Genomic DNA, 109,836 nt, shown 5'->3' with positions numbered 1-109,836 from the left:
GGCGGCCTGGCGCGCGAGCGAGATCGCGGCCTGCGGCGCCAGCGTCAGCAGCGCGCGGGCATGGCCCATCTCCAGCGCGCGGGTCTCGACCAGGGTGCGGATCTCGGGCGGCAGCTCGAGCAGGCGCAGCAGGTTGGACACCGCGGCGCGCGAACGGCCGACCGCGGCCGCCGCCTGCGCGTGGGTCAGGTCGAACTCGTCGATCAGGCGCTGCAGCGCCTGCGCTTCCTCCAGCGGGTTGAGGTCCTCGCGCTGGATGTTCTCGATCAGCGCCATCGCGACCACGGTGCGGTCGTCGACCTCGCGCACCACTACCGGGATCTCGCTCAGCCCGGCCAGGCGCGAGGCGCGCCAGCGGCGCTCGCCAGCGATGATCTCGTAGTTGCGGCCGCCCAGGTCGCGGACCACGATCGGCTGGATCACGCCCTGCGCGCGGATCGACTCGGCCAGCTCGGCGAGCTTGGCGTCGTCCATGGTCTTGCGCGGCTGGTAGCGGCCCGGCGCCAGCGCGTCGATCGGCAGCGAGCGCAGCACGTCGCCCGGGGTCGCCTCCAGCACCGGCGCCTCGGCCTTGGGCCCGAGCAGGGCCTCCAGGCCGCGGCCCAGCCCGCGCTTCTTGGCTGCACTCTTGCCGGCCGCGCTCATGCCGCGGTACCTGCCGCTTCGCTCATCTTGTCACTGTCCTGATTGGGGTTGCGCGCGGCCTGCTCGCGCTCGCGCTGGCGCCGCAGCACCTCGCCGGCGAGGCCGAGGTAGGCGACCGCGCCGCGGCTGCCGCGGTCGTAGCCGACGATGCTCTGGCCGTGGCTCGGGGCCTCCGCCAGGCGCACGTTGCGCGGCACGATGGTGCGGAACACCTTGTCGCCGAAATGGTTGACCAGCTCCGCCGACACCGCGTTGGTGAGGTTGTTGCGCACGTCGAACATGGTACGCAGCACCCCTTCGATCTCCAGCCCCGGGTTCAGCCGCCCCTTCAGCGCGTCGATGGTGCGCACCAGCGCGCTCAGGCCCTCCAGCGCGTAGTACTCGCACTGCATCGGCACCAGCACGCTGTCGGCGGCGGTGAGCGCGTTGAGGGTCAGCAGCGACAGCGCCGGCGGGCAGTCGATGACGATGAAGTCGTAGCGGTCGCGCAGCGGGTCGAGCGCGCGCTTGAGGCGCTGCTCGCGGCCGTCCTCGTCCATCAGCTCGAGCTCGGCCGCGGTCAGGTCGGTGTTGGCGGGCAGCAGGTCGAAGCCTTCCGGCGCCTTGACGATGACGTCGGCGGCGTGCGCCTCCTCCAGCAGCACGTCGCAGGTGGAGGCCGCGAGCTCGTGCTTGTCCACGCCCGAGCCCATGGTGGCGTTGCCCTGCGCGTCCAGGTCCACGAGCAGCACGCGCTTCGGGGTCGCCGCCAACGCCGCGGCCAGGTTGACCGCGGTGGTGGTCTTGCCGACCCCGCCCTTCTGGTTGGCGACAGCGATGATGCGGGCCATGTCCGGGCGCGTGCCTCGATGCGATGGGTGGTCCGGCGCGCGACGCGGGCCGGACCGGGGATTATGCACTGCCCCGGCCGGCGCGTCCGACCACCACCAGGTGGCGCTCGGCGCCGAGGCCGGGGACCGCGAGCGGGCGCACCTCGCGCAGCGCCCAGCCCGCGGGCAGTGCGGCGATCTCGTCCCCGGGCAGCGCGCCCTTCATCGCCAGCAGCACGCCGTCGGGCTTCAGCAGGTGCCCGCCCAGCTCGAGGATCAGCGGCAGCGTGGCCAGCGCGCGCGCGGTGATCGCGTCGAAGGCGCCGGGCGCGTCGAAGGCCTCGATCCGCGATTCCACCACGCGCGCGTTGCCGAGCCCGAGCGTGCGCAGCGCCTCGCGCATGAAGCGCGCCTTCTTGCCGTTGGACTCCACCAGCGCCACTTGCAGGCGCGGGTAGGCGATCGCCAGCGGGATGCCGGGCAGGCCGGGGCCGGTGCCGAGGTCGGCGAGGCTGCCGCCGCGTGCGGCGATGTCCGCGACGCTGCCGTGCATCGCCAGCGAATCCAGCAGGTGTTTGGCGACCATCCCGCGCGGTTCGCGCACCGCGGTCAGGTTGTAGGTCCGGTTCCACTTCGCCAGCAGCGCCAGGTAGGCCAGCAGCGGCCCGCCGAGCGCGGCATCCAGCCCCAGCGCCGCCAGCCCGGCGGAAAGCTCCCGTTCGATCGCCTCATCCATCCGGGTAATTGTCCGGTTTCCAGGCCAGGGCCGCACGGTATCCGGGATGCGGCACGAACTCCCGCACATGCCACTGCGTCGGATCGCCCAGCGCCGGGTCGGCCTCGACCAGCACCAGGTGGCCGTCGCGCTCGTCGAAGGCCAGCCGGTGCAGGCCGAAGGCCAGGCCGCGCCCGTGGGCCTTGAGCACCGCCTCCTTGGCGGTCCACAGGCGCAGGAACGCGGCCGAACGCGCGGCCCGCTCCTGCGCCTCCAGCCAGGCGGCCTCGCGCTCGTGGAAGAAGCGCCGCGCCAGCTCCAGCGCGCGCGGACGCTCGTGCTCGCGCTCCAGGTCCACGCCGAGCACCATGCGCGGGCCGTGCGCGATCAGCAGGCCGCCGCCGCTGTGGCTCCAGCCGACGTCGGCGCCGTGCGCGGGCGCCAGCCGGGGCCGGCCGTGCGCGTCGCGGGCCAGCGCCACCGCGCCCGGGTCGCAGCCCAGCCGCGCGGCCAGCCAGGCGCGCGCGAGTTCCTCGGCGGGTTGTCCCGGCTGCCAGGGTTGCCAATGCCAGCGTGGCCCGTCGCTCATGCCGCCAGCGTAAAGTAAGCGGGGGAAGAACACCGCGCATGGCGCGGCGGGAACGCCATGTCGGCAGTCGTCCAGGACATCGCCAGCGCATCGCCGGGCCACGCGCTCGCCTTCGGCGAACCGTCGCGGCCGCTGGCGTTCGGCCACGGCATGGCGGTGGACTTGCGCACGTTCGAGCGCCACGTGCGCGGCCTGGCCGCGCTGCTGCCGGACGGCCGCCACGCGATCAACCTGTGCGACGACCGCTACCGCTTCCTGGTCGCGTTCTGCGCCGCCGCGGTGCGCGGGCAGGTAACGCTGCTGCCGCCGTCGCGCGCGCCCGGCGTGATCGCCGCCGAGCTCGCGCGCCACCCCGACAGCCACTGCCTCGGCGACGACGCGCCCGATCCGCTGCCGCCGCGCTACTGGCGCCTCCCGGCACGACTGCCGGAGGCCGACGGCCCCCCGCTGCGGCTCGATCCCGACGCGATCGCCGCGATCGGCTTCACCTCCGGCAGCACCGGCATGCCCAGCGCCAATCCGAAACCCTGGGCCTCGTTCCGCGCCAGCACTGCGCAGAACCTGGCCGCGCTGCGCGACCTGTGGCCCGCCGGCGAGGTCGCGCACGTGGTGGCGACGGTGCCGCCGCAACACATGTACGGCATGGAACTGTCGGTGCTGCTGCCGCTGCTGGGCGAGGCCGCGGTGCACGCCGGCCGCCCGTTCTTCCCGCAGGACATCGTGCGCGCGCTGCACGAGGCGCCCGGCAACCGCTTGCTGGTGACCACCCCGGTGCACCTGCGCGCGCTGGTCGAGGCCTGCGCCGCCGACGCCGGCCTGGCGCCGCCCCCGCTGGCCGGGATCGTGTCCGCGACCGCGCCGATGCCGCCGGAGCTGGCGGCCGCGGCCGAGGCTCGCTTCGGCTGCGAGCTGCGCGAGCTGTTCGGTTCCACCGAGACCTGCGTGATCGCCCACCGCCGCAGCGCCCGCGAGACGGCCTGGACACCCTATCCGGGGGTCTGCCTCCAGCCCCAGCCCGACGGCAGCCTGGTCCACGCCCCGCACCTGCCCGGGCCGGTGGCGCTGGCCGACCTGGTGGAGCTGCACGGGGACGGGCGCTTCCTGCTGCGCGGCCGCAACGCCGACCTGCTCGAGATCGCCGGCAAGCGCGCCTCGCTGGGCGACCTCACCCGCCGCCTGCAGGCCGTCCCGGGGGTCGAGGACGGCGTCGTGTTCCAGCTCGACCGGCCCGGCCCCGGCGGCGTGCGCCGGATCGCCGCGCTGGCGGTGGCGCCGTCGCTGGACGAGGCCGCGATCCGGGCGGCGCTGGCCGAATCGGTGGACCCGGTGTTCCTGCCGAGGCCGCTGAAGCGGGTCCCGGCGCTGCCCCGGAACGCCACCGGCAAGCTGCCGCGGGCCGCGTTGCTGGCCCTGATCGGCGATCCAAGCCACTGATCCTGCAGGGAAATCCGGCTCCTTCGCCTTACTGAATTGCTGACGCGGCCATCACGTCCGGGCGAACAAACTAGCCGTGCCCCGGAATGGGGAGCGGGTCCCCCGGAATCCATGCATAAGGAGAGGTGAACATGATGGGTCTCATCATTTGGCTGATCGTGGGCGGCATCATCGGCTGGCTGGCCAGCATGATCATGAAGACCGACGCGCAGCAGGGCATCCTGCTGAACGTGGTGGTCGGCATCATCGGCGCGCTGATCGGCGGCTGGCTGATCGCACCGCTGATCGGCGGCTCGACCAGTGCCAGCAGCGGGTTCGACATCATGGGATTCATCGCGGCCCTGATCGGCGCGATCATCCTGCTGGCGATCGTCAACCTGTTCCGTCGCGGCCGCGTGCGCTGAACGCAGCCCTGGCGGTCCCCCGGAGCCCGGCCGCAGTGCCGGGCTTCGTGTTGTAGGAGCGGCGCTGGCGCCGCGACCCCCTCCTCACCCCAACTCCAGCTCCGTCCACACCGGCGCATGGTCGCTCGGCCGCTCCCAGGTCCGCGGGTCGAGATCGATCCCGCCGCCCGTGCAGCGCGGTCGCAGCGCCTCCGAGACCAGCAGCAGGTCGATGCGCAGGCCCCAGCCGCGCTGGAACGCCGCCAGCCGGTAGTCCCACCAGGAGTGGTGCCCCGGCCCCTGGTGGTGCAGCCGGAAACTGTCGTGCAGCCCGAGCGCGGTGATCCGCGCCAGCGCCTCGCGCTCGGTGGTCGAGCACATGATCTTCTCGTGCCAGCGCTTGGGGTCGTGCACGTCGTCGTCGGTCGGCGCGATGTTGAAGTCGCCCAGCACCACCAACTTGTCGTGCCGCGACAGCTCTTCCTCGAGCAGCCGGGTCGCGGCCTCCAGCCAGCGCAGCTTGTAGGCGAACTTCTCGCTGCCCACCGCCTGCCCGTTGACCACGTAGAAGTTGACGATACGCACGCCGTTCACGGTCGCCGCGATCACCCGCTTCTGCGGGTCCTCGAAGCCGGGAATTCCGTCGCGCACGTCCTCGATCGCGTGCCCGCGCGCGAGGATCGCGACGCCGTTGTAGGTCTTCTGCCCGGAGAACACGCTGCGGTAACCGTGGCCGGCGAGCACCGCGTCCGGGAATTTCAGGTCCTCGAGCTTGGTCTCCTGCAGCCCCACCACGTCCGGCTTCGCTTCGGCGAGCCACTGTTCCAGGTGCGGAAGCCGCACGTTCAATGAGTTGACGTTCCAGCTGGCGATCTTCATGGACCGAAGTGTGGCCCGCGCGCCGGCGCATTACCATGGGGCATGGCCGGAACGAGCCCCGACTGGATCGACCTGCGCAGCGACACGGTGACCCGCCCGGACGCGGCGATGCGCGCGGCGATGGCGGCCGCCGAGGTCGGCGACGACGTCTACGGCGACGATCCCACGGTCAACGCGCTGCAGGCGCGGCTGGCGCGGGACCTCGGCTTCGAGGCCGGCCTGTTCCTACCCAGCGGCACGCAGTCGAACCTGGTCGCGCTGATGGCGCACTGCGCGCGCGGCGACGAGTACATCGTCGGCATGGATGCGCACACCTACAAGTACGAGGGCGGCGGCGCGGCGGTGCTGGGATCGATCCAGCCGCAGCCGATCCCGCAGGCGGTGGACGGTACGCTGCCGCTGGATGCGGTGGAACGCGCGATCAAGCCGGTCGACCCGCATTTCGCGCGCACGCGGCTGCTGTGCCTGGAGAACACCTGGCACGGCCGACCGCTGCCGCTGGACTACCTGGCGCGGGCGCGCGCGCTGTGCGGCCGCCACGGGCTTGGCATGCACCTGGACGGGGCGCGGCTGTACAACGCCGCGGTCGCCGACGGCGTACCGGCGCGCGAGATCGCGCGGCACTTCGACAGCGTCTCGGTGTGCCTCTCGAAGGGACTCGGCGCGCCGGTGGGTTCGGTGCTGGTCGGCAGCGACGCGCTGGTCTCGGTGGCGCGGCGCTGGCGCAAGGTCACCGGCGGCGGCATGCGCCAGGCCGGCCTGCTCGCCGCGGCCGGGCTCCATGCGCTGGACCACAACGTCGAACGCCTCGCCGAGGACCACGCCCGCGCCGCGTGCCTGGCCAAGGCACTGGCGACGCTGCCCGATGTCGCCAACGTCGAACAGCACACCAACATGGTCTTCGTCGACGTCCCGCCCGCCACCCTCCCGCGCCTGCGCGAACGCGCCGAATCCCACCGCGTCCGCCTCTCCATAGGAGACACCCCCCGCCTCCGCCTCGTCCTCCACCTCGACGTCCCCGACGACGCCCTCGACCGCGTCGTCGCCGTTTTCTCCCGGGAGCCGCGCCAGTGAACGTTCGTCCGTACCGTGATGTGATGCCGACGCTCGGGGAGCGGGTGTACGTGGATCCGATGGCGACTGTGGTGGGCGACGTGGTGCTCGGGGACGACGTGTCGCTGTGGCCGGGGACGGTCGTGCGCGGCGACGTGAACTTCGTCCGCATCGGCGCACGCAGCAACGTCCAGGACGGCACCGTCATCCACGTCAGCCACGACGGCCCGCACGCCAAGCTCGGCGGCTTCGCCACGGTCATCGGCGAGGACGTCACCATCGGCCACAAGGCGATCATCCACGCCTGCCGGATCGCCGACGCCTGCCTGGTCGGCATGGGCGCGATCGTGCTCGACGGCGCGGTGGTGGAGAAGCACGGCTTCGTCGCCGCCGGCGCGCTGGTGACCCCGGGCAAGGTCGTCGGCAGCGGCGAGATGTGGCTCGGCAATCCCGCGCGCAAGGTGCGCATGCTCAGCGACGCCGAGATCGAGGCGCTGTACTACAGCGCCGGCCACTACGTGCGACTGAAGGACGAGTACCTGGCCGCCGGCGCCTAGTCCGCCGACACCAGCGACAGCGACTCGCCCGCGAGCTCGGCGTACACCGGCCCGGTGTCCGGGCGCACGCCGTGCCACAGGCGGAAGCTCTCCGCGGCCTGCTCGACCAGCATTCCCAGCCCGTCCAGCGCCTCGTGCGCGCCGGCCGCGCGCGCCCAGGCCAGGAACGGGATCGCCGCCTCGCCGTAGTTCAGGTCCACCGCGGTCGTGCGCGGCCCGCACAGCGACATCGGCAGCGACGGGAAATCCGTGCTGCGCGCGGCCGAGGTCGCGTTGACGATCAGGTCGAACTCGCCGAGCGACCCGAGGTCCTCGAAGTTGCGCGGGTGCACGCGGCCCGGCTCGCCGAGCGCGTCGGCCAGGGCGTCGGTGCGCCCGGGCGTGCGGTTGACGATGAACAGGTCGCCGATGCCGGCGTCGAGCAGCGCCGGCGCAACGCCGCGGGCGCCGCCGCCGGCGCCCAGCAGCAGCGTGCGCCGGCCGCGCAGGTCGAGCCGGCGGCGCCCGGTCAGGTCGCGCACCAGGCCGTCGCCGTCGGTGTTGTCGCCGTGCCAGCCGTCGGCGGTGCGGATCAGCGTGTTGACCACGCCGGCGCGCCGCGCGCGCTCGCCGAGCGACGCGCACAACGCGGCGGCGACTTCCTTGTGCGGCAGGGTCACGCTGGCGCCGTCGCCCTCGAAGGCGCTGAGCGCGGCGGCGAAGTCCTCGGCCTGGATCGCGACGTAGTCCATGTCCACCCCAGCCTGCCGCGCGAACGCAGCATGGATGCGCGGCGACAGCGAATGGGCGATCGGGTTGCCGAAGACGGCGTAGTGCTTGGGCATTGGGGCCTCCTTCACTGTGGGAGCGGCCCTTGGCCGCGATCGCGCGCAAGGCGCGCTCCCACATGCTCTACAGTTCTTTCAGCCAGCGTGCCGCGTCGAGCGCGAAGTAGGTGAGAACGCCGTCGGCGCCGGCGCGCTTGATGCTGGCCAGGGCCTCCAGCGTGCACGCGCGCTCGTCGAGCCAGCCGTTGGCGTACGCGGCCTTGAGCATCGCGTACTCGCCGCTGACCTGGTAGACGAAGGTCGGCACGCCGAACTCGTCCTTCACCCGGCGCACGATGTCGAGGTAGGGCATGCCCGGCTTCACCATCACCATGTCGGCGCCCTCGTCGAGGTCGGCGGCGACTTCGCGCAGCGCCTCGTCGGCGTTGGCCGGGTCCATCTGGTAGGTCTTCTTGTCGGCCTTGCCGAGCGCGCCGGCCGAGCCGACCGCGTCGCGGAACGGGCCGTAGAACGCGGAGGCGTACTTGGCACTGTAGGCGAGGATGCGGGTGTGGATGTGCCCGTCCATCTCCAGCGCCGCGCGGATCGCGCCGACGCGGCCGTCCATCATGTCGCTCGGCGCAACCACGTCGGCACCGGCGCGCGCGTGCGACAGCGCCTGCTTCACGAGCACCTCGACGGTCTCGTCGTTGAGCACGTAGCCGGTGTCGTCGAGCAGGCCGTCCTGGCCGTGCGCGGTGTAGGGGTCGAGGGCGACGTCGGTGATGACGCCGAGCTCCGGGAAGCGCATCTTGAGGGCGCGCACCGCGCGCTGCACCAGGCCCTCGTCGTCGAACGCGGCGGCGGCGTCGAGCGACTTGGCCCCGGGCGCGGTCACCGGGAACAGCGCCAGCGCCGGGATGCGCAGCGTGGCGGCCTGCTCGGCCACCTTCAGCAGCTCGTCGATCGAGACCCGCTCGATCCCGGGCATCGAGGGCACCGCGGCGCGCCCTTCCAGCTCGTGGACGAAGACCGGGAAGATCAGGTCGTCGGGGGTGAGGACGGTCTCGCGCATCAGCCGGCGCGAGAAGTCGTCGCGGCGCATGCGGCGCGGGCGGGTGTAGGGGTAGCTCATGCGGCCATGTTACGCCGCTCCTGCAGGTCAGGTCAGAGGCCGTGGACGCCGTCGATCTCGACCGCGAGGTCGCGGCGGCAGATGGCGGCGTGCAGCAGGAAGTGCGGGACGCGGCCGCCGAAGCGGGCCTGCAGGGCCTCGGCGACGGCGTCCATGTCGCCGCGGTCGCGCACGTAGACCTTGAGCCGGGTGCCCCCGCCGAAGCGCGCCGGCAGCGCGGGCTGGCGCTCGCGCGCGGCCCCGAGCAGGGCGTCGAAGTTGGCGAGGGTCTCCTCGAGCTGGGCCATCAGCGCGCCGGCGTGCAGGGTGGCGTGCCCAACCACGCTGGCCGTGCCGGACAGCAGCAGCGGGGTACGGTCGGCGGTGGGCGGCAGCATCGCGCGCGCGAAGCTCGGCGGCTGCGGACCGTATTCGCGCGGGTAGCGGTAGGCGCTGACCTGGCGCGGGTTCTCCAGCGGCGTGCCCGGGGCGGCCGCGGCCAGCCAGTACACCTGCAGCACGCGGGCCTGGTCGCAGCGGCCGATCGCGGTCGCCGCCGGCAGCCGTTCCGGCGCGAAGTCGCCGAGTCCGCGCGCGCGGCCGATGCAGAACTGGCGATAGCGCTCGTGGTCGCCCTCGCCGTGCGTGATCGCGTCCAGGTAGTTCCAGATGCGCAGCAGGTGCGGGGTGTCGCTGGCCTGGATGAAGGCGGTCAGGCGGGCGTAGGCGTGGGCCGCGGCGGCGACGATGCCGGTCGGGTCGTCGTCGCCGGCGAGCGCGCGCTCGTCCACCTCGATCACGCCGAAGGAGAGCGCGCCGTCGGAGGCCCAGGCGATGTCGCCGTCGCGGCCGCTGCGCACCGGGCGGCCGGTGCGCCAGACCTCGTACGGGGCCGCGCCGCGGTGCGGCTGCAGCGGGATGCGGAGGTAGCGCGGGTCCTCAAGCGCGGCCGGCGCGGCGTCGCCGAACCCGAACACCGCGAGCACATCGCCGGGCGCCAGCAGGCCTTCCGGGCCGGGCGCGGCGACGTAGTCGACGCTGAGCGCCTGCGCGGCTGGGAGGCGGGTGGCGGCTGCGGGCATCGTGGCTCGTGTGGCATGCCGTGGCGGCAGGGGGAGGCCATGATAGCGGCGCTGGTTTAACCTGTTGCCAATTCCTTTCGACGGACCGTCCCGATGAGCGCGCAATCCGACGCCGAGCGCGAGCTGGCGCAACTGCTGGTGGAAAGCCTGAACCTGGAGGACGTGGCGCCGGAATCGATCGATCCGGAGGCGCCGCTGTTCAACGCCGGCCTCGGCCTGGACTCGATCGACGCGCTGGAGCTCGCACTCGCCATCAGCAAGCGCTATGGCTTCCAGCTGCGCTCGGACGACGACCAGAACCGCCGGATCTTCGCCTCGCTGCGCGCGCTGTCGGCGCATGTCCAGCAGCACAAGGCCGCCTGAGGCGGCCGGCGAGGACGCCGGCGAGCGACGCCTCTGGCGACTGCGGATCGGGCTGGTCGCCGCGTACCTGCTGCTCGCGCACCTGGCCAGCGCCGGGGACGACCCGCGCTGGGCGGCACTGGCGTTGTTCGACATCGCGCTGCTGGTGCTGCTGCGCCCGCTGCTGCAGCCGCGGGCGCTGGCCTGGCTGCTGCTCGCCGCGCTCGGCGCCGCGCTCTGGTGGCTGGCCGGGACCGCGCACGTGTGGCCGCTGCTGCTGGCGGTCCCGGTCGCGTTCGTGGCCTTCGTCGGCTTCGGCTTCGCGCGCACGCTGCGCGCCGGCAGCGTGCCGCTGGTGACGCGGATCGTGGCCGCGCTCGACGGCGTGCCCGCCGACGCGCTCGAGCCCGGGGTGCGCGACTACGCCCGCCGGGTGACGCTGGCCTGGGCGGTGCTGCTGTTCGCGCTGGCGTTGTTCGACCTGGCGATGGCGCTGCTGGCCTCGCGCGTGCAGTGGTCGTGGCTGGCCAACATCGGCGACTACGTGGTCATCGGCGGCTTCATGCTCGCCGAGTTCGCCTGGCGCAAGCACCGCTTCCCGGGCCGGCACCGCAGCTTCCTCGATTTCCTGCGGCGGATGGCCGCGCTCGGCCCCGGGTTCTGGCGTACGGTGGCGGCCCCATGAAGTTCACCGTCGCGCACGACCACCCGTCCCTGCCCGGGCATTTCCCCGGTGCGCCGATCGTGCCCGGGGTGGTGCTGCTGGAACGGGTGCTGCAGGCCATCGAACTCGCGTCTGGCGCGCCGATCGCCCCGTTGCGGTTGCCGCGGGTGAAGTTCCTGCGCCCCTTGCTGCCCGGCGAGACCGCCGAGGTGGAAGTGGAGGCGCTCGCGCCGACGCGCGACGGTGCGCGTCGCTGGCAGTTCCGCGTGCTGCGCGGCGACGAGGTCCTGGCCACCGGCGAGATGGCGGCGCCATGAGCACGCAGGGCACGCAGTGGAAGGAGCGCCCGGAGGGCGGCGGCTGGTTCGCGATCTGGCTGATCCGGACGATCGGGCGTTACGGCGGCCGCGGGGTGGCGCGCCTGCTGCTGTACCCGATCACGCTGTACTTCCTGCTCCGGCGCGGCCCGGAGCGTCGCGCTTCGCTGGCGTGGCTGTCGGCGGCCACCGGGCGGCGCGCGTCGTGGCTCGGCGTGGCGCGCCACATCCACTGCTTCGCCTCGACCATCCTCGACCGCGTGTTCCTGCTGTCCGGCGAGACCGACCGCTTCGCGATCCGCACCAGCGGGGTGGAGGCCCTGCACCGGTACCTGGACGCTGGCCGCGGCGTGCTCCTGTTCGGCTCCCACCTGGGCAGCTTCGAGGTGCTGCGCGCGCTGGCGCGCGAGCGGCCGCAGTCGCGGCTGCGCGTGGTGCTCGACCAGGGCCACAACCCGGCGATGACGCAGCTCCTGGACGCGCTCAACCCGGAGATCGCCGCCAACGTCATCGACGCCGGCCAGCCCGGGCCGGCGCTGATGCTGCAGATCCACGACGCCATCGCCGCCGGCGAGATGGTGGCGTTGCTGGTGGACCGCGTGCAGCCGGGCGAGCCTGGCCTGGCGGTGCCGTTCTTCGGCCGTCCCGCGCCGTTCCCGCTGGCACCGTGGCAGCTCGCGACCGTGCTCGGCGCGCCGGTGGTGCTCGCGTTCGGCCTGTACCGGGGCGGCAACCGCTACGATCTGGTGTTCGAATCCTTCAGCGAGGGCGAGCAGGTGCCGCGGCCCCGGCGCAGGGCGCGGATCGCGGCGCTCATCGCCGGTTACGCCACGCGGCTGGAGCATCATGCACGCAGCGCCCCCTACAACTGGTTCAACTTCTATGACTACTGGCCGGACAACGCCGAAGCCACGCGGCACGACGCGACGGACGTCGCCGCTGCTGGCGACGATGCTGCTGCTGGCGGCGGGCTTCGCCGGCGCGCCCCTGCACGCCGCGCCTGACACGATCGAGGCGGACTGGATCCTGGCGCGGCTGGCGCGGCCGGTACCCAGCGAGACCCCGTTCGTCGAGCTGCGCGACTCGCGCCTGCTCAAGGCGCCGCTGCGCGTGAGCGGCGTGTACCGCCGCCCGGACGCCGCGACCCTGGTGCGCGAGGTGCGCGCGCCGTATGCCGAGACCACCACCATCCACGCCGGCGAGGCCGTGATCGAGCGCGCCGGGCAGTCGCCGCGCAGGTTCTCGCTGGCGCGGGTGCCGGAACTGGCCGGGCTGCAGGCGACCTTCGGCGCGCTGCTCTCCGGCGACGCGTCCCGGCTGCGGCGCCAGTACGAGGTCCGCAGCGAGGGCAGCCGCGAACACTGGCAGCTTCACCTCGAGCCGAGGAACCCCGCGCTCGCAAAGCGCGTCGAGCAGATCGTGCTGCACGGTCGCGGCGCGGAACTGCGCTGCATCGAGAGCCGCCCAGCCGGCGACGGCGCGATCCAGCGCACCCTGCTCGCCGGCGCCGCGCAAAGCGCCACCAGGGTGTCGTCGGCCAAGGCCCTGGCGGCGCTGTGCAGCGGTGACGCGAACGGATGAGCGCGCGCACCCGGCTCGCCCTCGCGCTCCTGTGGCTGGCGCTGCTGCTGCTCGCCGGCTGGTGGCTGGGCCGGCACCTGCAGCTCTCGGGCGACCTGCGCCGGTTCATGCCGGACCCGGAGACGCCGGCGCAGAAGCTGCTGATCGACGAGCTCGGCGAAGGCCCGGGATCGCGCCTGCTGCTGGTCGCGCTGTCGGGTGAGGCGCCGGCGACGCTGGCGCAGCAGTCCGAGGCGCTGCGCGAACGGCTCGCCGCCGAACCGGCGTTCGAGCTGGTCGCCAACGGCCGCGAAACCGGCCTCGACGCGGTTCCCGACCGCCTGCGCCCCTACCGCTACCTGCTGTCGGACACGCTCGACGCCACCACCTTCGACGCCGCCTACCTGGCGCAGCAGTTCGACAGCCGCGTGCAGGACCTGGGCTCGCCCGCGGCGCCGCTGATCGAACCGCTGGTCGCCGCCGATCCGACCCTGGAGACGCTCAAGCTCGCCGAGGCCTGGCAGCCGGTGGACGCGCCGCAACGCCTGTACGGCGTGTGGTTCGACCGCGCCGGAAGCCGCGCGCTGCTGCTGGCGCAGACCCACGCCGCCGGCTTCGACCACGCCGGGCAGGAACAGGCGATGGACGCGTTGCGCGCGGCCTTCGACGCCGTGCGCGGCGACACCGGCACCGTGATGCAGGCGACCGGCCCCGGCGCGTTCTCGGTCGAGATCGGCAACCGCACGCGCGAGGAAGCCGGCTGGATCGGCAGCGTGGACACGCTGTCGCTGGTGCTGCTGCTGTGGTTCGCCTACCGGAGCTGGAAGGCACCGCTGCTGGGCGTGCTGCCGCTGGCGTCGGCGGGCCTGGCCGGCCTCGGCGCGGTCGCGCTGCTGTTCGACGGCGTGCATGGCATCACCGTGGCCTTCGGCTTCACCCTGATCGGCGTGGTCCAGGATTACCCGATCCATCTCTTCAGCCAGCAGCGCGCGGGCGTGTCGCCATTCGGCACCGCGCGCCGCATCTGGCCGACGCTCGCGACCGGCGTCGCCAGCACCTGCATCGCCTACCTGACCTTCCTCGTGTCCGGCGTGGACGGCCTGCAACAGCTCGCGGTGTTCACCATCAGCGCGCTTGCGGCGGCGGCGATCTCGACGCGCTGGCTGCTGCCGGCGCTGATGGACCCGGTGCCGGCGCGCGACGCCGCCAGCTCGCACGCGCTCGCGAAGCTCTGGCACCGGATCTCGAAGCTGCCGCGTCCGCGCGCCGCGCTGGGCGTGCTTGCTGTCATCGCACTCGCGGTGGTGGCGCTGGCCCCAGGCCCGTTCTGGGAGAACGACCTGTCGCGGCTGACGCCGGTGCCGCCGGACGCGCTGCGCCTGGACGCGCAACTGCGCACCGAACTCGGCGCGCCCGACGTGCGCTACGTGATCGCGCTGCAGGCACCGGACGCCGAGGCCGCGCTGCGCGGCGCCGAACGCCTGCAGCCGGTGCTCGACGCGCTGGTTGCCGCCGGCGCGATCACCAGCTACGACAGTCCAGCGCGCTACCTGCCGAGCGCGCGCACGCAGCAGGCGCGCCAGGCGCGGCTGCCCGAGCCGCACGCGCTGCGCCGCGAGCTCGACGCCGCGCTCGCCGACAGCCCGTTCCGCCGGAGCGCGTTCGAACCCTTCGCCGCCGACGTCGAGACCGCGCGCACCGCGGCGCCGCTGCGCCCCGCCGACCTCGAGGGCACGCCGCTGGCAACACGCGTGGACGGCCTGCTGTTGCAGCGCGCGGATGGCGCTACCGCGCTGGTGGCGCTCGGCGGCCTCACCCAGCCGCAGGCCGTGGCCACCACCGCGCGCGCCAACGGCGCCCAGCTGCTCGACCTGAAGCAGGCCTCCGAATCGCTGGTCGCCGCCTACCGCGACCGGGTGCTGCTGGCGCTGGCCGGCGCCGCCGTTCTGTTGGTGCTGACGGTGCTGCTGGCGCTGCGCTCGTGGCGGCGCACGCTGCTGGTGCTGGCGCCGATGGCGCTGGCGACGCTGGTGATCCTGGCGGTGCTGCGCGGGCTCGGCGTCGAACTCAACCTGTTCCACCTGGTGTCGCTGGTGCTGGCCGCCGGCCTCGGCCTGGACTACGCGCTGTTCTTCGAACACGCCGGCGACGCGCGCGACGAGCAGCTGCGCACGCTGCACGCGGTGATCGTGTGCAGCATCACCACGCTGCTGGTGTTCTCGCTGCTGGCGCTGTCCTCGATCCCGGTGCTGCGCGCGATCGGCAGCACCGTGGCCATCGGCGTCGCCGCCAACTTCGTGCTCGCGCTGCTGGTCGCGCGGCAACCGGCGGTGGCGCGCCCATGAGCCGCACCGCGACCCGCGCCGAGATCCTCGCGCTGGTGCCGCACGCCGGCGCGATGTGCCTGTGGGACGCGGTGCTGGACTGGAGCGACGACGGCGTGCTGCTCGAGACGCACGGCCATCGCGATCCCGCGCATCCGCTGCGCCACGACGGCCGCCTGCACGCGGTGCACCTGTGCGAGTACGGCGCGCAGGCGATGGCGGTGCACGGCGGCCTGCGCGCACGCGCGTCCGGCGGCACGGCGCCCCCCGGCATGCTGGTGGCATTGCGCGGCATCGAGATCGCGCCGGCGCGCATCGACGACCTGCCCGATGCACTGCGCTGCGAGGCCACGCTGGTGGCGGAGGACGCCGGCGGCTGCCAGTATGGATTCCGCATCCTGCATCGCGGCGATTGCATCGCAAGCGGCCGTGCGACGGTGATGCCGTTCAGCTAACGGAACGGGATTCCGGCGGGGTTAAGCACCGATTCAATGCCCCGGGCCGATGCTGGCTCCATCACATCAGGGGGACAAACCCATGATCCGCAAGCTGATTCTCCCCGCCCTCGCAGTCCTGCTGCTGGCAGGCTGCGTGACCGGCTACACCCATCGCACGGCGCCTGGCGATTACTACTACGGCTCGCCGTCGACGGTTTATCGCGACTACTACTACGGCGGCTACTACCCGTACTACGGGCGCTACTACTCGCCGTACTCGGTGCACGGCTACTACCGCTACGGCTACCGCTCCCCGTACTACTACTACGGCCGCTACCCCGGCTACCCGCATTCGCCGCGCCCGGGCAACGACGGCGGCAACGACGGCGGTCACCAGAAGCCGGACCGCGCGACCCCGCCGTGGCGCGACCTCGGCCAGGTCACCGAGCGCCGCCAGCAGGCCCAGGGCCCGCGGCGTGCGGAGGTCCGGCAGCGCCCGGTGCCGCAGATCCAGCGCACGGCCCCGCGCCCGCGCGCGGACTACCGTGGCTCCGCAATGTCGAAAATGATCCGGCGCGCGCACTCGAAGGGAGACGGCGGTCGCACTATCGAGGAGTGAGCGGCCTTGCGCCGTGGGCCGGGGTGGCGGAAGCTAGCGCCCGTACCTGACCCAATGCGTCGCTTTTAGACCCGGGCGGGTGTATCGCGTCAATGTCGACACCCGGCGGGACATCACGGATCCCCCCTGTTCCGCTTTCCTGCCGGGTGTCGGCGCCTTCTTCCAGCGGACTGGATCCCGGAAAAAGATCAGGGGCCGGCGCCTCCCCAGGCACCGGCCCCCTTGCTTCCCCCCTTTCGCTTCCCCGCCGTGCGCCTGGCCGGCCCTGTTCCATCCCGGCTATCGCGCTCCCCCAATGCTGCGCTGGCCACGGCGGGTGCACGGGAAGTTACGCAGGAACCGTGCCAACCCCGGCCAGCGGCGCGCGATAATCCCCACCCATGGGCACCCACAGCTTCCAGCGCCAAGCTTTTGGCCGCCACGACGTGATCGTGGTCGGCGGCGGCCATGCCGGGACCGAGGCCGCGCTGGCCGCGGCCCGCGCCGGCGCGCGCACGCTGCTGCTCACCCACAACATCGAGACCGTCGGGGCCATGAGCTGCAACCCGGCGATCGGCGGCATCGGCAAGGGCCACCTGGTCAAGGAGATCGACGCCCTCGGCGGGATCATGGCGCGCGCCGCCGATGCCGCCGGCATCCAGTGGCGCCGGCTCAACGCCTCCAAGGGCCCGGCCGTGCGCGCGACCCGCTGCCAGGCCGACCGCGCGCTGTACCGCGCCTTCATCCGGCGCGCGGTCGAGGCGCAGGACAACCTGGTGATCTTCCAGGCCGCCGTGGACGACCTCATCATCGAAGGCGACCGCGTCCTCGGCGCGATCACCAACACCGGCCTGCGCTTCGAGGCGCCGGCGGTGGTGCTGACCGCCGGTACCTTCCTCGCCGGCAAGATCCACGTGGGCGAGACCCAGTACGCCGCCGGCCGCATGGGCGACGCGCCCGCGGCCACGCTGGCGGCAAAACTGCGCGAGCGCCCGTTCGTGGTGGACCGTCTCAAGACCGGCACGCCGCCGCGCATCGACGGCCGCACCCTCGACTACTCGGTGATGGAGCGCCAGCCCGGCGACGACCCGCGCCCGGTGTTCTCGTTCATGGGCGCGCGCGACGACCATCCGCGCCAGGTGGACTGCTGGATCACCCACACCAGCGAGCGCACCCACGAGATCATCCGCAACGCGCTGCACCGCTCGCCGCTGTATTCCGGCCAGATCGAGGGCATCGGCCCGCGCTATTGCCCGTCCATCGAGGACAAGGTGGTGCGCTTCGCCGAGAAGGCCTCGCACCAGGTGTTCGTCGAGCCCGAGGGGCTGGACGTCTCCGAGATCTATCCCAACGGCATCTCGACCTCGCTGCCGTTCGACGTGCAGCTCGAACTGGTGCACTCGATCCGCGGCTTCGAGGACGCCCACGTCACCCGCCCCGGCTACGCGATCGAGTACGACTTCTTCGACCCGCGCGGACTCAAGGCCTCGCTCGAGACCAAGGCGGTGTCCGGACTGTTCTTCGCCGGCCAGATCAACGGCACCACCGGCTACGAGGAAGCGGCCGCGCAGGGCCTGGTCGCCGGCCTCAACGCCGCGCGCTTCGTGCAGGAACGCGAGGCGTGGTCGCCGCGCCGCGACCAGGCCTACATCGGCGTGCTGATCGACGACCTCGTCACCCAGGGCACCACCGAGCCGTATCGCATGTTCACCTCGCGCGCCGAGTACCGCCTGCAGCTGCGCGAGGACAACGCCGACCTGCGCCTGACCGGCATCGGACGGGAACTGGGATTGGTGGACGACGCCCGCTTCGCCGCGTTCGAGCGCAAGCGCGAGGCGATCGAGCGCGAGAACGCGCGCCTCGGCGCATTGTGGGCCGCACCGAACAACACGCTCGGCCGCGAGGTCACCGAAAGGCTCGGCCTGCCGCTGTCGCGCGAAACCAACGTGCTCGACCTGCTGCGCCGCCCGGAACTCGACTACGCCACGCTGCTGTCGCTGCCGTCGCTGGCGCCGGCCGTCGACGACCCGACCGTCGCCGAGCAGGTCGAGATCGGCGCCAAGTATTCCGGCTACCTCGAGCGCCAGCGCGAGGAGATCGCACGCCGCCAGCGCCACGAGGACACCGCCATTCCGGCGGGCTTCGACTACGCCGGCGTGCGCGGCCTGTCGGCGGAAGTCCGCCAGAAGCTCGAACGCGTGCGCCCGGAGACCCTTGGCCAGGCCCAGCGGATCCCCGGCATGACACCCGCCGCGATCTCGCTGCTGCTGGTCCACCTCGCCCGCGCCCGCGCCGCCTGACCGTCCTGTGGGAGCGCGCCTTGCGCGCGATCTGCCACCCGATCGCGCGCAAGGCGCGCTCCCACAAAGCGCCGCTCCTACAATAGGGGCCTGCTTTCCCGGGACCTGTCCATGCGCAAGCCTGCCCTAGTGCTTCCCCTCGTCCTCGCCCTCGCCGCTTGCGGCGGACCGGACGACCCGGCCGTGGTCGGCGACGTCGACCCCACCGCCGCCTACGAAGTCCACGCCTGGCCGCTGCCGGCGACCGAGGGCTCGGCGCAGCCGGACATGGCGATGACCGCGGACGGCCGCCTGCTGCTGAGCTGGATCAGCAGCATCCCCGGCCGCCGCAACGCGCTGCAGTTCGTCTCGCTGTCCACCAACGGCCGCTGGCAGAGCGCGCCGCGCACCATCGCCGTCGGCGAGACCCTGGCTGCCAACTGGGCCAACATTCCGCACATCACCGCCACCCCGGACGGTACGCTGTGGGTGCACTGGCTGCAGCGCATCGGCGAGGGCTACGCCGCCGACATCGCGCTCAGCCGCTCCACCGACGCCGGCTTCAACTGGAGCCCGCCGGTGCTCGTCAACGACGACGGCACCGCCACCGAACACGGCTTCGCCTCGCTCTGGAGCACCGGCAACGGCGCGCTCGGCATCGCCTGGCTCGACGGCCGCGCCAATGCCACGGACGCGGATGCCACCGCGCACCAGCACGCCGCCAAGGCGCACGAGCACGGCGGCCGCGGCACCCAGGTGCGCGCAGCGGTGTTCGACGCCAACCTGGAACGCAGCGGCGAGCAGGTCGTGGATCCGTTGGCCTGCGATTGCTGCCAGACGGCGGTGGCGATGACCGCAAGGGGCCCGGTGCTGTTCTACCGCGACCGGACCGACGACGAAATCCGCGACATCGTCGCGACCCGCCTCACCGATGGCACCTGGAGCGAGCCGAAGCCGGTGCACGCCGACGGCTGGAAGATCGAGGGTTGTCCGGTGAACGGCCCGTCGGCCGCCGCCGACGGCAACAACGTCGTCGTCGCCTGGTACACCGGCGCCAACGACACACCGACCGTGCTGGCGGCGCGCAGCGGCGACGCCGGCGACAGCTTCTACCCGCCGGTGGTTCTCGAGCAGGGCCGTCCGGTGCTCGGCCGGGTCGCGGTCGCGGTGGACGCGCACCAGGCCTGGCTGCTGTGGATCCGCGAGGACGCCAACGGCCAGTCGCTGTGGCTGTCGCGGCGCAGCCCGGACCTGCAGCGGGAGTACCAGCGCCTGCAGGTCGCGGAACTGCAAGGGCGCGGCAACGCCACCGGCTTCCCGAAGATCGTGCTCCGCGGCAGCGCCGCGCACATCGTCTGGACCGACGTCGCGGACGGCACCCCGCGCCTGCACGGCGCCATTGTCAACCCCACCCAAGGTTCCTAGCAAAAATGGAACGAGGCGCCTGATGCGCCTCGCTCCGGGAACGACCGGCGTTCCTGTTACAGCTTGATGATCCCGTGGCAGAAGGGAGGGATGCACGGGAACGGCAGGTCGCCACCGCCGCCGCCACCATCACCACCGCCGGTGCTGCACGAGAAGGTGGTGGTCACCGACTGGTCCGTCACGATGCCCCAACGAATGATCGGACCCTGGCAAGGCGCATTGAAGCCGCCGACAACGTCGCCATTCGCGTCGAAGTACGTGATCTCCGTCTCTTGGGGCCGCGAGATGATTGCAGACGCCGCGAAGCTGCAGGTCACCAGCGTCGCCACGATCAGGTAGTAGAACCATTTCTTCCGCGTCATATCGGTCTCCTTGCCCTCCATGGGCGATCCGATACTACGGCTGGTAGCAACGCGGGAAGATTCCGCTACCGCTGGTCACTTCACCTGTGGGTAAGTCATTGCGCCCTGAAGATGAAGTACACCGCGCCCAGCATGCACAGGCCCGCCCACAGATAGTCGAGCTTCAGCGGCTCCTTCATGTAGTACACCGCGAACGGCACGAACACCGTCAGCGTGATCACTTCCTGCAGGATCTTGAGCTGGCCGAGCGACATCACGCCGTAGCCGATGCGGTTGGCGGGCACCTGCAGCATGTACTCGAAGAAGGCGATGCCCCAGCTCGCCAGCGCGGCCACGAACCAGGGCTTCGAGTCGAGTTCCTTGAGGTGCGCGTACCAGGCGAACGTCATGAAGACGTTGCTCAGCGCCAGGAGCACTACGGTCAGCCCGATCTCGCGCATGGAGGTGTTGGCTCAGATCCACCCGTGCCGGCGTGCGTAGCGCGCGAACCACAGCAGGAACACGCCGAACAGCACGATCACGATCGGGAACGGCAGCGCCTCGCCCGCGCCGAGCAGGCCGATGGCGTCCATCCCGAACAGGATGTAGCCGAACTGGACCACCACCGCGAGCAGCGACAGCAGGAACAGCGTGGTCACCCAGCGCCTGCGCAGCAGCAGGCCGATCGCGCCCGCGAACGCGCTGAACACCGCCAGTCCGTAGAGCACGAACACCCATTGCGGCCGCGCCGCGTAGAGCTGCTGCTGCGCCGGCGACATCTCCGCAAGCGCCGCCGGATCGAGCATCAGGTCCATGGTCCAGGCCACCACGCCGAGCAGCGTCCACAGCAGCGCGATGACGGTCGCCGCCCAGTACCACCAAGGCGGACGCGCGGGCGGCAGGGTCATGTCAATGCTCATCTCAGCTGCTCGCGGTCCCCGGTCGCCATGCGGGTGTCCTCAGGTCGCGTGGGCCGCAGGGCGCCAACCCAGGACGCGGGCCGGCAGGTAGAGCAGCGCCTTCAGCAAGGCGAACAGCGCGCCGAAGGTGATCCCCACCAGCCGGAACGGCAGCGAGACCAGCCAGACCACCGGCCACAGCACCAGTGCCAGCAAGGCCAGCGGCCAGCACAGGACCAGGAGCACGCACCAGAGCAGGAAACCCATCATGGAGCGGAGTATAGGACGCCCGGGGGCCGGCACAACCTCCGCGCGCACCGGTCACCGGCGGCCGGCGGCGGGGCGCTCCCATGCCTCGGGGAGGTTGCCGGGACAGCGGCGGAACAGGGGGTGGGTCTCGAGCCGGTCCCCGGTGTCCAGTGCGGCGAGAAGCGCGGGGTTGCGCCGTTCCAGTTTCTGCCGGAGGTGCTCGCGTTCGAACGCGAGTTGCCCGGTCGCGACCGCGATGCCCTCCACCGCGCGCACCAGTCCCAGCTTGCCGCGATCGAACCGGTACCCGCGTCGCATCGCCTCGGCATGGACAGCCGCCAGGTAGGCGTTGATCGCGAGACGGGGGTGCGGATGCGCGCGGAATCGCTCGAGTTGCGGGTGGTGCAGGTAGCCCCGGGTTTCCCCGCGCAACACGGCCCGCGCGAGCAGCGCCTCGCGCCACAGGGCCACCAGTCCCTGCGGATCGAGGTAACGTGGGTGCAGGGACCAGAGGCGCATGCTGCGATCGCGCGGACCGCGTCAGCCGCGGATCGCGGCCGCGATCGCGCTCTTTGCCGGCTTGGCCATCGGCCTCCTCCTCGCGTCCCGTGTCGCCGCAGGCTACGGCCGGTTCGGGGCCGGCAACAAGTCAGCCTTCCCCCGGACGCCCGCCCTGCGCCCGCTTCCAGTCGTCGGTGAGCATGCCGGCGAAGCCCCAGTCCTCCTCCGCGATCTCCTGGATCACGACATGGGTGTGTTCCGGCTTCTTGCCCAGGATCCCGACGAGCGCGCCCGTGATCTCTTCGACGAGCCGGGCCTTCTGTTCGCGCGTCGCGCCCTTGGTGATCTGCAGGTTTACGTATGGCATTGGATGGTTTCTCTTTGCTTGCCCGCATTGTAGGACGGGGCGTTGGAGCCCCGATGTCTGGCAGGCCTCCAGCACGTTGCCGTCGACGTCCCGGAACTGGAAGTACCCGACGCCATCCGCATGGACCAGGTCTCCCACACGAACTCCCCTGCGCTGCCACAGGGTCAAGCTGGCGCCTCGTGAGAGCGGGAGAACGACCAAGCCTTCCGTGGCGTCGGCAGCCTAAAGCAGTCGCGTCCCCAGCGGCACCGGGCGGTCCGGGACGCACAGGGCGACCTCTCCGCGCTCGTTGTGGAACCCCGTCACCAGGCATTCCGACATCAGCGGGCCGATCTGCTTGCGCGGGAAGTTCACCACTCCCACCACCAGCCGCCCGACCAGGTCCTCGGGGCGGTACAGGTCGGTGATCTGGGCGCTGGACTTGCGCACCCCCAGCTCCGGCCCGAAGTCCACGTGCAGCACGTAGGCCGGCTTGCGCGCCTGCGCGAAGACCTCGGCGCTGACAACCTTGCCGACGCGCAACTCGACCTTGAGGAAGTCGTCGAAGGTGATGGTGTCCATGGTCAGTTGCACCACTGCCGTTCGCACGGCTCGCCGTCGCCATTGCCGTCCATCTTCGTGTTCGGGCAATGCTGGAGGAAGAACCGGGCTTCCGCGCAGGAAGTCATCTGCGAGCACATGGTGCGGCCGTCGCAACTGAACCGCGGCGATGGTGCGGGCGAGGCCGCTACCGCCGGTACGGCGACGGGTTCGGGGTCGTCCTGGGTGTATCCGGTGAAGGCATAGACCCCGATGGCCGCCACCGCGAGCAGGGCGAACACCGTGCCCACCAGGCTCCCTGCCCGGCTGCCGCGCTCTCCGGAGTGCTTGCGCCGGCCCGCTGCCCCTGCGGACCGCCCCGGCCGCATCACCCGCACCGCGCGCAGCTTTCCGTCGGGGCCGGCTTCCGTCTCGAACGACAACAGCTCGCCCACGGCCGGGCGCACGCCGTCGCGCGGGAAGGCCGACGCGTGCACGAAGAGTTCCGCCCCGCCCTGCGCGGGCGCGATGAATCCGAACCCGCGATCGTCGTTCCACTTCGCCAGCGTTCCATGCGTGCGCATCGGCAGATCCTTCTACGGGGTCACGCCCGCAAGAATACGCTCAGGGCGTGCTCCAGGTGACCTTGCCGGAGGCGTCCAGCACCTCGATGCGCGCCTCGCCGGCCTGGTCGACGCGCAGGCGGATGCGGTCGCGGCCCTGCGGATCGGCGAGCAGGATCTCGGCGTCCTCGTTGTGGTTCTGGATCGCGATGCGGCGCTGCACGACCTTGCTCGCGGCGATCACGTCCAGCTCCGCGGGCGGCCGCGAGTTGATCTGCAAGGCCGCGAGCGCGTCGCCGTCCGGACTGACGCGCGTCACCAGCCCGAGCGCGTCGTAGTTGGGATAGTCGAAGGCCAGCGCCGAGACCTTGCCGGCGTCCACGTCGGTGATCGCAAGGCCCCCGACCTCATTGCCCTCTTGGTCGTAGAAGATGATGCCCGCCGGGCTCACCGCGCGCGGGTACTCCTTGCCATCCAGGCGCGGCAGCGGCATGCGCTCGGTGTTGGCGATGACCAGACGCGCGACGCCGGACGGGTCCACGATGTCGATGCGCTCGGCGGTGACCACCTTGCCATCGGGTGACTTCGCGCCCGTCAGCGCCACCACCGCGAGCGCCACCGTCGCCGCGACCGCATAGAACTTCAGCAAGCGCACATCGCGCGCCAGCTTGGCTGCATCCACCTGCGTCATCTCCGGCCCTCTTTCCGTGGGCCGACGATTATCGCAGGGCGCGTCGCGTCAGCCGCGGATGGCGGCCTCGATCGCGGCGACGTCGATCTTGCGCATCTCCATCATCGCCTCGAACGCCCGCCTGGCCGCGGCACGATCGCTGCCGGTAAAGGCCTCCATCAGCACCCGCGGCGTGATCTGCCAGGACACGCCCCACTTGTCCTTGCACCAGCCGCACGCGCTTTCCTCGCCGCCGTTGCCGACGATCGCGTTCCAGTAGCGGTCCGTCTCCGCCTGGTCCTCGGTACTCACCTGGAACGAGAACGCCTCGCTGTGCTTGAACGTCGGTCCGCCATTGAGGCCGACGCAGGGGATGCCCAGGACCGTGAAGTCCACCGTCAGCACCGCGCCTTCGGGACTCGACGGGTTGTCGGCCGGCGCCCGCGTCACGGCCCCGACGGACGAATCCGGGAAGGTCTCCGCGTAGAACCTGGCGGCCTCCTCGGCGTCGCCGTCGTACCAGAGACAGATCGTGTTCTTCGCTGGCTTGGCCATGACCGCCTCCTCGCGTCCCGTGTCGGCGCAGGCTACGGCCGGATCGGGTCCGGCCACAAGTACCGCGGGGTCGGAGGGCATTGGGGCCAATCAGGCGGACTGGAACTCCGCCGCGATCGCCGGCGAGAGCAGTCGCTTCGCAATCCAGCCGACAAGCATCGCGAAACCCAGCGAAACCAGCATGCTCACCGCCGCGAAAAAGTAGAAGAACACGGTCATGTCCGGGCTGCCCTCCGCGAACGCGGCATCGACCGACGCGAACTGCTCATGCGCGGCCAGCATCCCCCCCCGCTGCAACAGCAACCCGCCAAGGCACCACACGATCCCCAGGACCATCAAGCCGGCAACGGCCAAGCGTGCCCAGTTCCTGCGCCTGAGCAACCCGATGGACGACGCCAGGGTGACCGCGGACATGATCAGGGACACGACGAACAGCCACTCCAGGTGCTCGAACAGGAAGGCTGCGCCTGGCGGCATGTCCGAAGGCAGTGGACCCGTTTCCATGTCCATTCCGGCGGAGGGAAAGACCACGAAGACCAGGACGGTCTGCAGCAGCGTGATCAGCGTGGCGAACGCCGAGGCCACGATCAGGATCCACGCCACGACGGTGACGAAGGTGGAACGTTCGGTTGGCTGGTTCATGGAAGCTCTCCCCAAGGCGATGTTGTCTACCCCAGCATCTGCGGATTGAGCTGCCACACCGAGTAGTTGAGCGCGGCCGCGAAGCTCACCCAGAGCAGGTACGGCACCAACAGCGCGCCCGCTAGCGGCCTGATGCGCCAGAACGCCACCAGGGTGGCGACGATGAGAAGCCAGAGCACGATGATGTCCGCGAACGCCGCGCCGCCCAGGTGCCAGGCGAAAAACAGCCAGCTCCAGAGCGCGTTCACCGCAAGCTGCACCAGAAACAGCACGAGTGCAGTGCGCGCGCTCCGGAAGCCGCCCTCGCGCCAGACCAGCCAGGCCGCGACGCCCATCAACGCATACAGGACCGTCCAGACGGGACCGAACAGCGACTGCGGGGGCGCCCACTCCGGGCGCACGAGCTGCGCATAGAACGGGGCGGCCCGGATCGACGCGGCACCGCCGATGGCGGCAGCGACGAAGCTGGTCGCGAGCCAGCCAACGAATCCCAAGATCTGCTTCTGCCTGGATGGACGCATGGTCTGGCCTCACCGTCGACGGACGGCACTGTAGGTGCGAACGTACAGGCAATCCTTGGCGGTGACACCCGGCTCGAAGCGGGCCCGGCCCAGCAACTCGATGGTGATGGGGTCGAAGATCCCGCGGGTGCTGCCCTGGACGATGCGCGGATTGACCGCCTTGCCGGAGCCGTCCAGGTCGTAGCGGACGGTGACGAGCTCGCTGTATTCCCTGCCCCTGGCCTTGTCCGGAATGTCCCGTCCCGTCATACGACCGTCGGCGATCATGTGCTCCATGCAGGTCGCGACCGCCTCCGGCGGGGGCTGCTGGGCGTTGGCTGGGGCGCCCCATAGCGCCAAGCCGCCAATGGCGAACATCACCAGCCAGGCCCAGTGCTTGCCGCGGGTGAAGAGCAGCGGCAGGAGACCGGAAGCGATGAACGTGATCCCGACCACCTTCAACATGCCCGGGACCGTCAAGTCGCCGCGACCGGCATGCAGCAGCAGCGCGCCAAAGCCGAACCACGCAACCGTGGTGAGATGCCAGGCGAACCGGAGCGTTCGGATGGTGAACTGCGGACCACCGAAAAGATGCGGCAGGTCGTCGCGACGGAACAACCGGACCAGGATGTAGCGCTCGCCCAGAACCGAGTGCGCAACGCCCAGGGAGATCGCCAGGAGGCCTGCCACGTACAGGAGTGTCGCCATGTCGTCGGGCGCCCGGCTACGAGACCAGGAAGTCGAAGATCTTGGATCCGGCCCCGACGTTCGCGCGGTACAGCTCGGTGAACCCGCAGTTCTCGCAACTGACCGCGGTGAACCGGTTGGTGGAGATGTCGAACGCGGCCGACAGCAGCCCGCCTTCGGCTCGCATCTCCTTACGGCTGTACTCGGTACCGCCGCACTTCGCGCAGGTGAACGAGGTCATCCTTCTTCCTTGTGTGGATGGGTGTGCCGCAGAGGATGCCACGAGATCGAGCTGCAGCGATAACGGGCAATGCTGCTGCGACTACCCCACGTTGCCAACCCGGTATTGGTGCATGAGTACGAGCAAAAGCAGCCAGACCGAAAGCCCCAGGGCGAGCAACACGTCCGATTTGCGCAGCCCGCCGCGACTTTCCAGGGACTTGCCGGCGCGGTAGGCAATGAACAGGCACGCCAGCAGCATGAGAACGCCGACGGCCGCAGCAAGACCGAGGAGGACGTCCTCCGCCTCGTCGGGCCACGCGTTGTCCCCGTAGACGAACAGCCACAGCATGCCGGCTCCCGCACCGACTGTCAGCACCATGGCGATGCCCGTGAAGATGGCGCTGGGTAAGAGGAACAGGAGGGGGTATGTGTACCGGAATTTCAATGGCGATGGCTCCTTGTTCCGTCCTACGCCTGACGCGAGCCGAGATACGAAGCGGAAGGCCAAGTCCTGCTTCGACATCGAGAGTCAGAAGTCAGTTCAAGGTGTCCACTCAACCGAAGGAAGCTCCATTTCGGCTTGAACGCATTGTTAGGGGGCGGCTCGGTCTTCAGGAAGCACGTTAGAGACCATCACCGTGAGGCCATTGCCCGGCAGCAGGTACGCCCGGTATGTGAATTGCTTACCTTCACAAGCCTCAACCGTCCAATGCTCAACTACCGCATCTCCCTCGTCTCGAATGACCTTTACGGACAGTGGCCGTACGTACGGACAATTCGGCTGTTGTGCGTTGTGCCAACCGGCGACATCACGAGCTACGTTCGCGACCTGAGAGGCGCGCGCCGTTGTCCCGAGCGAACCGTAAGAGGTGGCAGGCGCCGAAGCGCACCCAGCCAGTGCTACTGCAAGGACCATGCAAGCAAGTCGTATCGGATGTAACCGCATTCCTTAGCCCCCTAACGCTCAAGTTAAGCCGAATTGCAGCGCGTAGGCGGCAACATGGCAAGCTCTTTCTGCCATGTTGACGGCGTAGCGATGCAATTTCGGCTTGAACGCAATGTTAGGCCGCCGCGTAGAGCGCCGGGCTCAAGTGGTAGGCGCAAAACACAAGAAACAAGACTGCCCCGGCAAGGAATAGCATTGATTGCCAGAAGTAAAGGCGTCGAGTCAATTGTCCGAGCGTGCGCTGCTGTTTGCGCAACTCCGGAACGTTGTCCTTGCGTTTTGGGTGTGCCCGATCCCGAGCGATTCTCGCAGTCACCGCGAAATCCCTAACGCGATTGAGCGAGTAAAGCACTGCTGCCCCCACCGAAAAGGCGTGACACGCAACCGTAAGGTGGAAAGCAACGGATGGCCAAAAGCCGATGAAAGCGTTAACGCCTGATAGTAAGGAAGTGACGTAGGCCAATGAGCCGCCGCTGAGCCCGAGCATGACAGAGGAAGCTGTCTGCCGCTGCTCAATGTAGCGGCCTTGCCACCGGACGAACGATTCATTTGTCTGGCGCGGTCGAATGTTCATAGGCCTAACGCTCAAGTTAAGCCGAATTGCAGCGCGTAGCTGGCGACATGGCAAGCTCTCTCTGCCATGTTGACGGCGTAGCGATGCAATTTCGGCTTGAACGCAATGTTAGACGGCCGGCGGGTCATGGCGTCACCGACATGTACTCTTCAACGGCAAACTCATATAGAAACTGCTCCGCCCCACTCGGAGATAGCTGCTCGCGCGCCTCCTCAAGGCGCTTCGCATACTCAGTAGTCTTCTGACACGCGGCGAAGCGCTCTCTCCGAAGGGCCTCGTATTGAGTGGCGCTTAGATCTTGCCGGGACAGAAGGCGACCTTGGGCGAGGTGCAACACCGTGTACCTCTCGTAAGTAGACCCATACCCCATATGCACGTAATTAACGATCTCGCCGCGCGGCACAATAAGCGTTCCGGAGAACCAATCGGCGAACACCTCAGGTTCTCCATTGAAGAGCTGAGGGAGAACGTTAACGGGGACGGCATCGACGTCCTCTTTGGAGTGCTCTGGCTTTAGCAGGACGTCAATCTTTGTCAGCAGGAGGCGGTCGTCTCTGATGCTCCAAGTGGCAACGTAGCCCCTCCAGTTGCTGGACCAGTGCTCCGCAGGCTCTGGTAATTTGATCCGCCCAGTGCGGATGAGTGACGCGAGTGGATTGGTCGCGAGACTGAGTTGCTCGCCGTCAAGTATTAGCTTGTCGGGGACTTGCGAAGTAGCAGATGCCGGAGTTGAAAGCGCTAGGAGGGCAGTGAGGAAACAGGCTTGTAGGAGCTTCATTTGCAGGCATGCCCTCTTTGGCCGTCTAACGCTCAAGTTAAGCCGCATCGTGCAGCGGGTTGGGGCAGGTGGCAAGCTCTACCTGCCGCCTGACCCGGCCCGCGGAACGATGTCGGCTTGAACGCATTGTTAGGCGCCGATCGATTGTGACCCGACTGCGTAGCTGATGAAGGAAAAGATGGACACCACGCCGATGTAGAGCGTTCCGATCATTGCGCCAACGGTGGCTGTTGAGGTGGCGGCGAGCGCGCCCTTAACTCTATCGGTGCCCGCGCGCTCAAGAGCCTCCCTTTGCCGCGAGGATACGATCCAGGCGCCTATGAAGAATGCTCCGAGTCGCCCAGCCCACAGCCTAGAAATGCCGGGTCGCCTTCCGTGAGGTCACGATAGACGTAGCGAAGAGCGTAGCCCCCATATGTGTCACCCGAGCGTTGATTCTGGAGAGGGACTCCAGCAGGAACGGAAACTTCCAAGGTGCTTGGATCCAACCACCTGAGGCCAATTCCATGGGCAATGGAATGAATGGCTACCACGTTACCGCCAGGATTGCCGGGCAGCGCCTCGCAGGAAACCAGGGCTTGCGTGACTTGCCCGCCGGAGCGGTAATCCGTTTGGTAGTACCTAGCCGAGCACTTGCCATTGGGAGGGCTCGCCACTGGCCCAGAGCAGGAGGCGTATTCCTCTCCTGGGCATCCGGTTAGCGAAACGGCAGTCAGCATTGCTAGGACCAGCGCTGCCTTTGTCACGTGTGGCACCTAACGCTCAAGTTAAGCCGCATCGTGCAGCGGGGTGGGGCAGGTGGCAAGCTTTACCTGCCGCCTGGCCCAGCCCGTGGAACGATGTCGGCTTGAACGCATTGTTAGGCGGCTCCAGCGAGACCGTGTCCGCCCACCGGTGAGGTCTCGGTATGCTGGTCAAAGCCTGCAATCAATGGCTTGCCCTGTGCAATGGCAGCTTGGACCGAAGCCAGCGACAACGAGGCTTTGTGGCTGGCCTGGCTGTCCCAGACCTCAGTGATCCAGATCGCGTCAGGGTCCGCAGGGTCTTGCGCGACGACATAACTCAGACACCCAGGCATTCCCGAGACACCGTCCAGAAGAATCGAGATCAGTGCGTCGCGCTGACCAGGAACTGCTCTCATCTTTCCGATCAAACCATACATCGTCGTTCCTCCAGATCGAGACGCGCTCGCGGGCATGGCGAGCGCCGCAATCCCGACCGCTGCAGCTGTAAGAAACTGTCGTCTACTGAGCGCCATGATGAGCCGCCTAACGCTCAAGTTAAGCCGACTCGTGTAGCGGAGGAAAGAACATGGCAAGCTCCTTCTGCCATGTTGTTTGCGTAGCGAAACGAGTTCGGCTTGAACGCAATGTTAGGCAGCAGGCAAGAGCTTTGCACGGCCCAACTCCAGAAAGATTTGCTTGGCAGGCCCCGAGCAGTCAGTTGGTGAGAACTTCTCATCCTGCCCAAACGAGGCCGCGAAGACATCTGAGATTGCTTTAGCCACGTCTGATGGGGTGTGGAAGCTTCGGGCCTTGGCGGTGATCTTGGCAATCTCTCCGTCGAGTTCGTCAGGAGGGGTGCCCTCTGCGAGGAGGCAGTACGGATCCCAGGCACGAATGATGCCGCCAATGATCTCAGTTGCCCTGTCGTAATCGCGACGATCGTTCATTGCTGCCTAACACCTAAGTTAAGCCGACCCGCGCAGTGGAGCGAACCACATGGCAAGCTCCTTCTGCCATGTGGGGCGCGTAACGAAGCGGGTTCGGCTTGAACGCATTGTTAGGCCTCATCGGGGGAATAGGGAGACAAGCTTAAGGCCCAGCCAGACCGCTGTGATGCCAAAAACCACGCTGCCGCCAGCGTACAGCGCAGCCGTGCCCAAGTCGCCGCGACGGATCAGGTACATCGCCTCCAAGCCAAACGCCGAGAAGGTGGTGAACCCGCCCAGAAAGCCCGTGAAGAGGAACAACCGCGTATCCGGACCGAAGACGTTGCACCGCTCCGCGATGCCAGCCAGAACGCCTACGATTAGGCAGCCAAGAACATTCACCGCAAAGGTGCCATGCGGGAAACGATCCTGGGCAGTCATGTGCAGGATGAAGCCGCCAAGTTTGTACCGGGCGATCGAACCGAAGAAACCGCCGAGACCGACTAGCAGGATGTTTTGCATGGAGGGTATGAGGCCTAACGCTCAAGTTAAGCCGAATTGCAGCGCGTAGCTGGCAACATGGCAAGCTTTTTCTGCCATGTTGACGGCGTAGCGATGCAATTTCGGCTTGAACACATTGTTAGATTTCACAGGTCGATCCCCTCAAGAAACCTGTGCTCGATATCGCGATTGAGTTTAAGTGCATGTCCTAGAACAACTAGCGCACTCTCGATCAACTCACGGTCCCGACTTGGATCCGATACGGCAAACTGAGGGAACTTGCCGCCATGAAACAGGTTGTTGCGGATGATCTGAATCTGGTCAAGCAACCACGGCAGGAGAGGGCCGCCAGAGAAGTGCTTTGGATCTGACCAATCAAGCACGCGATTCTCATGGATCTGCTTTCTGGGCGGCGCTTGCTTGATGTAGGAAATTGCATGTTGGAGCCGAGGATCATTGTTGCTTGAGAACTTGGCCGCATGGTCGTTGGCAAAGGATTTCCACGCAGCTTGAGCATCCTTACGGTCAGCGCGAACGTACTTCTGCCGCTTTAGCGCGTACTCGAAGCGAGAAAACATGAGAAAAAATTGCCAGGCCAGCTTTCGATCGGCACTGTCAGAGATACGACGTATCGCGTCTGGTACCAAGGGCGGCCCGAAATCTTCCATGTGAAATCTAACGCTCAAGTTAAGCCGAATTGCAGCGCGTAGCTGGCGACATGGCAAGCTTTTCCTGCCATGTTGACGGCGTAGCGATGCAATTTCGGCTTCAACGCAATGTTAGGCATGTGCGCCGTTGCTCAACGGAGCAAACGCCTCCGGAGTAGAGGCGAGCTTGAGCCCAAAGGCGTCAGCCAAGGCCTCATCTGTGGGGACTGCAGCGAAGTACAGCTGGTTTAGACGGTTCTCCGCTTCATCGGAATCGCCGGGAGCTTGCTGGAAGACACGAGCCGCGTCGGTAAGCCCAAAGAACTCAAAGCCTGCGACCGCCGCCAGGATTTCGGCCTGGCTCAAGGACTCTAGTGCGTGTGTCACGCCGCCGTTCATGGCGAGCCCATGCGCCAGAAGAACAGAGGCTAGGGCTTGGTCACCGACAGCTGGGGTCGCCCCGCCGGCACCTATGCAGGCCCGATTCCAGATTTGATCTTGGAGAGATAGGTTGGACATGCCTAACGCTCAAGTTAAGCCGAATTGGAGCGCGTAGCTGGCAACATGGCAAGCTGTACCTGCCATGTTGACGGCGTAGCGATCCAATTTCGGCTTGAACGCAATGTTAGGTGCCAGCCAGGTCATTGAGGCAGCGCTCTTTGGCAGGAAGAAGCTCAGGGTCACTGACCGACTCCAGCGCAGCGATCCGAAGCTTGCGCTCCTGGGCCTCGGCTGACGGATTGTCCACGTAGTCCGGACCCATGAAGGAAACCCCGAAACACGTGGATGAAGCTGCTTGGGCCCGCAGAAACCTCGCAGGCGACAGCCGAACGAAGCGGGAGGAAAGCTCGGCGAGTTCCTCGAGCCGCTCTCCAGGAGGGGTGTCCGCTGCCAAGGCCAAAACCTGCCTAAAAGCGTGCGCGTCACCGGCGAGAACCCGATCGGCTAAATCAGGGAAATAGAGATACCCGTTGGAGGTGGCGCAACCGCCGAGTGCAAGCACGAGGATTAGTGCGAACTTCTTCATGGCACCTAACGCTCAAGTTAAGCCGCATCGTGCAGCGGGGTGGGCCAGGTGGCAAGCTTTATTTGCCGCCTGGGCCAGCCTGCGGAACGATGTCGGCTTGAACGCACTGTTAGGGCGCTCCCGCCAGGAAGATCGAGAACGCCAACAGATAGGCGGGGATGGCGATAATGAGGCTGAGCCTGATGCGGCGAGCGTATCGCACGGCATTCGGATCGCTGAGTTGCTGGGGCACAGGCCCGAAAGCTGTGCGGACGATCAACAGGCTCACGTTCGGATCAGCGAGCCGCGGCATGCCGGCATAGAAGAAGCTGAGCGATCCCCTCCGATCTGCAAGATCTGGACGCTCCGCCAACAGAATTCGTCTGAACGCCACTAGTGCCTGGAAATAAAAGGGCGTGATTACCGCCCCAATCAAGACCAAGATGATTGCCACGATCTGCATAGCGGCCTAACGCTCAAGTTAAGCCGAATTGCAGCGCGTAGCCGGGCACATGGCAAGCTTTTTCTGCCATGTGGCTGGCGTAGCGATGCAATTTCGGCTTGAACGCAATGTTAGGTGCTGCCGATGCAACAGGAACTACCCTGCTGGATGGGCGGACACTTGACGGTGCCATAAGAACAGTACACGCAGCAATCACCCGGCAGGGGCTTGAGCAAGGCATGGCAAGCTTTGCACTCATAAAACCACTGGCATGCATTGGTGGGCATGGTTTCGCATGCACTGGCACCACACTCTGGACAAGTGATGATCGAATCTAGTTTTGGGGTGGACATTGGGCAGCTCGGGCGGGGCGCAAAAGATCCAGGACCGACATGGCGAGCATGAGGGCAATGCCCGCGTAGAACAGGTAAATGCTCCAGTCGTAGCTCCAGAAGAGGAGCAACGCTGATAGAACGGCGAGCGGCCCAAGAACTGAGAGCAGACCGCGTGCGAAGCGCCGGTGCCGATACCATGCCCATGCGTTCACTATGAGCGCCAGCAATGCCAGGGCGGGGAGCAACGTTCTGAACAAGAATCCCTCGTATTGCCCTAGAAAGCCAAGACCGAGTGCGGCACCAAGCGAGCCAAGAGCGGGAAAGCAGCCGGCACAGGACATGGCAGCAACGAGTGACCCCAAGCTGCTTGTTTTATCCAGTACACGTGTGACACTCATGATGCTTCCTTCCATTTAGCGAAATTGTTTCTGCGGCACCTAACGCTCAAGTTAAGCCGAATTGCAGCGCGTAGCCGGGCACATGGCAAGCTTTTTCTGCCGTGTGAACGGTGTAGCGATGCAATTTCGGCTTGAACGCAATGTTAGGCGGCACCTATTTTCCCCAACGCCAACGTGGTGGTTCACCCTTGAGCCAGCAGACGCCAACGAGGGCGAGTACCACGATCCAGGTATAGGCCAAGAAGTAGCCGATGTGAGTTTCTGGTGGGAAGATGAAGTATCCAGTGGCCAACAAGATGGCCGCGATGCCATACACCAGCCATCCCTGCCAGGCGATGGGCAAGCCCCAGCCCCATCCGAAGGTTTTGGCGGGGAACCAGTAATCGCTCTTCTCCGGCATGGGCCTCCCTTGCCACCTAACGCTCAAGTTAAGCCGAATTGGAGCGCGTAGCTGGCAACATGGCAAGCTGTACCTGCCATGTTGACGGCGTAGCGATCCAATTTCGGCTTGAACGCAATGTTAGGTGCCAGCCAGGTCATTGAGGCAGCGCTCTTTGGCAGGAAGAAGCTCAGGGTCACTGACCGACTCCAGCGCAGCGATCCGAAGCTTGCGCTCCTGGGCCTCGGCTGACGGATTGTCCACGTAGTCCGGACCCATGAAGGAAACCCCGAAACACGTGGATGAAGCTGCTTGGGCCCGCAGAAACCTCGCAGGCGACAGCCGAACGAAGCGGGAGGAAAGCTCGGCGAGTTCCTCGAGCCGCTCTCCAGGAGGGGTGTCCGCTGCCAAGGCCAAAACCTGCCTAAAAGCGTGCGCGTCACCGGCGAGAACCCGATCGGCTAAATCAGGGAAATAGAGATACCCGTTGGAGGTGGCGCAACCGCCGAGTGCAAGCACGAGGATTAGTGCGAACTTCTTCATGGCACCTAACTAACTAGTCGATTACAAAACGGGGTTTAGTCCTGCGGCATAGCACGCCGTAGGAGACGGTCGGAGCCTCGAATTTCCCTGACGCCACTGGCACTTCCCCCCATCCGTGCAGCCTAGATCCGTCACCTAATCCTGCCGCCTATTCCGCCGATCATAGCGCCGCCAACCGTCCCCAACCGCCCGGTCATGCCTCCCACCGGGCCCCGCAGTTGTCGCACACCATTTCGCTCTCACGGGTAGGGAACGTCGCGCCGAAGATGCCAAGCAGCCCCGCCAGAAGCCGCTGCCGCAAGGGCGCCACCTGGCGAACCGGGCCGGACCCACACTCGGGGCAGCAGCCTTCCTGCAATTCGGGTTCTTCCGGAAGGTCGGCTTCGAGTTCTCCTGCCCTGTACTCGGCGGCGATCCGTCGCGCTTGCGCCAGATGCTCCTCGGGCACCTGGACCGCCGTTCCACCCAACGCCAGTGCCGCTGGCCAGTCAATGATCGCGTGGTTGGCGAACGCGACGGTCGCGGGGATGCCGTCGGCGTTGAGCCGCGCGCAGACGATGTGCGCTTCCCAGGGATCGAGGAACCTTTCGACGGTCTGGAGCATTTGCCCTCGACCCGACGTCTTGTCAGCGCTCGAACCGGACCGGCTCGGGGCCGCGGTGCTGGGGCCTGATCACCACGGTGCCCGCCAGCTTGTCGTGCCAGCCCTGCTTACGCGGATCGAATGCCACCCAGATGATGCCCAGGAACAAGGGCAGGACCGCGACGAAGTAGGCCAGGTAGCGGCCTATCGCTTGACCAACGCTGATCGGGTTGCCGGTGCGCTCATCGACGACCCGGGCGGCGACGGCCATCTTCCCTGGCGTCGCCTGTTTGTAGAGCCAGAACAGGATCACGGCGATGGCGGGGAAGACCCAGGAGATCAGGAAATCCGCCGGCCCGGCGACGAGCTGCGTTGATGGCTCCGTGTAATAGCTCCACCCGTAGATGGCAATGAGCACCGGCCCCGTGATCACCAGGATGATGAGTGAATCGATGATCGCGGCACCGAATCGCGGCCAGAAGCCGACATACTCCAGCTGGTCGTCGTGCATTTCGAACCCCCTATGGTTGCGAGCCGACCCGCCCGGACAAGCCATGCTTCCGCGCCAACCGCCGGAAGTAGATCGCCATGCAGACACCGAAGAGCGCACCGGCCAGGACGGAGGCCGTGACCGCGATCCAAGTCGGGACCCCCTGCCGCGACCACGTGATCAACCACATCAGCAGCCCCCAGAAGACGCCGAAGAAGCCGCCCATCAGCAGCGTGATCTGCCCGAATCCCATGAACGGCGGCGGCGGGACCGCGAATCCCATCCGCCACAGCAGCTTCCACAGCGGCGGCGCCGCCGTGGAATCGGCGATGCCAAGCTCCGCCAACTGGCGTCGCATGGCTGCGACACGTTCGAAGTTCCCTTTCTCCACGTCATCCTCCCTGCGGCCTCCCCAGGCCGCATCCCGATCATAACGCCGCGTAGGTTGCCCGCAGCAATTCCCGCAATGCCTCGCCGTCGTCGAGGTCTTCCACCAGCAACCACGGCTTGGCCTCCGGATAAGGCGGCACGCCGGTCGGGTTCCCGCCGAGCAGCGCCCTGCCCGCTTCCGTGGGCTTCAGCAGGAGCTGGTCGTCGCAGATGAGCGCGACGATCTTGCCGTGCAGCCACAGGCCCCATTCGCCGAACAGGCGCTTGCAGGCGAGTTCGTCGCCGAGGTCGATCTGCTCGACGACGAACTGCACGAAGCCGGCATCCGAGGCCATGTGCGCGCCGGCCTTACTGCCGCCAGTAATTGTTGGCGGCGGCGATCGTCGCGAACTCGGTGGCGACGACTTGGGTGAGCTGCAGCAGCATGCCGGCGTCGTTGGCGTAGACCTCGCGCAACCTTTCACGCACGCCTGCGTCCTGCTGGGTGTTCTTGACCACCAGGCGGGCCATCTTGACCGCCAGCTGCCGCCCCTCTTCCGGGGTCGCGGTGATCAGGGAATTGCCTGGAACCAGGGTCACTGCGTCCATTCGCATCCTCCTCGAAGTGGACTACAGCCTACTCCCGCGGGCGTTCAGCGCTCCAGCCGCCAGTTCACCGAGGCGCGGTTCTCGACCGTGCTCGATTCGATCTCGACGTCGAAGCCCTTGCGCAGCAGGTACTTCAGCGTGAGCACCTGGCCGGTGCCGAGCAGCGAGACGCCGTAGCCGACGTACAGCTTGGGGCTGAGGTACTTGCCGACTCCGAGCACGCTGCCGCCGAGGGTGCGCGAGTCGATCACGCCGGCGTCGTCGAGGCCGATGCTGGCGCCGAGCTGCGAGGCGAGCAGGCTGCCGCCGGCGGAGAGCGCGGCGCTGGCGGCGTCGAGCTGGCGGCTCTCGTCGCCGGTGACGGTGGACAGCGGGCGGCCGAGCGCGAGGTAGGCGAGCGCCTGCGACTGGTCGCTGGCGGGATCGGTCCACACGTCGGCCTGCGGGCGGCTGGCGCGGCCGGTGACCGAGATGCCGGCGGTGACGTCGCCGATCTCGCGCTGCGCGCTGATGTCGAGCAGCGGGTCGGCGATCAGGCTGCCCTGCCACACCAGGCGCCCGCGGGTGATCTCGAGGTCCTGGCCGTAGGCGGTGTAGCGGCCGCCGACCTCGAGCTCGCCGCTGGCGACCATCTCGCGGCCCGGCCGCATGCGCACGTTGAGGCTGCCGTCGAGCGTGCCTTCGAGGCCGAAGCCGTTGAGCACGACGTCGTCGCCAACCTGCAGCGTGAGGTCGAGCGCCAGCGGCGTGGCCAGGCCCTGTTCCTCGTCCGGGTCTTCCGGATCGAGGATCACCACGTCCGGGGACACCGAGGCGCCGCGGTCGAGGCGCTCGAGGTCGATGGTGGCGCTGGGCACGACCACGGTGCCGCTGACCTGCAGCGGCTCGCCGGCCGCGTAGCGCACCGTGACATCCGGGTTCACCACCGCGCGCAGGTCGCGCGTGTCGGAGGCGAGCACGTTGCTGCCGCGCACGTTGAGCACGAGCGGGGTGTCGTCGCCGCGCCAGCCGAGGGAACCATCGATGTTGAGCGTGCCCTCGCCCGACTGGATGCTGCCGGTGATGCGCGCGCTGCCGTCCGGCAAGGCGTCCAGGCGCACGTTGCCGTTGGTGGGATGGATCGCGAGCGCTGGGATCTCGGTGGCGAAGTCGCTGAGCTGGGCGTTGCCGCCGAGCGTCGGTTGGGCGCGGGTGCCGCCGAGGGCGACGTGGCCGGCAAGCGTGCCGGTCGGCTCGACGATGTCCGGCGACAGCAACTCCATCCAGGTGAGCTCGTCGGTGCGCAGGTCGATCTCGCCCTGCAGCGGCGCGTAGCCGTCCCAGCCGGTGGCGAGCGTGGCGTCGAGGCGGCCGTCCTCGTTGACCACGGCGCCGAGCGTGGCCTCGATGCGTTGCGGGTCGAAGCTGGCGTCGAGTACCAGGTCGCGGTAGCTGACCAGGTCGCTGCGCGCGCGGCGGCTGTTCTTCATGCCGCCGGCGGCCGAGGCCAGGCGCGCCTCGCCGCGCCAGCCGTTGCCGGCGGAGCGCACCTGCGCGTCGAGGGTGAACTCGCCGTGCAGCAGCCACGGGCGGCCGTCGCCGCGTTCGGGCAGGTAGGGCACCACCAGCGCCAGCGGCACGTCGCGCCCGGTGACGTCGAGGCCGGTCGGCCAGGCGCCAGCGGCGCACAGCGTGCCGCCGTCGGTGGCCGCGAGGCAGGCGTCGTCGATGCGCCAGCGGCTGCCGGACTGCGCGACCTGCGCCGGCGCGGTGAGCCGCCACGCGCTGCCGCGCTCGGGTTCCAGCACCAGCGTGCGCACGGTGGCGCGCCAGTTGCCGCCGCGGCGGTCGGTGCTGCCGGACAGCGCGACGCTGCCGAACTCGCTGGTCGCATTCGCATCGAGCTCGAGGTTCTCGACCGCGCCGGTGGCATCCAGGTGCAACGCCTCGAACGGCAGGCCGAGCTGCAGGCCGCTGGCGTCCACGGTCAACGCGCCGCCGCCACCGCGCCACGGCAGCCGGCCGCGCGCGTGCAGCACTTCAGCGCGCCAGTCGTTCCAGGCGATGCCGCTGCCGTCGAGGTCGACGCTGATGTCGGGCGCGCTGCGGGTGCCGCCGAGCACGAGCGTGCCCTGCAGGCTGCCGCTGGCCTCCGGCAGCAGGTCGTCGAGGCGCAACGGGCTGAAGCTCGCGCGCACGTCCAGCCGCTGCGCGATCTCGCCGCGCGCCACCACGTGGCTGCCGCCCAGGCGCAGGTCCACGTCGCCTTCGTAGCCGGTGCTGCCGCCGAGCCTGCCGGGCGTGTGGATGCCGACCGTACCGTGCCCGGCCAGCGCGCGTCCGCGCAGGCGGCCGCCGAGGCGCTGCAGGTCGAAGCGCAGGTCCATGCCCTCGTCCGCGCGGGTGCGGCCGGTGGTGGCGAGGCTGCCGTTCACCGCGCCGTTCCAGTCGGGCAGGAAGTAACCGGGATCGAAGCCTGCGAGCGTGGCGTCCGCGGTCCACGCCAGCGAGGGCGACCAGCCGATGCGGCCGGTGGCTTCCAGGGTGCCGGTCGGCATCGCGGCGCTGAGCCGTTCGACCACCGCGCCCTTGCGGTCGCCGGTGCCGGCGATGCGCAGCTGCGCGCTGCGCCCGTCGCGCCACAGCGTGGCGGTGCCGCGTGCGTCCCAGTCGTCGGTGGTGCCGGTGACCCGCAGTTCGGCGTCGCCGCTGACCGCCGGGGCCGCGTCGGTGGCGCCGCGCCATTCCAGGCCCGCGCCGTTGAGGGTCAGCGCGACCTTCGGCTCGCTGCGGTCCGCCACCACCGGGTGCCTGTCCACGCTGCCGCGCGCGGTGATGCGGCCGCCGAGCACGTCCACGACCAGCGGTTCCAGCGTCAGCACCTGGTCGTCGATGACCACCTCGGAGGGCTGCACGGTGGCGACGAAGCCGTCGCGCTCGTAGCGGCCTTCGAGCTGCATCTCGCCGGAGACGCCGGACGCGCGCAGGTCGAGCGCCAGCGGCGGCGAGGGTTCGCCGCTGCCTGTGAGCAGGCTCGGGTCCAGCGCTTCGGTGCGCGCGCGCAGGCGCCAGCGCGGGCGCTCGCCGCCAGTGTCGTCGTCGAGGACGAGCGTGGCGTTGAGCGGCGCGGGCGCGTTGCCCGCGAGCGCAACTTCCAGGTGCGCGAGGTCGCCGCGCGCGACGAGGCCGAGGCTCGGCGCGGTGCGCCCGGTCGGCGCCGGCAGCACCGCGGTCGCGGTGAGGTCCATGCGGTAGTCGTCTTCCGGCACGTAGTCGCCGTGCAGGCTGAAGTCCCCGCGATCGCTGGCGACCACCACGTGCTCGACGTGCAGGCGGCCGTCGGACGCGTCGATGCCGCCGCGCGCGCGGCGGATGTCGATCAGCGGCGCGCCGTCGCGGGTGACCGTGAAGTCGTCCACCTCGAACGCGTCCGCCTGCAAGGCCAGCGGCGGCGCGATCCCGGGCAGCGACTCCGGCCACTGCGGCAGCTCGAACGGCGTGTCGCTGCGCGGCAGGTCCAGGCGCGCGTCGCGCACCACCATCGCGTCCAGCCGCAACCGGCGGCCGAGCAGCGGGCGCAGCGCGGGATCGAGCACCACCGTGTCGGCCTCGAACACGATCTCGCCCATCTCGCAGCTCGCCTCGTCGCTCGGCACGCAGCCCGGGTCCACCTGTCGCGGCAGGCTGAAGTGCACGCCGCGCAGGGTCAGCGGGCCGGAGGCGGGGCCTTCGGCGCTGGCCCAGGTGAGTTCGACGCCGGGGGGCAGGCGCAGCACGATCTGGTGCAACAGCACGTCGCGGCCGCGCACCGTCGCCAGCAGCCAGTACAGCAGCACCGCCACCAGCAGCGCGATGCCGACCACGAAGAACGCGCTGCGCCAGGCCAGCAGCGCCAGCCGCTCGCGCCGCTTCTCCCGCAGCTCGGCGATGCGGCGTTCGTGTTCCTCCGGCGGCACGGCTTTCGGATCGGCCATGGCTACAGGTCCGCGCCGATGTTGATGTTGAGGGTGAACGGCGAACGCGGGTCGTCGAGGCCGCGCGCGATGTCCACCCGCACCGGTCCGACCGGCGAGCGCCAGCGCAGGCCGACGCCGACGCCGGTGTGCCAGTCCGGCGTGCCGTTGAAGGCGCTGCCGCTGTCCACGAACAGCGCCCCGCCCCAGGTGTCGTTGAGGTAGTGCTCGTACTCGAGACTGGCGGTGACGACGTTCTTGGCGCCGATGCCGAAATCGCCGATGCGCGGCCCGACCTCGCGGTAGTCGTAGCCGCGGATGCTGCGGTTGCCGCCGGCGTAGAAGCGCAGGCTCGGCGGCAGCTCGGTGATCTCGTCGGTCCAGGTGCGGCCGAGTTCGCCGCGCGCGATCAGGCGGTCGAACAGGCCGAGCCCGCGGTACCAGTTGGCCCGCAGCTGCGCCTGCACGAAACCGGCGTCGGTGGGGCCGCCGGTCGGCGCCGCGCGCAGGTCGAGCGAGCCGCTCAGGCCGTCGCGCGGGAAGATGCGGTCGTCGGCGTCGATGTACTGCGCGCGCAGCTGGCCGAAGCTGAAGTTGCCGTAGCGGTAGCCGGGGTTGTCGATGTCGCCGGTGAACGCCCAGCGCTCGCGCAGCACGTGCGCGGACGCGGTGACGGTCAGGAAGTCGTTGACGTTGCCGCTGCGGCTGGCGACGAACTCCAGCCGCCGGTTGTCCATGTAATCGGTCTGCTCGTCGGCGAACTGCAGGCTGGCGGTGTACCAGCCGTCGAGCCAGGCAAAGGCGGGAATGCGGTACTGCAGGGTCAGGGTTTTCCGCTTCTGCGCGTAGTCCACTTGCGCCAGCGCCTTGTGCCCGCGCGAGTTGAGGTAGCGGCGCTCCATGCCGAGGCGCACGCCGGCGCCGCTGTCGGTGCCGTAGCTCAGGCCGGCGGTGTAGATGCTGCGCTTGGCCGGCTCCAGCGAGACGCTGACCGGCACCTGGTGGTCCGTGCCCGCCTCGTCCGGCTGCGGGACGATGTCGATCCGGCTGAAATAGTCGAGGCTGGCGAGCGAGGTGCGCAGGCGGTCGATGTGCTGCTGGTGGTAGGGCTCGCCCGGCTCCCACGACACCAGCTTCTCCAGCAGCTGCGGGCGGATGATCTCAGGCGACTGGGTGAAGTCGACCTCGCCCATGGCGTGGCGCGCGCCGCTGGTCCACAGCAGGTCGATGTCGGCGGCCTGTTCGGAGCGCGTGACCTCGACCCGGTGCCGCTCGAGCTCGGCGTCGAAGTAGCCGCGCTCGGCCAGGCGCCGGCTCACCAGCGCCTTGCTGGTGTCGTAGAGGATGCTGTCGAACACTTCGCCGGGGGCGGGCTTGAAGCCGGCGACCGCGTCGGTCATGTCGCGGTCGGCCTCGGCCTCGCCGGCGAGGGTGACGTTGCTGGCGCGCACGCGCACCGCGGGGCCGAGCTCGACGGTGATGACCACCTTGCCGGTGTCGCGGTCGCGCTCGACCTCGATGGTCGGCGAGTAGTAGCCGAACGGCTGCAGCGCCTCGCGGGTCTCGTCCTCGGCCTCGCGCACCAGGTAGGCCATACGCCGCGGCGAGACGTCACGGCCCTTGGCCTGCACCAGCGACAGCGACAGCTCGACGTTCCGGGTCATGGCCTCGTCGAGGCCGCGGATCTCCACCTCCCGGACCACGGCCGCATGCGCCGCGAAGGCGGACAGGCACAGTGCGGCGGCTGCGATCAGGCGGGGGGCTGGGCGCATTGAGCGAGCATACCGGAGGGGCGCATTCACGCCCCCTCACGTCAGGACGACAGGTGCTCGATGGCGGCGACGCTGCCTAGGCGGTCGGCGAGGCGTTGCAGCAGGGCCAGGCGGTTGCCGCGGATGGCGGGGTCGTCGGCGTTGACCATCACCTGGTCGAAGAACGCGTCCACCTGCGGGCGCAGGCGCGCGAGGCGGCCGAGCACGGCGACGTAGTCGCGCTGCGCGAGCGCGGTGTCGGTGTCGGCGATGGCGGCGTCCACGGCTTCGGCGAGCTCGCGCTCGGCGTCCTCGGCGAACAGCGCGGCGTCCACTCGTTGCGGGATCGCGCCTTCGGCCTTGCGCAGGATGTTGCGGATGCGCTTGTTCGCCGCGGCGAGCGCCTCGGCTTCCGGCAGCAGCGCGAACTCGGCGATCGCCTTCAACCGCCGGTCGAAGTCGGCCGGCGACTGCGGATGCGTGGCGGCGACGGCCTCGAACTGCTGCGGCGGCACGCCTTGCTCGGCGTAGTAGTGGCGCAGGCGGTCGAGGATGAACTCGCGTACCTCGGCGACGTCGGCACCGGCCGCTTCGAGCGCGGCGTCGAGGTCGAGGTCGATGCCGGCCTCCACCAGCGTGCGCGCCAGCGCCAGCGCGTTGCGGCGCAGCGCGAACGGATCCTTGTTGCCGGTCGGCTTGAGCCCTGCGCGGAAGCCGCCCGCCAGCGTGTCCAGGCGCTCGGCGATCGTCAGCGTGCGGCCGAGCGGCGACGGCGCGATGGCGTCCGCGGCGAAGCGCGGCATCCAGGCCTCGTCGATCGCGGCGGCGATCTCCGCCGGCTCGCCCGCGGCGGCGGCGTAGTGGCGGCCGGCGATGCCCTGCAGCTCCGGGAACTCGTTGACCAGGCGCGACTGCAGGTCGGCCTTCGACAGTTCCGCGGCGCGCCGCGCCAGCGCCGGCTCGACGCCGACCTTCGGCGCGATGGATTCGGCCAGCGCCGCCACCCGCGCGACCTTGTCGGCCACCGAGCCCAGCTTGGCCTGGTAGGTCACCGTCCTCAGCCCCTCGTTCATCGAGGCCAGGCCCTGCTTCAGGTCCTCCTCGAAGAAGAAGCGCGCATCGGCGAAGCGCGGGCGGATCACGCGCTCGTAGCCCTTGCGGATCTCGGCGGGGTCCTTGGACTCGATGTTGGCGACGCCGATGAAGTGCGGGGTCAGGCGCCCGCCCTCGTCCAGCACCGGGAAGAACTTCTGGTTGGTTTCCATGGTGGCGACCAGCGCTTCCGCGGGCACCGCCAGGAACTCCTCGTCGAAGCTGCAGGTGACGGCGTCCGGCCACTCGACCAGGCAGTTGACCTGCTCGAGGTTGCCGTCGTCCACGCGCGCGACGCCGCCGACCGCGCGCGCGGCCTCGCGCACCTCGCGCACGATGCGCTCGCGGCGTTCGTCCGGATCCACCAGCACGTGCGCGGCGCGCAGCGCGTCCACGTAGTCGCCGGGCGCGGCGATCCACACCGGGCCCTCGTGCATGAAGCGGTGGCCGCGGCTCATGCGGTCGCTGCGCACGCCGAACAGCGCGGCCTCGACCACGTCCTCGCCGTGCAGCAGCACCAGCCAGTGCACCGGGCGGGCGAAGCCGCTGTCGCGCGTGCCCCAGCGCATCGGCTTGGGGATCGGCATGCCGGCGATCGCCTCGGCCAGCACCTCCGGCAGCAGCGCCGCGGTGGCCGCGCCCGGGGTCACCGCGCGGTGCACGAAGCGCTCGCCCTTGTTGTCGGTGGTGCGCTCGAGCCGGGTCCAGTCCACGCCGGCCTTGGCGGCGAAGCCCTGCAGCGCGCGCGTCGGCTGGCCCTCGGCGTCGAGCGCGATGTTGACGTAGGGGCCGAGCACTTCCGAGCGCTGCTCGGGCTGCTCGGCGGCCACGCCCGGCAGCAGCACCGCGAGGCGGCGCGGGCTGTACAGCGGTTTGGCGTCGTCGCGTTCGATCGCGACGCCGCGCTTCACCAGCCCGTCGACCACGCCGTCGAACAGCGCCTGCGCCAGCCCCGGCAGCGCGCCGACCGGCAGTTCCTCGGTCCCGATCTCGAGCAACAGCGGCTTCATCGCTTCGACCCCGCGCCTTTCGACCCCGTGCCTTTCAACCCGGGGAAACCCAGCTTCTCGCGTTGCGCGTAATAGGCCTCGGCGACCGCCTGCGACAGCTTGCGCACGCGCAGGATGTAGCGCTGGCGCTCGGTCACCGAGATCGCGCGCCGCGCGTCGAGCAGGTTGAAGCAGTGCGAGGCCTTCATCGCCTGTTCGTAGGCGGGCAGCGGCAGGTCGAGCTCGACCAGCGCCAGCGCCTCGGCCTCGCACTCGTCGAAGCGGCGCAGCAGCACCTCGACGTTGGCGTGCTCGAAGTTGTAGGCGCTCTGCTCGACCTCGTTCTGGTGGTAGACGTCGCCGTAGGTCACCGGCGCGCCGTCCGGCCCGTGCGTCCACACCAGGTCGAACACGTTGTCGACGTTCTGCAGGTACATGCACAGGCGCTCGAGGCCGTAGGTGATCTCGCCGAGCACCGGCTTGCACTCGATCCCCCCGGCCTGCTGGAAATAGGTGAACTGGGTGACTTCCATGCCGTTGAGCCAGACCTCCCAGCCCAGGCCCCAGGCGCCCAGCGTCGGCGACTCCCAGTTGTCCTCGACGAAGCGCAGGTCGTGCACCAGCGGGTCGATGCCGAGCGCGCGCAGCGACCCCAGGTACAGCTCCTGGATGTCGTCCGGGTTCGGCTTCATCACCACCTGGTACTGGTAGTAGCGCTGCAGGCGGTTGGGGTTCTCGCCGTAGCGGCCGTCGGTCGGCCGCCGGCAGGGCTGCACGTAGGCGGCGGCCCACGGCTCCGGCCCGATCGCGCGCAGGAAGGTGGCCGGGTGGAAGGTGCCCGCGCCGACCTCCAGGTCCAGCGGCTGGATCAGCACGCAGCCGCGCTCCGCCCAGTAGGCGTTGAGGCGCTGGATCAGCTCCTGGAAGGTGATGCGCTGGCAGGTGGGCCCGGTCATGCGTCCGTCGCGTCGCGAAAGCTGGCTAGTATACGGGCGTGAACATGCTCGGCCTTGCACCCTTCCTGATCGTCGAGACCGGCCAGCCGGCCCGTCCCCTGCGCCGCTACGGCGGCTTCCCGCACTGGATCCGCGTCGCCGCCGGGCTGGGGCCGGACGAGGCCGTGGCCGTGAACGTCGAGCGCGGCGACGAGCTGCCCGACCGCGAGGGCTTCGCCGGCGCCATCGTCACCGGCTCGGCGGCGATGGTCACAGACGGCCACCCGTGGAGCGAGCGCAGCGCGGGATGGCTGCGCGAGGCGGCGGAAGCTGGGATGCCGCTGTTCGGCATCTGCTACGGGCACCAGCTGCTGGCGCACGCGCTGGGCGGCAAGGTCGGGCCGAACCCGGCCGGACGGCAGATGGGCACGGTGCCGATCTCGCTGCTGCCGGCCGCGGGCGAGGATCCGCTGTTCGCGGGCGTGCCGGACGGCTTCCCGGCGCAGGTCACCCACCTGCAGGCGGTGCTCGAACTGCCCGAGGGCGCGACCGCGCTGGCCACGTCCGAGCGCGACGGCAACCACGCCTTCCGCTGGGGCGATGCGACCTGGGGCGTGCAGTTCCACCCCGAGTTCAGCACCGCGCACATGCGCGGCTACCTGCGCGCGCGCAGCGACGCGCTGGCCGGCGAGGGCCAGGACCCGCAGGCGTTGATCCGCGGGGTGTCCGCGGCACCGCACGCGCGCGGCATCCTGCGCGGCTTCGTGCGCGAAGCGCGACGACGCGCCTCCATCGTCTAGGATTGGCGCATCCGCCCGCGGGCGATCCATTGGGGAGCAGGCAGATGCAGACACGATCCATGGGGCCCGGCGCCGGCTGGCGCTGGCTGGCGCGCGCGGTGGACCTCGGCCGCCACGACCCGAAGGCGCTGTTCGGCGGCGCCGCGCTGCTGATGCTGGTGGCGCTGCTGCCGAGCCTGGTGCAGCAACTGGTGCTGCTGGCGGTGGGCCCGGACAACGTGCAGGTGGTGCTGGCGGTCTCGGTGGTCACCACGCTGGCGATGATCCTGGTGTTCCCGCTGCTGATCGCCGGCTACCTGCGCGTGATCGACGCCGCCGAGAACCGCCGGCCCACGCGCGCCACCGCGATCTTCGACACTTTCCGCGCCGGCAGCGGCCGCGGCCGCATCATCGGCACCGGGCTGCTGCTGATGCTGGTTTACGTCGCGCTGATCGTGCTGGTCATGGGCGTGGCCGGCCGCGAGGTGGCGGCCTGGTACTGGGAGGTGCTGTCCATCGCCCAGTCCGCGACCCCGGGCACCCCACCGACCGAGATGCCGCCGATGCCCGAGGGCATGGGCCGCGTCGCCGGCCTGCTGTTGCTGGTGATGATGATTTCCGGCGGCCTCTACGCGATCGGCTTCGGCCAGGTGGCGCTGGGCGGGCGCAATGCGCTGGGCGCGCTCGGCGACGCGGTCACCGGCACGCTCCGGAACGTGCTGCCGCTGCTGGTGCTGACCGTGGTCGGGCTGGTGGCGATGGTGCTGGCGACGATCGTGGTGGTGCTGGTGGTGGCGCTGCTGATGCTGGTCGGCAGCCTCGTGCATCCGAGCATCGGCCTGGTGCTGGCGGCGCCGGCCTACCTCGCCTTCATGGTGATCATGTACGTGGTGATGTTCGGCATCATGTACTTCATCTGGCGCGACGTCTGCGGGCCGGAGCAGGCGGCGCCGGTGCGCGACGACCACTTCGTCGCGTAACGCCGTACCGGGATCGCTGGCTCAGCCGAAGGCCGCGTCCACCGCGGCCACGTAGCGGCCCGCCAGCCACCCGAGCAGCAGCAGGCCGGCGCAGGCCTGCAGCGCGATCCACGCGGCCGCGGCCCAGGGCAGGCGCCGCGCTTCCGCGTCGCGCAGCACGCGGGTGCCGGCGATGCGGTCGTGCAGCGCGCGGTGCGGCGCCGGCAGCGCCATCAGGTGCCCGATGTTGAGCGTGAGCCAGGACAGCGCCGCCGCCATGTGCCGGGCGACGGCGCGCGCCGGCGACGGCCGCGCCTCGCCGCGGTCGGCCACGCGCAGGCCGAAGGCGCGCTTGCCCGGCGAGCCCTGCAGCGGCGAGGCCGTGCCGAGCACGTGCCAGGCAGCGGCCAGCAGCAGGTAGGCCAGCAACGGCGGCCACAGCAGTTCCCAGGCGGCCGATTGCAGTTGCGCCGCCGAGTCGCGCAGCCGCGGGTCGTGCAGCAGGTCCTCGGCGATCGCCGGGATCCGGGTGCCCGCGAGCATGCCTTCGGCGAGCGCGGTGCCCATGCTCGACCACAACGCGGAGAACGCGGCCACCAGTTCCGCCGCGGCCGGCTGCAGCTGCTTCCAGCACAACGCCACCGCGGCGCCCGCGAGCACCGCGAAGTCCAGCGACCACGCCGCGTAGCGGTGGCGGAAACCGGCGGGTGCGCGCGCCGCCGTCATCGCCGCCCGCGCGTGAGCAGCACCGACGCGAGGATGCCGGCCTCGTACAGGGCCACCATCGGCACCGCGAGCATGAGCTGCGAGATCACGTCCGGAGGGGTGATCAGCGCCGCGACCACGAAGATGCCGACGATCGCATAGCCGCGCCATTCGCGCAGTTGCGCCGGCGTCACCCAGCCGAGCAGCGCCAGGATCACCAACGCCACCGGCAGTTCGAAGCTGAGCCCGAACGCGAGGAACACCACCAGCACGAAGTCGAGGTAGGCGTTGATGTCGGTCATCATCGCCACGCCTTCGGGCGTCACCGCGTGCAGGAACGAGAACACCGCCGGCAACACCAGGAAGTAGGCGAACGCGCAGCCGGCGTAGAACAACGCCAGCGCCGAGGCCAGCAGCGGCAGCGCCAGCCGCCGCTCGCTCTTGTACAGGCCGGGGGCGACGAACGCCCACGTCTGGTACAGCAGCCACGGCATCGCCAGCACCAGCGCCACGAAGAACGCGAGCTTCACCGGCGCGAAGAACGGCGATGCCACTTCCACCGCGATCAGCTGGCCGCCGGCGGGCAGCTTGTCGAGCAGCGGTTGCGCGAGCCAGGCGTACAGCCGGTTGGCGAACGGCAGCAGCGCGACGAACACCAGCACCAGCCCGAGCACGCCGCGCAGCAAGCGCGAGCGCAGCTCGACCAGGTGCGCGACCAGGCTGGCGCCGGGCTGGTCAGCGGCGTTCATCGCGCGGGGGCTCCTTCGCTTCGGAGGCGACGTCGCGCAGCGCGCCGTCGGCGTCGCGGATGGCGGCATTGGCCTCGTCCAGGCTCTTGCGCAGGTCCTCGGCGGCCAGTTCCTGCTCGAGCTCGTTGCGCACCGAGTGCCACTGCGCGCGCGCGCGCCGCACCCACAGCCCGGCGAAGCGCGCGGCGCGCGGCAGGCGCTCGGGGCCGAGCACCAGCAGCGCGACCACGGCGATCACCAGCAGTTCGGAGAATCCGACGTCGAACATCCGGCGGCCTCAGCCGACGCCCATGCCGGGGCGTTCAGCGCGACGGCGGGGTGCCGTCGTCGTCGCCCTGCGTGCCATCGGCCCGCGTATCGTCGGCCGGCTTGTCGTCCTCGTGCAGGCCCTTCTTGAACCCGCGCACCGCCTCGCCGAGGTCGTGGCCGACGTTCTTCAGGCGCTTGGTGCCGAACACCAGCACCACGATCACCAGCACGACCAGCCAGTGCCAGAGACTCAGACCACCCATGTGCGTTCCGCCCGTTTCGACAAGGCCGACAGGATACCGCAGGGCGTCCCGCTTGCCGTCAGGGCAGCGGCTCGATCGTCGCCGGGTTCTCCTCGACCGGCTGGAACGGGGTCGGCTGCGGCGCGGTGCCGCTGTCCGGGGTCACCGTGGTCGCGGGCAGCGCCGGTTCCGGCGTGGCCGCGGGCCGGACCGGCGGCGCGCCCTCGGTGCCACGGGCGGCGGCAGCGGCGGCGGTGGCCTCCTCCAGCGCATCGCGGAACGACACCACCGCGCTGGACGGGCGCTGCGCGAAACGGTTCTCGAAGATCATCCGCGGCGTGGTGCCCTCGCCGTACACGTGCTGGTTGGCGTCATGGTTGATGGACAGCACCGCGCCGTCCAGGGCCACGCCGGCGAACAGGCCGCGGGCGCGCGACCAGGACCAGATCTCGGCCTTCATCTCGCCGTCGGTAGCGGCCGAGGCGGTACGGCCGACCGGGCCGGCGGCGACGCCGGCATCGGCGCCGAGGGTGAACTTGCCGTTGACGATGGAGTCCACGCCGCGCGGGCTGCGGAACACCAGCACGATGTCGGAGGACTGCACGCCGGCCTGGAAGCCGATGCTGCCGCCGGTGAGGGTCACGAAGCTCGGGTTCGACCAGGTGCCGTCGGGACGCTTCACCGACATCAGGCCGTGGCCGCGGCGGCCGCCGATCACCAGGCCGGCCTTGATGCTGTCGGGCACGACCACGATCGCGTGCGCCTCGTCGAGCAGCTTGTCGGGGATCGCGGACTCGGGGATCGCCTGGATCTCCTTCAGCACGCGGACGGCGTTGCTGGCGCGCGCGTCCTCGTCGCTGCCGGCGACGGCAACACCGGACACGGCCAGCAGGGCGGCGGCGGCAACCAGGGCCAGGGACTTGCGCAGGGTCGACATCGGGCATGCTCCGGGTGAGTGCGGACGGCGCCCAGCCTAGGCGCCGCGCGATGAATAGTGCAGGAACCGGCTGCACGCGTGCCATCCTATGCCGATGAGCACGCCCCCGCGCGACACCCTGCTGCTGGTCAACCTGGGCACGCCCGACGCGCCCAGCGCGCCCGCGGTCGCGCGCTTCCTGGACGAGTTCCTGTCCGACCGCCGGGTGGTGTCGCTGCCGCGCTGGCTGTGGCGGCCGGTGCTGCGCTGGCTGGTGCTGCCGCGGCGCTCGCCGGCGGTGGCGCGGAAGTACGCCGCGATCTGGCTGCCCGGCGGCTCGCCGCTGGCGGTGCACACCCGGGCCCTGGCCGATGCCGTGCAGCAGCGCCTGCCGCAGGTGCACGTGGACGTGGCGATGCGCTACGGCGCGCCGTCGCTGCCGGCCGCGCTGGAGCGGGCGCGGGCGCGCGGCGGGCGCGTGGTGGTGCTGCCGCTGTACCCGCAGTACTCGACCACCACCACCGCGAGCGTCGCCGACGTGGTGGATGCCGACGGCGCCGGCGTGCAACTGGTGGACGACTACCACGACGATCCGGCCTGGGTGGCCGCTGTCGCGGGCTCGATCCGCGAGCACCGCGACGCGCACGGGCCCGGCGAGCACCTGGTGCTGTCCTTCCACGGCATCCCGCAGCGGGTGGTGGATGCGGGCGACCCGTACCAGCGCCAGTGCGAGGCCAGCGCGCGTGCGATCGCCGCCGCGCTCGGGCTGGCGGACGGGGACTGGACGCTGGCCTACCAGTCGCGCTTCGGCGGCGGCCGCTGGCTGCAGCCGGCGACCCAGGACGTGCTCGACGCGCTGGCCGCGCGCGGCGTACGCACGGTGGACGTGGCCTGCCCCGGGTTCTCCGCGGACTGCCTGGAGACGCTCGAGGAGATCGGCATGATGCTGGCCGAGCGTTTCGCCGAACGATCCGCCGGACGCAGCGGCAGCCTGCGCGCGATTCCCTGCCTCAACGACGCGCCGGCGCACGCCGACGCGATCGCCTCACTCGCGCTGCGTCAGTTCGGCGCCGCCGAGAGCTGCACGCTGTAGACCACGCCGTCCTCGGCGCGGTCGAACGACAGCGCGGCCACGTTGCGCTCGTTCTGGAAGGTCAGGATGCGGCTATGGTCGTCGCCCGCCTGCATGCTCTGCTGCCACCCGCCGGCCTTCATGAACGCGGCGGCCGCGTCGGCCAGGCTGGAGACGTCGCCGCCGGTGCGCAGCGAGACCATGCTGAAGCCGGCGCTGTCGAGCGCGCTCTCGATCGTGTAGTCGCCGGGCAGGAACACGTCGCGCGGGAAGTTGGCGGGCAGCGTGGCGCTGTTGCCGCTGCTGATCGTCATCGCCTCGTCGCCGCTGCCGAGCACGACCCGCTCGCCGGACTTCTCCACCGACACTTCGGTTCCGGCGGCGGCGCTGGCGACGGCACTGGCCATGCGCTCCTCCGGCGACTTGCCGCAGGCCGCGAGCCCGGCGACCAGGAGGACGATCACTACGTACGGCACGGTACGCATTTTGCGTTTCTCCAAACCATCAGGGGATGGTGGGGGAATACGGAGCGTGGGGGCCCTTCAGGCCACCCGTTCAGCCGAGCAGGGTGCGCAGGCTCGCCTTTACCCGGCGACCGTGCTCATGGAACCAGTCGCGCTCGGCTTCCCAGCCGGGAAAGCGTGCCGAGACCTCGCGCCAGTACGCCGGCGAATGGTCGGCGCGGAGCAGGTGGCACAGCTCGTGCACCAGCACGTACTCGAAGGCCGAGGGCCGCGCCAGCACCAGCGACAGGTCGAGGGTGACGCTGCCATCGGGGGCCAGCGATCCCCATTGCGAGGACATCACTTTGAAGCGCACCTGCCGCGGCGTGCGCGGCAGCGACGCCAGGTAGCGCGGCAGCCAGCGCCCGACGTCGGCGCGCGCCTCGCCTTCGTAGAAATCCTTCAGCGCGCGCCGCAGCGCAGCGTCGCCGGCCGAGGCCGGCGCGGTGAACAGCAGTGCGCCGGTCTCGGTGCGGCGCAGCCGCGAGTAGCGGCCGGCGTCCCAGTGCAGCGGTTCGATCGCGCCGCGCAGCGGCAGCGTCGGGGTGATCCCGCGCTGCAGCGGCGTGAGCCCGCCGCAGTCGAACTCGCGCAACTGCGACAGCAGCCAGGCGCGGTGCTCCTCGACGAAACGCTTGCCGGCGACCAGCGAAGCGCGCGGCGGCAGCGTCAGGCGCGCGCCGCGTTCGTCCACGCTCAGCTTGATCCGGCGCGCGCGCGGATCGCGGATGCGCGCGACGTGCACCACGCTGCCATCGTCGAGCGCCAGCTCGATCGCGTCGCGCTGGATCGCGCGCGGCTTCGGTGCGAGCAGGCGGAACGGGTTCGACATGTCCACTATTGTAGGAGCGGCGCTAGCGCCGCGATGTGATCACAACCACCGGCGCAAACACCAGCGAGGCCCCGGTCAATCCACCTTCGACAGCTTGAGCGCCGGCTCGATCACGCTGAACAGGCGCTTGAGCTCGGCGGCCATCAGCGCGAAGCGCGCGTCGAGCTCGGCGCGCAGGTCGTCGCGCTCGCTCGACTCGAGCGCGTCCACCGCCCCGTCGAGCAGCTTGAACTTGCGCAGCACCAGGTCCTCGCCGAGCACGAACGCGACGTGGTCGTCGAGCGTGAGCGCCAGGCGCGCGACCTGCTTGCCGGACTCCAGGTGCTTGCCGATCTCGTCGCCGGTGAGTTCCTGGCGCTGGCACTTCACCACCGCGCCGTTGTCGGCGGCATCGCGCAGTTCGCACTCGTCGCCCAGCGACAGCCCGTCGGGCAGCGGCTCGCCGGCGATCCACCCGGTCAGCACCGCGCGCGGCGCGACCTCGGCGTTCAGCGGCAGCGCCGGGAAGCTGCCGAGCGCGTTGCGGATCTCGGCGACCACGTTCTCGGCCTGCTTGCGCGACGAGGTGTCCACCGCGCAGATGCCGTGCTCGAGGTCCAGGATCGCGTCCACCCGCCCCGGACGCACGAAGGCGCGCGGCAAAAGCTCGTGCACCAGGTCCTCCTTGAGCCGCTTGCGCGTGCGCCCGCCCGGGCGCCGGCCTTCCTTGCGCTCGAGCTCGGCGAGCTTCTTCTGCAGCAGGTCGTTGACCACCGCCGAGGGCAGCAGCCGTTCCTCGCTGCCGACGCTGAGCCAGATGGCATCGCCGATGCGGTGCGAGAGCGCAGCGTCCGCGTCGTCGCCCTCGCCCTTGGGCGGAATGGGCGACACGAAGCCGCGCGAGGCGAGCTCCAGCGGGCCGACCGGCTTGAGCGCGCATTCGGCGAGGTGGCTGTCGAAATCGGAGAGGTCGAGGGAAGTGGGGAAACGGAACAGCGTCAAATTGCGAAAGAACATCAGGCCAGCCAGTCGTGTACATCGGGTGGGGGGGAATCGCCGCGCTTGCCCAGCCCCAGGAAGTCGAACAGCTTCGGATCCGAAAGCTGCGACGGCCGGATGTCGCCGAGCGCGCGCGCGATGGTCTCGATGCGCCCCGGGGACTCCTTCTCCCAGGCATCGAGCATGCGCTTCACCTGCTTGCGCTGCAGGTTTTCCTGCGAGCCGCACAGGTTGCACGGGATGATCGGGAACTGCCGGGCCTCGGCGTAGGCGACGATGTCGTCCTCGCGCACATAGGCCAGCGGCCGGATCACCACGTGCCTGCCGTCGTCGCTGAGCAGCTTCGGCGGCATGCCGCTCAGCTTGGCATGGAAGAACAGGTTGAGGAAGAAGGTCGCCACCAGGTCGTCGCGGTGGTGGCCCAGCGCGATCTTGGTGAAGCCCTGTTCCCCGGCGTAGGTGTAGAGCGCGCCGCGCCGCAGCCGCGAGCACAGCGAACACATGGTCTTGCCCTCGGGCACCACCCGCGACACCACCGAGTACGTGTCCTGCTCGAGGATGTGGTAGTCCACGCCGAGCGAACGCAGGTAGTCCGGGAGCACGTGCTCCGGGAAGCCGGGCTGCTTCTGGTCGAGGTTGACCGCGGTCAGCGAGAACGACACCGGCGCCTTCTTCCGCAACTGCAGCAGGATGTCGAGCAGGGTGTAGCTGTCCTTGCCGCCGGACAGGCAGACCATGACCTTGTCGCCCTCCTCGATCATGCCGAAGTCGGCGATCGCGCGGCCCACCTGGTGGCGCAGGCGCTTGGCCAGCTTGACCTGCTCGCGGCGTTCGCGCTCGGCCCGCGGACGGGGCGCGGCCAGGGATGCCGGGTCGGCAATGGGGAGGATCGAGGGCATGCCGTATTTTACCGTTTGTTTCCGGCTAAGCTGGCGCCGTGAGCCAGCCAACGGACCCGGGGGAACTCGCTCGCATCGCCGAGCGCCTGGCCCTGCTGCGCCAGGAGCACCGGCTGCTCGACGCCGAGATCGAGCGCATGCAGGCCGACCTCGCCAACGACGAGCTCCAGATCAAGCGCATGAAGCGCCGCAAGCTCCAGCTCAAGGACCTGATCGCCCGGCTCGAGAGCGCGCTGATCCCCGACCAGCCGGCCTGATCAGGCGTCTGCGGGGTCCGCCGCTTCCGCTACCGGCGCGGCTTCCTTGCCCGCGGCCTCGGGGCTGATCTTCTCGATCGTGTGCCGCAGCTCGCGGCCGAGGATGATCTTGGCGTCGCGCGCCCAGGCGGTGAGGCGCTCGTCGAACACCAGCTTGGACTTCTCGTCCGGCCACACCAGGCCGAGCTCCTTGAGCTTCTGGATGAAGCCGCGGAACAGCGCCTTGTCGAAGAACTCCGGCGCCGCCGGCGCGTACAGCAGGCTCAGGCGCTGCGCGGCGAGGTGGCACAGGCTCTCCAGCTCGCCGGCGCCGAGCGTGCCCGGGCCGTTCTTGGCCAGTACCGAGATCGCGATGTAGTAGCGCTCGAACGCCTGCTGCAGCGCGTGGCCGATCGCGCGCAGGCGGAAGACCTCGTCGCTCTGCCCGGTGTTGCGCGCCAGGATCCCGCCGTCCTCGTCGCTGACCTGCTCGAGTAGGCCTTCGCGCACGAACACGTCGATGGTGCGGTCCAGGCGCTCGCCGAACTGCTCGTCGGTCCACGGCAGGAACAGCTCGGCCTTGAGGAACGGGTACATCGCCTGGCCCAGCCGGCGCACCATGCGCCGCGGCATGCGCCGGTTGTGCTGGAAGCAGCACGCGATCCAGCCGGCGGCGGTGAACAGGTGCAGCACGTTGTTGCGGAAGTAGCTCAGCAGCACCGCCTGCTCGCCGTCCACCCCGATCACGTCGCCCAGCGGGTGCGCGGTGCGGGTGAGCAGGCCGATCTCCTCACCGTGGGCCACGATCTGCTCGGGCGTGTGCGGGGTGACGGTGATGCGCTCGCCGTAGGGCACCTCCGCCAGCAGCGACTTCGACAGCGCGATCTGCGCCAGCAGGTCGGACTCGCCCATCGCGTGCTTGGGCGTGGACAGCAGCGCCAGCGCCAGCAGGTTCACCGGGTTCACGTCGGCGGCGCGGTTGATGTTGACCTGGATCTGCTGCGCGGTCGCGTCCACCGTGGCCGACAGCCAGTCGGGGCGCTCGTCCTCCTCGAGCCGGCTGCCGTCCCACTGCGGCGCGTGCCGGGCGAGCATGTCCGACAACGCGATCGGCTCGCCGAAGTTCACCACCACCTGGCCGTAGTTGCTGCGCAGCACCTTGGGGATGCCCATCAGCAGGCCGAGGATGGATTCGCTTTCCTTCTGCTTGCCGCTGAGCTCGTCGAGGTAGCTGGTGCCCTCCATCAGCTTCTCGTAGCCGATGTACACCGGCTGGAACAGCACCGGGCGCGTGGGCTGGCGCAGGAACGCGCGCACGGTCATCGACAGCATGCCGCCCTTGGGCTGCAGCAGCCGGCCGGTGCGCGAGCGCCCGCCCTCGATGAAGTACTCCAGCGAGTAGCCGCCGGCCACGAGCTGCGCCACGTACTCGCCGAGCACCGCCGAATACAGCGCGCTGCCGCGGATCGAGCGGCGGATGAAGAACGCGCCGCCCTTGCGCAGCAGGGTGCCGATCACCGGCAGGTTGAGGTTGATGCCGGCCACGATGTGCGGCGGCACGATGCCGCGCGTGTACAGCAGGTAGCTCAGCAGCAGGTAGTCCATGTGGCTGCGGTGGCAGGGCACGTACACGATCTCGTGCCCGGGCGCGACCGCCTTGAGCTCGTCCAGGTGGTGCACGAGCACGCCGCGGTAGATGCGGTTCCACACGCTGGTGAGCAGGAACGAGACCGAGCGCACCACCGGGTGCGAATAGTCGGCGGCGATCTCGTAGGCGAAGTCGTAGGCCTTCTTCCAGGCGTCGTCGGCGCGCTTGCCCTGGCGCTTGTCGCGGCGCTGCTGGTCGGCGATCGCCTCCTTCACCGCGTCCGACGCCAGCACCTTGTCGATCAGCAGGCGGCGGGTGGACAGGTCGGGCCCGATCACCGCCGCGCGGATGCGGTGGAAGTGCGTGCGCAGCACGCGCGAGAGCTTGCGCACGGTGCGCTCGGGGGTCAGCTCCTCGGCCTCGCCCTCGTCCACCACCTCGCGCACCGAGATCGGCGCGGCGAAGCGCACCTGGGTGTCGCGGCCGTTGAGCAGGATCGCGAGCAGGCGGCGGAAGCGGCCGACCAGCGCCCAGTTCTCCGAGAACAGCACCGAGAACCAGCCGCTGGCCTTGTCCGGGGCGCGGCCGACGAAGATCGAGACCGGCACCAGGCGCACGTCCATGGCCGGGTCGGCGCGGTGCGCCTCGAGCAGGCGCGCGAGTGAGTCGGAGTGGCGCTTGAGCGGGGCGTTGCGGCCGGTGGCGATGGTCGCCGCGCGCCCGAGGGTGCTGCCGGCATTGCGCCGCGACAGGGCGACGTAGGCGCGCTTGCGGCCCAGCGGGTCGCCGGGCAGCGGCCGCAGCGGAGACGGTAGGCCGGCCTTGCGGCAGGCGCGGTCCAGGATCAGGGCGTTGGAGAGACCGTAGTCCTCGAGCACGTAGCAGGTCGGGCGCGGGTCGGGGGGCAGGCCCTCCGGCGGCGCGATCTTGAGTTCGATCCAGGGTGCGAGCAGGCCGCCGAGCAGGCGCGCCCACCACGGGCGGCCGTCGCCGGCCGGGACGCGGCGGCGCGGCCCGCCACGGGGCTCGGCCCCGCCTGGGGGCGGCACCCCGTCCGGAGGCGGCACGCCGTCCGGGGGATCCTGGAACGGCAGGCTCGGCTGTTCAGGCAGGTCGTGCTGGCGGGTCTTGCTGGGCATCGCGTGGATTATCGCGTAGCCGCCGCGCGGGCGTGGCGCAGGAAGTCGGAGACGTACCAGCGGCCGTCGATCCGCTCCATCGCCACCACCGTGTCGATCTCCCGGCCTGCGAAGCGGTAGCGCATGCGCACCTGCGCGGTATCGCCGGTCTGCTGCTGCAGGGTCGCCTCGAGCGTGGCCAGGTCGGCGTCCACGCGCAGGCCGTAGTCGGCCAGCACGCGCTTGAAGGCGGCGGCGAACGGGCCCATCCGGCGCAGCCCGGAGTCGATGCCGGCGTCGCGGAAGGCCGCTTCCGAGGTCAGGCCGCTGCGGCGCGCGGCCGCCGCCAGCGCCGCGATCGCCTTGCTGGCCCGCGCGCGGTCGGACAGCGGCGCGCGCTCGCCCCACTGCGCGGTCGCCGCGATCAGCTGCGCGTAGTGCTGGCGCTCGCCCTCGCTGAAATCGCCCTCGTGGCCCACGTACTGCGCGCCGAACACGCCCAGCGCGGTGGCCGCGGCCCGCAGCTCGCGTGCGGAACCAGAGAACTGGCGGTCGAAGATGCGCTGCAGGCGCGCCTCAGAGCCCGGCGCCGCCAGCGAGTCCAGCATCTGCGGCAGGTGGTCGCCGAACGGCAGCTGGTCCAGCGGCCAGCGCGTGCGGCCCTCGCGCCAGGCCAGGTCGAGCTGCGCGTGCAGTTCGGGCGGCACCGCTTCGCGCGCGAAGGTGTCGAAGTCGTTGTGGCGCAAGTGCGAGGTCAGCCGCCGCACCACCTGGGCAGGGGTGGCGTCGGCGCCGGCATCGCCGCCAGGACCGTCGCCGGTGCCGCAGGCGGCCAGCAGCAGGCAGGAGGCCGCCGCCGCCCACCACCACCGCCGGATCAAGGGCGCAGGTCCTCGAGTGCGGCTTCCTTGGCCGCGCGTCGTTCGGCCGCGCCCTGCGACCAGTCGTTGCCGAACAGCGCCGGCTCCCAGGAGCCGTACACCGGATTCGGCAGCACCCACCAGCGCTCGCCGACCCAGTCGGCGTACGGCGCCATCGCCTGGCGGCGCCCTTCCCTGGTGTTGCTGGCGATGTCCACGAAGTCGCCGACCTGGTCGCCGAACTGCATCAGCACCCGGTAGGTGCGACCGACGAGCTGGCGCCGGCAGCCCTTGTCCGACGCCTTGCCCTCGCATCCGGGCACCTGCGTGCCCTTGCCGAGGAACTGGGCCTCGCTGCGGATCGGGAAGCCGGCGGCGCGCAGGTTGGCGACCGTGGCCTCGGCCTGCGCCGCCTCGCGGTTGCTCACGTAGAACACGGTGACGCCGTGGCGCGCGGCCCCGTCGAGGAACTCGACCGCGCCGGCCAGCGCGGGCGCCGCACGCTGCTGCACCCATGCGTCCCAGCTTTCGTCGCTGAACTCGGTCCCGTCGCGGATCATGCGCGCCTGGTGCGCGGAGTTGTCGAGCACGGTCTCGTCGACGTCCACGATGATCGCGCGCGGCAGCCCATGGACGACGCCCTCGAAGGTGGCCGCGGCACGGTCGCCTCGCGGCAGCGCGTCCCAGGACTCGTCCGCCAGCGCCTGTTCCAGCACCCGCCCGGCGGCGCGGTAGGTCTGCGCGTAGATCATGTCGCGCTCGGTCGAGAGCTGGTACCAGACCGTGGCGTTGAGGCTGTCGTTGGGCGGCGGGCCGAAGCCGGCGCGCGCCGGATCGCCCTGGGTGTTGACGCTGACGCAGCCGGCGAGCAACGCCGTGGCCAGCAGGGTCAGGCTTGGAAGGGCGCGCATCCCCATACCCCCATGTAGGAGCGGCGCTCGCGCCGCGACCCCGCGAGGATAACCGGGTCGCGGGGCCCGGGTCGCGGCGCGAGCCCCGCTCCTACAGCGGATCGCCAAGCAGTTCCCGGATCGCGGCGAATCCCGCGCTGGCGCGCTCCTGCTTGCGCTCGGCGTCGGCGACCGGGTCGGCGCCGTCGCGCTGCAGCTCGGCGGCCGGCAGTTCGTCCAGGAAGCGGCTCGGCGACAGGCGCAGCTTCTCGCCCCAGCGCTGCGCCTCGCGGGCGTGCGACAGCCACAGCGCGCGCTTCGCACGGGTGATGCCGACGTAGAGCAGGCGCCGTTCCTCGTCCAGGCGACCCTCCTCGATGCTGGCCTCGTGCGGCAGGTTGCCGTCCTCGACGCCGACGATGAACACGTAGTCGAACTCCAGGCCCTTGGCCGCGTGCAGGCTCATCAGCCTGACCTGGTTGCCGGCGTCGCCCTTGTCGGCGTGCGAGAGCAGCGCGAGCGCCGCGGCGAGGTCGCCCGGACCGGCGTTGCTGCTCCTATGGGCATGACTGCCGTCGAACCAGTCGGCCAGCTCGTCGAGGTTGCGGCGGCGCGCCTGGAACTGGGCCTCGTCCTTGCACTGCGCGCGCAGCATGCCGAGCAGGCCGCTGCGCTCGTTGAGCCGGCGCACCAGCTCCGCCGGCGCCAGCCGCGCGGCGTCCGCGCGCAGGCCGCGGACGATCGCCATGAATTCCTGCAGCGCGTTGCCCGAGCGCGCCGGCAGCTGCTTCAGCAGCGACACCGACTCGGCCGCGCGCGCCAGCGGCAGGTGCGCGTGCCGGGCCAGGTCCGCCAGCTTCGCCAGGGTGGTGCCGCCGACGCCGCGCGACGGCGAGGCGACCGCGCGCAGGAAGGCCGCGTCGTCGTCCGGATTGGCGACCAGCCGCAGCCAGGCCATCGCGTCCTTGACCTCGCCGCGGTCCAGGAAGGCGGTGCCGCCGGTCAGGTGGTAGGGCACGCGCAGCAGCTGCAGCGCCTTCTCGAGCGCGCGCGACTGGTGGTTGCCGCGGAACAGCACGCAGAAGTCGCTCCAGGGCGCTCCGTTCTTCTGCGCCTGGAACTGGATCTCGGCGGCGACCTTCTCGGCCTCGTGCGCGGCGTCGCGGCACTCCCACACGCGGATGCGCTCGCCGTCGGGGTTACCGCTCCACAGGGTCTTGGGATGCTCGTGCGGGTTGTTGGCGATGAGCGCGTTGGCCGCGCGCAGCACCCGGTTGGTGCAACGGTAGTTCTGCTCCAGCTTGACCACGCGCAGGTCGGGGTAGTCGTGCCCGAGCTGCAGCAGGTTCTCCGGGTTGGCTCCGCGCCAGGCGTAGATGGACTGGTCGTCGTCGCCCACGCAGGTGAACAGGCCGCGCGGCCCGGCCAGCGCCTTCAGCAGCCGGTACTGGGCGTCGTTGGTGTCCTGGCACTCGTCCACCAGCAGGTAGCCGATGCGCTCGCGCCAGGCGACCACGCACTCCGCGTCGGACTCGAACAGCTGCACCGGCAGCCGGATCAGGTCGTCGAAATCCACCGCGTTGAAGGCCGCCAGCCGCTGCTGGTAGCGCTTGTACAGCGCCGCCGCCTCGCGCTCGCGGGTGCTGCCGGCGGCGGCCGCGGCCTCCTCCGGCGACAGGCAGGCGTTCTTGGCCCGCGACACCAGCTGCTTCGCGGCCTCGATCGCGTCGGGCTTGCTGCCCGGCGGGAGCAGGTCCTTGAACTGGGCGGCGCTGTCCTCGGCGTCGAAGATCGAGAATCCACGCCGCAGCCCCAGCCGCGCGTGCTCGACCTGCAGGATCCGCAGGCCCAGCGCGTGGAAGGTACAAACGGTCAGGCCCTCGGCGGCGTCGGCCTTCAGGCGCCGGGCCACGCGCTCCTTCATCTCGCGCGCGGACTTGTTGGTGAAGGTGATCGCGGCGATGCGCTTGGCCGGCATCCTGCCTGAACCGACCAGGTGCGCGATCTTCTCGACGATCACCCGGGTCTTGCCGCTGCCCGCGCCGGCGAGCACCAGCAGCGGTCCGTCGCAATGCAGGACGGCGGCGGACTGTTGGGGGTTGAGACCATGCATCCGGTCATTGTGCCGAAAGTCTTGCGACACGGACGCGCGACTGCCGGTACGATGCGCCATCCCAACCTGGAAAGACCGAGCATGTCGAAGCGGATCGCCTGCCTGGCAGCGCTGTTGCTGCCCATCGCCTTCACCGTCGGCGCGGCCGAGCCCGCCCCGAAGGATCCGACCGCCGACAAGCTCATGGTCACCGCGGGCTTCCTCAACCACCACCCGGACCTGCGCTACCGCCTGCACGCCATGGAGGCGATGCGCAAGGAACGCTACGACGACGCCTACAAGTTCTTCCGCCGCGCCGCCTTCTACGCCGACAAGCCCTCGCAGGGCATGGTCGCGGAGATGCTGTGGAAGGGCCAGGGCGTGGAGCAGGACCGTCCGCTCGCCTACGCCTGGATGGACCTGGCCGCCGAGCGCGGCTATGCCGGCTTCCTCGGCCTGCGCGAGCGCTACTGGGAGGCGATGGACGAGGCCGAGCGTGCGCGCGCGATCGAGGTCGGCCAGGAGGTGTACGCGGTCTACGGCGACGCCGCCGCGCGCCCGCGCATCGACACCGAGCTGCGCCGCGGCCGCCGCCAGGTCACCGGCAGCCGGACCGGCTCGGTCGGCGCGCTGAAGATCTTCGTTCCCGGCCCGGGCGGCTACCAGATGATCGACGGCAGCAAGTTCTACGACCCGCAGTACTGGGTGCCGGAGAAGTACCACACCTGGACCGACGCCGTGTGGCGCAACCCGCGCATCGGTACCGTCCGCGTCGGCGACGTCGAGCAGGTCGGCAACGACGACCTGCCGCCCCCGGGCTCGCGCGTTCCGGCGACCGCCCCGGACACCGAGGCCACCGCCCCGGACGCCCCGGACGTGCCCGACCTGCCGCCGCCGGGGATCGAACCTCCCGACGAGGAGTGAGTCCGCTTTAGACTGCGCCGCATGGCCAAGCTGTACTTCTACTACTCGGCGATGAACGCCGGGAAGACGACCACGCTGCTGCAGTCGGCGCACAACTACCGCGAACGCGGCATGCGGGTGGCGATCCTGACCCCGCGCCTGGACCACCGCGACGGCAGCGGCACGGTGGCCTCGCGCATCGGACTGCGCGCGGACGGCACGCCGTTCTCGCGCGACGACGACCTCGAGCGCATGGTCCGCGCCAGCGTCGAACAGCACGGTCCGCTGCACTGCGTGCTGGTGGACGAGGCGCAGTTCCTGACTCGCTCGCAGGTGTGGCAGCTCACCGAGGTGGTGGACGCGCTGCGCATCCCGGTGCTGTGCTACGGCCTGCGCACCGACTTCCGCGGCGAGCTGTTCGAGGGCAGCCAGTACCTGCTGGCCTGGGCCGACGAGATCCAGGAGATCAAGACCATCTGCCACAGCGGCAGCAAGGCGACCATGACCGTACGCGTGGACGAGAACGGGCACGCCGTGCAGGCCGGGCCGCAGGTGGAGATCGGCGGCAACGAACGCTACGTCTCGGTGTCGCGCGCGGAGTTCAAGAAGGTCATGCGCGGCGAGGGCGGGATCTCGCCGATGCAGGCGCCGCTGCCGCTGGGGTCGCGGCGCTAGCGCCGCTCCTACAGGCGGGTGTGTGCGGTCGCGGCGCTAGCGCCGCTCCTACATGCAGGCGGCGTAGGTGTTGGCGACCACGCGTTCGACCAGTCCGCCTTCCGGCTGCGCGTTGCGTACCTGCGCGCGCAGGGTGCGCAGGCCGGCGAGCGTGTGCGTGCGCAGCCGGTCGTCGCCCGACCCGCAGCGATGGCGTGCCGCCGCGGCGGCAGCCAGCCAGCCGACGCGCCGGGTGCGGATCTCGCGGCTGGCGAGGCCGGCCAGCGCGTCGAGCCGCGCCAGCGCGGCGGCGTCGCCCGACTCGAGCTGGTAGCGCGCGAGCGCGAGTTCCGCCAGCCGGGTGCGCGGGTGGTCGGGGCCGTCGGCGACGCGGGTGGTGTGCAGCGCCGCCTCGAGTTCGGCCAGCGCGCGCGCGCCGTCGCCGAGCCCGGCGTCGATCTCGCCCAGCAAGCGCTGGCTGTCGCCGATCATGCCGGCGGCGGTGCCGAACGCGGCGATGCGCAACTCGCGCGCCTCGACCGCGAGCGGGCGCGCCTCCAGGCCGCGCCCCATCCCGTGCAGCATGCGCGCGCGCTGGTACAGCGCCTCGGCCAGCAGCAGCGGCGCTTCCTGCCGGCGCAATGCGCCGATCGCGCGCGCGGTCGCCTGCAACGCGCGCTCCGGCTCGCCGATCTCCCAGGCGACGCGGGCGAGCGCGATGTCGTCCGCAGCGACGTCGGGATGTGCCGGGCCGCCGCGCGACATCGTCCATGCGCGCACCTCCCGCAGGTTCGCCGCGGCGTCGGCGTAGCGGCCGATGTCCACTTCGACCACGGCAAGCTGGCGGCGCGCGGCGACGGTCGCGGGATGGCCCTCGCCGTGCAGTTCGCGCGCCAGTTCCAGCGCGTGCGCGCAGTCGCGCTCGGCCTGGATGCTGTCGCCGGCCTCGCGCTGCAAGGCGCACAGGCGGCGCAGCAACTGCACCGCGAGCGGATGCTGGGTGCCGATGCCGGAGCGCAGCTGGCGCAAGGCTTCGCGGTAGCCGGCACCGGCCTGCGCCATGTGCCCGGCGTCGGCCTGCAGGCCGGCGAGGTCGGCGAGGCTCTCGACCACCCCGGCCTGGTCGCGCAGCACGTCGCGGCGCATGGCCAGCGCGCGCTGGAACATCGGGCGTGCGGCCTCGCCCTCGCCGGTGCTGCGCAGGCAACGCCCGAGCTGCGACCAGAAATCCGCCGCCTGCGTCGGCAGCTGCCGCTGCTCGCGGTAGACCACGCGCAGCAGCGGCGACATGGTCGCGGTGCACGCGCGCGGCCGCCCCATCAGCCATTGCACACGGCCGCGGTTGGTGGCCGCCTCCAGGCGCAGGCTGGTCGGCACCCGGTCGCCGAGCCCGTCCACCAGCTGCTGCTGGCGGTCGAGCAGGGCCAGCGCCTGCGCGTAGTCGCCCAGTCCCATGCGCAGGCGCGCGACCACGCCCATCAGCTCGGCGCGCGCGGCCGGCTGGCGGGCCAGCGCCTGGTCGCCGCGGCGCAGGCCGGCCTCGAGCAGTTCGCGCACGTCCAGCGCTTCGCCTCCCTGCACGCCGGCGTGCTCGAACAGGCCCACGACGAAGTCCTGTAGCGCCTGCGCGCGACTGGCCTCGCGCACCGCCTGCTGGGCCTGCCAGGCGACGATGCCGAGCGACGCGGACAGCACCAGCAGCGCCAGCACGCCGGTGCCCAGGCTCCAGCGGTTGCGGCGGATGAACTTGCCGACGAGGTAGCCGAGGCCGCGCCGGCGCGCCGCGACCGGCTTGCCGTCGCGGTAGCGCAGGATGTCCAGCGCCAGCGCCTCCACCGACGGGTAACGCCGCTCCGGCTGCTTGGCCAGCGCGCGGTGCACGATGTTGTCGAGGTCGCCGCGCAATGCGCGCGGCTGGTTGCGCGGCAGCCCGCTGTCCTTGCCCTCGGCCTCGAGCTGCGCGGCCGCGGCCAGCGACGGCCGCAGCGGCTCCGCCTCCAGGATCGCCCGCTCCCACTCGGCGTCGGTGCTGCCTTCCAGCCGGTACGGCCGGGTGCCGGTGAGCAGCTCGTACAGCACCACGCCGAGCGCGTAGACGTCGGTCATGGTGGTGACCGGTTCGCTGCGCAGCTGTTCCGGCGCGGCGTAGTGCAGGGTGAAGGCCCGCACGCCGGTGCCGGTGCGCTCGACCGTGCCCTCGGCGACGCCGTCGCCGTCGAGCAGCTTGGCGATGCCGAAGTCGAGCAGCTGCACTTCCTCGTTGGCGCTGACCAGGATATTCGACGGCTTCAGGTCGCGGTGCACGATCAGGTTGGCGTGCGCGTGGCTGACCGCGTCGCAGGTCTGCAGGAACAGGCGCAGGCGCGCCTCCAGCGAGGCCGACTGCTGCCGGCACCAGTCGGTGATCGGCACGCCCTCGACGTACTCGAGCGCGAGGTAGGGCTGGCCGTCGCGGCTGGTGCCGGCGTCGAGCAGGTGCGCGATGTGCGGGTGCGTGAGCCGCGCCAGGATCTGGCGCTCGCGCGAGAAGCGCAGCTGCAGGTTGGTGTCGGCCAGGCCGGGGCGCAGCAGCTTCAGCGCGACCCGGCGCTGGTACAGGCCGTCGGCGCGCGAGGCCAGCCAGACCTGGCCCATGCCGCCTTCGCCGAGCATGCGTTCCAGGCGGTAGGGGCCGACGCGCCCGCCGATCCGCGGCCCCGGCAGCGGCGCGATCAGCGGCTCGCTCAGGAAGTCGTCGCGGGTGCCCTCCAGCGCCAGCAGCCTGGCCAGTTCCTCGCCGAGTGCGGGCTGCTCGGTACGCAGCTGCTCGAGATGGCGGGCGCGCGTCGCCGGATCCATCTCCAGCAACGCATCGAGCAGGGGGGACAACTCAAGCCAGCGCTCGGGGTCCATTGCCGGCGCTGGCTCAGGGTTCCTGCAACGACGCCAGCAGGAACAGCCGCGCCTTCTGCCAGTCGCGGCGGATGCTGCGCTCGGAGCGCTTCAGCAGCGCGGCGATCTCCAGCTCGGACAGGCCGGTGAAGTAGCGCAGCTCCACGACCTGCGCCAGGCGCGGATCCACGGCCGCGAGCCGGGTCAGCGCGACATCGAGGCCGAGCGTCTCCTCGTCCAGGCGCACGCCGCCCTCGAGGTCCTCGGGGAGCTCGGCCACGCGGTGCAGGTCGCCGCCGCGCTTCTGCGCCATGCGCTGGCGCGCGTAGTCCACGACCACGCTGCGCATGGCGGAGGCGGCGTAGGCGAAGAAGTGCGCGCGGTTGTCGAACTTGACCGAGCTGCGCCCGATCAGGCGCAGGTAGGCTTCGTGCACCAGCGCGGTCGCGTCCAGGGTATGTCCCTGCTGCCCCGACAGCTGGCGCCGGGCCATGGCATGCAGCTCCTGGTACAGCGTCTGCAGCACGCGGTCGAGCGCATCGCGATCGCCCTCGCGCGCGGCATCCAGCCACATCGTGATGTCGGCGGTATCCGGCAAGAGTCTTCCCCCGAAAGACGCCTGCACTATACCGGGACCATGCGCCGGCGTCCGGTCGCGGGGCGGGGCGCATTCAGCGTTGGCAGTGCCCGCACCAGACCGTGGCCCGCTGTGCCACCGCCGCCTCGCGCAGCGGCCGCCCGCAGCGTGGGCAGGGTTCCCCGCCCCGGCCGTAGGCCGCCAGTTCCTGCTCGAAGTAGCCGGGCGCGCCGTCCGGCGCGATGAAGTCGCGCAGGGTGGTGCCGCCGCGGACGATCGCGCTGGCCAGGATCGCCTTGACCGCCTCGGCGAGCGCCGCGTAGCGCTCGCGCGACACCCGCCCGGCCGCGCGCAGCGGCGAGATGCCGGCGGCGAAGAGCGCCTCGGCCACGTAGATGTTGCCCACCCCGACCACGATCCGCTGGTCCATCAGGAAGGCCTTCACCGGGGCCTTGCGACCGCGGCTGCGCGCGAACAGGTAGTCGCCGTCGAAGGCGTCGGACAGCGGCTCGGGCCCGAGGCCGCGCAGCAGCGGATGGACCTCGCCGGGCGCCTGCCAGAGCAGGCAGCCGAAGCGGCGCGGGTCGTTGAAGCGCAGCACCCGGCGCATGCCGCGCGGCCCGAGCAGGCCGAGGTCGACGTGGTCGTGCGTGCCCACGGGCGTGCCGGGCGGCAGCACGCGCAGGCTGCCCGACATGCCCAGATGCAGCAGCGCGCTGCCGGCCTGCGTGTCCAGCAGCAGGTACTTGGCGCGCCGGCGCACCGCGTCGACGCGCTGGCCCGGGAGCAGCTCGACCACCTCGCGCGGGATCGGCCAGCGCAGGTCCGGGCGCCGCAGCACCACGTCGGCGACGCGGCGGCCTTCGACGTGCGGCGCGAGGCCGCGGCGGGTGGTTTCGACTTCGGGCAGTTCCGGCACCGGCGCAGTATAGGATTCCCCGATGGAACCGAACGCACCCGTGGCCGCCGGCCTGCCGACCTTCGACGACGTGCTCGCGGCGGCGGCGCGGATCGCGCCGCACGCGCACGTCACCCCGGTGTTGCAATCGCGCACCCTGGACGCGTTGGCCGGCTGCGCGCTGCACTTCAAGGCCGAGCCGCTGCAGCGCGCGGGCGCGTTCAAGTTCCGCGGCGCCTGCAACGCGGTCTGGGCGCTGCCCGCCGATGCCGCCGCGCGCGGCGTGGTCACCCACTCCTCCGGCAACCACGGCGGCGCGCTGGCGCTGGCCGCGGCCACCCGCGGCATCCCCTGCCACGTGGTCGTGCCCGAGGGCGCGATCGAGGCCAAGCTCGCGGCGATCCGCGGCTACGGCGCGGTCCTGCACCGCTGCGCGCCGACCATGGCCGCGCGCGAGGAGACCGCCGCGCGCGTGCAACGCGAGACCGGCGCCACCTTCGTGCACCCGTACGCCGATCCGCTGGTGATCGCCGGCCAGGGCACCGCGGCGCTGGAACTGCTCAACGCGAACGGCGGTTTCGACGCGGTGGTGGTCCCGGTCGGCGGCGGCGGCCTGGCCGCGGGCACCGCGCTGGCGCTGGCGGCGCGCGCACCCGATTGCGAACTGCTGCTCGCCGAACCCGCGGGCGCGGCCGATACCGCACGCTCGCTCGCGGCCGGGCGCCGCGACGTGGACTTCGTGCCCGACACCGTCTGCGACGGCCTGCGCGGCACGCTCGGCCAACCGGGCTTCGAGATCCTCCACGCGCACGGCGCGCGCGTGACAGTGGTCGAGGACGCGGATACCCTCGCCGCCCAGCGCCTGCTGTGGACCCGGCTGAAGCTGCTGGTCGAGCCGTCGTCGGCGATCGCGCTGGCCGCGGTGCTGCAGCAGCGCGACCGGCTCGCCGGCAAGCGCGTGGGCGTGATCCTTTCCGGCGGCAACGTGGATACAGGGGCGGCATGATCGATCGATGGTTGCGTTCGCCGGGCGCCTGGATCGCGGCGCTCGCGCTGGTGCTCGCATTGCTGCTGCCGGGCCTGCGCGGCATCTGGGATGCGGACGAGGGCCGCTACACCAACGTTGCGCTGCAGATGGTGGACAGCGGCGACTGGTTGTCGCCCCGCCGCAGCGAGCACACCGGCCACTGGACCAAGCCGCCGCTGACCTACTGGGCGATCGCGGCCAGCGTCGAGGTGTTCGGGCGCAATCCGTGGGCGGCGCGGCTGCCGGGCAGCCTGGCCTACCTGCTGTGCGCGTGGCTGGCGTTCCGGATCGCGCGGCGGCTGGCGCCCGGCAGCGAGCGGGTCGCGGCGCTCGCGTTCGCGACCATGCTGGTGCCGTTCGGCGCGGCCCACTACATCACCACCGACTTCCTGCTCGCCGCGGTCGAGGCGCTGGCGATGTGGGGCTTCGTCGAGGCGCGCTTCGGCGAGCGGCGCCACGCGCGACGCTGGCTGGCGCTGATGTGGGCCGGCTTCGGCCTCGCGTTCCTGACCAAGGGGCCGCCGGGCCTGCTGCCGCTGCTGGCGGTGTTCGCGTTCGACGCGCTCACGCCGGCGGCGCAGGCCGACGGCAGCCGACGCCCGCGTGCGCTGCAGTGGTGGGGACCGTTGCTGCTGCTCGCGGTGGCGCTGCCCTGGTACCTGGCGGTGGTGCTGCGCACGCCGGGGCTGCTCGACTATTTCCTCGGCGCCGAGGTGGTGGACCGCATCGCCAGCGACGACTTCGACCGCCACGGCGGCTGGCTCGGCTGGCTGAAGGTCTACGGGCCGACGCTGCTGCTCGGCACGCTGCCCTGGACGGGCGCGCTGTGGCGCTGGCTGCGCGCGATGCCCGCGCGGGTGTCCGCATGGCGCACGCCGGCGGCGCGCGACGGCGACCGCGCCGCGTTGTTGCTGGTGCTGTGGGTGCTGCTGCCCTTGCTGGTGTTCTGCCTGGCGCAGTCGCGCATGCCGCTGTACCTGTTGCCGCTTTTCGTGCCGCTCGCAGTGATCGTGGCGCGGCAACGGCACGCCGAGGAGCGCGGGCTGCCGCGCTGGCGCTGGTTGCTGGCGTGGGCGGCGCTGCTGCTCGCGCTCGAGTTCGCGGCCGCACAGTGGCCGACGCACAAGGACGGCGACGCCTGGCGGCAGGCGATCGAGGCGCGCGTGCAGGGGCCGGTGGGCAAGGTGTACGCGGTCGAGGACATGGCGCGCTACAGCCTCAACCTGGAACTCGGCGCCAGCGTGGAGAAGCTGTCGCTGCTGCCGGAACCGCAGCCGCGGTTCTCGCCCGAGTTCGACGGCGACGTCGCCGGCGTGCTGCTGGCGGGTCCCGACCGCGACGCGCTGTGGATGACGCGCCAGGAACGCTTTCCCGACGTCCAGGCCCGCCTCCGCGAATTCGGCTACATCGCCATCCCCCAGGGCGCCCCCTACGAAGACCGCATCCTCTTCCGCGTACGTCCTGCAACCGATTAGTTCTTAGCCACAGATTTCACAGATTGAAAAGGATCAAAAAGCGATCCGGTTTCCCTGCGACCCGACAGCTCGCAGCGAACAAATCCTTTTTTATCTGTGAAATCTGTGGCCAAAGAAGAGTGTCAAGACCGCCGCCGGATGGGGATGCGCGCGGCGGGGAAGGTGGCGATCTCGGCGCCGGCTTCGCGGATGGGGGCGCCGGCTTCGGGCGCCCAGGCGACGGCGGTGATGGTTTCCCAGGTCGCGCGCAGGCCGCGCGGGGTGGTGAACTCCCCGGCATAGGCCTCGGCGGCGCGCGCGAAGCGGGCCTTGCCGGTGAGCGTGCCGCGGCGGTCGCGCAGCGCGTTGGTGGCGCCCAGCGTGCGCAGTTCGCGCATCAACTCCGGCAGGTCGGCGTAGTGGGTCTCGGTGATGTCGCGGTCGAGCACCGGATCGCGGAAGCCGGCGTGCATCAGCGCATCCCCGAACTCGGCGATCTGCACGAAGCGGCTCACGTGCGGCGCGTCGTCCGCCTGCGCGAACGACCAGCGCAGCTCGTGCAGGGTGTCCGCGCCGAAGGTCGAGACCAGCAGCATCCCGCCCGGGCGCAACGCGCGCCGGAAACCGGCGAGCACCGCCGGCAGGTCCTCCACCCACTGCAGGCACAGGTTGGAGAACAGCAGGTCCAGGCTTTCCGGCGCCAGCGGCAACGCCCGGGCATCGGCGCAGATCCGGTCGATGCCGCGGCGCAGGGGATTCCAGCCGGCGCGGCGGCGCGCCTCGCGCAGCATCGGCAACGCGAGGTCGATTGCGAGCACGCGCGCCTTCGGCCAGCGCTTGCGCAGCGCCATCGCGCCCCGCCCCGGGCCGCTGCCGAGGTCGAGCAACCGTTCCGGCGCGCGCTCGCCGTACTTCGCCGGCCAGAACTCGAGCGACTCGAGCAATTGCACTTCCACGGCGCGCTGCAGCGCAGAGGCGGCGTCGTAGCCGTGCGCGGCGCGCGAGAACGCGCGCCGCACCTGGCGCTGGTCGAAGCCGGTACGTGGATCCGGGCGGTTCATGCGGGGTCGTCCAGGAAGGCTAGCAGCCGCGCGGCGACCGCGTCGGCGTGGGTCAGGAAGGGCGCGTGGCCGGCGTGTTCGACGACCTCGAACGCGCCGCCGGCGAGCACCGCGGCCTCGCGCATGGCGCGCGGGTCGACCAGGCGGTCGCGGCGGCCGGCCAGCCACAGGCTCGGCGCGCGCAGGCCCGGGAGCACGTGGCGCAGGTCGGCCGACTCGAGCAGCTCGAGCCCGTCGGCCAGCACCGCGGCCGCTGGCTCGCAGCGTGCGAACAGTTCGTCGCGCAGGGCACGGATCTCGTCGCGCGCGTGCTCGGAACCGAACGCCTCCAGCGCGACGAAGCGGTCCAGGGTGCCGCGGTAGTCGCTGCGCAGGCCGGCGGCGAAGTCGCGGAAGATCTCCGCGGACACGCCGTACTTCCAGTCGTCGCCGCGCACGAAGCGCGGGCTGGCGCAGAGCATCGCCAGCGCCGGCACCGCGTCGGGCCGGGTCGCGGCTGCGTGCAGCGCGACCAGCCCGCCCAGCGACCAGCCGCACCAGGGCGCGCCTTCGGGGACCGCGCGTGCGACCGCTTCGGTGCAGGGCTCGAGCGCCAGCGGCACCTCGCAGCCGACGCTGTGGCCGTGGCCGGGCAGGTCCACCACGTGCAGCGTGCGCACCGCGCGCAGGCGCGCCACCAGGGGTGCAAAGACGCCACCATGCATCGCCCAGCCGTGCAGCAGGACGAGCGGCGGTCCATTGCCGACGACATCCACGTGCAGGCCGCCGCCGCTCATGCGCCGCGATCCGTGCGCAGCGCGCGCACCGCGCGCGGGTTGCGCGCCTGCGGTCGCGCCACCAGCCAGGCGAACCCGACGATCCCGCACAGCACCACCAGCGCGCCCCAGCGCGCGACGCCCTGCGGCCAGGCTTCGTGCAGCAGCAGCACCCCGAACACGGTGGCAAACAGCAGTTCCGCGCCCTGCATCGCCTCCACCGCGCCGAGCGCGACCGGCTGGTCGCGCACCATGCCGGTGGCCTGGAAGAACAGGATCTTGGCGGCCACGCCCGCGCTCAGCGCGACCACCGCGGCCAGCAGCAGCTGTGACAGCGGCGGCAGACCGGTTCGCCACCACGCGTACGCGGCCAGCGCCCACCACAGCGGCTGGCTCGCCAGCGTCATGCCGTACACGCGCTGGGTCGCGTTGAGGTCCTCGCCGCTGCGCTCCAGGTGCAGCAGCAGCAGGCGGTTGCCGAGGGGGAACGCGAACGCCGCCACCAGCAGGCACGCCAGCGCGAACCAGCCGGCGCCGTCGAGCCCGCCGTCGGCGTGCCCGAGCTGCATCATCAGCACGCCCGCGAACACCAGCACGCCGATGGCGAAGGCCGCGCGCGGGATCCGCCGGCGCTCGTCGGAATAGATCAGCGGCGCGCACAGCATCCCGGCGATCACCGTGAACAGGAAGGTCCCGGCGACCAGCCATGACGGCCCGCTGCTGGCCGCGAACGACAGCAGCGCATAGAACAGCACGAAGCCGATCGCCGAATAGCCCAGCCATGGCCCCGGATGCGCGCGGATCGCGCGCAGCACCGGCGCGCTGCCGCCCTGCCAGCGCATCAGCGGCCACAGCAGCGGCAGCGTCACCAGGTAGCGCAGCGACGCGGTCCACGCCCAGTGGCCGCCGTCGGTGGCCATGGCGCGGTTGAGCACGTAGGTCAGGCTGAAGAAGAGCGCCGACAGCAGCGCCAGCGAGATCGCCGCCAGCGCACGGCGGCGATCCGGGAGCGCCGCGCTCATGCGGTCGCCGCGGCGCCGCGCAGGCCGGCCTGTTCGGCCGCGTCCTCGAGCGCCTGCAGCAGGGCGTCGATCTGCATGCGCTCGTGCCCGGCACCGAGGGTGATGCGCAGGCGCGCGCGACCCTCGGGCACGGTCGGCGGCCGGATCGCGGCGACCCAGAAGCCGCGCTCCTCCAGCGCGCGCGACATCGCCAGCGCGGCGCGGTCGTCGCCGCAGAGCAGCGGCTGGATCGGGGTTTCGGAAGGCAGCAGCGGCAACCCGCGCTGGCGCGCGCCGGCACGGAAGTGGGCGATGGATTCCTGCAGCTTGTCGCGGCGCCACTGCTCGCGGCGGGCGAGCTGGACCGCGGCGAGCGCGGCCGCGGCCTGCGCCGGCGGCATCGCGGTGGTGTAGATGTACGGGCGCGCGGTCTCCGCCAGGTGCTGGACCAGGTCGGCGCTGCCGCACACGGCGGCACCATGGCTGCCGAGCGCCTTGCCGAGCGTCACCAGGCGCAGCGGCACCTGCGCGACATCGAGCCCGGCCGCTGCGACGCTGCCGCGGCCTTCCGGGCCGAGCACGCCGGCACCGTGCGCGTCGTCCACGTACAGCAGCGCATGCTGCGCGCGCGCCAGCAGCGCGAGTTCGCGCAGCGGCGCGATGTCGCCATCCATGCTGAACACGCCGTCGGTTGCCAGCACCGCGGCCGATTCCGGCAGCGCGCGGAGCTGGCGGATCGCGCCTTCGACATCGCCGTGCGGGTAGCGACGCAGGCGGCAGCCGGCCAGCCGCGCGGCGTCCACCAGGCTGGCGTGGTTGAGTCGGTCCTGCACGCACACGTCGTCGTCGCCGAGCAGCGACTGCAGCACCGCCACGTTGGCCATGAAGCCGCTGCCGAACAGCAGCGCGGCCGGGACCTGCAGCCAATCCGCGAGCTCGCGTTCGAGCGCGGCGTGCACGGCATGGTGGCCGCTGACCAGGTGCGAGGCGATGCCGCCACTGCCATGGCGGGCAGCCGCATCCTGCAGCGCGTCCACCACCACGAAGTGCTGCGCCAGGCCCAGGTAATCGTTGCCGCAGAAGTCCACCAGCCAGCGGCCGTCGACCTCGGCGCCGACGCCGTCGCGGCGCGTTACCGTGCGCCGGACGCGGCGCCGCGACAGCGCCTCGCGCTGCATGCGCTGTGCCGCGATCCGCTCCTCCAGCCGCGGGCGGACCATGTCAGGCGACGGCCTTGGCCGGAACGTCGGTGGGCGCGTCAGTGATCGTGGCGTGGACCGTGCCCGCGTGGTCGTGGTCCGGTGCGTCCACCGTGACCTGCATCGGCACCAGCCCGAGGCGCGCGAACAGCGCCTGGTCGCGCTCGGTATCGGGGTTGCCGGTGGTCAGCAGCTTCTCGCCGTAGAAGATCGAGTTGGCGCCGGCGGCGAAGCACAGCGCCTGCAACTCGTCCGACATCTGCTCGCGCCCGGCCGACAGCCGCACCATGGACTTCGGCATGAGGATGCGGGCGACCGCAATGGTGCGCACGAACTCGAACGGGTCCAGCTCCGCGGTGCCCGACAGCGGGGTGCCCGCGACCTGCACCAGGCGGTTGATCGGCACCGAGTCCGGATGCGCCGGCAGCGTGGCCAGCGCCTGCAGCAGGCCGGCGCGCTGCTCGCGCGACTCGCCCATCCCGACGATGCCGCCGCAGCAGGTCTTCATGCCCGCGTCGCGCACGTGCGACAGCGTGTCCAGGCGGTCCTGGAACTCGCGCGTGTGGATGATCTCGCCGTAGAACTCGGGCGCGGTGTCGAGGTTGTGGTTGTAGTAGTCCAGGCCGGCCGCCTTGAGCGCCTGCGCCTGCGGCTCGGACAGCATGCCCAGGGTGGCGCAGGTCTCCAGGCCCAGCGCCTTCACCTCGCGGATCATCTCCGCCACCTTGGGGATGTCGCGGTCCTTGGGCGAACGCCAGGCCGCGCCCATGCAGAAGCGCGAGGCGCCGGCGGCCTTGGCCTGGCGTGCCTTCTCCAGCACCGCGTCGGTGCCCATCAGCTTGGTGGCGTCCACACCGGTGTGGTAGCGCGCGGCCTGCGGGCAGTAGCCGCAATCCTCCGGGCAACCGCCGGTCTTCACCGACAGCAGCGTGCTCACCTGCACCTCGGAGGGGTCGAAGTGCTCGCGGTGCACGCTGGCGGCGCGGTACAGCAGCTCGGTGAACGGCAGCGCGAACAGCGCCAGCACTTCCTCGCGTCGCCAGTCGTGGCGGAGGGGCGTGGGGGCTTGGCGGACGGCAGGCATGGGCGATTCCCGATGGAGCGCGCGGCGGCGGGCCTGCCAGTCTGGAAACCATGCCACCCCCTGTCAACCAAACGCCATCGCCCCGGGTTGACGGTCCCTGCGCCCGCCTGCGCCGGCTGCTGCCGTGGCGCCCGCACTGCCTCGGCTGCGGCGAGCCGGTCGCCGGCGCCCTGGACCTGTGCGAGGACTGCACCGCGCGCCTGCCCTGGAACCCGCACCGCTGCCCGGGCTGCGCGCGCCCGCTCCCGGACCGCGCGCCGAGCCTGCCCTGCCCGGCCTGCCGGCGGACGCCGCCGCCGGTCACCCACGTGGTCGCGCCGCTGCTGTACGGCGCCCCGGTGGACCAGTGGCAACCGCGCTTCAAGTTCCACCAGGACCTCGCCGCCGGCCGCCTGCTGGCGGCGCTGCTGGCCGCGTCCTGCGCGATGGCGCCGCGGCCGCAGGCGCTGGTGCCGGTGCCGCTGCACCGCGCGCGCCTGCGGAGCCGCGGCTACGACCAGGCGCTGGAACTGGCGCGCTTCGTCGCGCGCACCCTGCGCCTGCCGCTGCACCGCGGCCTGCTCGCGCGCACCCGCGCGACCGCGCCGCAATCCGAGCTCGACGCCGCCGCCCGCCGCGCCAACCTGCGCGGCGCGTTCGCGGTCCCGCCGCAGAAGCACGCGCTGCCACGGCACGTCGCCCTGGTGGACGACGTCATGACCACGGGCGCGACGCTGCACGCCGCGGCGCACGCGCTGCGCGCGGCCGGGGTCGAGCGCGTGGACGCCTGGGTGTGCGCGCGAGTGCCTTGATCAAGGCATCACCGGCGGCACGTACTGCAATGTCGTGCCCAACAGCCATAGCAGGCCGAGCACCAGCGGCACGTGCACCACGAGCTGCACGAAGGTGAAGCCGACGATGTCGCGCGCGCGCAGCCCGAGCACGCCGAGCAGCGGCAGCATCCAGAACGGGTTGACCAGGTTGGGCAGGGCCTCGGCGGCGTTGTAGACCTGCACCGCCCAGCCGAGGTGGAACTGCAGCTCGTTCGCGGCCTGCATCACGTACGGTGCCTCGACGATCCACTTGCCGCCGCCGGACGGCACGAAGAAGCCGAGCACCGCCGAGTAGCTGCCCATCACCGCGGCGAAGGTGTCGTGGGTGGCCACCTGCACGAACAGCGTGGACAGCCGGTGCGCCAGGGTCTCGCCGTCGGCGCCGGGCACGCCGGTCAGCATCAGCGCGATGCCGCCGTACAGCGGGAACTGGATCAGCACGCCGGCGGTGGACGGCACCGCGCGCGACACCGCGTCCAGGAAGCTGCGCGGACGCCAGTGCAGCAGCAGGCCCAGCGACAGGAACAGGAAGTTGTAGGTGTTGAGGTTGGCGATCGCGGCCATCGGCCCCTTGCCGCTGAATTCCAGCCACAGCCAGCCGAAGCCGAGCAGCAACAGCGCGATGGTCAGCAGCGGGCTGTATTCGAGCCACTCGCCCGGGCGCGATGGGCGACCGGCTGCCGGCAGCGGCGCGGTCGCGTCCAGCGCCTCCGGGAACGCCTCGATCGTGCGCGCGTCGCCGCCGCGCGGCGCGGTCCACCACGCCACCGCCAGCGACACCGCGATGAGGATCGCGGTGAGCAGGATCGACTGCCACAGGAAGATGGTCTCGGAGAACGGCAGCACGCCGGTGATCGGCAGCAGCCCAGGCGGCATGCTCGCGGGGTTCGCCTGCAACTGCGCCGCCGAGGAGCTCAGGCCCATCGCCCACACCGCGCCGAGGCCCAGGTAGGCGGCGGCGCCGGCCGCGCGGTAGTCCATGCGCAGTTCGGTGCGCTTGGCCAGCGCGCGCACCAGCAGCCCGGCGAACACCAGGGAGAAGCCCCAGCTCAGCAGCGAGGTCAGCATGCTCGCCAGCGCCACGAAGCCGACCGCGCCGCGCCCGGTGCGCGGCCAGCGCGCGATGCGGTCGATCAGCCGCGCGATCGCCGGAGCGGTCGCGACCACGTAGCCGCCGATGACCACGAACGCCATCTGCATGGTGAAGGGGATCAGGCTCCAGAAGCCGCCGCCGAAGGCCTGCGCGGTGTCGCCCGGGCTCGCGCCGAAGCCGAGCGCGAACCCCGCCACCACCAGCACGCCGACGACCGCGAACACCCAGGCGTCCGGGAACCAGCGCTCGGCGAACGCGGCGCTGCGCAGCGCCAGCCGCTCCAGCATCCCCGCGCCCCCGGCGGCGTTCACGCGGCCTGCCGCCACAACGCCAGCGCCAGCCCGGCGAAGATCGTGGCGCCGACCCAGTGGTTGTGCAGGAACGCGCGGAACAGCGCACCGCGCTCGCGGTGGCGCGCGATCACGAACTCGTAGGCCACCAGCAGGAGCGCGACCCCGAGCCCGATCCAGTACCAGTCGCCGAGCTGCGCGTTGCGCCCCACCAGCGCCATCGCACCGAAGAACAGCGCGTACAGCACGCCCTGCGCGACCAGGTCGAGGTCGCCGAACAGGATCGCGGTGGACTTCGCGCCCATGCGGATGTCGTCGTCGCGGTCCACCATCGCGTACCAGGTATCGTAGGCGGTGGACCACAGGATGTTGGCGCCGTAGAGCACCCAGGCGATCGGCGGCACCTCGCCCTGGATCGCGGCGAAGGCCATCGGGATGCCCCAGCCGAAGGCCATGCCCAGGTAGACCTGCGGCAGGTAGGTGTAGCGCTTGAGGTAGGGATAGGTCATCGCCAGCACGATGCCGACGAAGCTCAGGTAGACGGTCAGACGGTTGAGGGTCAGCACCAGCGCGAACGCGACCAGCATCAGCACCGCGAACACCGCCAGCGCCTCGCGCCCGGACACCGCGCCGGTGGCCAGCGGCCGGTTGCGGGTGCGCTCCACCTGCCCGTCGAGCCAGCGGTCGGCGTAGTCGTTGATCACGCAGCCGGCCGAGCGGGTGAGCCAGACGCCCAGCGAGAACACCAGCAGCGGCCAAAGCGGCGGCACCCCTCCGGCGGCCAGCCACAGCCCCCACCAGGTCGGCCACAGCAGCAGCAGCCAGCCGATCGGCCGGTCCCCGCGCACCAGTTGCCAGTACAGTTTCAGCCGCTTCATGCGAGAATTGCACCCACGCGCCTGTAGCTCAGCCGGATAGAGTAGTGGCTTCCGAAGCCATTGGTCGGGGGTTCGAATCCCTCCAGGCGCGCCAGCATCCACCGAATCACAGAGAGCGGCCAGTGCGCAACTACGACCTCGACTTCCTCAAGCGCTTCTCGCTGGTGATCGCCTTCCTGGCCGTCGTCACGATCGGCCTGATCGCGCTCGCCACCTACATCAACAACGTGATCCCGCCGGAAGTCTCCCCCGCCGCGCAGCAGCGCGAGCAGGCGCGCATCGCCCCGGCCGGCGCGGTCTATGCCGGCGCCACCGGCGCCGCCGCGCAGGCCGCCGCAGCCGCGGCCGCCGAGGCCGCCGCCGCGTCCCAGGTCGCCTACGGCGGCACCATGGACGGCTCGGTCATCTACAACAACCTGTGCACCGGCTGCCACACCGCCGGTGTCGGCAATGCACCGACCCTGACCGCCGCCGACTGGACCGCGCGCATCGCGCAGGGCCAGGAAACGCTCTACCGCCACGCGATCGAGGGCTACACCGGCCCCGACGGCGGCATCATGCCGGCCAAGGGCGGCAACCCGGCGCTGACCGACGACCAGGTCAAGGCCACCGTCGACTGGATGCTCTCGCAGCTCTGACGCGGCCCCCTCGTATCATGGGCGCATGACCGGCCCTGCATTCCCCGCCGAATCCGGCACGCTCTCGATCGCCGGCCCCGCCGGCGCGCTCGAGCTCGCGGTCGATCGCGCCGAGCGCCCGCGTCCGGTGGTGGCCATCGTCTGCCACCCGCTGCCCACCGAGGGCGGCACCATGCACAACAAGGTGGTGACCATGGCCTCGCGCGCGCTGCGCGAGTGCGGCGTGGACACGGTGCGCTTCAACTTCCGCGGCGTCGGCGCCTCCGAGGGCAGCTTCGATGCCGGCGACGGCGAGGCCGACGACCTGCGCGCGGTGGCCGGCTGGGTGCGCTCGCAGCGCCCCGACGCGGCCCTGTGGCTGGCCGGCTTCAGCTTCGGCGCCTACGTCTCGCTCAAGCTGGCGGCGGAGCTGCAGCCGTCCGGGCTGGTCTCGATCGCGCCGCCGGTAGGGCGCGCCTGGGACATGGACGCGATCGTGCCGCCAACCTGCCCGTGGCTGGTGGTCCAGGGCGAGGCCGACGAGATCGTGGACCCAGGGGCGGTGTACGCCTGGCTCGAGTCGCTGCCGCAACCGCCCGAAGTGGTGCGCATGCCCGGCGCCAGCCACTTCTTCCACCGCAAGCTGATCGACCTGCGCGGCGCCATCCGCAACGGCGTGCGCGCGTGGCTGCCCGATGAATGAAACCGGGGCGGCGCTGCCGTCGCAGCGCTACGCCGCGGGGGTCCAGCGCGGCGACTGGCAGGACGATCCGGCCCAGCATCCGGCGCTGCGGGAGCTCGACCGTATCCACCAGGCGGTGGCGACCGGCAACGCGCGCGGGTTCATGGGGCGCCTGCTCGGACGCGACCCGGAACCGCCGCGCGGCCTCTACCTGTGGGGCGGCGTCGGCCGCGGCAAGACCTTCCTCGTGGACCTGTTCTTCGACGGGCTGCCGATCGCCGAGAAGCGCCGCACCCACTTCCACCGCTTCATGCGTTCGGTGCACGAGAGCCTGCGCGAGCACGCCGGCGAACGCGATCCGCTGGCCGCGATCGCGCGCGAGTGGCGCAGCAGCCTGCGGGTGCTGGTGCTGGACGAATTCTTCGTCAGCGACATCGGCGACGCGATGCTGCTCGGGCGCCTGCTCGACCGCCTGTTCGCCGAGGGCGTGGTGCTGGTGACCAGTTCCAACATCCAGCCCTCAGGGCTCTATCGGGACGGCCTGCAGCGCGCGCGCTTCCTGCCCGCGATCGCGCTGATCGAGAGGCACTGCGCGGTGCTCGAGCTCGACAGCCCGCACGACTACCGCCTGCGCGCGCTGACCCGCTCGCCGGTCTACCGGCAGCCGCTCGACGATCGGTCCGACGCCTGGCTGGAGCAGCGCTGGCGCGAGCTCGGCGGCGACGACGACCACCGCGACGCCGGCATCCAGGTGGACGGCCGACGCATCCCGGTGCGCGCGCGCGGCCAGGGCATGGCCTGGTTCGATTTCGAAGCCCTGTGCGAGGGACCGCGCTCGGCGACCGACTACATCGAGGTCGCGCGCGAGTTCCACACCGTGCTGCTCGGCGGCATCCCGGTGATGGGACCGCGCATGGACGACGCCGCGCGCCGCTTCGTCACCCTGGTCGACGAGCTCTACGACCGCCAGGTCAAGCTGGTCTGCTGCGCCGACGCGCCGCCGACCTCGCTCTACACGGGAGAGCGCCTCGCCGGTGCCTTCGAGCGCACCGCCTCGCGCCTGATCGAGATGCGCTCGGCCGAATACCTCGCGCGCGAGCACCGCGGGTAGGATCGGCGCCATGGACCCGAACGCGCTGCCGCTGGGTCGCACCGTCGACTACCCGCGCGAGTACGACCCCGGCCTGCTCTACCCGATCCCGCGCGCGCTGGGCCGCGAGGCGCTCGGCCTCGACGGCGGCCCGCTGCCGTTCGACGGCCACGACCGCTGGCACGCCTACGAGGTGTCCTGGCTGGACCCGCGCGGCAAGCCGGTGATGGCGGCGCTGACGCTGGAAGTGCCCGCCGACACGCCGCAGCTGGTCGAGTCGAAGTCGCTGAAGCTGTACCTGAACTCGCTCAACGCCACCCGCTTCGACGATGCCGCAGCGGTGCGCGTGCGCATTGCCGACGACCTGTCGCGCGCCGCCGGCGGCCCGGTCCGCGTGCGCGACGGCGTACCGGAGGCGGTCGCGGGGGGCGACGGCGTGGACATCGACGCGCTCGACGTGGACGTCGACTGCTACGGCCCGCCCCGGCCGGAGCTGCTGCGGGCGGAGGCAGGGAAGGAAGCGGAGGAAGTCCTGCGCTCGCAGCTGCTCAAGTCCAACTGTCCGGTCACCGGCCAACCCGACTGGGCGAGCGTGCGCATCGCCTACGCCGGCCCGCGCATCGACCATGCCGGCCTGCTCCGCTACCTGGTGTCGTTCCGCGACCACTGCGAGTTCCACGAGCAGTGCGTGGAGCGCATCTTCGTGGACCTGATGGCGCGCTGCCGCCCGCGCGCGCTCTCGGTGGAAGCGCGCTACACCCGCCGCGGCGGCCTCGACATCAATCCCTGGCGCGCCACGCCCGGCACGCCGCCGCCCGCGCCCGGCCGCGACCTGCGCCAGTAGGCCCCCGCGCGCGCCGCCGGAGCGGCTGAACACGCGACGATGCGGGCTTCACGCCCGCCGTGTGACCCTGCGCCGGTCCCGTGCCGTGCAGGAGAGAACACGATGGCCAACACCCCCAACGATCCCGGCAAGCTGTCGTTGAAGCCCAGCCGCAGCGGCGGCAGCAGCGGCGGTAACGCCGATGCTGGCAACAGAGATTTCGGCAACGTCCGCAGCAGCAGCGACACCAAGCCCGGCAACGGGCCGACCGGCAAGGCCGACTTCTCCAACGTGGTCGGCAATGCCGACACCACGCCGGCGCGCGACGGCGGCGGCAGCTACACGGTCCAGTCCGGCGACACGCTGTCGGCGATCGCGCAGCGGCATTACGGCAAGGCCAGCCGCTGGCAGGAGATCTTCGAGGCCAACCGCGACCAGATCGACGACCCCGACCTGATCCGCCCCGGCCAGGTGTTGCGCCTGCCCGACTGACGCTCCAAGTCCTTCCCTTCCCCCCAGAGGAGACCCACCCCATGAAGCGCACTGCACTGAACGCGGCCATCGCCGCGATCCTGGTCGCCGGCCTCGCGCTGGCCGGCTGCAACCGCGACGCCAACGACACCGCGGACCGCGACACCACGCCGGCGACCGACACCACCGGCGCCACCGGCGACATGCCGCCGGCCACCACCGACACCTCGGCGATGGACACCGACGCCACCACCGGCCTGACCGTGACCACGGTGGACCTGGGTTCCGCGGTCGGCAGCGACAACCGCATCAGCACCCCGGCCACCACCTTCACCAGCGGCGACACCATCCACGCCTCGGTCGCCACCGACGGCGCGATGGCCGGCACCCTGACCGCGACGTGGACCTTCGAGGACGGCCAGGTCGTCGACACCCAGGAGAAGTCGATCCCGGCCGGCCCGCAGGTCACCGACTTCAGCATCACCAAGCCGGACGGCTGGCCGACGGGCACCTACCGCCTGGAGATCTCGAACAACGGCATGGTCGTGCAGACCCGCGAGTTCGAAGTCCAGTAATCCGGGCCGCCAAGGGAACACCCGGGGGCGCCGCGCGCGCCCCCGGTCCTACAATGGCAGGCCCCGCACAGGAACCGCGAGCGCGCCATGCCCGACTCCCGCATCATCTACACCCTCACCGACGAGGCGCCGCTGCTGGCGACGCAGTCGCTGCTGCCCATCGTCGCCGCCTACGCGCGCACCGCCGGCATCGCGGTCGAGACCCGCGACATCTCCCTGTCCGGGCGCATCCTGGCCCAGTTCCCCGACGTCCTGCGCGACGACCAGCGCGTCGGCGACGACCTCGCAGAGCTCGGCAAGCTCGCGACCACGCCGGACGCCAACATCATCAAGCTGCCCAACATCAGCGCCTCGGTGCCGCAGCTCAAGGCGGCGATCGCCGAGCTGCAGGCCAGGGGCTACGCGCTTCCGGACTACCCGGACGAGGTGACCGACGCGGCGTCGAAGGACGCCCGCGCGCGCTACGACAGGGTCAAGGGCAGCGCCGTCAACCCGGTGCTGCGCGAGGGCAACTCCGACCGCCGCGCGCCGGCCTCGGTGAAGAACTACGCGCGCAAGCATCCGCACCGCATGGCGGCCTGGGACAAGGGTTCGAAGGCCCACGTCGCGCACATGGAGGCCGACGACTTCTACGGCAGCGAGCGCTCGGTCACGGTCGACGAGGCGACGCGGGTGCGGATCGAGTTCGCCGCCGCCGATGGCGGTGTCCGCGTACTGAAGGAAGCCTTCCCGTTGCAGGCCGGCGAAGTGATCGACGCCGCGCGCATGCGCCATGCCGCGCTGGCTCGCTTCCTCGACGCGCAGCTCGCCGATGCCAGGTCGCAGGACGTGCTGTTCTCGCTGCACCTGAAGGCGACGATGATGAAGGTCTCCGACCCGATCATGTTCGGCGTCGCCGTCGAAGCGTTCTACGGGCCGGTACTGGAGAAGCACCGCGAGGCGCTGGACGCGGTCGGCTTCAATCCGAACAACGGCATCGGCGACCTGCACGCGCGCCTGCCGCAGCTGCCCCAGGACAAGCAGGACGAGATCCTGCGCGACATCGCCGCCCTGCGCGACCAGCGCCCCGGGCTGGCGATGGTCAACTCGGACAAGGGCATCACCAACCTGCACGTGCCCAGCGACGTCATCGTGGACGCCTCGATGCCGGCGATGATCCGCGACGGCGGCCGCATGTGGAACGCCGACGGCGAACTGCAGGACGCCAAGGCGGTGATCCCCGACCGCTGCTACGCCGGCATCTACCAGGCGGTGATCGAGGACTGCAAGGCCAACGGTGCGTTCGACCCGGCGACCATGGGCAGCGTGCCCAACGTCGGCCTGATGGCGCAGAAGGCCGAGGAGTACGGCTCGCACGACAAGACCTTCCAGCTCGACGCCGCCGGCACCGTGCGCGTGGTGGACGAGGCCGGCAACGTGCTGCTCGAGCACGAGGTCGCCCCCGGCGACATCTGGCGCATGTGCCAGACCAAGGACGCACCGATCCGCGACTGGGTGAAGCTGGCGGTGACGCGCGCGCGGCTGTCGGCCACGCCGGCGGTGTTCTGGCTCGACCCGCAGCGCGGGCACGACGCGCAGATCATCGCCAAGGTCGAGCGCTACCTGGGCGAGCACGACACCGACGGCCTGGACATCCGCATCCTGCCGCCGGTCGAGGCGATGCGGTATTCGCTGGCGCGCATCCGCGCCGGCGAGGACACCATCTCGGTCACCGGCAACGTGCTGCGCGACTACCTGACCGACCTGTTCCCGATCATGGAGCTGGGCACCAGCGCCAAGATGTTGTCGGTGGTGCCGTTGATGGCCGGCGGCGGCCTGTTCGAGACCGGCGCCGGCGGCAGCGCGCCCAAGCACGTCCAGCAGTTCCTGGCCGAGAACTACCTGCGCTGGGATTCGCTGGGCGAATTCCTGGCGCTGGCGGCTTCGCTCGAGCACCTGGCCGAGCACGCCGGCAACGCGCGCGCGCGGGTGCTGGCCGACGCCCTCGACGAGGCCAACGCGCGCTTCCTCGAGAACGACAAGTCGCCGACCCGCCGGCTCGGCGGCATCGACAACCGCGGCAGCCACTTCTACCTGGCGCTGTACTGGGCGCAGGCGCTGGCGGCGCAGGACCGCGACCCGAAACTCAAGGCGCGCTTCGCGAAGCTGGCCGAGGCCCTGGCGAAGGACGAGGAGAAGATCGTGTCCGAGCTCATCGCGGTGCAGGGCCAGGCCGTGGACATCGGCGGCTACTACCGCCCCGACCCCGAGGCGATGGCCCGGGCGATGCGCCCGAGCGCCACGTTCAACGCGGCGCTCGGGACGCTGTAGCGGATCAGCAGCAGGCGCCCGCCGGGCATTCGGGTTGCCCGGCGGCGCGCTGCGCATGCCGGCCGTAGGACGCGAACGCGCGCGCGGACGCTTCGCGATTGCCGTAGTGGCGGGCATAGCGGGCCCCGTCGCGGGGCGGCTGCGGCCCGTCCGGCGGGTCGACGGACAAGGGGAAGCCCTGCAGCGACAGCAGGTCCCTGAAGAAGCGGTGGTCCATGGCGGTCCTGTCCCCGGGCCGAAGCCCGTGTTGTTGAAGTGCGGACAAGCCTAGGCGCATGATTCGCGCTGAAAAAGCGATATTCCTGCAAGCCAGGCTTGAGAAGGATTCAAGATGAGCCGCCTTCCCCTGCACGCCTTGTCGGGCTTCGTGGCCGCCGCCCGCAGCGGCAACCTGACGCGCGCGGCGGAGGCCCAGCACGTCACCGTGAGTGCGCTCAGCCACCAGATCCGCGGGCTCGAGGAACACCTGGGCCGGCGCCTGTTCGAGCGCGGGCCGCGCGGCGTGCGCCTGACCGCCGACGGCGAACGCCTGCTGGCGCGGATCACCCGCAGCTGCAACTTAACCTGCTGTCGTCCGAACGCCTGGTGGACTTCGACCGCGACCGCGGCGTGGACGCCGCCTTGCGCATGGGTGCCGGCACGTGGCCCGGCGTGGCCGCGGAGCACCTGCTGGACGAAACCCTGGCGCCGGTCGCCAGTCCGGCACTGATCGCGCGCCACGGCATGCCCACAGACGCCACCCTGCACCGCTGGCCGCTGCTGGGCGAAATCGCGCCCAACCCCTGGGAGGCCTGGTTCGCCAGGTACGGCGGCGAAGCGCCGCCGCGCTACGTCGCCTCCTTCGACGACCTCGAGTCGCTGCATCGCGCCGCCGTCGCCGGCATGGGCGTCGCACTCGGCAGGCTGGTGCGCTCGCGCTCGCTGGTGGACGCCGGGCAGTTGCAGGTCCTGAGCTGCAACCACCTGCCCAGCGACTTCGCGCACTACCTGGTGTACCCGCCGCGCTCGGCGGACCACCGCGGCCTGCAACTGTTCCGCGACTGGCTGCACGCGCAGGCGCGGAGCGACCGCGGCGACGGCGCGGCCTCGCGCAGCGCGTAGGAAAACCCTGAAATTGCCTGAACGGAGCGCCGCGCTGGCGCTTCCGGGGCGCGGTTTGCGAACTAGCAAGGGCACTCCCGCAAACACGCTCCCCGAGGCATCGCCATGCGCACCCACAAGCTTTCCGCCGCCATCTTCCTGGTGCTCGCACCGTGGATCGCCGGCCAGGCCCTGGCCGACTGCAAGCCCACGCCCGCGACCGCGCCGATCGACGCCGGCGACGACGTCGTCGTCTGCGACAACGGCGACGGCGGCCCGGACACGGACGGCGTCGACTCCGGCGCAGGCAACGACACGATCACGGTGCTCGCGGGCTCCACGGTGTCCAACACCGGTGCCAACGCCATCGAGGCGAACGGCGGCACCAACACGATCGTCAACGACGGCGGGGTCTCGACCACGGGCAGCCTCGCCCGGGGCATCGCCGCCGGCGGCGACGGCACCACGATCACCAACAACGGCACCGTTGCCACCGACGGCTTCGATTCGCACGCGATCAGTGGCGAGGGTCTGGTCAACGGCGCGATCACGAACGCCGCCGGCGCGTCGATCACGACCTCGGGCAGCTTCTCCACCGGCATCACCGTCATGGGCGTCGCCACCACGAACACCAACGACGGCGACATCACCACCACCGGCGACAGCTCGAACGGCATGAGCGCGTTCAGCACGTTCGCCAACGACATGCGCCTGCTGAACAACGGCACCATCACCACGTCCGGGACCGGCGCGAACGGACTGCTCATGATCATGGATGGCGTGGGCCCCGCCGCCGCGGACGTCGCCAATGCCGGCACCATCGCCACCTCCGGCACGGACGCGGACGCCATCGCGGTCGAAGGCAACGCGCACCACATCGCCAACGCCGGCCACCTCTCGACCAGCGCCTCCAGCTTCGGACCGGGCATGGAATACGACGGCCGCATGCTGGGCGCGCAGGCGATCGAGGTCACCGGTGGCGGCAATACCATCGTCAATACCGGCACCATCGCCACCTCGGGCAGCAACGGCCACGGCATCGGCATCACCGGCGACGGCAACAATGCGGACAACGCCGCCGGATCCATTGCCACCACCGGCAACAACGCGGATGCGGTCCTGGTCGTCGGCGACAGCAACACGGTGCGCAACGCAGCCGGCCTTTCCACCAGCGGCCTCACCTCGCGTGGCGCGCGCGCGATCGGCGACGGCAACACGCTCCACAACCAGGCCACCGGAACGATCGCCACCGGCGGCATGGAGGGCGACGGCCTGCGTGCCGAGGGCGACGACAACCTGCTGATGAACGAAGGCAGCATCACCACCGCCGGCCAGGCGGCGGCCGGCATGCATGCGGGCGGCACCGGCAACATCCAGGCCAACTACGGCACGATCGCCACCACCGGCACCAACTCGAGCGGCATGCAGGCGTCCGGTGCCAGCTACAGCATCGCCAACCACGGCGCCGTCACCACCGGCGGCAGCAACGCGCAGGGCCTCTACGGCGTCGGCAGCAGCGGCCTGGTGCACAACACCGGGACCGTGGACACCACCGGCCTGGCGGCAGCCGCCCTGGCGGTCACCGGCACCGGCAACCGCATCAACAACGAGGGCGCGGTGACCACCTCCGGCCTCGGCGCCGCGGGCATGGCCGCCACCGGCGACGACAACATGCTGGCGACCGCCACGGGCTCCACCATCGCCACCTCGGGCCTCGGCGCGGACGGCATGTCCATCGACGGCAACTGGGTGGGGCCGACCGACTGGGCGGTCGTGCACCGGGGCGCCGTCGCGACCACGGGCGAGGACGCGGACGGCATCGAGGTGACCGGCGACGGCCACCTGCTCTACGTCTGGAGCGGGTCCATCACCACGTCCGGCACGTCCGGCGGCATCGCCGGATCGGACGCCACCAACGGCAACGCGTTCGGCGCGCAGGGCATCGACATCGCGGGCAACCGCAACGGCATCAGCCTGGAGGATGCCGTGATCACCACCACCGGCGCGTTCGCCGCCGGCGTCCACTTCACCGGCGACGACAACCACGCGCTGATGAGTTCCGGCACCATCAGCACCTCGGGCCAGAACGCCGCGGGCATGGCCGCGGTCGGCACCGGCAACCAGCTCTCCAACCAGGGCACGGTCACCACCGGCGGCGCCGGCAGCCACGGGCTGCACGCGATCGGCGACGGGTCGCAACTGCTCAACTTCGGCACCATCGCCACCACCGGCCCTGTAGCCAGCGGACTGGCGATCGAGCTGGGCAACGGCGGCAGCGTGCAGAGCTCCGGAAGCGTGGAAACCACCGGCGAGCAGTCGCACGGCATCCTCGCGCAGGGCAACGACCACCTGGTGACGCTGTTCGGCACCGTCACCACCCACGGCCTGGGCGCCGACGGCATTCGCCGCGAAGGCAACCAGGGCGCCGGCATGTTCCAGGGCATCGGTGTCGCCTCCGGCGCCGCCATCACCACCCACGGCAACGACGCCGATGCGATCTCGGTGGCCGGCAACGGCAACGTGGTCCAGGTCGAGGGTTCGCTCACCACCAACGGCACCTACGACCGTCCCGGCACGCTCGACGCCTCCGCCGGACGGATCGACGGTGCCCAGGGCATCGAGGTGGTCGGCGACGACAACCTGGTCGCGGTGTATGCCGGCGCCAGCATCACCGGCAACGGCGACTCCAGCCAGGGCATCGCGATGCACGGCAACGGCACCATCCACAACGCCGGCACCATCACCATGAACGGTGCACGCTCCACCGGCATCGAGCTCAACCGCGGCGGCGGCTTCATCCTCAACACCGGGACCGTCGCCACCTTGGGGGTGGCCTCGCACGCGATCGACGCCAACGGCTTCGACGCGGTCGCCGCGGTCGAGAACCGCGGTGGCACCGTCAGCACCAGCGGCGACTTCAGCGACGGCATCCGGCTGGTGTTCGGCGGCAAGGCCGCCTACAACAGCGGCCTGGTGGAGACCGCCGGCGCCCTGTCGGCCGGCATCCGGGCGTCGGACGACGGCAACACCGTGGTCAACGACACCCTCGGCACGATCCGCACCGGCGGCGACGACGCGCACGGCATCAGCGCCTGGGGCGACGGCAATGCCGTGTCCAACCATGGCGCGATCGAGACCACCGGCGTGTCCGCGCACGGCATCGCCACCGACGGCACCGGCAACACCACCCACAACGGCGCCGGCATCACCACCAGCGGGGCCGGCGCCGTCGGTATCCTGGCCGTCGGCGACGGCGGCGGCAGCGGCGTCACCAACGTCTACAACAACGGCAGCATCGCCACCTCCGGCGACGACGCGCACGCGATCGCCATCGCCGGCAACGGCACCATCACCGGCAACGGCGGCAGCCTGGCCACCGCCGGCAACGACGCCGGCGGCATCGCGATTCTGGGCGACGGCAACCGGGCCTTCAACCACTCCACCGGCAACATCGGCACGAGCGGCGACGACTCGGACGCGATGTCCGCCACCGGCGACGACAACCGGCTCGAGAACGTCGGCGCCGTCACCACCGGCGGCGCCGGGTCCCGCGGCCTGCGCACGACGGGCAACGACAACGTCGTGTTGAACCATGCGTCCGGCACCATCGCCACCAGCGGCCAGCAGGCCGACGGCATGCATTCGACCGGCGACGACGGCTCCATGTTCAACTACGGCGCGATCGCCACCACCGGCGACGCCGCCAGCGGCCTGCGCAACATCGGCGGCGGCATGTACGTCGGCAACCTGGAGGGCGGCCGCATCGCCACCTCCGGCGCCGATGCCACCGGCGTCCAGAGCCACGGCGACGGCAACGAGGTGACCAACTTCGGCGAGATCGCCACCGCGGGCCGCGATGCCGCGGGCATGGACTCGCGCGGCGATGGCAACTCCGTGTACAGCGTGGGCAGCATCGCCACCAGCGGCGACCATGCCGCCGGTGGCCTGGTCGTGGGCAGCGACAACGCCCTGCTGAACACCGGCGCGGTCACCACCACGGGCGAAGGCGCCGCCGGACTGTACGCCCGCGGCGGCGATCGCAACATGGTCAGCAACATCGGCAGCATCGACACCGCCGGCTACAACGCCGACGCGCTGGCCGCGAGCGGCAACGGCAACACCGTGTCCAACACCGGCAACATCGCCACCACCGGGGACCTCGCCTCCGGCGCGCAGGTGGACGGCGACGACAACTACGTCGTCAACGAGGGCGACATCGCCACTTCGGGCGTCAACAGCGCCGGCCTGTTCCAGATCTCGGGGACCGGAAGCACGCTGGTCAACCAGGGCGGCATCACGACCAGCGGCGTGCTCGCGCACGGCATCGCGCTCCAGGGCAGCGGCAACACGGCCGGCAACGTCGGCACCATCGCCACCACCGGGGGATCCTCCGTGGGCCTGTCGTCCGCGTGGGGCGGCGGCAACTCGCTGTACAACCTCGGCGCCATCACCAGCGACGGCGACTACGCCTACGGGATGATGGCGGCCGGCGACGGCAACACCCTGGTCAATGGCGGCAACGGCACCATCGCCACCAGCGGCGGCTCGGCCCATGGCGTGTTCGTCATCGGCAACGACAACTCGGTGCTCAACGAGGGCAGCATCGCCGCCGGCGCCGGCGCGGGCGTGGCGCTGCAGGGCGCGGGCAACTCGCTGTACAACAGCGGCACGATCGCGGCCTCCGGGCGGTTGGCCGCGGTGCAGCTCGACAGCGGCAGCACCTCGCACGTCACCAACCGCGGCAGCATCACCAGCGCCGCGGCCTGCGTGTCCGGCACGGGCGCGGGCGCCACCAGCGTGATCAACAGCGGCGTCCTCGACTGTGGCGGCAACGCGGTGACCCTGGGCGCGGGCGACGACAATGTGACCCTGGCCGACAACTCCATCACCCGCGGCGACATCGACCTGGGTGGCGGCAACGACGTGCTGGTGCTCGACGTCGGTGCCGGCCTGGCCGGCCGCCTCGACGGCAGCCTGCTCGGTGCCGAAGCGCTGCACAAGAACGGCGCCGGCATGTTCACCCTCGCCGGCGACGCGGAAGTCGGCTTCACCAGCGCGCACGTCAATGCCGGCACCCTGGTGCTGGTCGGCGGCACGCTCACCGGCAACACCCACGTGCACGCGGGCGCGACCCTGCAGGCGCTGGGATATGCGTTCAATGGCGACGTCGAGAACGCCGGCGTGCTGGTCTCCGGCGACGGCGTGCTCGCGATCGCGGGCGATTTCGCACAGTCCGCCGATGGCAGCCTGCACCTGTACTCCAACGTGTCCGGCAGCGACAGCAGCCGGATCGAGGCGACCGGCACGGCCACCCTGGGCGGGCAGGTGCACGTCACCGTGACCGACCCGGGCAGCCTGCTGCTCGGCTACAACGACATCGTGCTGGTGGAGGCAGGCGGCGGCGTCAGCGGTGCGTTCTCCGGCTTCACCGACAACCTCGTGGACAGCATCGACAGCGCGCTGGTGTACGACGCGGACCAGGCGCTGCTGCGGGTGACGCTGCCGCCGGATTCCGGCGCGATGCTCGGTTTCGGTGCCGGCACCGCCCACGCCTCGGGGCTGGTCGCCAGGGTCATGGACCAGCGCCTGCGCGTGCTCGACGACAGCCGCCGCGCCGCCGCTCAGGACCGCACCCAGCGCACCCACGAGGGTCCCTGGATCCAGTACTACGCGAGCGAGGCGACGTTCCAGGGCGCCGGCAGCGCCGGCGCGTTCGACGTCGCCACCACCGGCGGCCTGGCCGGCCTCGATTTCCGTCTCGGCGACGCGACCACGCTCGGCGTCGCGCTCGGCTACGGCGACAGCGCCACCACGACCACGGCCGCGCACGGCACCACCCGCAGCCTGCAGGGCGGCCTGTACGCCAGCCACGGTTTCGCGCGCGGCTACCTGGAAGGCGTGGCCATGTACTCCAGCCAGGAATACCGCGTCCAGCGGCGCACGCTGTTCGGCGACATCGCCGGCAGCACGCACGATGGCGAGGCGATCGGCCTGCGCCTGGGTGGCGGATTCCAGCTGCGCGACGGCATCACCGTGTTCGACCAGGTCGCCTACGACCACGTGGACCAGGACGGCTACGTCGAGTCCGGCGCGACCGGCTTCGCGCAGGCGTTCGACGCGGACAGCTTCGAGAGCCTGCGCAACCGGCTCGGCCTGCGGCTGTCGAGCTTCCGGCCGGGCGGCGACGGCACCGTCGCCAGCCCGTGGCTGGAACTCGCCTGGGAGCACGACTTCCTGATCGACGAAGTGCAGGTCGCCTCGCGTCCGGCCACCGCCGCCGGACCGGTCACGGTGGCCATGCACGACCACGGCGAGCGCAACGGGCTGGGCCTGCGCGCCGGCGTCTCGTTCCTGCGCGCGGACATGGTGTTCTCGCTGCAGGGCCACTTCGAGCGCCGCGGCGACCTCGAGGACTGGGGCGTGGGCATGCAGTTCGGCTGGCTGTTCGACTGACCGCCAGGGCAGGTGGCGTACGATGCGCCACCTGCATGCTCATCGCGTTCAACAAGCCCTACGGCGTGCTGTGCCAGTTCACCGACCGCAGCACGCCGCCGCGCCCCACCCTGGCGGGTTTCGGATTGCCGGCCGGCGTGTATCCGGCCGGCCGCCTGGACTTCGACTCGGAAGGCCTGCTGCTGCTCACCGATGACGGCGCGCTGGCGCACCGGCTGACCGATCCGCGGCACCGGCAGCCGAAGACCTACTGGGTGCAGGTGGAGGGCGATCCGGACGACGCCCGCCTGCAACCCTTGCGCGACGGGGTGGTGCTCCGCGACGGGCCGACCCGGCCCGCGGCGGCGCGGCGGATCGAACCGCAGGCGCTGTGGCCGCGCGATCCGCCGGTGCGCTTCCGCAAGACCGTGCCGGACGCCTGGCTGGAGATCACGTTGCGCGAAGGCCGCAACCGCCAGGTGCGGCGCATGACCGCCGCGGTCGGGCTGCCGACGCTACGCCTGGTGCGGGTGGCGATCGGGGACGTGGCGCTCGACGGACTCGCGCCCGGGGCATGGCGGCGAGTGTGACCTGGCGCACGAATCTGAACCGGTCATGTTCTTGACCTGCGCATATGGCCGCTTCTGCTACCGTGGCCGTCGGCGTGCCCGCTACGGAAGGCCAGATGCCCTTGAGCACCGACGATAGCCCCTCCAGCACCACGGCCAACCCCGGCGGCCGGATCCTGGTCGTGGACGACCAGCCGGCCAACCTGCGCGCGGTCAGTTCGCTGCTGACCCGGCACGGTTACGAGGTGCTGACCGCCGGCAACGGCGAGGAAGCGCTCGCGCTCGCGACCGAACAGGTCCCCGACCTGCTGCTGCTGGACATGATGATGCCGGGCATGGACGGCTTCGAGTTGCTCGAGCAGATCCAGCAGCATCCCGAGCTGCGCAAGCTGCCGACCATCTTCCTCACCGCCGCGCAGGACCGCGACATGCTGCTGCGCGCGTTCGACGCCGGCGCGGTGGACTACGTCACCAAGCCCTTCATCCCCGAGGAGCTGCTCGCGCGGGTCACCGCGCACGTCGGGCTCAAGCTCACGCGCGACCGCCTCGAGCGCGTCGCGCGCCAGCGCCAGGAATTGGTCAACCTGGTCGCGCACGACCTCAAGAATCCGCTGAGCAGCGTGCTGTTCGCGAGCGACGTGCTGCGCAACGACGGCTGCAAGCCCGAGCGCGTGCCGCGCTACCTGGAGATGATCTACGAGAGCGCGGGCGACGCCCTCGGCTACATCCGCCGCTACCTCGAGACCCAGGCCAGCAGCGCGCGCCAGCGCAAGCCGGTGGTGGCCGCCACCACGCTGCACGAGGTCATCGACTGGCTGGTGCAGCGCTACGAATTGCAGCTCGAGAGCCGCGGCCTGCGCATGCAGCTCAACACGCCCGCGGCGAAGAGCCACGTCGCGATCGACGGCCTGGTGCTGCGCCAGGTGGCCGAGAACCTGGTGAGCAACGCGATGAAGTACGCCCCGGGCAGCCCGATCGAACTGTCCATCCGCTCGAGTGCGCCCGGGTTCTGGCAGCTGCTGGTCGAGGACCGCGGCCCGGGCGTGCCCAAGGCGCGCCAGCCGCAGCTGTTCAAGCCGTTCACCCGGCTCAGCGACACCGATCCCGCGAACGGGCTGTCGAGCGGGCTCGGGCTGTCGCTGGCCAAGCACATCCTGGCCGAGTACGACGGCAACCTCTGGTACGAGGACCGCGAGGGCGGCGGCGCCCGCTTCGTGATCGAACTGCCGGCCGCCGCCGAGACGGTGCCGGCCACCGCCTGATCAGGACGCGGACGCGTCCGCGCCGTTCGACGCGCTCGCGCGCGTGCGCCGGGTCGTGCGCTTGCGCGCGCCGCTACGGCGCGCCTCGACGCGCCGGGTGCCGGAGTCGGCCTCCTCCTCGGCCTGCATCCGCTGCTTGCGGCGGCGCGCGGCCATCCACAGCAGGCCCGCGCCGGCCACCGCGGCCACGGCCACCGCCGGGTTGCGGCGCACGAAGCCGGTGGCCACGCGCCCGCCGGTCTTGACCGCGGCGAGCGCGGCGCCGGTCTCGACCCATTTCAGCGCGCCGTCTGGCACCTTGTCGCGGAGGCTTTCGCCGACCTGGCCGGCGACGCGCAGGGCTTGTTCGGGCAGCGTGGTCAGTGCGTTCATGGCGTGATCCTGCAAGGTCATGGGTCGCGGGACAGTGTCGTGGGCGCCGCGTCGAGCGTGCGTGTAGGCAGGCGCGGCGGTGCCGCGCCATTCATCCGCGCGGCCTGGCGCGATGGGTCGCGCGCGCGGTCCAGGGATCCTCCGGCCACGGGTGCTTCGGGTAGCGCCCCTTCATTTCCCGGCGCACGTCCGGCCAGGTGGTTTCCCAGAAGCTGCGCAGGTCGGCGGTGACCTGCAGCGGGCGGCCCGCCGGAGACAGCAGGTGCAGCAGCAGTGGAATGCGCCCGTCGGCGATGCGCGGGGTCTCGGCCAGTCCGAACAGCTCCTGCAGCTTGACCGCCAGCACCGGCGGGCGCGGCGTCCCGTCCGGCTCGAGCGCGTAGTCGATGCGGCGCTCCATGCCCGAGGGCACCGTGATCCGCACCGGCGCCAGCCGGTCGATGCGCTGGCGCAGGCCCCAGTCCACGCCCGATTGCAGCGCGCCGGCCAGGGCGTCGGCGCTCAGCGCATCGAGCCCGGAGAGGCCTGCCAGCGCCGGCAACAGCCAGTCGTCCGCGCGCGCCAGCAACGTCGCGTCGGAGAGATCGGGGAGCGCGTCGGCAAGTTCCGGCATCCAGTGGCGCAGGGCCTGCACCCGCACGCGCCACTGCGCCAGCGCCTCGCTCCAGGGCAGCACGCCGAGGCCGAGCTCGCGCACGGCCTGCAGCAGCGCCGGCGCCGCCAGCGCCGGGTCCACGCGCCCGCCCGGGCGCGCCTCGAGCACGATCTCGTCGAAGCGCGACTCGCGCTGCGCGACCAGTGCCTTGCGCTGCGGATCCCAGCGCACGCTGTCGCGCTCGCGGAAGCGTTCCGGGAAGTCGCGGCGCAGCCGGGCCTCGTCCACGGGCGCGGCGCGCAGGATGCGCGCGTCGCCGGCTTCGTGCCGCAGCTCGCTGGCCACCAGCCACGGCTCGCCCTGCAGGGCGCTGTCCTCGAACAGGCTGGCCATGCGCCCGTTCGCCAACTGGTAGCGCAGCGGCGCACGCGCGTGCCGGTGCGCGATGCGATCGGGAAAGGCGTGCACCAGCAGGTCGCCGAGCTGGTGCGCAGCCGCGTGCGCCGGTGGCGGCGGGCCGGCGCCGAGGCGCTTGCGCCACTGCCGGGCCGCCGCGTCGATCGACGCCAGCGCGCTGCGGCTCGCCTCCGGCGCCACCCGCCCGGCGCGGAACGCCGCCAGCGCCTGCCAGCGCTCGGCGACCGCATCGCTGCGCGTGCGCAGGGGATCGCGTGCCTCCAGCAGCGCGGCCAGGTCGCAGGCGAGCGCGCGCCCGCCGGCATCGTCCGGCGCGAGCAGCATGGCCGCGATCCGCGGATGCGTGCCAAGCGCCAGCATGCGCCGGCCCAGCGGCGTGATCGCGTCGCCGCCGAGCGCTCCGAGCCGCCGCAGCAGGTCGCGCGCCGACGCCAGCGCGCCCGGCGGCGGTGGGTCCGGGAAGCGCAGCGCGTCGTTCCCCCACGCGGCGAGCTCGAGCGCAAGCGCGGCCAGGTCCACCTGCGCGATCTCGGGACGACGCTGCGGTTCGAGCCGTTGCGACTCGGGCCACAGGCGGTAGGCCCAGCCCTCGGCGACGCGGCCGGCACGGCCGGCGCGCTGGTCGGCCGAGGCCTGCGACACCGCCACCACGTCCAGGCGCGGGAAACCCGATCCGGGATCGAAGCGCGGTTCGCGCGCCAGCCCGCTGTCCACCACCACGCGTACGCCGGGCAGGGTCACGCTCGACTCGGCGACGTTGGTCGCCAGCACCACGCGCCGGCGACCGTCGCCGGCCGGTTGCAGCACGCGCGATTGCTGCGCGACCGGCAGGTCGCCGTGCAGTTCCAGCAGTTCGGCGCCGAGGTCGTCGAGCGCCTGGCGCGTGCGTGCGATCTCGCGCCGTCCCGGCAGGAACACGAGCACGTCGCCGGGGTGTCCGGCGAGCGCATGCAGCACCGCGCGCCGCGCCTGGTGCGCCAGCGCCTCCTCGCGCCGCGCCGGGAAGTGCGCGATCGCGACCGGGAACGCGCGCCCTTCGGAAGACAGGCGGGGCGCATCGAGGAAGCCGGCCAGCCGCTCACCGTCGAGCGTCGCCGACATCACCACCAGCCGCAGGTCCTCGCGCAGCCCCGCCTGCACGTCCAGCGCCAGCGCCAGGCCGAGGTCGCCCGCCAGGTGGCGCTCGTGGAATTCGTCGAACAGCAGCGCGCCGATGCCGTCGAGCGTCGGATCGTCCTGCAGCATCCGCGTCAGGATGCCCTCGGTGACCACTTCGATCCGGGTGCGCGCCGACACCCGGCTCTCGAAGCGGATGCGGTAGCCGACCGTGCCGCCGACTTCCTCGCCGAGCTGGCGCGCCATGAAGCCCGCGGCCGCGCGCGCCGCCACCCGGCGCGGTTCCAGCAGCACGATCCTGCGCCCCGCCAGCCACGGCGCGTCGAGCAGCGCCAGCGGCACCTGCGTGGTCTTGCCCGCGCCCGGCGGCGCCTCCAGCACCAGGCGCGTGCCCGAGGCCAGCGCGGCGCGCACCTCCGGCAGCAACGTCGCGATGGGAAAGGCAGGGGCGTCCACGCATGCAGGATAATCCGGGCATGGACCAGATCGACATCGAGCTCATCGACATTGGCGTGAACCTCGCCCACGACAGCTTCGACCACGACCGCGATGCGGTAATGGAACGCGCGCGCGACGCGGGCGTGGGACGCATGGTCGTCACCGGCGCTTCGCGCGAGGGCTCGCCCAAGGCGCTGGCCCTCGCCCGCGCGCATCCCGGCGTGCTGTTCGCCACCGCCGGGGTGCACCCGCACCACGCCAGCGAATACACCGACGAATGCCACGCCGAGCTGCTGGAACTGCATGCGCATCCGGAAGTGGTCGCGGTCGGCGAGTGCGGCCTGGACTACTTCCGCGACTTCTCGCCGCGCCCGGCGCAGCGCAAGGCGTTCGAGCGCCAGCTCGAGATCGCCGCCGGCAACGGCAAGCCGCTGTTCCTGCACCAGCGAGATGCGCACGACGACTTCATGGGCGTGATGTGCGAGTTCGAGGGTCGGATCGGCCCGGCGGTCGTGCACTGCTTCACCGGCACCCGCGAGGAACTGTTCGCCTACCTCGACCGCGACTGGCACGTCGGCATCACCGGCTGGCTGTGCGACGAGCGCCGCGGCCTGCACCTGCGCGAGCTGGTGAGGCACGTCCCGGCAAACCGGCTGATGGTCGAGACCGACTCGCCCTACCTGCTGCCGCGCACCGTGCGCCCGCAGCCCTCGCACCGGCGCAACGAGCCGATGTACCTGCCGCACATCGTCGAGGAACTCGCGCGCGACCGCGGCGAGGACCCGGCGCGCACCGCCGCCGCCACCACCGCCACCGCGGAGGCCTTCTTCAGGCTGCCGGCCCGGGGCTGACCGCGGCCAGCGCGCGCTCCAGGCGGAGCCGCCGGTCGGCCGGTTGCGCGGGGTCCTCGAGCGCGCGGCGCGCGCGCTGGCGCAACGCGCCGCAATCGTGCGCGCGGACCTGGCAGGCGACCTGTACCAGGGACGCCAGCGCCAGCCCGTGGTGGACGCCTTCGCCGCCGGTGAGGCGCTGCAGCTCGGCCTCGGCCTCGCGTGCATCGCGCAGCGCCTCGGGCACGCGCCGCAATGCCGACAGCGCCAGCGCGCGCTTGGCGCGCACCACCGCCAATGCCTGGCGTTCCATCCTGCCCGCCGCCTGCCCCAGGGTGGCAGCCCCGCTGTCGTAGGCGGCCAGCGCTTCCTGCGCGAACCCGTTGGCGAGGAGTTCGTCGCCGAGCTTGCCCCACATCACGCCGGTGCGCGGATGCGCATCGCCCAGCGATTCGCGGTAACCGGCCAGCGCCTCGCGCGCCAGCTCCAGCGCCTGCACGAGGTCGCCGGACTCGCCGAGCGCATCGGCGTGGTTGCCGAGGGTGATCGCCGCCGCCGCCGAGCGCGGCCCGTAGAGCGCGCGGTAGATGGCGTGGCTGCGCGCGTAGCCGGCGGCGGCCTCGCGGTAGCGGCCCTGCTGCATCAGCACCCCGCCGTACTGGCTTAGCGCCAGCGCGAGTTCCTCGCTGTCCTCGCCGAACAGCACGCCGGCCTGCTCGATGCAACGCTGGTGGATCGCCACGGCTTGCTCCACGCGGTTCGCGCGGACCAGCGCCTCGCCCAGGTGCTGCAGGGTCATCAGCGTCTGCGCGGTCGGCCTGCGGTTGGCGTCGCGCAGTGCCCGGTCGGCTTCCGTGAGCAGCGCGATCCCGCGTTCGTGGTCGCCGTCCAGCGAGTGCGCGTAGCCGAGCAGGCCGCGCGCGAAGGCGGTGGCGGAGTGGGTCTGGCCGAGCCGGTCGCCGCGCCATGCGAGCAGCTGCCGGAACGGGACGATCGCGTCGGCGGCCCGCCCGCGGCGGACCAGCAGCTGGCCGCGCGCCAGCCAGACTTCGTCGCAGGACTCCACGGCACTCGCCTCGTCCCGGCACAGCGCGGCGGCACGTTCGAGCCGGGCCGCTGCCTGGTCCATCCGGTCGAGGTCGGCCAATGCCGCGGCATGCCTGGCCAATGCACCAGCCAGCGCCGCGGATCCGGGGCGGTGCGCCTCCAGCAGGCGCACGGCTTCGGCGAGGCGGGCTTCCGCGAGTTGGGGGTCCGCCGGAGCGACGTGGGCGGTGCTGCTGCCGAGCAGCGCGAGCGCCTCGCCGTACTCGCCGCTGTCGGCGCCGAACAGGTCCCGGCGCGCGGTCGCGGCTTCGTCGAACAGCGCGTGCGCCAGCGGGTAGTCGCCGATGCGCTGGGCGATGTCGCCGAGCGACAGCCGCGCGCTCGCCAGCAGCGCCGGCCGGTCGGCCAGGTCGCGGGAAGCCCGGAGCGCGGCCTCGGCGACGACCTGGTGGCGATCGAGGGATGCCGTCTCGGGCGTCGCCGGCGCCAGGACCTCGAGGACGCTGCGCAGGTAGGCGAGCTGCGCCTCGGATCCCGCCGCGGCCTGGCGCGCACGCATCGCTTCCTCGCGCGCGATGCCGGCCTGCCACAGGGTGGCGGTGACGCCGCCCATGAGCACCAGCAACAGCACCGCGGCACTGGCCACCAGCAACTTGTTGCGCGCGGCGAACTTTCCCAGCCGGTAGCGCAGGCTCGGGCGCCGTGCGCGCACCGGCTTGCCGTCGAGCCAGCGACCCAGGTCGTCCGCCAGCGCCTCGACGCTCGGGTAACGCTGCTCCGGCCGTTCGGCCAGCGCCTTCATCGTGATCAGTCCGAGGTCGCCGCGCGGCGGCCGCGCGTGCCCCGGCTTCGGCACCCCGCCGGTCAGCAGGCGGTACAGCAGCGCGCCGAGCCCGTAGACGTCCATGCCGGTGGTCGGCGGCTCCCCGGCGCGCTGTTCCGGCGCGGCATAGCCGGGCGTGAGCGCCCGCATCCCGGTCACGGTGGGATCGGCGACCCCGTCCATCGGCCGCGCGATGCCGAAGTCGAGCAGGCGCACCCGCCCGTCCTCGTCCACCAGCACGTTGGACGGCTTGATGTCGCGGTGGATCACGAGGTTGCGGTGCGCATGGGCCACCGCTTCGCACACCTGCAGCGCCAGCACGATCCGCGCGCGCTGGCCGAGGGCCTGGCGCTCGCACCAGGCGTCGATGCGCTCGCCCTGCACCAGCGCCATCGCCAGCCATGGCGTCCCGTCCCCGGCGACGCCCGCATCGAGCAGCGGAACGATGTAGGGATGGCGCAGGCGCAGCAGCGAGGCCTGCTCCTGCAGGAACTGGCGGCTGCCGCTGCCGGCCAGCGTGCCCATGGTCAGGACCTTGACCGCGGCGGCCTGCCCTTCCGGCGCTTCGACGGACACGGCGCGGTACACCACCGCCATGCCGCCGCGCCCGATCTCGCCCTGCAGGCGCCAGCGCCCGAGCCGCCTGCCGGCCAGCGCGCCCACCTGCAGCGCCGCGGTCATCGTCCTCGGCTCGTCGAGGATGCCGGAGGCATCGTCGTGGAACGCCTGCAGCATGCGTTCGACGCGTGCCCGCACGGCCTCGGGCAGGTCCATGGCGGCCAGGCGCGCCGGCCGCACGGTCGGCGGCACGCGCATGAGTTCGCCGAAGACCGCGTCCGCGTTTTGCCAGGTCGCGTCCGTGTTCACGGCAATGGGGTTCCTTCCGCCGCCGCCTGCAGCATCCCGCGCGCGCGGCCCGGGACCTGGCCGGCATTGGCGAGGCGCGCGCTGGCGGCGCGCAGGTCCGCGCAGTCCGGCGCATGCAGCCGGCACGCGGTATCGGTCAACAACGCCTGCGCCTCGCGGTATTCGCGCTGGTCGGTGGCGCCCAGGCGTTCGAGCTCCGCGACCGCCGCGCGCACGCCCGCCAGCGCATCGGCGTCGCGGCCCAGCGCAAGCAATGCGCGGCTGCGCCAGGCCTGCACCGCTGCGACGCCTGTCTCCCCGGGGTTGTCCTCCTGCGCCTTGCGGTACAGTGCGAGCGCGGCGTCGTAGTCGGCCAGTGCCGCGTCGGCGCGGCCGAGCAGCACGCGGCTGCGCGCCAGGTTGGCGAGCCGCGAGGCCACGCGCGGGCTGTCCGCGCCGAAGGCCTCGCGGGTGCCTTCCAGCGCCGCCACGTGCATCGCCTCCGCCTCCCGCAGGCGGCCCATCTCGCGCAGCGCATCCGCGCGGTAGCCGAGGGTGGCGACGGCCGCAGGACTGGCCTCTCCCTGCATCGCGACGAACATGTCGTAGGCCTTGCGCAGGTGCGCGTCGGCCGCGGCGTACCTGCCGTCGCGCTGTTCCAGCAAGCCGGCTCCGAGGTGCGCATGCGCGGCGGTGGTGTTGTTGCCCCCGATCGCCGCGCCGCGCTCCAGCACCCACGCGTACAGGCCGCGCGCGTCGTCCACCCGCCCGCTGCCCAGGTAGGCACGCGCCAGCAGGTTCGCGCTGACCACCCGTTCGCCGTGGTCTTCCGGATACACCCGGGCCTGTCGCTCGCGCACCGACTCGAGCAGCGCGGCCGCGTCGGCCGGTTTGCCTGCCGCCAGCAGCGCGTCGGCGAGCTGGGTTCCGGCGATCAGCGTGCTGGCGTGGCTTTCGCCGTAGCGCGCGCTGCGCAGCGCATACAGCGGGCGCAGGGCCTCGAGCGCCTCGGTGGTGCGCAGGGCGCGCCCGGCGATCATCCCGCGATAGAGCAGCACCCGCTCGCACAAGGGCTCGGCCGGCACCTCGCCCGGGCACAGCGTCGCCGCCTCGGCGAGGTCGGCGAGCGCGTCGTCGTTGCGCCCCTGCTCCTCGAGGGCGACCGCGTGGACCAGCAGCGCGGGGATGCGCACCTTGGCCGGCGCGTCCAGCGTCCGGAAGGTGGCGACCGCCTCGCCCAGGAGCGCTTCGGCGCGCGCCCTGTCGGGGTCCTTGCCGCCGCGCAGGGCCTTGCCGAGTTCCGCCTTCGCCTCGGCGACCAGCAGGTGGTCGCCGCCGTATTCCGCGACCCGGCGCTCCAGCGAAGACGAGAGCAACGCCTGGGCGCGGTCGTACTGTTCCAGGCGCTGCGCGATCATGCCCAGGTCGAGCTCCACGCTGGACAGCAGCGCCGGCCGCGCGGCGAATTGCTCGCGTGCATCCTCGACCAGCTGTTCGAGGATCCTGGCGCGGTCGAGTTCGCGGTCGCCTTCCTGCGACGGCACCAGCACCGCGAACACGCGCGACATGTACCTGCGATGGGCGTCCGCCTCCTCGCGCGCGGCCTCGGCGCGCTCCTGCGCCGCGAGCGCGCGCTGCGCCTCGCCGCGGGCGCGCTGCATCTGGTGCACGGTGCTGGCGATGCCTGCGAGCAGCAGCAACAGCAGCGCCGCGGCGCCCGCCAGCGGCAGGCGGTGGCGGGCGACGAACTTCCGCGTGCGGTAGCCGACGCTGGGCGCCCGCGCGGCCACCGGCCGCCCGGTGAGCCAGTTGTCCAGGTCGGCGGACAGCGCCTCCACGTTGGAGTAGCGGTGCTCCGGGTCCGTGGCCAGGGCCTTGCCGACGACCGCGCCGAGGTCGCCGCGCAGCCGCCCCGCGCCGTCGCCGGACGGCGGGCTGCCCGCGAGCAGGCGGTGCAGCAGCGCGCCGATGCCGTAGACGTCCATGGTGGTCGCCGCGGGTGCGCCGGCAACCTGCTCGGGTGCGGCGTAGCCGGGGGTGAGCGCGCGCAGCATGGTGGTCGTGGCCTCGCCCTCGGCATCCACCGCGCGGGCAATGCCGAAATCGAGCAGGCGCACGCGGCCGTCCTCGTCCACCAGCACGTTGGACGGCTTGATGTCGCGGTGGATCACCAGGTTGCGGTGCGCGTGCGCCACCGCCTCGCAGACCTGCAGCACCAGCCGCACCCGCGCGCGCGCATCCAGGCCGCGCGCGTCGCACCAGGCGTCGATCCGGGTGCCCTCGACCAGCGCCATCGCCAGCCACGGCGTGCCGTCGTCGGCGACGCCGGCGTCGAACAGGGGCGCGATGTACGGATGCCGCAGCCGGACCAGCGAGGCCTGCTCGCGCAGGAACTGGCGACGGCCGCCCTCGGCCAGCGTGCCGAGAGTCAGCACCTTCACCGCCGCGACCTGTCCGGCGGGCCCCTCGCCGGAGGTCGCGCGGTAGACCACGGACATGCCGCCGCGCCCGATCTCCGCATCCAGCCGCCAGCGGCCGAGGCGCCGGCCCGAGAGCGCGTCGGCCTGCAGCATCGCCGCCACCCGCTCGGGCCGGTCGAGGATGCCGTCGCCGTCCTCCCGCAAGGCCTCCAGCATGCGCTCCACGCGCGAGCGCACCGCCGGGGCCAGGTCCATGGCCTCAAGCCGGCCGCGGCGGAGGGTCGGCGGCAGTTCCAGCAGGCGCCCGAGCACCTCGTCTGCGATCCGCCACTCGGACGATTCGTCCCGGTTCCCCATGCGACCCGCTCCCTCTTGCCCGGCGGCCCGGGCTCCTTCCCCCTATACGGATTCGGCGAGCCAGGCGTGCAGGAAGGCGCGCGCATGCGCCCACTCGCGCTTGGCCGTGCGTTCGGAGCAGCCCAGCAACTCGGCGACCTCGCGGAACTCGAAGCCGCCGAAATAGCGGAGCTCGACGATCTCGCGGCGGCGCGGGCTGATCGCGTCCAGCGCGTCCAGCCCTTCGTGCAGGGCCAGCACCTCCTCGTCCTGCGACTTGCCGGAAAGACGCTCGCTGAGGGTGACCTCGACCAGGTCGCCGCCGCGCTTGGCGGCGCTGCGCCGGCGCGCCTGGTCGACGATGATCCAGCGCATCGCCTTGGCGGCCGCGGCGAAGAAGTGGTGGCGGCTGTTGAGCGAGAGCGGCCCGCCTTCGTGCAGCCGCAGGTAGAACTCGTTCACCAGCACCGTGGGCGACAGCGTGTCCTGGTTGCCGCGCAGGCGCGCGGCGGCGAGCTGGCGCAATTCCGGGTACAGCGCGCGGAAGACGGCGTCCAGCGACGTGCCGTCGCCGTCCTCGGCCTTGCGCAGCAGTTGCGTGATCTCGGCAACGGCATTCATCCCGCCTACCCCTCCACCCGCCTGCCGGCGATGGTAACCCCCCGCGACGCCGGGTTTGCGATCAGCTTCGCAGTCCGGTGCCGCGCTTCAACAGCCACAGCGACAGCCAGCCCAGCACCACGATGAAACCCAGCATCAGCGCGTAGGCCACGGCCAGCGGCACGTCGGTGGTGCCGAGCAGGCCGTAGCGGAAGGCGTTGACCATGTAGAAGATCGGATTGGCGTAGGTCATGGTCTCGGCCCAGCCCGGCAGCAGCTTGACCGAATAGAACACGCCGCCCAGGTAGGTCAGCGGGGTCAGGATGAAGACCGGGACGATCGCGACGTCGTCGAACTTCTTGGCGAACACCGCGTTGATGAAGCCGGCCAGGGAGAAGATGGTCGCGCCCAGCAGCACCGTGGACAGCGTCACCAGCGGGTGCGGGATGCGCACCGTGGTGAACAGCATCGCGATGCACAGCACGATCGCGCCGACCATCAGCCCGCGCAGCACGGCGCCGGCGACGTAGCCGCCCAGGATCACCCAGTCGGGCATCGGGCTGACCAGCAGTTCCTCGACGTGGCGCCCGAACTTGGCGCCGAAGAAGCTCGACGAGATGTTGCCGTAGCTGTTCTGGATCACGCTCATCATCACCAGGCCGGGGACGATGAAGTCCATGTAGCGGATGCCGTCCATCTCGCCGACGCGCGACCCGATCAGCCCGCCGAAGATCAGGAAGTACAGCGTCATGGTGATCGCCGGCGGCACCAGCGTCTGGCTCCAGATGCGCAGGATCCGCGACACCTCGCGCCGCGCCACCGTGTACAGCGCGGTCAGGTTGCGGCTGGCGATGCTCCGCTCCAGGGCGCTCAAGCGGCGGCCTCCGCGCGTGCTTCCTGCCCGGTCATGCGCACGAACAGTTCCTCCAGGCGGTTGCTCTTGTTGCGCATCGAGCGGACCCGGATGCCGGCCTCGCTCAGGCGCGCGAACACGACGTTGAGGTCCATCGAGCGCGGCATCTCCAGGTCGAGGGTGTTGGCGTCGCGCGCCAGCAGGGTGGCCCCGGCGATCTCCGGCAGCCGCTCCGGCAGCGCGCCGTCCACGTCGAACACGAAGCCCTCGACGTCGAGCTTGGCCAGCAGCTGGCGCATCGGCCCGCGCTCGACGATGGTGCCGTGGTCGATGATCGCGAGGTTGCGGCACAGGCTCTCCGCTTCCTCGAGGTAGTGCGTGGTCAGGATGATGGTGGTGCCGGCGGCGTTGATCTCGCGCAGGTCGCGCCACATGCCGCGGCGGATCTCGATGTCCACGCCGGCGGTCGGCTCGTCGAGGATCAGCAGCTTCGGCTGCGTCATCATCGCGCGCGCGATCATGAGCCTTCTCTTCATGCCGCCCGAGAGCGTGCGCGCCATCTTGCCGGCCTTGTCCCACAGGAACGCGCGCCGCAACTCCTGCTCGGCGCGCTCGGTCGCCTCGGCGCGCGGCACGCCGTAGAAGCCGGCGTAGTTGACCAGGATGTCGAGCGGGCGCTCGAACATGTTGAAGTTGATCTCCTGCGGCACCAGCCCGATCTGGCGCATCGCCGCGCCGCGCTCGGTGGCGATGTCGGTGCCGAACACGCGCACCTCGCCGGAGGTCTTGTTGACCAGCGAGCTGACGATCCCGATCAGGGTGGATTTGCCGGCGCCGTTGGGGCCCAGCAGGGCATAGAAATCGCCTGGCGCCACCTCCAGCGACACGCCCTTGAGCGCGGTGACGCCGTTGTCGTAGGTCTTGCGCAGGTCCTCGATCAGCAGTGCGGGGGACATCGATTCTCCAGGCCGCGGGCGCTGCTCCAGGCGGCGCCGAGCGTTGCGAAGCCGGTAGTATAGGCAGGTGCCGATCGTCCAGTTCCCCCTCAGGCTCGTGGCGCGCCGGATGCTTGCGCCCGGCGTCGCGCACCTGTCGTTCACGCGCGCCGACGGCGAACCGCTCACGTTCGTTCCCGGCCAGTTCCTGCAGGTGCATTTCGCCTACGGCGACGGCACCCCGACCAAGCGCTCCTACTCGCTGGCCACGCGCAGCGACGAGGCCGGCGACGCGGGGGAACTGGTGGACATCGCGGTCAGCTACGTGCCCGGCGGCGCCGCCACCGCCCTGTTCGAAGGCCTGGAGATCGGCGACTGCGTCCAGGCCAGCGGCCCCTACGGGCGCTTCTGCCTCCTGCCGGGCGACACCAACGCGCGTTACCTGCTGATCGCCACCGGCACCGGCGTCACCCCTTACAGGGCGATGCTGCCGCTGCTGGAGGAACGCATCCGCGAGCGCGGCACGCGCGTGGTGCTCCTGTTCGGCGCGCGCACCCCGCAGGAGCTGCTCTACGGCGACGAGTTCCGGGCCTTCGCCGACGCGCACCCGGAGCACTTCCGCTTCGTGCCCTGCTTCTCGCGCGAGCTGCCCGCCGAGCCGCACGCGGACGTGCGCCACGGCTACGTGCAGCAGTTCCTGCCCGAGTTCGCCCCCGACCCGGCCACCGACATCGCCTACCTGTGCGGCAACCCCAACATGGTGGACGCCTGCTTCGAGGCCTTGAAGGAAGCCGGCTTCGAGGTCCGCCAGATCCGCCGCGAGAAGTACGTCAGCAGCAAGTAAGCCCGTAGGAGCGGCGCTGGCGCCGCGACCCGTTGTCAAGCTCCCTTGACAGACGCCCGGACGCCCTCTAATGTGCCTGTCAAGTTCGCTTGACAGAACCCGCCATGCATCGCCACCCCGGATTCCTTGCCGGCCTCGGCTCGGCCCTGCTGCTGGCCGCATTCGGCCTCCACTTCTTCGTCCCCTCGGCGCACCTGGCCCAAGGGCTGGTGGGAGGCGCGGGTGCCGGCCTGCTGCTCGCCGCCTGCCTGCGCCTGCTGGGCGGGGGCGACTGCGACGAAGCGACCCCCGGACTGCGCCGCCGCTACCTGCGCGAATTCATGCCGGCGATGGTCGCCTACGTGGTGCTGCTGACCGTTTCGCTGTGGCTGCTGAAGCGGATCGACGACACCGCCCTGCGCGCGCTGGTGGCGCTGCTGCCGGTGGTGCCGATCGGGCTCGCGCTGCGCGCGGTCATCCGCTACATCCGCGACACCGACGAGCTGCAGCGCCGGATCGAACTGGAGGCGGTGAGCTTCGCGACCGCGCTGGTGTCGCTGCTGTACATGGCCGGCGGTTTCCTTCAGCTCGCGGGGGTCATCGACGTGCCCGCCGGCGCGGCGATGATCTGGGTGTTCCCGCTGGTGTGCCTGGTCTACGGCTTCGCCAAGGCGCTGGTGTCGAGGCGCTTCCGCTGACATGGACAGCCGCATCCGCGAACTGCGCGAGCGCTTCGGCTGGTCGCAGGGCGAGCTGGCCGAGCGCCTGCAGGTCTCGCGCCAGACGGTGAACGCGATCGAGACCGGAAAGTACGACCCGAGCCTGCCGCTGGCCTTCAAGCTGGCGCGCCTGTTCGGCGAACCCATCGAGGCGATCTTCCTGCCCGACGGAATCCACGGAGAGAAATGATGGACCGATCACGCAAGATCAGGCTGGGACTGGTGGTGCTGCTTGCCGCGGGGATCTTCGGCTACCGCTACTACCAGGACAACGTGGCCACGGCCGACACCGCTGCCGCCGACGCCGCAAGCGAGGCGCCTGTCGCCGCGACGACCGCGCCGCCGCGCATGTACGGCGACATCGCCTTCCGCCCGTGCACGTTGTCCTCGCCGTTCGGCGTGGACGGCATCGAGGCGCAGTGCGGCAGCTACGGCGTGCCGGAGAACCCGGCCGAGCCCGACGGCCGCCAGGTCGCGCTGAACATCGCCTGGGTGCTGCCCGACGAGGACGCCGAGGTCGCGCCGGACCCGGTGTTCCTGCTCGCCGGCGGTCCCGGCCAGGCCGCGACCGAGGTCTATCCGGCCGCGGCCGCCGCGTTCCGCGAGGTGCTCGACCAGCGCAACGTGATCCTGCTCGACCAGCGCGGCACCGGCGGCTCCAACCGCCTGGAGTGCGACTTCGGCGAGGAACTGCTGGAGCCGACGCCGGAAGCCGCCGTCCGCGCCACCGCGGAATGCCGCGACGCGCTGTCGGAAAAGGCCGACCTGCGCTTCTACACCACCACCGACGCGGTGCGCGACCTCGAGAGCGTGCGCAAGGCGCTCGGCGTGGAACAGGTCAACCTGGTCGGCGTGTCCTACGGCACGCGCGTGGCGCAACAGTACGCGATGCGCCATCCGGACCGCACCCGCACCATCGTGCTCGACTCGGTCGCGCCCAACGAACTGATCCTCGGCAACGACTTCGCGCTCAACCTGGAGCGCGCGCTCGACCTGCAGTTCGCGCAGTGCACGCAGTCCGAGGCCTGCACCGAACAGGTCGGCGATCCGCGCGACCAGCTCGACCGGCTGATGGCGACGCTGCGCGCGGATCCTCCGCTGGTCCACTACCGCGACCCGTCCACCGGCGAGATGCGCGAGGAGCGGCTGCGCCCGGAGATGGTCGCCGGCCTGTTCCGCATGTACGCCTACGTGCCGATGGCCGCCTCGCTGCTGCCGCTGCAGATCCACGAGGCGGCGCAGGGGCGCTACGACAACTTCGCCGCGCTCGCGCACATGCTCACCGAGAACATCGAGGGGCAAATGGCGATGGGCATGCAGCTCTCGGTGATCTGCGCCGAGGATGCGCACGGATTGCGCGACGACCCCGCCGCCGAGGGCTCCCTGCTCGGCAACCTGCTCACCGGCTTCCTCGCGCGCCAGTGCGAGGTGTGGCCGAAGGGCGCGATGCCGGCCGACTTCCACGAGCCGCTGGCGACCGACGTGCCCGCGCTAGTGCTCGAGGGCGAGCTCGACCCGGTGACGCCGCCGCGCTACGGCGAGCAGGTCGTCGAGCACCTGCCCAACGGCCGCCTGCTGGTGCTGCGCGGCCAGGGCCACAACGTGTTCGGCGTCGGCTGCATGCCCAAGCTGATGGGGCGCTTCATCGCCACCGCCGACGCGAAGGCGCTCGAGACCGACTGCCTGGACGACCTCGGCTACACCCCGCCCTTCACCACCTTCAACGGCTGGGAGCCGTGAGGAACCGCTCATGATCATTGCAGAACACCTGCGCAAGACCTTTCCCGGCCGCGGCAAGTCGAAGGAGCGCGTGGTCGCGGTGGACGACGTCGGCTTCGAGGCGCGCGACGGCGAGATCACCGGTCTGCTCGGGCCCAACGGCGCCGGCAAGACCACCACGCTGCGGATGCTGTACACGCTGATGCGGCCAGAGTCCGGGCGCGTGCTGGTGGACGGCCGCGACGTCGCCGCCGACCCCGAGGCCGCGCGCCGCGCGCTCGGGGTGCTGCCCGACGCGCGCGGCGTCTACAAGCGCCTCACCGCGCGCGAGAACATCCGCTACTTCGGCGAGCTGCACGGCATGTCGCCGGCGGTGATCGCCGAGCGCACCCGGGTGCTGGCCGAGGCCCTGCAGATGGAGGACTTCCTCGATCGCCAGACCGAGGGCTTCTCGCAGGGCCAGCGCACCAAGACCGCGATCGCGCGCGCACTGGTGCACGACCCCCGCAACGTGATCCTCGACGAGCCGACCAACGGCCTGGACGTGATGACCACGCGCGGCCTGCGCGACTTCCTGCGCGAGCTGCGCAGCGAAGGCCGCTGCGTGATCTTCTCCAGCCACATCATGCAGGAGGTGGCCGCGCTGTGCGATCGCATCGTCGTGATCGCGCAGGGCCGGGTGGTCGCCGACGGCAGCGCCGACGCGCTGCGCGCGCAGACCGGCCGCGACAACCTCGAGGACGCATTCGTCCAGCTCATCGGCACCGAAGAAGGACTGCAGGCATGAAGGCGCTCGCCATCGTCTGGAAGAAGGAACTCAAGGAACTCGTCCGCGACCGCAAGACGCTGATGCTCAGCCTGCTGATGGGGCCGATCCTGGCGCCGCTGCTGGTCATCGGCCTGGCCAAGATGGGCGAAAGCAAGGCCCAGGAGCAGATGGAGCAGGCGCTCGAAGTCGCCATCGTCGGCGCCGAGCACGCACCCAACCTGGTCGCGTGGCTGGACGCGCAGGGGATCGACCGCAAGGAGGTCGCCGACCCCGATGCCGCGATCCGCTCGCAGTCGGAGGACGTCTACCTGCGCATCGGCGAGGAATACGCCGAGCAGTGGCGCGCGGGCAAGCCGGCGCTGGTGGAGGTCGTGCACGATTCGACCCGGCAGGATTCCTCGATCCCGGTGCGCCGGCTCGAAGGCG

Annotated in this window: 115 protein-coding genes, 1 tRNA gene and 3 pseudogenes (2 of these 119 cut by a window edge); 42 read left to right on the top strand and 77 right to left on the bottom strand. The window is 71.1% G+C overall.

Annotated elements, in window-relative coordinates; translation table 11 throughout:
• The 4 genes from E4F25_RS08740 to E4F25_RS08725 all read right to left on the bottom strand — a co-directional run.
• Positions 1 to 645: the 5' portion of a ParB/RepB/Spo0J family partition protein gene (locus E4F25_RS08740; protein ID WP_140909764.1), read on the bottom strand. Its footprint begins 267 nt before the window's first position; the window shows 645 of its 912 coding nt (coding positions 1-645); it begins with the start codon at positions 643 to 645; its stop codon lies beyond the left edge, outside the window.
• A complete protein-coding gene (locus E4F25_RS08735; RefSeq protein WP_140909763.1) occupies positions 642 to 1,475 on the bottom strand; it encodes a ParA family protein in 834 nt (277 codons plus the stop codon). The genes E4F25_RS08740 and E4F25_RS08735 overlap by 4 nt, the downstream gene beginning before the upstream one ends.
• A gap of 61 nt (positions 1,476 to 1,536) precedes the next feature.
• Entirely contained in the window at positions 1,537 to 2,190 is a 654-nt protein-coding gene (rsmG, locus tag E4F25_RS08730; protein ID WP_140909762.1) for a 16S rRNA (guanine(527)-N(7))-methyltransferase RsmG, read from the bottom strand.
• Entirely contained in the window at positions 2,183 to 2,758 is a 576-nt protein-coding gene (locus tag E4F25_RS08725) for a 4'-phosphopantetheinyl transferase family protein (protein WP_140909761.1), read from the bottom strand. Before E4F25_RS08725 ends, rsmG begins: the two co-directional genes overlap by 8 nt.
• A 57-nt stretch (positions 2,759 to 2,815) precedes the next feature.
• Between E4F25_RS08725 and E4F25_RS08720 the strand changes: the two genes are divergently transcribed.
• Together E4F25_RS08720 and E4F25_RS08715 are read left to right on the top strand one after the other, a co-directional pair.
• On the top strand, positions 2,816 to 4,192 hold the full coding sequence (locus E4F25_RS08720) for an AMP-binding protein (protein ID WP_140909760.1): 1,377 nt from the start codon (positions 2,816 to 2,818) through the stop codon (positions 4,190 to 4,192).
• Between the two features lie 134 nt (positions 4,193 to 4,326).
• Entirely contained in the window at positions 4,327 to 4,596 is a 270-nt protein-coding gene (locus tag E4F25_RS08715) for a GlsB/YeaQ/YmgE family stress response membrane protein (protein ID WP_140909759.1), read from the top strand.
• A gap of 84 nt (positions 4,597 to 4,680) precedes the next feature.
• On the opposite strand, the gene xth is transcribed toward E4F25_RS08715, so the two are convergent.
• Positions 4,681 to 5,454, bottom strand: coding sequence for an exodeoxyribonuclease III (gene xth / locus E4F25_RS08710; protein ID WP_140909758.1), 774 nt, complete (start codon positions 5,452 to 5,454; stop codon positions 4,681 to 4,683).
• A gap of 42 nt (positions 5,455 to 5,496) precedes the next feature.
• Here xth and ltaE point away from each other — a divergent pair, with 42 nt between their 5' ends.
• Together ltaE and E4F25_RS08700 are read left to right on the top strand one after the other, a co-directional pair.
• The gene (ltaE, locus tag E4F25_RS08705; protein WP_140909757.1) at positions 5,497 to 6,528 is read left to right on the top strand and encodes a low-specificity L-threonine aldolase; all 1,032 of its coding nucleotides are present in this window, start codon (positions 5,497 to 5,499) and stop codon (positions 6,526 to 6,528) included.
• A gap of 23 nt (positions 6,529 to 6,551) precedes the next feature.
• On the top strand, positions 6,552 to 7,064 hold the full coding sequence (locus E4F25_RS08700; protein WP_407062828.1) for a gamma carbonic anhydrase family protein: 513 nt from the start codon (positions 6,552 to 6,554) through the stop codon (positions 7,062 to 7,064).
• Here the strand turns inward: E4F25_RS08700 and aroE are convergent.
• The 3 genes from aroE to E4F25_RS08685 all read right to left on the bottom strand — a co-directional run bounded on the left by aroE (position 7,061) and on the right by E4F25_RS08685 (position 10,006).
• Entirely contained in the window at positions 7,061 to 7,888 is an 828-nt protein-coding gene (gene aroE / locus E4F25_RS08695; RefSeq protein WP_140909755.1) for a shikimate dehydrogenase, read from the bottom strand. The genes E4F25_RS08700 and aroE overlap by 4 nt on opposite strands.
• A 67-nt stretch (positions 7,889 to 7,955) precedes the next feature.
• A complete protein-coding gene (hemB, locus tag E4F25_RS08690; protein WP_140909754.1) occupies positions 7,956 to 8,945 on the bottom strand; it encodes a porphobilinogen synthase in 990 nt (329 codons plus the stop codon).
• 32 nt (positions 8,946 to 8,977) lie between these two features.
• Entirely contained in the window at positions 8,978 to 10,006 is a 1,029-nt protein-coding gene (locus E4F25_RS08685) for a chorismate transformation FkbO/Hyg5 family protein (RefSeq protein WP_342776929.1), read from the bottom strand.
• Between the two features lie 93 nt (positions 10,007 to 10,099).
• Between E4F25_RS08685 and E4F25_RS08680 the strand changes: the two genes are divergently transcribed.
• The 10 genes from E4F25_RS08680 (at position 10,100) to E4F25_RS08635 (ending at position 19,952) form a co-directional block, all read left to right on the top strand.
• A complete protein-coding gene (locus tag E4F25_RS08680) occupies positions 10,100 to 10,369 on the top strand; it encodes a phosphopantetheine-binding protein (protein ID WP_140909753.1) in 270 nt (89 codons plus the stop codon).
• A complete protein-coding gene (locus tag E4F25_RS08675; protein WP_140909752.1) occupies positions 10,344 to 11,033 on the top strand; it encodes a COG4648 family protein in 690 nt (229 codons plus the stop codon). Before E4F25_RS08680 ends, E4F25_RS08675 begins: the two co-directional genes overlap by 26 nt.
• Entirely contained in the window at positions 11,030 to 11,329 is a 300-nt protein-coding gene (locus E4F25_RS08670) for an ApeI family dehydratase (protein WP_140909751.1), read from the top strand. The genes E4F25_RS08675 and E4F25_RS08670 overlap by 4 nt, the downstream gene beginning before the upstream one ends.
• Positions 11,326 to 12,333, top strand: a complete 1,008-nt coding sequence (locus E4F25_RS08665) for an LpxL/LpxP family acyltransferase (RefSeq protein WP_140909750.1) — start codon at positions 11,326 to 11,328, stop codon at positions 12,331 to 12,333. The genes E4F25_RS08670 and E4F25_RS08665 overlap by 4 nt, the downstream gene beginning before the upstream one ends.
• A complete protein-coding gene (locus tag E4F25_RS08660; protein ID WP_140909749.1) occupies positions 12,281 to 12,910 on the top strand; it encodes a LolA-related protein in 630 nt (209 codons plus the stop codon). The genes E4F25_RS08665 and E4F25_RS08660 overlap by 53 nt, the downstream gene beginning before the upstream one ends.
• Entirely contained in the window at positions 12,907 to 15,234 is a 2,328-nt protein-coding gene (locus E4F25_RS08655) for an MMPL family transporter (RefSeq protein ID WP_140909748.1), read from the top strand. The genes E4F25_RS08660 and E4F25_RS08655 overlap by 4 nt, the downstream gene beginning before the upstream one ends.
• Positions 15,231 to 15,668, top strand: a complete 438-nt coding sequence (locus tag E4F25_RS08650) for a hotdog family protein (protein WP_140909747.1) — start codon at positions 15,231 to 15,233, stop codon at positions 15,666 to 15,668. Before E4F25_RS08655 ends, E4F25_RS08650 begins: the two co-directional genes overlap by 4 nt.
• 82 nt (positions 15,669 to 15,750) lie before the next feature.
• Positions 15,751 to 16,269: a hypothetical protein gene (locus tag E4F25_RS11485; RefSeq protein WP_181168248.1), complete on the top strand. Its 519-nt coding sequence runs from the start codon at positions 15,751 to 15,753 to the stop codon at positions 16,267 to 16,269.
• A gap of 380 nt (positions 16,270 to 16,649) precedes the next feature.
• Positions 16,650 to 18,548, top strand: a complete 1,899-nt coding sequence (gene mnmG, locus E4F25_RS08640) for a tRNA uridine-5-carboxymethylaminomethyl(34) synthesis enzyme MnmG (RefSeq protein WP_140909746.1) — start codon at positions 16,650 to 16,652, stop codon at positions 18,546 to 18,548.
• 129 nt (positions 18,549 to 18,677) lie between these two features.
• Entirely contained in the window at positions 18,678 to 19,952 is a 1,275-nt protein-coding gene (locus E4F25_RS08635) for a sialidase family protein (protein ID WP_140909745.1), read from the top strand.
• A gap of 56 nt (positions 19,953 to 20,008) precedes the next feature.
• Here E4F25_RS08635 and E4F25_RS08630 read toward each other — a convergent pair whose 3' ends face one another.
• The 38 genes and pseudogenes from E4F25_RS08630 to glyQ all read right to left on the bottom strand — a co-directional run bounded on the left by E4F25_RS08630 (position 20,009) and on the right by glyQ (position 45,638).
• Positions 20,009 to 20,335 (bottom strand): DUF6289 family protein, encoded by a 327-nt coding sequence (locus E4F25_RS08630; RefSeq protein ID WP_140909744.1) that lies wholly within the window; start codon positions 20,333 to 20,335, stop codon positions 20,009 to 20,011.
• A gap of 74 nt (positions 20,336 to 20,409) precedes the next feature.
• On the bottom strand, positions 20,410 to 20,754 hold the full coding sequence (locus E4F25_RS08625) for a DMT family protein (protein WP_140909743.1): 345 nt from the start codon (positions 20,752 to 20,754) through the stop codon (positions 20,410 to 20,412).
• Positions 20,755 to 20,766: 12 nt separating this feature from the next.
• A complete protein-coding gene (locus tag E4F25_RS08620) occupies positions 20,767 to 21,201 on the bottom strand; it encodes a hypothetical protein (protein ID WP_140909742.1) in 435 nt (144 codons plus the stop codon).
• A 51-nt stretch (positions 21,202 to 21,252) separates the two neighbouring features.
• On the bottom strand, positions 21,253 to 21,462 hold the full coding sequence (locus E4F25_RS08615) for a hypothetical protein (protein ID WP_140909741.1): 210 nt from the start codon (positions 21,460 to 21,462) through the stop codon (positions 21,253 to 21,255).
• A 51-nt stretch (positions 21,463 to 21,513) separates the two neighbouring features.
• Positions 21,514 to 21,960: a pyrimidine dimer DNA glycosylase/endonuclease V gene (locus E4F25_RS08610; RefSeq protein ID WP_140909740.1), complete on the bottom strand. Its 447-nt coding sequence runs from the start codon at positions 21,958 to 21,960 to the stop codon at positions 21,514 to 21,516.
• A gap of 130 nt (positions 21,961 to 22,090) precedes the next feature.
• Positions 22,091 to 22,384: a tautomerase family protein gene (locus E4F25_RS08605; protein ID WP_281283944.1), complete on the bottom strand. Its 294-nt coding sequence runs from the start codon at positions 22,382 to 22,384 to the stop codon at positions 22,091 to 22,093.
• A 147-nt stretch (positions 22,385 to 22,531) separates the two neighbouring features.
• A complete protein-coding gene (locus E4F25_RS08600; RefSeq protein WP_455423387.1) occupies positions 22,532 to 22,882 on the bottom strand; it encodes a tRNA-binding protein in 351 nt (116 codons plus the stop codon).
• Positions 22,873 to 23,412 carry a cold shock domain-containing protein gene (locus E4F25_RS08595; protein ID WP_140909738.1) on the bottom strand — a complete coding sequence of 180 codons (540 nt, stop codon included), beginning with the start codon at positions 23,410 to 23,412 and terminating at the stop codon, positions 22,873 to 22,875. The genes E4F25_RS08600 and E4F25_RS08595 overlap by 10 nt, the downstream gene beginning before the upstream one ends.
• A gap of 40 nt (positions 23,413 to 23,452) precedes the next feature.
• On the bottom strand, positions 23,453 to 24,073 hold the full coding sequence (locus E4F25_RS08590; protein WP_140909737.1) for a hypothetical protein: 621 nt from the start codon (positions 24,071 to 24,073) through the stop codon (positions 23,453 to 23,455).
• A gap of 57 nt (positions 24,074 to 24,130) precedes the next feature.
• Positions 24,131 to 24,616 carry a VOC family protein gene (locus E4F25_RS08585; RefSeq protein WP_140909736.1) on the bottom strand — a complete coding sequence of 162 codons (486 nt, stop codon included), beginning with the start codon at positions 24,614 to 24,616 and terminating at the stop codon, positions 24,131 to 24,133.
• 90 nt (positions 24,617 to 24,706) lie between these two features.
• Positions 24,707 to 25,258, bottom strand: coding sequence for a hypothetical protein (locus tag E4F25_RS08580; protein ID WP_140909735.1), 552 nt, complete (start codon positions 25,256 to 25,258; stop codon positions 24,707 to 24,709).
• A 26-nt stretch (positions 25,259 to 25,284) separates the two neighbouring features.
• Positions 25,285 to 25,779: a TspO/MBR family protein gene (locus E4F25_RS08575; protein ID WP_140909734.1), complete on the bottom strand. Its 495-nt coding sequence runs from the start codon at positions 25,777 to 25,779 to the stop codon at positions 25,285 to 25,287.
• A 9-nt stretch (positions 25,780 to 25,788) separates the two neighbouring features.
• A complete protein-coding gene (locus tag E4F25_RS11530; RefSeq protein ID WP_220433205.1) occupies positions 25,789 to 26,466 on the bottom strand; it encodes an energy transducer TonB in 678 nt (225 codons plus the stop codon).
• Positions 26,467 to 26,482: 16 nt separating this feature from the next.
• Positions 26,483 to 26,686, bottom strand: a complete 204-nt coding sequence (locus E4F25_RS08565; protein WP_140909733.1) for a zinc ribbon domain-containing protein — start codon at positions 26,684 to 26,686, stop codon at positions 26,483 to 26,485.
• Positions 26,687 to 26,767: 81 nt separating this feature from the next.
• Positions 26,768 to 27,112, bottom strand: a complete 345-nt coding sequence (locus tag E4F25_RS08560) for a hypothetical protein (RefSeq protein WP_140909732.1) — start codon at positions 27,110 to 27,112, stop codon at positions 26,768 to 26,770.
• A 616-nt stretch (positions 27,113 to 27,728) separates the two neighbouring features.
• Complete coding sequence (locus E4F25_RS11525; protein WP_220433204.1) at positions 27,729 to 28,187, bottom strand: hypothetical protein; 459 nt, start codon at positions 28,185 to 28,187, stop codon at positions 27,729 to 27,731.
• Positions 28,188 to 28,311: 124 nt separating this feature from the next.
• Positions 28,312 to 28,965: a hypothetical protein gene (locus E4F25_RS08555; protein ID WP_140909731.1), complete on the bottom strand. Its 654-nt coding sequence runs from the start codon at positions 28,963 to 28,965 to the stop codon at positions 28,312 to 28,314.
• 859 nt (positions 28,966 to 29,824) lie between these two features.
• Positions 29,825 to 30,127 (bottom strand): putative quinol monooxygenase, encoded by a 303-nt coding sequence (locus E4F25_RS08550; protein WP_246069896.1) that lies wholly within the window; start codon positions 30,125 to 30,127, stop codon positions 29,825 to 29,827.
• A gap of 27 nt (positions 30,128 to 30,154) precedes the next feature.
• Positions 30,155 to 30,223 (bottom strand): annotated as a pseudogene (locus E4F25_RS11660) (twin-arginine translocation signal domain-containing protein); the annotation flags it as partial.
• 114 nt (positions 30,224 to 30,337) lie between these two features.
• Entirely contained in the window at positions 30,338 to 30,637 is a 300-nt protein-coding gene (locus E4F25_RS08545) for a DUF1871 family protein (RefSeq protein ID WP_140909729.1), read from the bottom strand.
• A gap of 117 nt (positions 30,638 to 30,754) precedes the next feature.
• Positions 30,755 to 31,138, bottom strand: a complete 384-nt coding sequence (crcB, locus tag E4F25_RS08540; protein WP_140909728.1) for a fluoride efflux transporter CrcB — start codon at positions 31,136 to 31,138, stop codon at positions 30,755 to 30,757.
• A 125-nt stretch (positions 31,139 to 31,263) separates the two neighbouring features.
• Complete coding sequence (locus tag E4F25_RS08535; protein ID WP_140909727.1) at positions 31,264 to 31,785, bottom strand: hypothetical protein; 522 nt, start codon at positions 31,783 to 31,785, stop codon at positions 31,264 to 31,266.
• A 111-nt stretch (positions 31,786 to 31,896) separates the two neighbouring features.
• Positions 31,897 to 32,163, bottom strand: coding sequence for a hypothetical protein (locus E4F25_RS08530; RefSeq protein ID WP_220433203.1), 267 nt, complete (start codon positions 32,161 to 32,163; stop codon positions 31,897 to 31,899).
• 226 nt (positions 32,164 to 32,389) lie between these two features.
• Positions 32,390 to 32,791 carry a hypothetical protein gene (locus E4F25_RS08525; RefSeq protein ID WP_140909721.1) on the bottom strand — a complete coding sequence of 134 codons (402 nt, stop codon included), beginning with the start codon at positions 32,789 to 32,791 and terminating at the stop codon, positions 32,390 to 32,392.
• A 109-nt stretch (positions 32,792 to 32,900) separates the two neighbouring features.
• Positions 32,901 to 33,233 (bottom strand): hypothetical protein, encoded by a 333-nt coding sequence (locus E4F25_RS08520; protein WP_140909725.1) that lies wholly within the window; start codon positions 33,231 to 33,233, stop codon positions 32,901 to 32,903.
• A 110-nt stretch (positions 33,234 to 33,343) separates the two neighbouring features.
• Entirely contained in the window at positions 33,344 to 33,565 is a 222-nt protein-coding gene (locus tag E4F25_RS11620) for a GDCCVxC domain-containing (seleno)protein (RefSeq protein WP_140909724.1), read from the bottom strand.
• Complete coding sequence (gene merC / locus E4F25_RS08510) at positions 33,547 to 33,960, bottom strand: organomercurial transporter MerC (RefSeq protein WP_140909723.1); 414 nt, start codon at positions 33,958 to 33,960, stop codon at positions 33,547 to 33,549. The genes E4F25_RS11620 and merC overlap by 19 nt, the downstream gene beginning before the upstream one ends.
• Before the next feature lie 139 nt (positions 33,961 to 34,099).
• Positions 34,100 to 34,345, bottom strand: coding sequence for a hypothetical protein (locus tag E4F25_RS08505; protein ID WP_140909722.1), 246 nt, complete (start codon positions 34,343 to 34,345; stop codon positions 34,100 to 34,102).
• 120 nt (positions 34,346 to 34,465) lie between these two features.
• A complete protein-coding gene (locus E4F25_RS08500) occupies positions 34,466 to 34,867 on the bottom strand; it encodes a hypothetical protein (protein WP_140909721.1) in 402 nt (133 codons plus the stop codon).
• A gap of 193 nt (positions 34,868 to 35,060) precedes the next feature.
• Complete coding sequence (locus E4F25_RS08495) at positions 35,061 to 35,471, bottom strand: putative signal transducing protein (protein ID WP_140909720.1); 411 nt, start codon at positions 35,469 to 35,471, stop codon at positions 35,061 to 35,063.
• 22 nt (positions 35,472 to 35,493) lie between these two features.
• Entirely contained in the window at positions 35,494 to 35,961 is a 468-nt protein-coding gene (locus E4F25_RS08490) for an RDD family protein (RefSeq protein ID WP_140909719.1), read from the bottom strand.
• Positions 35,962 to 35,971: 10 nt separating this feature from the next.
• Entirely contained in the window at positions 35,972 to 36,331 is a 360-nt protein-coding gene (locus tag E4F25_RS08485; RefSeq protein ID WP_140909718.1) for a DUF6404 family protein, read from the bottom strand.
• 37 nt (positions 36,332 to 36,368) lie between these two features.
• Positions 36,369 to 36,665: a TfoX/Sxy family protein gene (locus E4F25_RS08480; RefSeq protein WP_140909717.1), complete on the bottom strand. Its 297-nt coding sequence runs from the start codon at positions 36,663 to 36,665 to the stop codon at positions 36,369 to 36,371.
• A 13-nt stretch (positions 36,666 to 36,678) separates the two neighbouring features.
• Positions 36,679 to 36,918 carry a hexameric tyrosine-coordinated heme protein gene (locus E4F25_RS08475; protein ID WP_140909716.1) on the bottom strand — a complete coding sequence of 80 codons (240 nt, stop codon included), beginning with the start codon at positions 36,916 to 36,918 and terminating at the stop codon, positions 36,679 to 36,681.
• Positions 36,919 to 36,962: 44 nt separating this feature from the next.
• The gene (locus E4F25_RS08470; protein ID WP_140909715.1) at positions 36,963 to 40,871 is read right to left on the bottom strand and encodes a translocation/assembly module TamB domain-containing protein; all 3,909 of its coding nucleotides are present in this window, start codon (positions 40,869 to 40,871) and stop codon (positions 36,963 to 36,965) included.
• Between the two features lie 2 nt (positions 40,872 to 40,873).
• Positions 40,874 to 42,622: an autotransporter assembly complex protein TamA gene (locus tag E4F25_RS08465; protein ID WP_140909714.1), complete on the bottom strand. Its 1,749-nt coding sequence runs from the start codon at positions 42,620 to 42,622 to the stop codon at positions 40,874 to 40,876.
• Between the two features lie 41 nt (positions 42,623 to 42,663).
• On the bottom strand, positions 42,664 to 44,703 hold the full coding sequence (glyS, locus tag E4F25_RS08460) for a glycine--tRNA ligase subunit beta (RefSeq protein WP_140909713.1): 2,040 nt from the start codon (positions 44,701 to 44,703) through the stop codon (positions 42,664 to 42,666).
• Complete coding sequence (gene glyQ / locus E4F25_RS08455; protein ID WP_140909712.1) at positions 44,700 to 45,638, bottom strand: glycine--tRNA ligase subunit alpha; 939 nt, start codon at positions 45,636 to 45,638, stop codon at positions 44,700 to 44,702. The genes glyS and glyQ overlap by 4 nt, the downstream gene beginning before the upstream one ends.
• Before the next feature lie 44 nt (positions 45,639 to 45,682).
• Between glyQ and E4F25_RS08450 the strand changes: the two genes are divergently transcribed.
• Positions 45,683 to 46,417, top strand: a complete 735-nt coding sequence (locus tag E4F25_RS08450) for a glutamine amidotransferase (protein WP_140910391.1) — start codon at positions 45,683 to 45,685, stop codon at positions 46,415 to 46,417.
• A gap of 44 nt (positions 46,418 to 46,461) precedes the next feature.
• Complete coding sequence (locus E4F25_RS08445; RefSeq protein WP_140909711.1) at positions 46,462 to 47,376, top strand: hypothetical protein; 915 nt, start codon at positions 46,462 to 46,464, stop codon at positions 47,374 to 47,376.
• A gap of 21 nt (positions 47,377 to 47,397) precedes the next feature.
• Here the strand turns inward: E4F25_RS08445 and E4F25_RS08440 are convergent, their stop codons facing one another.
• The 5 genes and pseudogenes from E4F25_RS08440 to E4F25_RS08420 form a co-directional block, all read right to left on the bottom strand.
• The gene (locus E4F25_RS08440) at positions 47,398 to 48,081 is read right to left on the bottom strand and encodes an RDD family protein (RefSeq protein WP_140909710.1); all 684 of its coding nucleotides are present in this window, start codon (positions 48,079 to 48,081) and stop codon (positions 47,398 to 47,400) included.
• A complete protein-coding gene (tatC, locus tag E4F25_RS08435) occupies positions 48,078 to 48,809 on the bottom strand; it encodes a twin-arginine translocase subunit TatC (RefSeq protein WP_140909709.1) in 732 nt (243 codons plus the stop codon). The genes E4F25_RS08440 and tatC overlap by 4 nt, the downstream gene beginning before the upstream one ends.
• A 1-nt stretch (position 48,810) precedes the next feature.
• Positions 48,811 to 49,077: pseudogene (tatB, locus tag E4F25_RS08430) on the bottom strand (Sec-independent protein translocase protein TatB); the annotation flags it as partial.
• 34 nt (positions 49,078 to 49,111) lie between these two features.
• Positions 49,112 to 49,321 (bottom strand): Sec-independent protein translocase subunit TatA, encoded by a 210-nt coding sequence (gene tatA, locus E4F25_RS08425; RefSeq protein ID WP_140909707.1) that lies wholly within the window; start codon positions 49,319 to 49,321, stop codon positions 49,112 to 49,114.
• Between the two features lie 58 nt (positions 49,322 to 49,379).
• The gene (locus E4F25_RS08420; RefSeq protein WP_140909706.1) at positions 49,380 to 50,237 is read right to left on the bottom strand and encodes a lipid-binding SYLF domain-containing protein; all 858 of its coding nucleotides are present in this window, start codon (positions 50,235 to 50,237) and stop codon (positions 49,380 to 49,382) included.
• A 94-nt stretch (positions 50,238 to 50,331) separates the two neighbouring features.
• On the opposite strand from E4F25_RS08420, the gene hemH reads away from it, so the two are divergent.
• Entirely contained in the window at positions 50,332 to 51,309 is a 978-nt protein-coding gene (gene hemH, locus E4F25_RS08415) for a ferrochelatase (RefSeq protein ID WP_140909705.1), read from the top strand.
• On the opposite strand, the gene E4F25_RS08410 is transcribed toward hemH, so the two are convergent.
• The 4 genes from E4F25_RS08410 to ttcA all read right to left on the bottom strand — a co-directional run bounded on the left by E4F25_RS08410 (position 51,276) and on the right by ttcA (position 54,500).
• Positions 51,276 to 51,773 (bottom strand): hypothetical protein, encoded by a 498-nt coding sequence (locus E4F25_RS08410; RefSeq protein ID WP_140909704.1) that lies wholly within the window; start codon positions 51,771 to 51,773, stop codon positions 51,276 to 51,278. The genes hemH and E4F25_RS08410 overlap by 34 nt on opposite strands.
• Before the next feature lie 70 nt (positions 51,774 to 51,843).
• Complete coding sequence (locus tag E4F25_RS08405; protein ID WP_140909703.1) at positions 51,844 to 52,623, bottom strand: M48 family metallopeptidase; 780 nt, start codon at positions 52,621 to 52,623, stop codon at positions 51,844 to 51,846.
• A gap of 75 nt (positions 52,624 to 52,698) precedes the next feature.
• A complete protein-coding gene (locus tag E4F25_RS08400) occupies positions 52,699 to 53,619 on the bottom strand; it encodes a recombination-associated protein RdgC (RefSeq protein ID WP_140909702.1) in 921 nt (306 codons plus the stop codon).
• Complete coding sequence (gene ttcA, locus E4F25_RS08395) at positions 53,619 to 54,500, bottom strand: tRNA 2-thiocytidine(32) synthetase TtcA (RefSeq protein ID WP_140909701.1); 882 nt, start codon at positions 54,498 to 54,500, stop codon at positions 53,619 to 53,621. Before ttcA ends, E4F25_RS08400 begins: the two co-directional genes overlap by 1 nt.
• 38 nt (positions 54,501 to 54,538) lie before the next feature.
• Between ttcA and E4F25_RS08390 the strand changes: the two genes are divergently transcribed.
• A complete protein-coding gene (locus E4F25_RS08390; RefSeq protein WP_140909700.1) occupies positions 54,539 to 54,757 on the top strand; it encodes a YdcH family protein in 219 nt (72 codons plus the stop codon).
• On the opposite strand, the gene plsB is transcribed toward E4F25_RS08390, so the two are convergent.
• From plsB to E4F25_RS08370, 4 genes are all read right to left on the bottom strand, one after another.
• The gene (gene plsB, locus E4F25_RS08385) at positions 54,758 to 57,463 is read right to left on the bottom strand and encodes a glycerol-3-phosphate 1-O-acyltransferase PlsB (RefSeq protein WP_140909699.1); all 2,706 of its coding nucleotides are present in this window, start codon (positions 57,461 to 57,463) and stop codon (positions 54,758 to 54,760) included.
• Positions 57,464 to 57,471: 8 nt separating this feature from the next.
• Positions 57,472 to 58,323: a hypothetical protein gene (locus E4F25_RS08380; RefSeq protein ID WP_140909698.1), complete on the bottom strand. Its 852-nt coding sequence runs from the start codon at positions 58,321 to 58,323 to the stop codon at positions 57,472 to 57,474.
• A complete protein-coding gene (locus E4F25_RS08375) occupies positions 58,320 to 59,213 on the bottom strand; it encodes a 5'-nucleotidase, lipoprotein e(P4) family (protein WP_140909697.1) in 894 nt (297 codons plus the stop codon). Before E4F25_RS08375 ends, E4F25_RS08380 begins: the two co-directional genes overlap by 4 nt.
• Positions 59,214 to 59,304: 91 nt before the next feature.
• Positions 59,305 to 61,305 (bottom strand): UvrD-helicase domain-containing protein, encoded by a 2,001-nt coding sequence (locus E4F25_RS08370; protein WP_140909696.1) that lies wholly within the window; start codon positions 61,303 to 61,305, stop codon positions 59,305 to 59,307.
• Positions 61,306 to 61,386: 81 nt separating this feature from the next.
• Between E4F25_RS08370 and E4F25_RS08365 the strand changes: the two genes are divergently transcribed.
• Both E4F25_RS08365 and E4F25_RS08360 read left to right on the top strand, forming a co-directional pair.
• Positions 61,387 to 62,208 carry a sel1 repeat family protein gene (locus E4F25_RS08365; RefSeq protein ID WP_181168246.1) on the top strand — a complete coding sequence of 274 codons (822 nt, stop codon included), beginning with the start codon at positions 61,387 to 61,389 and terminating at the stop codon, positions 62,206 to 62,208.
• Between the two features lie 21 nt (positions 62,209 to 62,229).
• Entirely contained in the window at positions 62,230 to 62,862 is a 633-nt protein-coding gene (locus tag E4F25_RS08360; protein WP_140909695.1) for a thymidine kinase, read from the top strand.
• Between the two features lie 48 nt (positions 62,863 to 62,910).
• Here E4F25_RS08360 and E4F25_RS08355 read toward each other — a convergent pair whose 3' ends face one another.
• From E4F25_RS08355 to mutM, 3 genes are all read right to left on the bottom strand, one after another.
• A complete protein-coding gene (locus tag E4F25_RS08355; protein WP_140909694.1) occupies positions 62,911 to 65,733 on the bottom strand; it encodes a serine/threonine-protein kinase in 2,823 nt (940 codons plus the stop codon).
• Between the two features lie 13 nt (positions 65,734 to 65,746).
• On the bottom strand, positions 65,747 to 66,310 hold the full coding sequence (locus E4F25_RS08350) for an ECF-type sigma factor (protein WP_140909693.1): 564 nt from the start codon (positions 66,308 to 66,310) through the stop codon (positions 65,747 to 65,749).
• Between the two features lie 73 nt (positions 66,311 to 66,383).
• The gene (gene mutM, locus E4F25_RS08345) at positions 66,384 to 67,208 is read right to left on the bottom strand and encodes a bifunctional DNA-formamidopyrimidine glycosylase/DNA-(apurinic or apyrimidinic site) lyase (protein ID WP_140909692.1); all 825 of its coding nucleotides are present in this window, start codon (positions 67,206 to 67,208) and stop codon (positions 66,384 to 66,386) included.
• A gap of 22 nt (positions 67,209 to 67,230) precedes the next feature.
• On the opposite strand from mutM, the gene E4F25_RS08340 reads away from it, so the two are divergent.
• Both E4F25_RS08340 and E4F25_RS08335 read left to right on the top strand, forming a co-directional pair.
• Positions 67,231 to 68,193: a pyridoxal-phosphate dependent enzyme gene (locus tag E4F25_RS08340; RefSeq protein ID WP_140909691.1), complete on the top strand. Its 963-nt coding sequence runs from the start codon at positions 67,231 to 67,233 to the stop codon at positions 68,191 to 68,193.
• The gene (locus tag E4F25_RS08335) at positions 68,190 to 69,689 is read left to right on the top strand and encodes an ArnT family glycosyltransferase (protein WP_246069825.1); all 1,500 of its coding nucleotides are present in this window, start codon (positions 68,190 to 68,192) and stop codon (positions 69,687 to 69,689) included. The genes E4F25_RS08340 and E4F25_RS08335 overlap by 4 nt, the downstream gene beginning before the upstream one ends.
• 122 nt (positions 69,690 to 69,811) lie before the next feature.
• Here the strand turns inward: E4F25_RS08335 and bioC are convergent, their stop codons facing one another.
• From bioC to bioB, 5 genes are read right to left on the bottom strand one after another with little or no spacing between them, the layout of a single operon-like run.
• Positions 69,812 to 70,729 carry a malonyl-ACP O-methyltransferase BioC gene (gene bioC, locus E4F25_RS08330; RefSeq protein WP_140909690.1) on the bottom strand — a complete coding sequence of 306 codons (918 nt, stop codon included), beginning with the start codon at positions 70,727 to 70,729 and terminating at the stop codon, positions 69,812 to 69,814.
• A complete protein-coding gene (bioH, locus tag E4F25_RS08325) occupies positions 70,726 to 71,490 on the bottom strand; it encodes a pimeloyl-ACP methyl ester esterase BioH (RefSeq protein WP_140910389.1) in 765 nt (254 codons plus the stop codon). The genes bioC and bioH overlap by 4 nt, the downstream gene beginning before the upstream one ends.
• Before the next feature lie 11 nt (positions 71,491 to 71,501).
• Positions 71,502 to 72,506 carry a multidrug resistance efflux transporter family protein gene (locus tag E4F25_RS08320; RefSeq protein ID WP_140909689.1) on the bottom strand — a complete coding sequence of 335 codons (1,005 nt, stop codon included), beginning with the start codon at positions 72,504 to 72,506 and terminating at the stop codon, positions 71,502 to 71,504.
• The gene (gene bioF, locus E4F25_RS08315; protein ID WP_140909688.1) at positions 72,503 to 73,705 is read right to left on the bottom strand and encodes an 8-amino-7-oxononanoate synthase; all 1,203 of its coding nucleotides are present in this window, start codon (positions 73,703 to 73,705) and stop codon (positions 72,503 to 72,505) included. Before bioF ends, E4F25_RS08320 begins: the two co-directional genes overlap by 4 nt.
• 1 nt (position 73,706) lies before the next feature.
• Entirely contained in the window at positions 73,707 to 74,768 is a 1,062-nt protein-coding gene (gene bioB, locus E4F25_RS08310; protein ID WP_140909687.1) for a biotin synthase BioB, read from the bottom strand.
• A gap of 50 nt (positions 74,769 to 74,818) precedes the next feature.
• Between bioB and E4F25_RS08305 the strand changes: the two genes are divergently transcribed.
• Positions 74,819 to 75,559 carry a ComF family protein gene (locus E4F25_RS08305; protein WP_140909686.1) on the top strand — a complete coding sequence of 247 codons (741 nt, stop codon included), beginning with the start codon at positions 74,819 to 74,821 and terminating at the stop codon, positions 75,557 to 75,559.
• On the opposite strand, the gene E4F25_RS08300 is transcribed toward E4F25_RS08305, so the two are convergent.
• The gene (locus E4F25_RS08300) at positions 75,560 to 76,960 is read right to left on the bottom strand and encodes a short-chain fatty acid transporter (RefSeq protein ID WP_181168288.1); all 1,401 of its coding nucleotides are present in this window, start codon (positions 76,958 to 76,960) and stop codon (positions 75,560 to 75,562) included.
• Positions 76,961 to 76,980: 20 nt separating this feature from the next.
• Positions 76,981 to 77,841 carry a 4-hydroxybenzoate octaprenyltransferase gene (ubiA, locus tag E4F25_RS08295; RefSeq protein ID WP_140909685.1) on the bottom strand — a complete coding sequence of 287 codons (861 nt, stop codon included), beginning with the start codon at positions 77,839 to 77,841 and terminating at the stop codon, positions 76,981 to 76,983.
• 17 nt (positions 77,842 to 77,858) lie between these two features.
• Between ubiA and E4F25_RS08290 the strand changes: the two genes are divergently transcribed.
• The 8 genes from E4F25_RS08290 (at position 77,859) to E4F25_RS08255 (ending at position 84,409) form a co-directional block, all read left to right on the top strand.
• Positions 77,859 to 77,935 (top strand) — tRNA-Arg (locus E4F25_RS08290).
• Positions 77,936 to 77,963: 28 nt separating this feature from the next.
• The gene (locus E4F25_RS08285) at positions 77,964 to 78,479 is read left to right on the top strand and encodes a c-type cytochrome (RefSeq protein ID WP_140909684.1); all 516 of its coding nucleotides are present in this window, start codon (positions 77,964 to 77,966) and stop codon (positions 78,477 to 78,479) included.
• 25 nt (positions 78,480 to 78,504) lie between these two features.
• Positions 78,505 to 79,161: an alpha/beta hydrolase gene (locus E4F25_RS08280; protein ID WP_140909683.1), complete on the top strand. Its 657-nt coding sequence runs from the start codon at positions 78,505 to 78,507 to the stop codon at positions 79,159 to 79,161.
• Positions 79,154 to 80,251, top strand: a complete 1,098-nt coding sequence (gene zapE, locus E4F25_RS08275) for a cell division protein ZapE (protein WP_140909682.1) — start codon at positions 79,154 to 79,156, stop codon at positions 80,249 to 80,251. Before E4F25_RS08280 ends, zapE begins: the two co-directional genes overlap by 8 nt.
• A 10-nt stretch (positions 80,252 to 80,261) precedes the next feature.
• Positions 80,262 to 81,074 carry an NADPH-dependent 7-cyano-7-deazaguanine reductase QueF gene (gene queF, locus E4F25_RS08270; protein ID WP_140909681.1) on the top strand — a complete coding sequence of 271 codons (813 nt, stop codon included), beginning with the start codon at positions 80,262 to 80,264 and terminating at the stop codon, positions 81,072 to 81,074.
• Positions 81,075 to 81,176: 102 nt separating this feature from the next.
• Positions 81,177 to 81,545 (top strand): LysM peptidoglycan-binding domain-containing protein, encoded by a 369-nt coding sequence (locus tag E4F25_RS08265; protein ID WP_181168245.1) that lies wholly within the window; start codon positions 81,177 to 81,179, stop codon positions 81,543 to 81,545.
• A gap of 41 nt (positions 81,546 to 81,586) precedes the next feature.
• Positions 81,587 to 82,099, top strand: coding sequence for a hypothetical protein (locus E4F25_RS08260; protein WP_140909679.1), 513 nt, complete (start codon positions 81,587 to 81,589; stop codon positions 82,097 to 82,099).
• A gap of 87 nt (positions 82,100 to 82,186) precedes the next feature.
• Positions 82,187 to 84,409, top strand: a complete 2,223-nt coding sequence (locus tag E4F25_RS08255; RefSeq protein WP_140909678.1) for an NADP-dependent isocitrate dehydrogenase — start codon at positions 82,187 to 82,189, stop codon at positions 84,407 to 84,409.
• A gap of 4 nt (positions 84,410 to 84,413) precedes the next feature.
• Here the strand turns inward: E4F25_RS08255 and E4F25_RS08250 are convergent, their stop codons facing one another.
• Positions 84,414 to 84,626: a hypothetical protein gene (locus E4F25_RS08250; protein ID WP_140909677.1), complete on the bottom strand. Its 213-nt coding sequence runs from the start codon at positions 84,624 to 84,626 to the stop codon at positions 84,414 to 84,416.
• Positions 84,627 to 84,740: 114 nt separating this feature from the next.
• Here E4F25_RS08250 and E4F25_RS08245 point away from each other — a divergent pair.
• The 4 genes and pseudogenes from E4F25_RS08245 to E4F25_RS08230 form a co-directional block, all read left to right on the top strand.
• Positions 84,741 to 85,532 (top strand): annotated as a pseudogene (locus E4F25_RS08245) (LysR substrate-binding domain-containing protein); the annotation flags it as partial.
• 83 nt (positions 85,533 to 85,615) lie between these two features.
• Positions 85,616 to 91,942 carry a hypothetical protein gene (locus E4F25_RS08240; RefSeq protein WP_140909676.1) on the top strand — a complete coding sequence of 2,109 codons (6,327 nt, stop codon included), beginning with the start codon at positions 85,616 to 85,618 and terminating at the stop codon, positions 91,940 to 91,942.
• A 35-nt stretch (positions 91,943 to 91,977) separates the two neighbouring features.
• The gene (locus tag E4F25_RS08235) at positions 91,978 to 92,511 is read left to right on the top strand and encodes a pseudouridine synthase (protein WP_140909675.1); all 534 of its coding nucleotides are present in this window, start codon (positions 91,978 to 91,980) and stop codon (positions 92,509 to 92,511) included.
• 95 nt (positions 92,512 to 92,606) lie between these two features.
• The gene (locus E4F25_RS08230) at positions 92,607 to 93,752 is read left to right on the top strand and encodes a hybrid sensor histidine kinase/response regulator (protein WP_181168244.1); all 1,146 of its coding nucleotides are present in this window, start codon (positions 92,607 to 92,609) and stop codon (positions 93,750 to 93,752) included.
• Here the strand turns inward: E4F25_RS08230 and E4F25_RS08225 are convergent, their stop codons facing one another.
• Positions 93,753 to 94,124: a hypothetical protein gene (locus E4F25_RS08225; RefSeq protein ID WP_140909673.1), complete on the bottom strand. Its 372-nt coding sequence runs from the start codon at positions 94,122 to 94,124 to the stop codon at positions 93,753 to 93,755. It abuts the gene before it with no gap.
• 91 nt (positions 94,125 to 94,215) lie between these two features.
• On the bottom strand, positions 94,216 to 96,708 hold the full coding sequence (gene hrpB, locus E4F25_RS08220) for an ATP-dependent helicase HrpB (protein ID WP_140909672.1): 2,493 nt from the start codon (positions 96,706 to 96,708) through the stop codon (positions 94,216 to 94,218).
• A gap of 35 nt (positions 96,709 to 96,743) precedes the next feature.
• Between hrpB and E4F25_RS08215 the strand changes: the two genes are divergently transcribed.
• Entirely contained in the window at positions 96,744 to 97,541 is a 798-nt protein-coding gene (locus E4F25_RS08215; protein ID WP_140910387.1) for a TatD family hydrolase, read from the top strand.
• Here the strand turns inward: E4F25_RS08215 and E4F25_RS08210 are convergent.
• From E4F25_RS08210 to E4F25_RS08190, 5 genes are all read right to left on the bottom strand, one after another.
• Complete coding sequence (locus tag E4F25_RS08210) at positions 97,519 to 100,257, bottom strand: serine/threonine-protein kinase (RefSeq protein ID WP_140909671.1); 2,739 nt, start codon at positions 100,255 to 100,257, stop codon at positions 97,519 to 97,521. The genes E4F25_RS08215 and E4F25_RS08210 overlap by 23 nt on opposite strands.
• The gene (locus tag E4F25_RS08205) at positions 100,254 to 103,013 is read right to left on the bottom strand and encodes a serine/threonine-protein kinase (RefSeq protein ID WP_140909670.1); all 2,760 of its coding nucleotides are present in this window, start codon (positions 103,011 to 103,013) and stop codon (positions 100,254 to 100,256) included. Before E4F25_RS08205 ends, E4F25_RS08210 begins: the two co-directional genes overlap by 4 nt.
• Before the next feature lie 42 nt (positions 103,014 to 103,055).
• Positions 103,056 to 103,613, bottom strand: a complete 558-nt coding sequence (locus E4F25_RS08200; RefSeq protein ID WP_140909669.1) for an ECF-type sigma factor — start codon at positions 103,611 to 103,613, stop codon at positions 103,056 to 103,058.
• Positions 103,614 to 103,674: 61 nt separating this feature from the next.
• Positions 103,675 to 104,466 (bottom strand): ABC transporter permease, encoded by a 792-nt coding sequence (locus E4F25_RS08195; protein WP_140909668.1) that lies wholly within the window; start codon positions 104,464 to 104,466, stop codon positions 103,675 to 103,677.
• Positions 104,463 to 105,401, bottom strand: coding sequence for an ABC transporter ATP-binding protein (locus E4F25_RS08190; protein ID WP_140909667.1), 939 nt, complete (start codon positions 105,399 to 105,401; stop codon positions 104,463 to 104,465). Before E4F25_RS08190 ends, E4F25_RS08195 begins: the two co-directional genes overlap by 4 nt.
• 67 nt (positions 105,402 to 105,468) lie before the next feature.
• On the opposite strand from E4F25_RS08190, the gene E4F25_RS08185 reads away from it, so the two are divergent.
• The 6 genes from E4F25_RS08185 to E4F25_RS08160 form a co-directional block, all read left to right on the top strand.
• Positions 105,469 to 106,224, top strand: coding sequence for an FAD-binding oxidoreductase (locus E4F25_RS08185; protein ID WP_140909666.1), 756 nt, complete (start codon positions 105,469 to 105,471; stop codon positions 106,222 to 106,224).
• A gap of 104 nt (positions 106,225 to 106,328) precedes the next feature.
• Positions 106,329 to 106,901, top strand: coding sequence for a hypothetical protein (locus tag E4F25_RS08180; RefSeq protein ID WP_140909665.1), 573 nt, complete (start codon positions 106,329 to 106,331; stop codon positions 106,899 to 106,901).
• 1 nt (position 106,902) lies between these two features.
• Positions 106,903 to 107,112, top strand: coding sequence for a helix-turn-helix transcriptional regulator (locus E4F25_RS08175; RefSeq protein ID WP_140909664.1), 210 nt, complete (start codon positions 106,903 to 106,905; stop codon positions 107,110 to 107,112).
• Positions 107,112 to 108,662, top strand: coding sequence for an alpha/beta hydrolase (locus E4F25_RS08170; RefSeq protein ID WP_140909663.1), 1,551 nt, complete (start codon positions 107,112 to 107,114; stop codon positions 108,660 to 108,662). Before E4F25_RS08175 ends, E4F25_RS08170 begins: the two co-directional genes overlap by 1 nt.
• A gap of 10 nt (positions 108,663 to 108,672) precedes the next feature.
• Positions 108,673 to 109,428, top strand: coding sequence for an ABC transporter ATP-binding protein (locus tag E4F25_RS08165; protein ID WP_140909662.1), 756 nt, complete (start codon positions 108,673 to 108,675; stop codon positions 109,426 to 109,428).
• Positions 109,425 to 109,836, top strand: the start of a protein-coding gene (locus E4F25_RS08160) for an ABC transporter permease (RefSeq protein ID WP_140909661.1). The gene runs 758 nt beyond the window's last position; the window shows 412 of its 1,170 coding nt (coding positions 1-412); the start codon lies at positions 109,425 to 109,427; the stop codon falls past the right edge of the window. Before E4F25_RS08165 ends, E4F25_RS08160 begins: the two co-directional genes overlap by 4 nt.

The organism is Cognatiluteimonas lumbrici (assembly GCF_006476065.1).
Classification (GTDB): domain Bacteria; phylum Pseudomonadota; class Gammaproteobacteria; order Xanthomonadales; family Xanthomonadaceae; genus Cognatiluteimonas; species Cognatiluteimonas lumbrici.
This window is presented reverse-complemented; position numbering and strand designations above follow the sequence as displayed.

Coding starts and splice junctions, on each gene's coding strand:
- E4F25_RS08580 (WP_140909735.1), bottom strand. CDS start 25,258: ATGAACCAGCCAACCGAACGTTCCACCTTCGTCACCGTCGTGGCGTGG.
- E4F25_RS08335 (WP_246069825.1), top strand. CDS start 68,190: ATGATCGATCGATGGTTGCGTTCGCCGGGCGCCTGGATCGCGGCGCTC.
- E4F25_RS08420 (WP_140909706.1), bottom strand. CDS start 50,237: ATGTCGACCCTGCGCAAGTCCCTGGCCCTGGTTGCCGCCGCCGCCCTG.
- E4F25_RS08375 (WP_140909697.1), bottom strand. CDS start 59,213: ATGCGCGCCCTTCCAAGCCTGACCCTGCTGGCCACGGCGTTGCTCGCC.
- bioC (WP_140909690.1), bottom strand. CDS start 70,729: ATGAACCGCCCGGATCCACGTACCGGCTTCGACCAGCGCCAGGTGCGG.
- E4F25_RS08370 (WP_140909696.1), bottom strand. CDS start 61,305: ATGCATGGTCTCAACCCCCAACAGTCCGCCGCCGTCCTGCATTGCGAC.
- E4F25_RS08555 (WP_140909731.1), bottom strand. CDS start 28,965: ATGAAGCTCCTACAAGCCTGTTTCCTCACTGCCCTCCTAGCGCTTTCA.
- E4F25_RS08615 (WP_140909741.1), bottom strand. CDS start 21,462: ATGATGGGTTTCCTGCTCTGGTGCGTGCTCCTGGTCCTGTGCTGGCCG.
- E4F25_RS08235 (WP_140909675.1), top strand. CDS start 91,978: ATGCTCATCGCGTTCAACAAGCCCTACGGCGTGCTGTGCCAGTTCACC.
- queF (WP_140909681.1), top strand. CDS start 80,262: ATGGACCCGAACGCGCTGCCGCTGGGTCGCACCGTCGACTACCCGCGC.
- ttcA (WP_140909701.1), bottom strand. CDS start 54,500: ATGCCCTCGATCCTCCCCATTGCCGACCCGGCATCCCTGGCCGCGCCC.
- E4F25_RS11525 (WP_220433204.1), bottom strand. CDS start 28,187: ATGAACATTCGACCGCGCCAGACAAATGAATCGTTCGTCCGGTGGCAA.
- E4F25_RS08665 (WP_140909750.1), top strand. CDS start 11,326: ATGAGCACGCAGGGCACGCAGTGGAAGGAGCGCCCGGAGGGCGGCGGC.
- E4F25_RS08500 (WP_140909721.1), bottom strand. CDS start 34,867: ATGAAGAAGTTCGCACTAATCCTCGTGCTTGCACTCGGCGGTTGCGCC.
- E4F25_RS08355 (WP_140909694.1), bottom strand. CDS start 65,733: ATGGACCCCGAGCGCTGGCTTGAGTTGTCCCCCCTGCTCGATGCGTTG.
- E4F25_RS08575 (WP_140909734.1), bottom strand. CDS start 25,779: ATGCGTCCATCCAGGCAGAAGCAGATCTTGGGATTCGTTGGCTGGCTC.
- E4F25_RS08675 (WP_140909752.1), top strand. CDS start 10,344: ATGTCCAGCAGCACAAGGCCGCCTGAGGCGGCCGGCGAGGACGCCGGC.
- plsB (WP_140909699.1), bottom strand. CDS start 57,463: ATGCCCAGCAAGACCCGCCAGCACGACCTGCCTGAACAGCCGAGCCTG.
- E4F25_RS08525 (WP_140909721.1), bottom strand. CDS start 32,791: ATGAAGAAGTTCGCACTAATCCTCGTGCTTGCACTCGGCGGTTGCGCC.
- E4F25_RS08630 (WP_140909744.1), bottom strand. CDS start 20,335: ATGGAGGGCAAGGAGACCGATATGACGCGGAAGAAATGGTTCTACTAC.
- E4F25_RS08490 (WP_140909719.1), bottom strand. CDS start 35,961: ATGCACGACGACCAGCTGGAGTATGTCGGCTTCTGGCCGCGATTCGGT.
- E4F25_RS08720 (WP_140909760.1), top strand. CDS start 2,816: ATGTCGGCAGTCGTCCAGGACATCGCCAGCGCATCGCCGGGCCACGCG.
- rsmG (WP_140909762.1), bottom strand. CDS start 2,190: ATGGATGAGGCGATCGAACGGGAGCTTTCCGCCGGGCTGGCGGCGCTG.
- E4F25_RS08565 (WP_140909733.1), bottom strand. CDS start 26,686: ATGACCTCGTTCACCTGCGCGAAGTGCGGCGGTACCGAGTACAGCCGT.
- E4F25_RS08685 (WP_342776929.1), bottom strand. CDS start 10,006: ATGCCCGCAGCCGCCACCCGCCTCCCAGCCGCGCAGGCGCTCAGCGTC.
- E4F25_RS08255 (WP_140909678.1), top strand. CDS start 82,187: ATGCCCGACTCCCGCATCATCTACACCCTCACCGACGAGGCGCCGCTG.
- E4F25_RS08550 (WP_246069896.1), bottom strand. CDS start 30,127: ATGTATGGTTTGATCGGAAAGATGAGAGCAGTTCCTGGTCAGCGCGAC.
- E4F25_RS08260 (WP_140909679.1), top strand. CDS start 81,587: ATGAAGCGCACTGCACTGAACGCGGCCATCGCCGCGATCCTGGTCGCC.
- E4F25_RS08320 (WP_140909689.1), bottom strand. CDS start 72,506: ATGAGCGCGGCGCTCCCGGATCGCCGCCGTGCGCTGGCGGCGATCTCG.
- E4F25_RS08495 (WP_140909720.1), bottom strand. CDS start 35,471: ATGCTCCAGACCGTCGAAAGGTTCCTCGATCCCTGGGAAGCGCACATC.
- E4F25_RS08240 (WP_140909676.1), top strand. CDS start 85,616: ATGCGCACCCACAAGCTTTCCGCCGCCATCTTCCTGGTGCTCGCACCG.
- E4F25_RS08505 (WP_140909722.1), bottom strand. CDS start 34,345: ATGCCGGAGAAGAGCGATTACTGGTTCCCCGCCAAAACCTTCGGATGG.
- E4F25_RS08660 (WP_140909749.1), top strand. CDS start 12,281: ATGCTGCTGCTGGCGGCGGGCTTCGCCGGCGCGCCCCTGCACGCCGCG.
- E4F25_RS08480 (WP_140909717.1), bottom strand. CDS start 36,665: ATGGCCTCGGATGCCGGCTTCGTGCAGTTCGTCGTCGAGCAGATCGAC.
- E4F25_RS08365 (WP_181168246.1), top strand. CDS start 61,387: ATGTCGAAGCGGATCGCCTGCCTGGCAGCGCTGTTGCTGCCCATCGCC.
- E4F25_RS11530 (WP_220433205.1), bottom strand. CDS start 26,466: ATGGCGACACTCCTGTACGTGGCAGGCCTCCTGGCGATCTCCCTGGGC.
- E4F25_RS08360 (WP_140909695.1), top strand. CDS start 62,230: ATGGCCAAGCTGTACTTCTACTACTCGGCGATGAACGCCGGGAAGACG.
- aroE (WP_140909755.1), bottom strand. CDS start 7,888: ATGCCCAAGCACTACGCCGTCTTCGGCAACCCGATCGCCCATTCGCTG.
- xth (WP_140909758.1), bottom strand. CDS start 5,454: ATGAAGATCGCCAGCTGGAACGTCAACTCATTGAACGTGCGGCTTCCG.
- E4F25_RS08450 (WP_140910391.1), top strand. CDS start 45,683: ATGCTCGGCCTTGCACCCTTCCTGATCGTCGAGACCGGCCAGCCGGCC.
- hemH (WP_140909705.1), top strand. CDS start 50,332: ATGAGCACGCCCCCGCGCGACACCCTGCTGCTGGTCAACCTGGGCACG.
- E4F25_RS08300 (WP_181168288.1), bottom strand. CDS start 76,960: ATGCTGGAGCGGCTGGCGCTGCGCAGCGCCGCGTTCGCCGAGCGCTGG.
- E4F25_RS08180 (WP_140909665.1), top strand. CDS start 106,329: ATGCATCGCCACCCCGGATTCCTTGCCGGCCTCGGCTCGGCCCTGCTG.
- E4F25_RS08225 (WP_140909673.1), bottom strand. CDS start 94,124: ATGAACGCACTGACCACGCTGCCCGAACAAGCCCTGCGCGTCGCCGGC.
- E4F25_RS08650 (WP_140909747.1), top strand. CDS start 15,231: ATGAGCCGCACCGCGACCCGCGCCGAGATCCTCGCGCTGGTGCCGCAC.
- ubiA (WP_140909685.1), bottom strand. CDS start 77,841: ATGAAGCGGCTGAAACTGTACTGGCAACTGGTGCGCGGGGACCGGCCG.
- E4F25_RS08735 (WP_140909763.1), bottom strand. CDS start 1,475: ATGGCCCGCATCATCGCTGTCGCCAACCAGAAGGGCGGGGTCGGCAAG.
- E4F25_RS08625 (WP_140909743.1), bottom strand. CDS start 20,754: ATGCGCGAGATCGGGCTGACCGTAGTGCTCCTGGCGCTGAGCAACGTC.
- E4F25_RS08545 (WP_140909729.1), bottom strand. CDS start 30,637: ATGAACGATCGTCGCGATTACGACAGGGCAACTGAGATCATTGGCGGC.
- E4F25_RS08265 (WP_181168245.1), top strand. CDS start 81,177: ATGGCCAACACCCCCAACGATCCCGGCAAGCTGTCGTTGAAGCCCAGC.
- E4F25_RS08445 (WP_140909711.1), top strand. CDS start 46,462: ATGCAGACACGATCCATGGGGCCCGGCGCCGGCTGGCGCTGGCTGGCG.
- E4F25_RS08700 (WP_407062828.1), top strand. CDS start 6,552: ATGCCGACGCTCGGGGAGCGGGTGTACGTGGATCCGATGGCGACTGTG.
- E4F25_RS08230 (WP_181168244.1), top strand. CDS start 92,607: ATGCCCTTGAGCACCGACGATAGCCCCTCCAGCACCACGGCCAACCCC.
- crcB (WP_140909728.1), bottom strand. CDS start 31,138: ATGCAAAACATCCTGCTAGTCGGTCTCGGCGGTTTCTTCGGTTCGATC.
- E4F25_RS08465 (WP_140909714.1), bottom strand. CDS start 42,622: ATGCGCCCAGCCCCCCGCCTGATCGCAGCCGCCGCACTGTGCCTGTCC.
- E4F25_RS08655 (WP_140909748.1), top strand. CDS start 12,907: ATGAGCGCGCGCACCCGGCTCGCCCTCGCGCTCCTGTGGCTGGCGCTG.
- merC (WP_140909723.1), bottom strand. CDS start 33,960: ATGGAAGGAAGCATCATGAGTGTCACACGTGTACTGGATAAAACAAGC.
- E4F25_RS08595 (WP_140909738.1), bottom strand. CDS start 23,412: ATGCGCACGCATGGAACGCTGGCGAAGTGGAACGACGATCGCGGGTTC.
- E4F25_RS08205 (WP_140909670.1), bottom strand. CDS start 103,013: ATGGGGAACCGGGACGAATCGTCCGAGTGGCGGATCGCAGACGAGGTG.
- E4F25_RS08680 (WP_140909753.1), top strand. CDS start 10,100: ATGAGCGCGCAATCCGACGCCGAGCGCGAGCTGGCGCAACTGCTGGTG.
- E4F25_RS08670 (WP_140909751.1), top strand. CDS start 11,030: ATGAAGTTCACCGTCGCGCACGACCACCCGTCCCTGCCCGGGCATTTC.
- E4F25_RS08175 (WP_140909664.1), top strand. CDS start 106,903: ATGGACAGCCGCATCCGCGAACTGCGCGAGCGCTTCGGCTGGTCGCAG.
- mnmG (WP_140909746.1), top strand. CDS start 16,650: ATGGGCACCCACAGCTTCCAGCGCCAAGCTTTTGGCCGCCACGACGTG.
- tatC (WP_140909709.1), bottom strand. CDS start 48,809: ATGAACGCCGCTGACCAGCCCGGCGCCAGCCTGGTCGCGCACCTGGTC.
- E4F25_RS08585 (WP_140909736.1), bottom strand. CDS start 24,616: ATGGCCAAGCCAGCGAAGAACACGATCTGTCTCTGGTACGACGGCGAC.
- E4F25_RS08715 (WP_140909759.1), top strand. CDS start 4,327: ATGGGTCTCATCATTTGGCTGATCGTGGGCGGCATCATCGGCTGGCTG.
- E4F25_RS08530 (WP_220433203.1), bottom strand. CDS start 32,163: ATGAACGGCGGCGTGACACACGCACTAGAGTCCTTGAGCCAGGCCGAA.
- E4F25_RS08400 (WP_140909702.1), bottom strand. CDS start 53,619: ATGTTCTTTCGCAATTTGACGCTGTTCCGTTTCCCCACTTCCCTCGAC.
- E4F25_RS08170 (WP_140909663.1), top strand. CDS start 107,112: ATGGACCGATCACGCAAGATCAGGCTGGGACTGGTGGTGCTGCTTGCC.
- glyQ (WP_140909712.1), bottom strand. CDS start 45,638: ATGACCGGGCCCACCTGCCAGCGCATCACCTTCCAGGAGCTGATCCAG.
- E4F25_RS08475 (WP_140909716.1), bottom strand. CDS start 36,918: ATGGACGCAGTGACCCTGGTTCCAGGCAATTCCCTGATCACCGCGACC.
- E4F25_RS08250 (WP_140909677.1), bottom strand. CDS start 84,626: ATGGACCACCGCTTCTTCAGGGACCTGCTGTCGCTGCAGGGCTTCCCC.
- E4F25_RS08200 (WP_140909669.1), bottom strand. CDS start 103,613: ATGAATGCCGTTGCCGAGATCACGCAACTGCTGCGCAAGGCCGAGGAC.
- E4F25_RS08305 (WP_140909686.1), top strand. CDS start 74,819: ATGCCACCCCCTGTCAACCAAACGCCATCGCCCCGGGTTGACGGTCCC.
- bioF (WP_140909688.1), bottom strand. CDS start 73,705: ATGGTCCGCCCGCGGCTGGAGGAGCGGATCGCGGCACAGCGCATGCAG.
- ltaE (WP_140909757.1), top strand. CDS start 5,497: ATGGCCGGAACGAGCCCCGACTGGATCGACCTGCGCAGCGACACGGTG.
- E4F25_RS08280 (WP_140909683.1), top strand. CDS start 78,505: ATGACCGGCCCTGCATTCCCCGCCGAATCCGGCACGCTCTCGATCGCC.
- E4F25_RS08535 (WP_140909727.1), bottom strand. CDS start 31,785: ATGGAAGATTTCGGGCCGCCCTTGGTACCAGACGCGATACGTCGTATC.
- E4F25_RS08620 (WP_140909742.1), bottom strand. CDS start 21,201: ATGACCCTGCCGCCCGCGCGTCCGCCTTGGTGGTACTGGGCGGCGACC.
- E4F25_RS11620 (WP_140909724.1), bottom strand. CDS start 33,565: ATGTCCACCCCAAAACTAGATTCGATCATCACTTGTCCAGAGTGTGGT.
- E4F25_RS08440 (WP_140909710.1), bottom strand. CDS start 48,081: ATGACGGCGGCGCGCGCACCCGCCGGTTTCCGCCACCGCTACGCGGCG.
- zapE (WP_140909682.1), top strand. CDS start 79,154: ATGAATGAAACCGGGGCGGCGCTGCCGTCGCAGCGCTACGCCGCGGGG.
- tatA (WP_140909707.1), bottom strand. CDS start 49,321: ATGGGTGGTCTGAGTCTCTGGCACTGGCTGGTCGTGCTGGTGATCGTG.
- E4F25_RS08165 (WP_140909662.1), top strand. CDS start 108,673: ATGATCATTGCAGAACACCTGCGCAAGACCTTTCCCGGCCGCGGCAAG.
- E4F25_RS08725 (WP_140909761.1), bottom strand. CDS start 2,758: ATGAGCGACGGGCCACGCTGGCATTGGCAACCCTGGCAGCCGGGACAA.
- hemB (WP_140909754.1), bottom strand. CDS start 8,945: ATGAGCTACCCCTACACCCGCCCGCGCCGCATGCGCCGCGACGACTTC.
- E4F25_RS08470 (WP_140909715.1), bottom strand. CDS start 40,871: ATGGCCGATCCGAAAGCCGTGCCGCCGGAGGAACACGAACGCCGCATC.
- E4F25_RS08610 (WP_140909740.1), bottom strand. CDS start 21,960: ATGCGCCTCTGGTCCCTGCACCCACGTTACCTCGATCCGCAGGGACTG.
- bioB (WP_140909687.1), bottom strand. CDS start 74,768: ATGCCTGCCGTCCGCCAAGCCCCCACGCCCCTCCGCCACGACTGGCGA.
- E4F25_RS08190 (WP_140909667.1), bottom strand. CDS start 105,401: ATGTCCCCCGCACTGCTGATCGAGGACCTGCGCAAGACCTACGACAAC.
- glyS (WP_140909713.1), bottom strand. CDS start 44,703: ATGAAGCCGCTGTTGCTCGAGATCGGGACCGAGGAACTGCCGGTCGGC.
- E4F25_RS08405 (WP_140909703.1), bottom strand. CDS start 52,623: ATGTCGAACCCGTTCCGCCTGCTCGCACCGAAGCCGCGCGCGATCCAG.
- E4F25_RS08520 (WP_140909725.1), bottom strand. CDS start 33,233: ATGCAGATCGTGGCAATCATCTTGGTCTTGATTGGGGCGGTAATCACG.
- E4F25_RS08340 (WP_140909691.1), top strand. CDS start 67,231: ATGGAACCGAACGCACCCGTGGCCGCCGGCCTGCCGACCTTCGACGAC.
- E4F25_RS11485 (WP_181168248.1), top strand. CDS start 15,751: ATGATCCGCAAGCTGATTCTCCCCGCCCTCGCAGTCCTGCTGCTGGCA.
- E4F25_RS08410 (WP_140909704.1), bottom strand. CDS start 51,773: ATGCGTACCGTGCCGTACGTAGTGATCGTCCTCCTGGTCGCCGGGCTC.